109 protein-coding genes, 2 tRNA genes and 1 riboswitch (1 of these 112 running past the window's edge) are annotated in these 114,707 nt (G+C 68.7%); of the genes, 72 read left to right on the top strand and 39 right to left on the bottom strand.

Features of this window, described 5'->3' with window-relative positions; genetic code table 11:
- Window positions 1–2: 2 nt before the first annotated feature.
- Together LX88_RS10830 and LX88_RS10835 are read right to left on the bottom strand one after the other, a co-directional pair.
- Window positions 3–1,094 carry an IS630 family transposase gene (locus LX88_RS10830; protein ID WP_258947671.1) on the bottom strand — a complete coding sequence of 364 codons (1,092 nt, stop codon included), beginning with the start codon at window positions 1,092–1,094 and terminating at the stop codon, window positions 3–5.
- A 267-nt stretch (window positions 1,095–1,361) separates the two neighbouring features.
- Window positions 1,362–2,015 carry an ACT domain-containing protein gene (locus LX88_RS10835; protein WP_170176195.1) on the bottom strand — a complete coding sequence of 218 codons (654 nt, stop codon included), beginning with the start codon at window positions 2,013–2,015 and terminating at the stop codon, window positions 1,362–1,364.
- 230 nt (window positions 2,016–2,245) lie between these two features.
- On the opposite strand from LX88_RS10835, the gene gatC reads away from it, so the two are divergent.
- The 7 genes from gatC (at window position 2,246) to LX88_RS10870 (ending at window position 11,545) form a co-directional block, all read left to right on the top strand.
- Window positions 2,246–2,545, top strand: coding sequence for an Asp-tRNA(Asn)/Glu-tRNA(Gln) amidotransferase subunit GatC (gatC, locus tag LX88_RS10840; RefSeq protein WP_030467875.1), 300 nt, complete (start codon window positions 2,246–2,248; stop codon window positions 2,543–2,545).
- The gene (gene gatA, locus LX88_RS10845) at window positions 2,542–4,026 is read left to right on the top strand and encodes an Asp-tRNA(Asn)/Glu-tRNA(Gln) amidotransferase subunit GatA (protein ID WP_258947672.1); all 1,485 of its coding nucleotides are present in this window, start codon (window positions 2,542–2,544) and stop codon (window positions 4,024–4,026) included. Before gatC ends, gatA begins: the two co-directional genes overlap by 4 nt.
- Window positions 4,023–4,220 (top strand): hypothetical protein, encoded by a 198-nt coding sequence (locus LX88_RS10850; RefSeq protein ID WP_307790108.1) that lies wholly within the window; start codon window positions 4,023–4,025, stop codon window positions 4,218–4,220. Before gatA ends, LX88_RS10850 begins: the two co-directional genes overlap by 4 nt.
- Complete coding sequence (gatB, locus tag LX88_RS10855; RefSeq protein ID WP_258947673.1) at window positions 4,217–5,719, top strand: Asp-tRNA(Asn)/Glu-tRNA(Gln) amidotransferase subunit GatB; 1,503 nt, start codon at window positions 4,217–4,219, stop codon at window positions 5,717–5,719. The genes LX88_RS10850 and gatB overlap by 4 nt, the downstream gene beginning before the upstream one ends.
- A 184-nt stretch (window positions 5,720–5,903) precedes the next feature.
- Window positions 5,904–6,203, top strand: coding sequence for a hypothetical protein (locus LX88_RS10860; RefSeq protein ID WP_258947674.1), 300 nt, complete (start codon window positions 5,904–5,906; stop codon window positions 6,201–6,203).
- 114 nt (window positions 6,204–6,317) lie between these two features.
- The gene (locus tag LX88_RS10865) at window positions 6,318–8,867 is read left to right on the top strand and encodes a CHAT domain-containing protein (RefSeq protein ID WP_258947675.1); all 2,550 of its coding nucleotides are present in this window, start codon (window positions 6,318–6,320) and stop codon (window positions 8,865–8,867) included.
- A gap of 179 nt (window positions 8,868–9,046) precedes the next feature.
- On the top strand, window positions 9,047–11,545 hold the full coding sequence (locus LX88_RS10870) for a M14 family zinc carboxypeptidase (protein WP_258947676.1): 2,499 nt from the start codon (window positions 9,047–9,049) through the stop codon (window positions 11,543–11,545).
- Between the two features lie 81 nt (window positions 11,546–11,626).
- Here LX88_RS10870 and LX88_RS10875 read toward each other — a convergent pair whose 3' ends face one another.
- The 3 genes from LX88_RS10875 to LX88_RS10885 are packed head-to-tail and all read right to left on the bottom strand — an operon-like array spanning window position 11,627 to window position 12,875.
- Window positions 11,627–11,989, bottom strand: a complete 363-nt coding sequence (locus LX88_RS10875) for a VOC family protein (RefSeq protein WP_258947677.1) — start codon at window positions 11,987–11,989, stop codon at window positions 11,627–11,629.
- Complete coding sequence (locus LX88_RS10880; RefSeq protein ID WP_258947678.1) at window positions 11,986–12,354, bottom strand: SgcJ/EcaC family oxidoreductase; 369 nt, start codon at window positions 12,352–12,354, stop codon at window positions 11,986–11,988. Before LX88_RS10880 ends, LX88_RS10875 begins: the two co-directional genes overlap by 4 nt.
- Window positions 12,351–12,875: an MPN domain-containing protein gene (locus LX88_RS10885; RefSeq protein ID WP_258947679.1), complete on the bottom strand. Its 525-nt coding sequence runs from the start codon at window positions 12,873–12,875 to the stop codon at window positions 12,351–12,353. Before LX88_RS10885 ends, LX88_RS10880 begins: the two co-directional genes overlap by 4 nt.
- Before the next feature lie 146 nt (window positions 12,876–13,021).
- On the opposite strand from LX88_RS10885, the gene LX88_RS10890 reads away from it, so the two are divergent.
- The gene (locus tag LX88_RS10890) at window positions 13,022–13,969 is read left to right on the top strand and encodes a LysR family transcriptional regulator (protein ID WP_258947680.1); all 948 of its coding nucleotides are present in this window, start codon (window positions 13,022–13,024) and stop codon (window positions 13,967–13,969) included.
- Window positions 13,970–13,973: 4 nt separating this feature from the next.
- Here LX88_RS10890 and LX88_RS10895 read toward each other — a convergent pair whose 3' ends face one another.
- Both LX88_RS10895 and LX88_RS10900 read right to left on the bottom strand, forming a co-directional pair.
- Window positions 13,974–15,134: a PQQ-dependent sugar dehydrogenase gene (locus tag LX88_RS10895; protein WP_258947681.1), complete on the bottom strand. Its 1,161-nt coding sequence runs from the start codon at window positions 15,132–15,134 to the stop codon at window positions 13,974–13,976.
- Between the two features lie 10 nt (window positions 15,135–15,144).
- Window positions 15,145–16,047: an alpha/beta fold hydrolase gene (locus LX88_RS10900; protein WP_258947682.1), complete on the bottom strand. Its 903-nt coding sequence runs from the start codon at window positions 16,045–16,047 to the stop codon at window positions 15,145–15,147.
- Between LX88_RS10900 and LX88_RS10905 the strand changes: the two genes are divergently transcribed.
- The 3 genes from LX88_RS10905 to LX88_RS10915 all read left to right on the top strand — a co-directional run bounded on the left by LX88_RS10905 (window position 16,046) and on the right by LX88_RS10915 (window position 18,041).
- Window positions 16,046–16,990 carry a 2-hydroxyacid dehydrogenase gene (locus tag LX88_RS10905; protein ID WP_258947683.1) on the top strand — a complete coding sequence of 315 codons (945 nt, stop codon included), beginning with the start codon at window positions 16,046–16,048 and terminating at the stop codon, window positions 16,988–16,990. The genes LX88_RS10900 and LX88_RS10905 overlap by 2 nt on opposite strands.
- 69 nt (window positions 16,991–17,059) lie before the next feature.
- Entirely contained in the window at window positions 17,060–17,788 is a 729-nt protein-coding gene (locus LX88_RS44225) for a DoxX family protein (protein WP_258947684.1), read from the top strand.
- A gap of 10 nt (window positions 17,789–17,798) precedes the next feature.
- Window positions 17,799–18,041, top strand: coding sequence for a hypothetical protein (locus tag LX88_RS10915; protein ID WP_258947685.1), 243 nt, complete (start codon window positions 17,799–17,801; stop codon window positions 18,039–18,041).
- Here LX88_RS10915 and ilvD read toward each other — a convergent pair.
- The 3 genes from ilvD to LX88_RS10930 all read right to left on the bottom strand — a co-directional run bounded on the left by ilvD (window position 18,038) and on the right by LX88_RS10930 (window position 20,816).
- A complete protein-coding gene (gene ilvD / locus LX88_RS10920) occupies window positions 18,038–19,882 on the bottom strand; it encodes a dihydroxy-acid dehydratase (RefSeq protein WP_258947686.1) in 1,845 nt (614 codons plus the stop codon). The genes LX88_RS10915 and ilvD overlap by 4 nt on opposite strands.
- Window positions 19,883–19,959: 77 nt before the next feature.
- Window positions 19,960–20,385: a vitamin K epoxide reductase family protein gene (locus LX88_RS10925; RefSeq protein ID WP_258947687.1), complete on the bottom strand. Its 426-nt coding sequence runs from the start codon at window positions 20,383–20,385 to the stop codon at window positions 19,960–19,962.
- Window positions 20,382–20,816 carry a PH domain-containing protein gene (locus LX88_RS10930; RefSeq protein WP_258947688.1) on the bottom strand — a complete coding sequence of 145 codons (435 nt, stop codon included), beginning with the start codon at window positions 20,814–20,816 and terminating at the stop codon, window positions 20,382–20,384. Before LX88_RS10930 ends, LX88_RS10925 begins: the two co-directional genes overlap by 4 nt.
- A gap of 232 nt (window positions 20,817–21,048) precedes the next feature.
- On the opposite strand from LX88_RS10930, the gene LX88_RS10935 reads away from it, so the two are divergent.
- From LX88_RS10935 to LX88_RS10950, 4 genes are all read left to right on the top strand, one after another.
- Complete coding sequence (locus LX88_RS10935) at window positions 21,049–22,881, top strand: acetolactate synthase large subunit (RefSeq protein WP_258947689.1); 1,833 nt, start codon at window positions 21,049–21,051, stop codon at window positions 22,879–22,881.
- Entirely contained in the window at window positions 22,881–23,387 is a 507-nt protein-coding gene (gene ilvN, locus LX88_RS10940; protein WP_030479767.1) for an acetolactate synthase small subunit, read from the top strand. The genes LX88_RS10935 and ilvN overlap by 1 nt, the downstream gene beginning before the upstream one ends.
- Before the next feature lie 22 nt (window positions 23,388–23,409).
- A complete protein-coding gene (ilvC, locus tag LX88_RS10945) occupies window positions 23,410–24,423 on the top strand; it encodes a ketol-acid reductoisomerase (protein WP_030479766.1) in 1,014 nt (337 codons plus the stop codon).
- Window positions 24,424–24,526: 103 nt separating this feature from the next.
- Entirely contained in the window at window positions 24,527–24,790 is a 264-nt protein-coding gene (locus tag LX88_RS10950; protein WP_090066479.1) for a DUF397 domain-containing protein, read from the top strand.
- 8 nt (window positions 24,791–24,798) lie between these two features.
- Here the strand turns inward: LX88_RS10950 and LX88_RS10955 are convergent, their stop codons facing one another.
- Window positions 24,799–25,407: a DUF2867 domain-containing protein gene (locus LX88_RS10955; protein WP_258947690.1), complete on the bottom strand. Its 609-nt coding sequence runs from the start codon at window positions 25,405–25,407 to the stop codon at window positions 24,799–24,801.
- Window positions 25,404–26,084 carry a molybdopterin-dependent oxidoreductase gene (locus LX88_RS10960; protein WP_258947691.1) on the bottom strand — a complete coding sequence of 227 codons (681 nt, stop codon included), beginning with the start codon at window positions 26,082–26,084 and terminating at the stop codon, window positions 25,404–25,406. The genes LX88_RS10955 and LX88_RS10960 overlap by 4 nt, the downstream gene beginning before the upstream one ends.
- 83 nt (window positions 26,085–26,167) lie before the next feature.
- On the opposite strand from LX88_RS10960, the gene LX88_RS10965 reads away from it, so the two are divergent.
- The 4 genes from LX88_RS10965 to LX88_RS10980 all read left to right on the top strand — a co-directional run bounded on the left by LX88_RS10965 (window position 26,168) and on the right by LX88_RS10980 (window position 33,500).
- The gene (locus LX88_RS10965) at window positions 26,168–26,773 is read left to right on the top strand and encodes a TetR/AcrR family transcriptional regulator (protein WP_258947692.1); all 606 of its coding nucleotides are present in this window, start codon (window positions 26,168–26,170) and stop codon (window positions 26,771–26,773) included.
- A gap of 296 nt (window positions 26,774–27,069) precedes the next feature.
- The gene (serA, locus tag LX88_RS10970) at window positions 27,070–28,665 is read left to right on the top strand and encodes a phosphoglycerate dehydrogenase (RefSeq protein ID WP_307790110.1); all 1,596 of its coding nucleotides are present in this window, start codon (window positions 27,070–27,072) and stop codon (window positions 28,663–28,665) included.
- A 241-nt stretch (window positions 28,666–28,906) separates the two neighbouring features.
- A complete protein-coding gene (locus LX88_RS10975; RefSeq protein ID WP_307790143.1) occupies window positions 28,907–32,179 on the top strand; it encodes a S8 family serine peptidase in 3,273 nt (1,090 codons plus the stop codon).
- Between the two features lie 283 nt (window positions 32,180–32,462).
- Window positions 32,463–33,500 (top strand): 3-isopropylmalate dehydrogenase, encoded by a 1,038-nt coding sequence (locus tag LX88_RS10980; protein ID WP_258947694.1) that lies wholly within the window; start codon window positions 32,463–32,465, stop codon window positions 33,498–33,500.
- 70 nt (window positions 33,501–33,570) lie between these two features.
- On the opposite strand, the gene LX88_RS10985 is transcribed toward LX88_RS10980, so the two are convergent.
- Window positions 33,571–33,990, bottom strand: a complete 420-nt coding sequence (locus LX88_RS10985) for a YciI family protein (protein ID WP_258947695.1) — start codon at window positions 33,988–33,990, stop codon at window positions 33,571–33,573.
- A 94-nt stretch (window positions 33,991–34,084) separates the two neighbouring features.
- Window positions 34,085–34,213, top strand: a riboswitch (cobalamin riboswitch).
- Between the two features lie 34 nt (window positions 34,214–34,247).
- On the opposite strand from LX88_RS10985, the gene LX88_RS10990 reads away from it, so the two are divergent.
- The 6 genes from LX88_RS10990 (at window position 34,248) to LX88_RS11015 (ending at window position 40,339) form a co-directional block, all read left to right on the top strand.
- Entirely contained in the window at window positions 34,248–35,270 is a 1,023-nt protein-coding gene (locus tag LX88_RS10990; RefSeq protein WP_258947696.1) for a FecCD family ABC transporter permease, read from the top strand.
- On the top strand, window positions 35,270–36,010 hold the full coding sequence (locus LX88_RS10995) for an ABC transporter ATP-binding protein (RefSeq protein ID WP_258947697.1): 741 nt from the start codon (window positions 35,270–35,272) through the stop codon (window positions 36,008–36,010). Before LX88_RS10990 ends, LX88_RS10995 begins: the two co-directional genes overlap by 1 nt.
- Entirely contained in the window at window positions 36,007–36,984 is a 978-nt protein-coding gene (locus LX88_RS11000; RefSeq protein ID WP_258947698.1) for an ABC transporter substrate-binding protein, read from the top strand. Before LX88_RS10995 ends, LX88_RS11000 begins: the two co-directional genes overlap by 4 nt.
- A 265-nt stretch (window positions 36,985–37,249) precedes the next feature.
- Window positions 37,250–38,836: a citramalate synthase gene (cimA, locus tag LX88_RS11005; RefSeq protein ID WP_258947699.1), complete on the top strand. Its 1,587-nt coding sequence runs from the start codon at window positions 37,250–37,252 to the stop codon at window positions 38,834–38,836.
- A gap of 17 nt (window positions 38,837–38,853) precedes the next feature.
- Window positions 38,854–39,612, top strand: coding sequence for a fumarylacetoacetate hydrolase family protein (locus tag LX88_RS11010; protein WP_090066473.1), 759 nt, complete (start codon window positions 38,854–38,856; stop codon window positions 39,610–39,612).
- Window positions 39,613–39,679: 67 nt separating this feature from the next.
- Entirely contained in the window at window positions 39,680–40,339 is a 660-nt protein-coding gene (locus tag LX88_RS11015) for a response regulator transcription factor (RefSeq protein ID WP_051770822.1), read from the top strand.
- Here the strand turns inward: LX88_RS11015 and LX88_RS11020 are convergent.
- A complete protein-coding gene (locus LX88_RS11020; protein ID WP_258947700.1) occupies window positions 40,329–41,585 on the bottom strand; it encodes an FAD-dependent oxidoreductase in 1,257 nt (418 codons plus the stop codon). The genes LX88_RS11015 and LX88_RS11020 overlap by 11 nt on opposite strands.
- 378 nt (window positions 41,586–41,963) lie before the next feature.
- Here LX88_RS11020 and LX88_RS11025 point away from each other — a divergent pair, with 378 nt between their 5' ends.
- The 3 genes from LX88_RS11025 (at window position 41,964) to LX88_RS11035 (ending at window position 43,144) form a co-directional block, all read left to right on the top strand.
- A complete protein-coding gene (locus LX88_RS11025; protein ID WP_258947701.1) occupies window positions 41,964–42,701 on the top strand; it encodes an HAD family hydrolase in 738 nt (245 codons plus the stop codon).
- A 150-nt stretch (window positions 42,702–42,851) separates the two neighbouring features.
- A tRNA-Gln gene (locus tag LX88_RS11030) sits at window positions 42,852–42,923 on the top strand.
- A 148-nt stretch (window positions 42,924–43,071) separates the two neighbouring features.
- A tRNA-Glu gene (locus LX88_RS11035) sits at window positions 43,072–43,144 on the top strand.
- Between the two features lie 454 nt (window positions 43,145–43,598).
- On the opposite strand, the gene LX88_RS11040 is transcribed toward LX88_RS11035, so the two are convergent.
- A complete protein-coding gene (locus tag LX88_RS11040) occupies window positions 43,599–44,300 on the bottom strand; it encodes an IclR family transcriptional regulator (RefSeq protein WP_170176156.1) in 702 nt (233 codons plus the stop codon).
- A 73-nt stretch (window positions 44,301–44,373) separates the two neighbouring features.
- On the opposite strand from LX88_RS11040, the gene leuC reads away from it, so the two are divergent.
- The 3 genes from leuC to LX88_RS11055 all read left to right on the top strand — a co-directional run bounded on the left by leuC (window position 44,374) and on the right by LX88_RS11055 (window position 47,247).
- Window positions 44,374–45,780 carry a 3-isopropylmalate dehydratase large subunit gene (gene leuC / locus LX88_RS11045; protein ID WP_258947702.1) on the top strand — a complete coding sequence of 469 codons (1,407 nt, stop codon included), beginning with the start codon at window positions 44,374–44,376 and terminating at the stop codon, window positions 45,778–45,780.
- A gap of 2 nt (window positions 45,781–45,782) precedes the next feature.
- On the top strand, window positions 45,783–46,385 hold the full coding sequence (gene leuD, locus LX88_RS11050) for a 3-isopropylmalate dehydratase small subunit (RefSeq protein WP_030479748.1): 603 nt from the start codon (window positions 45,783–45,785) through the stop codon (window positions 46,383–46,385).
- A 187-nt stretch (window positions 46,386–46,572) separates the two neighbouring features.
- Window positions 46,573–47,247: an HU family DNA-binding protein gene (locus LX88_RS11055; RefSeq protein ID WP_258947703.1), complete on the top strand. Its 675-nt coding sequence runs from the start codon at window positions 46,573–46,575 to the stop codon at window positions 47,245–47,247.
- Window positions 47,248–47,553: 306 nt separating this feature from the next.
- On the opposite strand, the gene LX88_RS11060 is transcribed toward LX88_RS11055, so the two are convergent.
- Both LX88_RS11060 and LX88_RS11065 read right to left on the bottom strand, forming a co-directional pair.
- Window positions 47,554–48,471, bottom strand: a complete 918-nt coding sequence (locus tag LX88_RS11060) for an NUDIX hydrolase (RefSeq protein WP_258948223.1) — start codon at window positions 48,469–48,471, stop codon at window positions 47,554–47,556.
- Window positions 48,471–50,747 (bottom strand): RNA degradosome polyphosphate kinase, encoded by a 2,277-nt coding sequence (locus tag LX88_RS11065; protein ID WP_258947704.1) that lies wholly within the window; start codon window positions 50,745–50,747, stop codon window positions 48,471–48,473. Before LX88_RS11065 ends, LX88_RS11060 begins: the two co-directional genes overlap by 1 nt.
- Window positions 50,748–51,060: 313 nt before the next feature.
- On the opposite strand from LX88_RS11065, the gene LX88_RS11070 reads away from it, so the two are divergent.
- Window positions 51,061–52,596, top strand: coding sequence for an LVIVD repeat-containing protein (locus LX88_RS11070; protein ID WP_258947705.1), 1,536 nt, complete (start codon window positions 51,061–51,063; stop codon window positions 52,594–52,596).
- On the opposite strand, the gene LX88_RS11075 is transcribed toward LX88_RS11070, so the two are convergent.
- The 3 genes from LX88_RS11075 to cofC all read right to left on the bottom strand — a co-directional run bounded on the left by LX88_RS11075 (window position 52,515) and on the right by cofC (window position 55,495).
- Complete coding sequence (locus LX88_RS11075; protein WP_258947706.1) at window positions 52,515–53,684, bottom strand: acyltransferase family protein; 1,170 nt, start codon at window positions 53,682–53,684, stop codon at window positions 52,515–52,517. The two genes, LX88_RS11070 and LX88_RS11075, sit on opposite strands and share 82 nt — an antisense overlap.
- A 159-nt stretch (window positions 53,685–53,843) precedes the next feature.
- Complete coding sequence (locus tag LX88_RS11080; RefSeq protein ID WP_258947707.1) at window positions 53,844–54,818, bottom strand: hypothetical protein; 975 nt, start codon at window positions 54,816–54,818, stop codon at window positions 53,844–53,846.
- A gap of 53 nt (window positions 54,819–54,871) precedes the next feature.
- Window positions 54,872–55,495: a 2-phospho-L-lactate guanylyltransferase gene (cofC, locus tag LX88_RS11085; protein WP_258947708.1), complete on the bottom strand. Its 624-nt coding sequence runs from the start codon at window positions 55,493–55,495 to the stop codon at window positions 54,872–54,874.
- A gap of 71 nt (window positions 55,496–55,566) precedes the next feature.
- On the opposite strand from cofC, the gene LX88_RS11090 reads away from it, so the two are divergent.
- From LX88_RS11090 to LX88_RS11105, 4 genes are all read left to right on the top strand, one after another.
- Window positions 55,567–56,274, top strand: a complete 708-nt coding sequence (locus LX88_RS11090; RefSeq protein ID WP_258947709.1) for a lysophospholipid acyltransferase family protein — start codon at window positions 55,567–55,569, stop codon at window positions 56,272–56,274.
- A 5-nt stretch (window positions 56,275–56,279) separates the two neighbouring features.
- Window positions 56,280–57,290 (top strand): NAD(P)H-dependent glycerol-3-phosphate dehydrogenase, encoded by a 1,011-nt coding sequence (locus LX88_RS11095; RefSeq protein ID WP_258947710.1) that lies wholly within the window; start codon window positions 56,280–56,282, stop codon window positions 57,288–57,290.
- Window positions 57,287–58,354, top strand: a complete 1,068-nt coding sequence (locus LX88_RS11100; protein ID WP_258947711.1) for a cystathionine gamma-lyase — start codon at window positions 57,287–57,289, stop codon at window positions 58,352–58,354. The genes LX88_RS11095 and LX88_RS11100 overlap by 4 nt, the downstream gene beginning before the upstream one ends.
- 119 nt (window positions 58,355–58,473) lie before the next feature.
- Window positions 58,474–58,932, top strand: a complete 459-nt coding sequence (locus tag LX88_RS11105; RefSeq protein WP_258947712.1) for a cysteine dioxygenase — start codon at window positions 58,474–58,476, stop codon at window positions 58,930–58,932.
- Here LX88_RS11105 and LX88_RS11110 read toward each other — a convergent pair.
- Window positions 58,913–59,557: a pyridoxamine 5'-phosphate oxidase family protein gene (locus LX88_RS11110; RefSeq protein ID WP_258947713.1), complete on the bottom strand. Its 645-nt coding sequence runs from the start codon at window positions 59,555–59,557 to the stop codon at window positions 58,913–58,915. The genes LX88_RS11105 and LX88_RS11110 overlap by 20 nt on opposite strands.
- A 67-nt stretch (window positions 59,558–59,624) precedes the next feature.
- Here LX88_RS11110 and pdxR point away from each other — a divergent pair, with 67 nt between their 5' ends.
- Complete coding sequence (pdxR, locus tag LX88_RS11115; RefSeq protein WP_258947714.1) at window positions 59,625–60,995, top strand: MocR-like pyridoxine biosynthesis transcription factor PdxR; 1,371 nt, start codon at window positions 59,625–59,627, stop codon at window positions 60,993–60,995.
- Window positions 60,996–61,259: 264 nt separating this feature from the next.
- A complete protein-coding gene (locus LX88_RS11120) occupies window positions 61,260–62,309 on the top strand; it encodes a D-alanine--D-alanine ligase family protein (protein WP_258947715.1) in 1,050 nt (349 codons plus the stop codon).
- Window positions 62,310–62,467: 158 nt separating this feature from the next.
- Here the strand turns inward: LX88_RS11120 and LX88_RS11125 are convergent, their stop codons facing one another.
- Entirely contained in the window at window positions 62,468–63,034 is a 567-nt protein-coding gene (locus LX88_RS11125) for a DUF3515 domain-containing protein (RefSeq protein ID WP_258947716.1), read from the bottom strand.
- 19 nt (window positions 63,035–63,053) lie between these two features.
- Entirely contained in the window at window positions 63,054–63,287 is a 234-nt protein-coding gene (locus tag LX88_RS11130; protein ID WP_090008449.1) for an Lrp/AsnC ligand binding domain-containing protein, read from the bottom strand.
- 97 nt (window positions 63,288–63,384) lie between these two features.
- On the opposite strand from LX88_RS11130, the gene LX88_RS11135 reads away from it, so the two are divergent.
- The 5 genes from LX88_RS11135 to LX88_RS11155 are packed head-to-tail and all read left to right on the top strand — an operon-like array spanning window position 63,385 to window position 67,290.
- On the top strand, window positions 63,385–64,353 hold the full coding sequence (locus LX88_RS11135) for a thiamine-phosphate kinase (protein ID WP_258947717.1): 969 nt from the start codon (window positions 63,385–63,387) through the stop codon (window positions 64,351–64,353).
- Between the two features lie 11 nt (window positions 64,354–64,364).
- Complete coding sequence (locus tag LX88_RS11140) at window positions 64,365–64,820, top strand: GNAT family N-acetyltransferase (protein WP_258947718.1); 456 nt, start codon at window positions 64,365–64,367, stop codon at window positions 64,818–64,820.
- Window positions 64,821–64,830: 10 nt separating this feature from the next.
- A complete protein-coding gene (locus tag LX88_RS11145) occupies window positions 64,831–65,352 on the top strand; it encodes a gamma carbonic anhydrase family protein (protein WP_189153847.1) in 522 nt (173 codons plus the stop codon).
- 20 nt (window positions 65,353–65,372) lie between these two features.
- Window positions 65,373–66,047: a uracil-DNA glycosylase gene (locus LX88_RS11150; protein ID WP_258947719.1), complete on the top strand. Its 675-nt coding sequence runs from the start codon at window positions 65,373–65,375 to the stop codon at window positions 66,045–66,047.
- A gap of 43 nt (window positions 66,048–66,090) precedes the next feature.
- Window positions 66,091–67,290, top strand: coding sequence for an MFS transporter (locus tag LX88_RS11155; RefSeq protein ID WP_258947720.1), 1,200 nt, complete (start codon window positions 66,091–66,093; stop codon window positions 67,288–67,290).
- A 19-nt stretch (window positions 67,291–67,309) separates the two neighbouring features.
- On the opposite strand, the gene rpmB is transcribed toward LX88_RS11155, so the two are convergent.
- Complete coding sequence (rpmB, locus tag LX88_RS11160; protein WP_258947721.1) at window positions 67,310–67,501, bottom strand: 50S ribosomal protein L28; 192 nt, start codon at window positions 67,499–67,501, stop codon at window positions 67,310–67,312.
- A 148-nt stretch (window positions 67,502–67,649) separates the two neighbouring features.
- On the opposite strand from rpmB, the gene LX88_RS11165 reads away from it, so the two are divergent.
- From LX88_RS11165 to LX88_RS11175, 3 genes are all read left to right on the top strand, one after another.
- Complete coding sequence (locus LX88_RS11165; RefSeq protein WP_258947722.1) at window positions 67,650–69,260, top strand: DAK2 domain-containing protein; 1,611 nt, start codon at window positions 67,650–67,652, stop codon at window positions 69,258–69,260.
- Between the two features lie 14 nt (window positions 69,261–69,274).
- Window positions 69,275–71,431: an ATP-dependent DNA helicase RecG gene (gene recG / locus LX88_RS11170; protein WP_258947723.1), complete on the top strand. Its 2,157-nt coding sequence runs from the start codon at window positions 69,275–69,277 to the stop codon at window positions 71,429–71,431.
- A gap of 344 nt (window positions 71,432–71,775) precedes the next feature.
- The gene (locus LX88_RS11175; protein WP_258947724.1) at window positions 71,776–72,906 is read left to right on the top strand and encodes a hypothetical protein; all 1,131 of its coding nucleotides are present in this window, start codon (window positions 71,776–71,778) and stop codon (window positions 72,904–72,906) included.
- 3 nt (window positions 72,907–72,909) lie between these two features.
- Here the strand turns inward: LX88_RS11175 and LX88_RS11180 are convergent, their stop codons facing one another.
- On the bottom strand, window positions 72,910–74,163 hold the full coding sequence (locus LX88_RS11180) for a hypothetical protein (protein WP_258947725.1): 1,254 nt from the start codon (window positions 74,161–74,163) through the stop codon (window positions 72,910–72,912).
- A 319-nt stretch (window positions 74,164–74,482) separates the two neighbouring features.
- On the opposite strand from LX88_RS11180, the gene LX88_RS11185 reads away from it, so the two are divergent.
- The 4 genes from LX88_RS11185 to coaD all read left to right on the top strand — a co-directional run bounded on the left by LX88_RS11185 (window position 74,483) and on the right by coaD (window position 80,493).
- Window positions 74,483–77,860 (top strand): pyruvate carboxylase, encoded by a 3,378-nt coding sequence (locus tag LX88_RS11185; protein WP_258947726.1) that lies wholly within the window; start codon window positions 74,483–74,485, stop codon window positions 77,858–77,860.
- A gap of 131 nt (window positions 77,861–77,991) precedes the next feature.
- Complete coding sequence (locus tag LX88_RS11190) at window positions 77,992–79,065, top strand: MBL fold metallo-hydrolase (RefSeq protein ID WP_258947727.1); 1,074 nt, start codon at window positions 77,992–77,994, stop codon at window positions 79,063–79,065.
- A gap of 337 nt (window positions 79,066–79,402) precedes the next feature.
- Window positions 79,403–79,957: a 16S rRNA (guanine(966)-N(2))-methyltransferase RsmD gene (gene rsmD / locus LX88_RS11195; protein ID WP_258947728.1), complete on the top strand. Its 555-nt coding sequence runs from the start codon at window positions 79,403–79,405 to the stop codon at window positions 79,955–79,957.
- 53 nt (window positions 79,958–80,010) lie between these two features.
- Window positions 80,011–80,493, top strand: a complete 483-nt coding sequence (coaD, locus tag LX88_RS11200) for a pantetheine-phosphate adenylyltransferase (protein ID WP_090066444.1) — start codon at window positions 80,011–80,013, stop codon at window positions 80,491–80,493.
- On the opposite strand, the gene LX88_RS11205 is transcribed toward coaD, so the two are convergent.
- Complete coding sequence (locus tag LX88_RS11205; RefSeq protein ID WP_308203442.1) at window positions 80,490–80,933, bottom strand: GNAT family N-acetyltransferase; 444 nt, start codon at window positions 80,931–80,933, stop codon at window positions 80,490–80,492. The genes coaD and LX88_RS11205 overlap by 4 nt on opposite strands.
- Window positions 80,934–81,054: 121 nt before the next feature.
- Between LX88_RS11205 and LX88_RS11210 the strand changes: the two genes are divergently transcribed.
- The 6 genes from LX88_RS11210 to mutM all read left to right on the top strand — a co-directional run bounded on the left by LX88_RS11210 (window position 81,055) and on the right by mutM (window position 84,573).
- Window positions 81,055–81,771, top strand: coding sequence for a DivIVA domain-containing protein (locus tag LX88_RS11210; protein ID WP_258947729.1), 717 nt, complete (start codon window positions 81,055–81,057; stop codon window positions 81,769–81,771).
- Between the two features lie 148 nt (window positions 81,772–81,919).
- Complete coding sequence (locus LX88_RS11215) at window positions 81,920–82,501, top strand: YceD family protein (protein WP_258947730.1); 582 nt, start codon at window positions 81,920–81,922, stop codon at window positions 82,499–82,501.
- Between the two features lie 2 nt (window positions 82,502–82,503).
- Complete coding sequence (gene rpmF, locus LX88_RS11220) at window positions 82,504–82,686, top strand: 50S ribosomal protein L32 (RefSeq protein ID WP_258947731.1); 183 nt, start codon at window positions 82,504–82,506, stop codon at window positions 82,684–82,686.
- Window positions 82,687–82,702: 16 nt separating this feature from the next.
- Window positions 82,703–83,506: a ribonuclease III gene (gene rnc / locus LX88_RS11225; protein WP_258948225.1), complete on the top strand. Its 804-nt coding sequence runs from the start codon at window positions 82,703–82,705 to the stop codon at window positions 83,504–83,506.
- Window positions 83,507–83,513: 7 nt separating this feature from the next.
- Window positions 83,514–83,714: a hypothetical protein gene (locus LX88_RS11230; RefSeq protein WP_258947732.1), complete on the top strand. Its 201-nt coding sequence runs from the start codon at window positions 83,514–83,516 to the stop codon at window positions 83,712–83,714.
- A gap of 1 nt (window position 83,715) precedes the next feature.
- Window positions 83,716–84,573: a bifunctional DNA-formamidopyrimidine glycosylase/DNA-(apurinic or apyrimidinic site) lyase gene (gene mutM / locus LX88_RS11235; protein WP_258947733.1), complete on the top strand. Its 858-nt coding sequence runs from the start codon at window positions 83,716–83,718 to the stop codon at window positions 84,571–84,573.
- Here mutM and LX88_RS11240 read toward each other — a convergent pair.
- A complete protein-coding gene (locus tag LX88_RS11240) occupies window positions 84,570–86,468 on the bottom strand; it encodes an AAA family ATPase (protein ID WP_258947734.1) in 1,899 nt (632 codons plus the stop codon). The two genes, mutM and LX88_RS11240, sit on opposite strands and share 4 nt — an antisense overlap.
- Before the next feature lie 184 nt (window positions 86,469–86,652).
- Between LX88_RS11240 and LX88_RS11245 the strand changes: the two genes are divergently transcribed.
- Window positions 86,653–86,979, top strand: a complete 327-nt coding sequence (locus LX88_RS11245) for a PadR family transcriptional regulator (protein ID WP_090066438.1) — start codon at window positions 86,653–86,655, stop codon at window positions 86,977–86,979.
- On the top strand, window positions 86,976–88,079 hold the full coding sequence (locus tag LX88_RS11250; protein WP_258947735.1) for a DUF1700 domain-containing protein: 1,104 nt from the start codon (window positions 86,976–86,978) through the stop codon (window positions 88,077–88,079). The genes LX88_RS11245 and LX88_RS11250 overlap by 4 nt, the downstream gene beginning before the upstream one ends.
- A gap of 34 nt (window positions 88,080–88,113) precedes the next feature.
- Here LX88_RS11250 and LX88_RS11255 read toward each other — a convergent pair whose 3' ends face one another.
- Complete coding sequence (locus LX88_RS11255; RefSeq protein WP_030479707.1) at window positions 88,114–88,554, bottom strand: MarR family winged helix-turn-helix transcriptional regulator; 441 nt, start codon at window positions 88,552–88,554, stop codon at window positions 88,114–88,116.
- Window positions 88,555–88,883: 329 nt separating this feature from the next.
- Between LX88_RS11255 and LX88_RS11260 the strand changes: the two genes are divergently transcribed.
- Together LX88_RS11260 and LX88_RS11265 are read left to right on the top strand one after the other, a co-directional pair.
- Window positions 88,884–91,373, top strand: a complete 2,490-nt coding sequence (locus LX88_RS11260; protein ID WP_258947736.1) for a sensor histidine kinase — start codon at window positions 88,884–88,886, stop codon at window positions 91,371–91,373.
- Window positions 91,370–92,050, top strand: a complete 681-nt coding sequence (locus tag LX88_RS11265; protein WP_258947737.1) for a response regulator — start codon at window positions 91,370–91,372, stop codon at window positions 92,048–92,050. The genes LX88_RS11260 and LX88_RS11265 overlap by 4 nt, the downstream gene beginning before the upstream one ends.
- Before the next feature lie 69 nt (window positions 92,051–92,119).
- On the opposite strand, the gene LX88_RS11270 is transcribed toward LX88_RS11265, so the two are convergent.
- From LX88_RS11270 to LX88_RS11280, 3 genes are all read right to left on the bottom strand, one after another.
- Window positions 92,120–92,614: a hypothetical protein gene (locus tag LX88_RS11270; protein ID WP_258947738.1), complete on the bottom strand. Its 495-nt coding sequence runs from the start codon at window positions 92,612–92,614 to the stop codon at window positions 92,120–92,122.
- A gap of 128 nt (window positions 92,615–92,742) precedes the next feature.
- Window positions 92,743–93,213: a hypothetical protein gene (locus LX88_RS11275; protein ID WP_258947739.1), complete on the bottom strand. Its 471-nt coding sequence runs from the start codon at window positions 93,211–93,213 to the stop codon at window positions 92,743–92,745.
- Between the two features lie 23 nt (window positions 93,214–93,236).
- Window positions 93,237–93,968, bottom strand: a complete 732-nt coding sequence (locus LX88_RS11280) for a CAP domain-containing protein (RefSeq protein ID WP_258947740.1) — start codon at window positions 93,966–93,968, stop codon at window positions 93,237–93,239.
- 81 nt (window positions 93,969–94,049) lie between these two features.
- Between LX88_RS11280 and LX88_RS11285 the strand changes: the two genes are divergently transcribed.
- Genes LX88_RS11285 through smc form a run of 4 tightly spaced genes read left to right on the top strand, consistent with a single transcriptional unit; the run spans window position 94,050 to window position 99,253 of the window.
- Window positions 94,050–94,322 (top strand): acylphosphatase, encoded by a 273-nt coding sequence (locus tag LX88_RS11285; RefSeq protein WP_090066431.1) that lies wholly within the window; start codon window positions 94,050–94,052, stop codon window positions 94,320–94,322.
- A gap of 33 nt (window positions 94,323–94,355) precedes the next feature.
- Window positions 94,356–94,862 carry a sigma-70 family RNA polymerase sigma factor gene (locus tag LX88_RS11290; RefSeq protein ID WP_258947741.1) on the top strand — a complete coding sequence of 169 codons (507 nt, stop codon included), beginning with the start codon at window positions 94,356–94,358 and terminating at the stop codon, window positions 94,860–94,862.
- Entirely contained in the window at window positions 94,859–95,494 is a 636-nt protein-coding gene (locus LX88_RS11295) for an anti-sigma factor family protein (RefSeq protein ID WP_258947742.1), read from the top strand. Before LX88_RS11290 ends, LX88_RS11295 begins: the two co-directional genes overlap by 4 nt.
- A 60-nt stretch (window positions 95,495–95,554) precedes the next feature.
- Window positions 95,555–99,253, top strand: coding sequence for a chromosome segregation protein SMC (gene smc / locus LX88_RS11300; protein ID WP_258947743.1), 3,699 nt, complete (start codon window positions 95,555–95,557; stop codon window positions 99,251–99,253).
- A 280-nt stretch (window positions 99,254–99,533) separates the two neighbouring features.
- Here smc and LX88_RS11305 read toward each other — a convergent pair whose 3' ends face one another.
- The 3 genes from LX88_RS11305 to LX88_RS11315 all read right to left on the bottom strand — a co-directional run bounded on the left by LX88_RS11305 (window position 99,534) and on the right by LX88_RS11315 (window position 101,188).
- Complete coding sequence (locus LX88_RS11305; protein WP_258947744.1) at window positions 99,534–100,247, bottom strand: lysophospholipid acyltransferase family protein; 714 nt, start codon at window positions 100,245–100,247, stop codon at window positions 99,534–99,536.
- 24 nt (window positions 100,248–100,271) lie between these two features.
- Window positions 100,272–100,610: a hypothetical protein gene (locus LX88_RS11310; protein ID WP_030479697.1), complete on the bottom strand. Its 339-nt coding sequence runs from the start codon at window positions 100,608–100,610 to the stop codon at window positions 100,272–100,274.
- A gap of 128 nt (window positions 100,611–100,738) precedes the next feature.
- Window positions 100,739–101,188 (bottom strand): tetratricopeptide repeat protein, encoded by a 450-nt coding sequence (locus tag LX88_RS11315; protein WP_258947745.1) that lies wholly within the window; start codon window positions 101,186–101,188, stop codon window positions 100,739–100,741.
- A 90-nt stretch (window positions 101,189–101,278) separates the two neighbouring features.
- On the opposite strand from LX88_RS11315, the gene LX88_RS11320 reads away from it, so the two are divergent.
- On the top strand, window positions 101,279–102,202 hold the full coding sequence (locus LX88_RS11320) for a GNAT family N-acetyltransferase (protein WP_258947746.1): 924 nt from the start codon (window positions 101,279–101,281) through the stop codon (window positions 102,200–102,202).
- On the opposite strand, the gene LX88_RS11325 is transcribed toward LX88_RS11320, so the two are convergent.
- Together LX88_RS11325 and LX88_RS11330 are read right to left on the bottom strand one after the other, a co-directional pair.
- Window positions 102,152–103,726: a sodium:solute symporter gene (locus LX88_RS11325; RefSeq protein ID WP_258947747.1), complete on the bottom strand. Its 1,575-nt coding sequence runs from the start codon at window positions 103,724–103,726 to the stop codon at window positions 102,152–102,154. The genes LX88_RS11320 and LX88_RS11325 overlap by 51 nt on opposite strands.
- Window positions 103,714–104,844: an anhydro-N-acetylmuramic acid kinase gene (locus LX88_RS11330; RefSeq protein WP_258948226.1), complete on the bottom strand. Its 1,131-nt coding sequence runs from the start codon at window positions 104,842–104,844 to the stop codon at window positions 103,714–103,716. The genes LX88_RS11325 and LX88_RS11330 overlap by 13 nt, the downstream gene beginning before the upstream one ends.
- A 120-nt stretch (window positions 104,845–104,964) precedes the next feature.
- On the opposite strand from LX88_RS11330, the gene ftsY reads away from it, so the two are divergent.
- Window positions 104,965–106,290 (top strand): signal recognition particle-docking protein FtsY, encoded by a 1,326-nt coding sequence (gene ftsY / locus LX88_RS11335; RefSeq protein WP_258947748.1) that lies wholly within the window; start codon window positions 104,965–104,967, stop codon window positions 106,288–106,290.
- 97 nt (window positions 106,291–106,387) lie between these two features.
- On the opposite strand, the gene LX88_RS11340 is transcribed toward ftsY, so the two are convergent.
- The gene (locus tag LX88_RS11340; RefSeq protein ID WP_090066423.1) at window positions 106,388–107,134 is read right to left on the bottom strand and encodes an IclR family transcriptional regulator; all 747 of its coding nucleotides are present in this window, start codon (window positions 107,132–107,134) and stop codon (window positions 106,388–106,390) included.
- Window positions 107,135–107,211: 77 nt separating this feature from the next.
- Between LX88_RS11340 and aceB the strand changes: the two genes are divergently transcribed.
- The 4 genes from aceB to LX88_RS11360 all read left to right on the top strand — a co-directional run bounded on the left by aceB (window position 107,212) and on the right by LX88_RS11360 (window position 111,724).
- Complete coding sequence (gene aceB / locus LX88_RS11345; protein WP_258947749.1) at window positions 107,212–108,696, top strand: malate synthase A; 1,485 nt, start codon at window positions 107,212–107,214, stop codon at window positions 108,694–108,696.
- Window positions 108,696–109,865, top strand: a complete 1,170-nt coding sequence (locus LX88_RS11350) for a DUF6986 family protein (RefSeq protein WP_258947750.1) — start codon at window positions 108,696–108,698, stop codon at window positions 109,863–109,865. Before aceB ends, LX88_RS11350 begins: the two co-directional genes overlap by 1 nt.
- A 75-nt stretch (window positions 109,866–109,940) precedes the next feature.
- Complete coding sequence (locus LX88_RS11355) at window positions 109,941–110,408, top strand: Imm1 family immunity protein (protein WP_258947751.1); 468 nt, start codon at window positions 109,941–109,943, stop codon at window positions 110,406–110,408.
- Between the two features lie 32 nt (window positions 110,409–110,440).
- Entirely contained in the window at window positions 110,441–111,724 is a 1,284-nt protein-coding gene (locus LX88_RS11360; protein ID WP_258947752.1) for an NAD(P)/FAD-dependent oxidoreductase, read from the top strand.
- Here LX88_RS11360 and pucL read toward each other — a convergent pair.
- Window positions 111,651–112,529 (bottom strand): factor-independent urate hydroxylase, encoded by an 879-nt coding sequence (pucL, locus tag LX88_RS11365; protein ID WP_258947753.1) that lies wholly within the window; start codon window positions 112,527–112,529, stop codon window positions 111,651–111,653. The two genes, LX88_RS11360 and pucL, sit on opposite strands and share 74 nt — an antisense overlap.
- 2 nt (window positions 112,530–112,531) lie before the next feature.
- On the bottom strand, window positions 112,532–113,053 hold the full coding sequence (gene uraD / locus LX88_RS11370; protein WP_258947754.1) for a 2-oxo-4-hydroxy-4-carboxy-5-ureidoimidazoline decarboxylase: 522 nt from the start codon (window positions 113,051–113,053) through the stop codon (window positions 112,532–112,534).
- 97 nt (window positions 113,054–113,150) lie between these two features.
- On the opposite strand from uraD, the gene LX88_RS11375 reads away from it, so the two are divergent.
- Window positions 113,151–113,897 (top strand): hydroxypyruvate isomerase family protein, encoded by a 747-nt coding sequence (locus LX88_RS11375; protein WP_258947755.1) that lies wholly within the window; start codon window positions 113,151–113,153, stop codon window positions 113,895–113,897.
- Window positions 113,894–114,707: the 5' portion of an NAD(P)-dependent oxidoreductase gene (locus LX88_RS11380; protein ID WP_258947756.1), read on the top strand. It continues 44 nt past the right edge of the window; the window shows 814 of its 858 coding nt (coding positions 1–814); the start codon lies at window positions 113,894–113,896; the stop codon falls past the right edge of the window. The genes LX88_RS11375 and LX88_RS11380 overlap by 4 nt, the downstream gene beginning before the upstream one ends.

Genomic DNA, 114,707 nt, shown 5'->3' on the forward strand with positions numbered 1-114,707 from the left:
CACTAGTGTCCTGCGCCGGAAATTCGCCTGCAAAAGCGTGCGAGTGACTCGAGGATCTCTTCGGCGGTCTTGGTCCACAGGAACGGCCGTGGGTGGGTGTTCCAGTCCGCGATCCAGGCCCGGACGTCCTTCTCGAGTGCTTGCACGCTTTTGTGGGCGCCGCGTTTGATCTTCTGCTGCGCCAGCAGGCCGAACCAGCGTTCGACCTGGTTGATCCACGAGGATCCGGTCGGGGTGAAGTGCATGTGGAACCGCGGGTGCTTCGCCAGCCAGGCCTTGATCGCCGCGGTCTTGTGGGTGCCGTAGTTGTCACAGACCAGATGCACGTCCAGCTCCGCTGGGACGGTCTTGTCGATCGTGATCAAGAATTTCTTGAACTCGGCGGCGCGGTGCTGGCGGTGCAACTCGCTGATCACCGTGCCGTCCGCGATGTCGAACGCGGCGAACAGGCTGGTGATGCCGTTGCGGACGTAGTCGTGCGTGCGGCGCTCAGGCATACCGGGCATCATCGGCAGCACCGGCTGTGAGCGGTCCAATGCCTGGATCTGAGACTTCTCGTCCACGCACAGCACCACCGCCCGCTCGGGCGGATTGTGATACAGGCCAACCACATCCACGACCTTCTCCACAAACAACGGATCAGTGGAGAGCTTGAACGTCTCCGCACGGTGCGGTTTGAGCCCGAAATCGCGCCAGATCCGGCCGATGGTCGACTTGCTCAACCCGGTGCGCTCCGCCATCGACGTTCGCGACCAGTGCGTGGCGCTACGCGGAGTCTCCTCCAGCGTCGCCACGATCACCTCCTCGATCTGATCGACCGTGATCGACGGCGGCCGGCCCGGCCGCTGCTCGTCGACCAGACCGTCCAGCCGATCGCGCAGAAACCGCCTGCGCCACTTGGTCACCGTCGCCTCGTGCACCCGAAGATCCTCGGCGATCTGCTTGCCCGGCACACCCTCCGCACACGCCAGCACGATCCTGCACCGCTGCGCCAGCACCTGCGACGACTTCGCCCGCCGCGCCCACCGCCGCAGCGTCTCCCGCTCCTGCTCCGTCAACGTCACCTCAGCAGGAGGACGACCAATCCGCGCCATCACCCCACACTAGACTTACCTTGCGGATTTCCGACGCAGGACACTAGTGCCCTACGCCGGAAGTCCGCCGCTGAAGTCCCTGCCGTTTGTGCCGCACGCGGGGCGCTTTCGTGCGCGTGGAGCGCACGAAAGCGCCCCGCGTGCAGTTGATGACGGCGTGGCTGAGGCCCCGCGACGTTGATGAGGGGAGCTTTCCCAAACCTGAGGTTGATGAAAGCTCCCCTCATCAACCTTCATACTTTGATGACGAATTTCCGGCGCAGGACACTAGTCGGGGAGCACCACCGCGACGATGCCGGCGAGGTGCGCGAGCCGCGCCACCTCGGCCGCGCGGAACATCGGGCCACCGGGGCGGCCGACGACGAGCACGCGGTCCGGCTTGCCCAGCGGCGTCGCGGCGAGTTCGGTGCCCAGCTCGCGCCAGGTCTCCGGGACCCACTCCTCCTCGCCGTCGAGCACGGTCGCGCGCTCCAGCGGGAACCACGGCACGTCGCCCATCCGCGTCTCCGGGGCGGCCGACGACGCGGTCAGCCGGGTGATGCCGGGGCCCTTCGGCCCGACGACGATGGCCCAGCCAGCGCGGATGATCTTCGGGACGCCCTCGGTGAAGATCTCGAGGCCCTTCTTGGGCTCCTCGGCGATCTCCTCCACGAGCTCCAGCTCGCGATGGGTGTCCAGGATGCCCGCGTAGGGGCGCACCGCGTCGACCTCGACGCCCTCGATGGACTCCGCGGCGGTGATCAGGGTGTCCGGCAGGCGGCCGGACGGCAGTTCGACCACGAGGTCGTCGATGGCGATGCCGGAACCGCGCTCCACCACGTCGACGCTGAGTATGTCCGCCCCGATCTCGCCCAAAGCCGTTGCGACCGCGCCGAGGGTGCCGGGACGGTCCGGGAGCTGGACCCGGATCAGGAACGACAAGGTGAACGCCTCCATAGCTCGTGCGCGAGACCCCGCGTCTTGCGCCGTTGCCGGTCGGTGATTCTCGCAGACGCATCGTCAACGCATGACCTGCTGTCCGCGTTGCGGAACGGTTAAGTTGACGTGCCGGTCAACCACAGAGGCGGTAACCCGTTCGAAGGCGCGCCTGACCAGCCCATAGACTCACGGGGTTCCCGATTCGTATCCCGACCCTACGGGGGTTGACAGGAGTGCCCAGCATCTCCCGCGACGAGGTCGCGCACCTGGCGAAGCTCGCCAGGCTGGCTGTTACCGAGGACGAGCTCGACTTGTTCGCCGGACAGCTCGACGTGATCCTCCAGTCGGTGGCCTCGGTTGGCGACATCGCCACGGCCGACATCCCGCCGACGTCGCACGCCGTTCCGCTGACCAACGTCTTCCGCGAGGACGTGGTCCGTCCGAGCCTCGGTCAGCAGCAGGCGCTCTCCGGCGCTCCTGAGGCCGAGGACGGCCGGTTCCGCGTGCCCCGCATCCTGGGTGAGGAAGCATGACCAACGACCTGATCCACGCGACCGCGGCGGAACTCGCCGCGAAGATCCACAGCGGCGAGGTCTCCAGCGTCGAGGTCACCCAGGCCCACCTGGACCGCATCGCCGAGACCGACGGGAAGGTCCACGCCTTCCTGCACGTCGACACCGAGGGCGCGCTCGCGCAGGCCCGCAGGGTCGACGAGGCCGTCAAGGCCGGTGAGCAGGTCTCGCCGCTCGCCGGCGTGCCGTTGGCGCTCAAGGACGTCATGACGACCGAGGGCGTGCCGACCACGGTCGGTTCCAAGATCCTCGAAGGCTGGATCCCGCCCTACGACGCCACGGTGACGCGCAAGCTCAAGGAAGCCGGCGTCGTCATCCTCGGCAAGACGAACATGGACGAGTTCGCCATGGGTTCGTCGACCGAGAACTCGGCGTACGGCCCCACGCACAACCCGTGGGACCTCGACCGCATCCCCGGCGGCTCCGGCGGTGGCTCGTCCGCGTCGCTCGCGGCGTTCCAGGCGCCGCTCGCGATCGGTACCGACACGGGTGGCTCGATCCGCCAGCCCGGCGCCGTCACCGGCACCGTCGGCGTGAAGCCCACCTACGGCGGTGTCTCCCGCTACGGCCTCGTCGCGTTCTCCAGCTCTCTGGACCAGGCCGGTCCCTGTGCGCGCACGGTGCTCGACGCCGCGTTGCTGCACGAGGTCATCGCGGGCTACGACCACATGGACTCCACGTCCATCAACGCACCCGTGCCGCCGGTCGTCGCCGCTGCCCGCGAGGGTCTGAGCGGTGACCTGTCCGGCCTGCGCATCGGTGTCGTCACGCAGTTCACCGGTGAGGGCTACCAGCAGGGCGTGCTGCGCAGCTTCGAGGCCGCCGTGTCGCAGCTCAAGGAGCTCGGCGCGGAGATCGCGGACGTGTCGTGCCCGAGCTTCGACTACGCGCTCCCGGCGTACTACCTCATCGCGCCGAGCGAGTGCTCGTCGAACCTCGCCCGGTTCGACGCCATGCGCTACGGCCTGCGCGTCGGCGACGACGGCACGCGCAGCACCGAGGAGGTCATGTCGCTGACCCGCGAGGCCGGCTTCGGCCCGGAGGTCAAGCGCCGCATCATGATCGGCACGTACGCGCTGTCGTCCGGCTACTACGACGCGTACTACGGCTCGGCGCAGAAGGTCCGCACGCTGATCACGCAGGACTTCGCGAAGGCGTTCGAGAACTTCGACGTGCTCATCTCCCCGACCACCCCGACCACGGCGTTCAAGATCGGCGAGCGCGCGGACGACCCGATGGCCATGTACAAGGCCGACCTCTGCACCATCCCCGCGAACCTCGCGGGCACCCCCGCCATGAGCGTCCCGAGCGGTCTGTCCGATGAGGACGGGATGCCGGTCGGCCTGCAGATCATGGCCCCGGCGCTGCAGGACCACCGCATGTACCGGGTGGCCGCCGCCTACGAGGCCGCGCGCGGCGCGTTCGGAGGTCCGTCGCTGTGAACATCAAGAAGGCACGCGGTCTCCTCGGTCTCGCGGGTGCGGTGGCCGGTGCCGCCGGCGCGTTCTCGGGCTTCCGGAACGCGCGGGCCAAGAACGACAAGCTGGCCCTGGCGAACGCGATCGCCAGCATCGCCGTGGCGATCACCGGTGCGGCGCTGGCCGTTCGTGCTCTGCGGAAGGACGACCTGGCATGACCGCTCTGGTTGAGCTGATGGACTACGACGAGGTCATCGAGAAGTACGACCCCGTCCTGGGCCTGGAAGTGCACGTCGAGCTGCACACCAACACGAAGATGTTCTGCGGCTGCGCCAACACGTTCGGCGGCGAGCCGAACACGAACACCTGCCCCACGTGCCTCGGCCTGCCGGGCGCGCTGCCGGTGGTGAACGCCAAGGCGATCGAGTCCGCGATGCGCATCGGCCTCGCGCTGAACTGCGAGATCGCCGAGTGGTGCCGGTTCGCGCGGAAGAACTACTTCTACCCGGACATGCCGAAGAACTTCCAGACGTCGCAGTACGACGAGCCGATCGCGTTCAACGGCTGGCTCGACGTGACGCTGGACGACGGCGAGGTCATCCGGGTCGAGATCGAGCGCGCCCACATGGAGGAGGACACGGGCAAGTCGCTGCACGTCGGCGGCGCGACCGGTCGCATCCACGGCGCCGAGCACTCGCTGCTCGACTACAACCGCGCCGGCGTGCCGCTGATCGAGATCGTCACGAAGATGATCCCGGGCACCAAGGAGCGCGCTCCCGAGGTCGCCCGTGCGTACGTCACGGCGCTGCGGGACCTGCTCAAGGCGCTCGACGTGTCCGACGTCCGCATGGACCAGGGCTCGCTGCGCTGCGACGCGAACGTGTCCCTGTCGCCGAAGACCACCGGCGCCCTGGGCACCCGCACCGAGACCAAGAACGTCAACTCGCTGCGCAGCGTCGAACGCGCCGTCCGCTTCGAGATGACGCGCCAGGCCGCGGTGCTCGAGTCCGGCGGCGAGGTCACTCAGGAGACCCGTCACTTCGACGAGTCCTCGGGCAGCACGTCGCCGGGCCGCAAGAAGGAGACGGCGGAGGACTACCGCTACTTCCCGGAGCCCGACCTGGTCCCGATCGCGCCGTCGCGCGAGTGGGTCGAGGAGCTGCGCCTCACCCTGCCCGAGCTCCCCTGGGAGCGCCGCGCGCGCATCCAGAAGGACTGGAACCTCACCGACGAGGTCCTGCGCGACCTGGTCAACGCCAACGCGCTGGACGTCATCATCGCGACGGTCGAGGCGGGCGCGAAGCCGGACGAGGCCCGCTCCTGGTGGGTGTCGTACCTCGCGCAGCAGGCCAACTCGAAGGGCATCGAGGTCACCGACCTCGCCATCACCCCGACGCAGGTCGCGAAGGTGATCGAGCTGGTGAACGCGGGCACGCTGACGAACAAGCTCGCCCGCGAGGTCGTCAACGGCGTCCTGGAGGGCGAGGGCTCCCCGGAAGACGTCATCGAGAAGCGCGGCCTCAAGGTCGTCTCGGACGACTCGGCGCTCGAGAAGGCCGTCGACGAGGCCCTCGCGGCCCACCCGGACGTCGCCCAGAAGATCCGCGACGGCAAGGTCCAGGCGGCCGGCGCCATCGTCGGCGCGGTCATGAAGGCCACCAAGGGCCAGGCCGACGCCGCGCGCGTGCGCGAGATCGTGCTCGCACGCTGCTCCTAGATACACATTGGCCATAAAAATCACAAAGGGTCACCTGTTCGTGCAGGTGGCCCTTTGTGATCTTAGGCCGTCTGAGTGGCTGTTAGCTAAATGAGACGTATGCGTGTAGCCGTGTGTGTCACTCTCTCGTTGCAACTCATCTGGGGGGATGAGACGTAATAGTCCAAACGAGGGGGGAATCCTCATGACTGTTCAGCGCGAGAACTTCGACGTGGCCGCGACCGAGGTCGTTCAGGAAGCCGAGTCCGTGCTCGAGGGCACGCCGGTCGTCGAGCCGGACCCCATTCCGGCGCCGCCGACCGAGGTGCCGAAGCCGGACAAGAAGGAAGACCCGGAAGTCACGCCGATGTGCTGTGGCGGGGGTCCTGGTCACATGTTCAAGCGTCGCAGTTTGGTCACCGAGGGCGCCGTCGACTCCGGCGGCGACATCGAGCACGACCCGACGTGCGTGAACCACCCGGACAACACCGCCGTGGTTCAGTAACACAGAGTGTCCTGCCCGCCGCCCAGACCAGTGCCTGGTTGGCGGGCAGCGGTGCGTCGACACGTGTGGTGTGATGATCACATGCCCGCTCGTGCCTTGGATAGAGCGCGCGAGTTGTACCTGAGAGGGTGGAACGAGCAGGCGAAGTTCCGCTTCCCGGCCGCCATCAAGCTTCTCAAGCGTGCACTCGCGCACGCCGATCGCTCGGAGCCGACACCGGAACGAACCGAGGTCCGGGTCAGGATCCTCTTCACCCTGGGCTTGTGCGTCGGTGAAACCAGCGGCATGGACGCCGCACGCCAGGTCTTCGACGCGGCGCGCCGTGAGATCACCACCCTGCCCGACCCGAAGCTGCGCGACCAGCTCAACGGCAGCGTGGACAGCAACCAGGGCTTGATGGTCATGCGGATGGGACAGCCGGACCAGGCAATCGAGTGGTTCAGCCGATACATCAACTTCGCCGAGCGTGAGATGGCTGCCGCCCCCGACAGCGTGGATGCGGGGTTCGCGCAACGGTTGATGTCCTCCTTGCTCAACAGGGGTTTCGCGATGGCCGCCGTACGCAAGCGGACACCGGCCGTCGCCGATCTCGAGCGGGTGCTCGCCCTGTCGAGGGAGCACGACCAACCGGAGTGGAAGCCGTTCGCGGCTCATGCCCTCGGCAACGTCCACAAGCAGAGCGGTGAGCTGGCGGAGGCGTTGCGGCGCTACGAAGAGGCGGAGCGGATCTTCCGCGCCGACGACCAGCCCGCTCTCCTGGCACGCCTGCAGTTCGACCAGGCCGAGGCCATGCTCATGATCGGCCTGTCCGACGAGGCCGGTAAGCACCTCGACGAGGCGCTGCCGGTGATGCGCAAGGAGAAGTTCGGCCAGGAGATCGCCGAGGTCGAGATGTTCCGCGCGTCCGCGGCGCTGCTGGACGACCAGCTGGACCTGGCGCGCCGCATGGCGAAGAGGTCCGAACGCAAGCTCATCCGCCGGGGCAGCACGTGGTGGATGATGGCCGGCCTGATCGAACTGTGGGCGCACGGCCGCCACGCGATGCGCACCAAGCGGATCTCGAACGCCTTGGTGCAGAAGGCGTTGGCGCTGTCCGAGGAGCTGGCGGCCAACCACCTCGTGGACGAGTCACGGCTCGCGTTGCTCCTCGCGACCCGGCTGGAGATCCGCCGGGGAAGGCTGGCCGACGCCGAAGAGCTGCTGAAGAGGGTGCCCGGACCCCGCGCGGTCACGCCGCTCGACCACCGCATGCAACGCCGGCTGGTGCTGGCGGAACTCGCGCTGGCCAAGGGAAGCCGGCGCGCCGCGTTGACGCACGCACGGCAGGCCCTCGACGAGCTCGGCCGGGTGCGCGACCAACTCGGGGGCCTCGAACTCGTGTCCGCCACGGCGGTGCACGGCAGGGAGCTGAGCGAGCTCGCGATCAAGCTCGCGCTGGAGGACGCGGACGCGCGCCGGCTCTTCGCCTGGCTGGAACGCACGCGCGCGCAGACCTACCGGTACGAACCGCTGGAGGCGACCGACAACAACGAGGTCGCCGAGCGGATCACCGAGGTGCGCAACCTCAGCTGGGCGATCCTGCGGCACGGCCTGTCCGGCCAGCCGACCGCGGAGCTGCGCGGCAAGCTCGTGAAGGCGCAGCGCGAGGCGAACCGGCTCGGCTGGCACTCGCAGCGGTGGGGCAGGCCCCGGCCCGTCGCCGGCATCGGCGAGGTGGTCGCGGAGCTCGGGCAGCGGGCCATGGTCAGCTACGTCGTGTCCGGCGGTGAGATGGCCGCTGTCGTCGTCGCCGGTGGCCGGGTCAGCCTCGTGCGGCTCGGTGGCGCGGCCGAGGCGCTCGAGAGCGCCCAGAAACTCCACTTCGACCTCAACGCCCTGGCCCCCGACCACCTGCCGCAGCCGCTGGTGCAGGTCATCGGTGCGTCCGCGCACAAGCAGGCCGATCGGCTCGACGCGTTGCTGATCAAGCCGCTCGCGCACCTCATCGGCGGGCGCGAGCTCGTCATGGTGCCGACCGGCGAGCTGTACGCGGTGCCGTGGGGTGTGTTGCCGAGCCTGCACGGACGTCCGGTCGCCACCGCGCCCTCGGCCACGGCCTGGCTCGGTGCGGCGCAGGGCGGCAAGCCGAAGACCGACCGCGTGCTGGTGGTGCAGGGGCCCGGGCTCCTCTTCGGGCACGGCGAAGTGGACAAGCTGGCGACCTACCACGCCAACGCCACGATGCTCTCCGGCGACACCGCCACCGCCGCCGAGGTCATGGCGCACCTCGACGGGGCCGACCTCGTCCACGTCGCCGCCCACGGCGAGCACGAGATCGAGAACGCCCTGTTCTCCCGGCTCGAGCTTTTCGACGGGCCGTTGTTCGCGCACGAGCTGGGCCGGCTGAGGAACCCTCCGGCGCACGTGGTGCTCGCGGCGTGCGAGCTGGCGTTGAACCGCATCAGGCCTGGTGACGAGGCGCTCGGGTTCGCCGGCGCGATGCTGGCCGGAGGCACGCGGACCGTGGTCGCCGCGGCCAGCAAGGTCGGGGACGAGGCCAGTGCCGCGGCGATGGCCGACTACCACCGGGCGCTGGTGGCCGGGGCCGCGCCGGCGGTGGCACTTGCCGAGGCGATGGCGAAGGACCCGTTCCGCCGGCCGTTCCTCTGCCTGGGGTCCGGCTAGGCCGATCGAGTGGTCGTCCGCCGCGTAGTCGCTGGTCAGCGGTGACTTCCACGCTGGCTGCGAACGTGCTTGGTGAACTTCTCTCGTCGTTGTGCCATCTTGGACTGGACCGAGGGGAAGCCAATGGCCCGCCTATCGGCTCTAGTCGATAGGCGGGCCGTTGTGCGAGAAACGACCGCATGCGCAGAACTCTGCTCGCTGTTCTCCTTGCCGCCGCCGCGGTGATAGCGGCACCGGCAACCGGAACGGCGCAACCGACTGCATCCACACCTTCGGTCACGGACCGAGAACCGGGCAACGGGCCTGAGCGCAACGAAGTCGCCACGCTGGACAACGCTTTCCAGGCGCAGTCCGTGCTGGCCCAGGGGGAGAACCAGGCCGACAGGCATCAGGGCTACCCGCGCCGGACGACGCTGCGGACGTACCCGGAGAACACGGCCGACAAGTCCATCAAGCTCGGCCTCGCGCCGTACCACTCGCTGGCGCCCAAGCTGAACGCGTTGCAGCAGAAGAGCAACCGGATCTCCGTCGAGGTCGTCGGCCAGTCGGGGCTCGGCCGCGACCTGTACCTCGTCACGCTGACGGCGCCGGAGAGCGCCACGGAGACCCGGATCCAGGAACGGTTCCGCGCCACCGTCGAGGAAGGCCGCAACGTCCCGGCGGGGCTGTACAAGGCGCCGATCTGGATCAACAACAACATCCACGGCGACGAGTGGGAGGGCACCGACGGCGCGTTGCGCGTCATCGAGCACCTTGCCACCAGCAACGACGCGGACACCAAGAAGTTGTTGCAACGCAGCAGGGTCTACTTCAGCCTCACCTCGAACCCGGACGGCCGCGTCGCCGGAACTCGTGCGAACAGCGCCGGGTTCGACCTCAACCGCGACTTCGTCACGAGCTCCCAGCCCGAGAACCGGGCCATGCAGGACGTGGTGGAGCGCACCCAGCCGTTGATCATGCTGGACGAGCACGGCTACGTGGCGAACACGCTGATCGAGCCGACCACGCCGCCGCACGGCCAGAACTACGACTTCGACCTGTACATCAAGCACGGTTATGCCAACGGTCTGCTGATGGAGAAGGCTGTGCAGGCGCTCGGTCACCCCGAGGCGGCGAAGCCGGAGATCCCGTTCCGCGACTACCCCGTCGGCGAGTGGGACGGCTGGGCGCCGATCTACACCGCCCAGTACGCGATGTACCACGGCGCCGTCTCGTACACGATCGAGATCCCGATGCGCGTCAACCGCGGCGACTACGACGCCCTGCCGGTGGCGGAGCTGCAGCGGCGTTCGAAGATCAACACGGATGTCGTCGAGGCCACCATCAAGACCACGCTCGACTACGTGGACGACAACCGGCGCAGCCTGATCGAGAACCAGACGGAGATGTTCCGCCGCGGCGCCGCCGGTGAGAAGCAGCGGTACATCCCCGACGGTTTCGTGCCCGGCTTCGGGCCGGAGGACCGCTTCAGCACGGAGTTCCCGCGCGCCTACGTGATCACGAACGACCGGTCCGCACCCGCCGCCGCGCGGCTCGTCGACCAGCTCGTCCGGCACGACGTCCGGGTCGAACGCGCGGAGAGGCCGTTCACGCTGGGCGGCAAGCGCTATCCGGCCGGGTCGTACGTCGTGGACATGCACCAGCCCAAGCGCGGCCTCGCGAACGTGATGCTGGAGCAGGGCAGCGACATCTCCGACAAGGCACCGGTCATGTACGACATCTCCGGCTGGAGCCACCGCCTGCTGTGGGGCGCGTCCGTCGAGATCCACCGGAACGGCCAGTTCCGCTTCGACGGCAAGCCCGTCACGGCGGCCGCGCCGACCGGTGCCGTCGATGCCGCGCCAGGGGCCGACCTCGCCCTCACCCTGACCGACCAGAAGGACGTCAGCGCGGTCAACGACCTGCTGTCGCGCGGCCTCGAACTGCGCCGCCAGGACAACGGCACGATCGTCGTCCCGGCACGGGAGAGGGCCGCCGCCCAGGAGGTCGCCGACCGCTACGGCGTGCGCTTCACCACCGCCAAGGCCGGCGGCGAGGCGTTGCAGCGCAAGGTGATCGCGGCCGCCGTCTCCGCCGACGAACTGCAGGTGCTGCGCGAGTCCGGGTTCGACGTCCGCACGATCTCCACGGCGGTGCTGAACGCGGGCTTCGACTGGTCGCGGATCGACGCGCTTTACGTGGGCGCGGGCCTGAACTACACGCAGCTCAACGCCACCGCGAAGGCCGCTCTCGACGCGTTCCTCCAGCGCGGCGGTGTGGTCACGCGCGGGGCGACGGGCAGCAGGTTCAACACCGACGCCAAGCTCCTGCAGGCCACCCCGGTCGCCGGGTGGGAGGACGCCAACGGCGTCGTGAACGTCGTCAACGGCACCGGTCCGGTCGGCGCCGGCGCGTTGCCGCACTCGTTCGTCTACTCGCCGCAGTGGTTCACGAACCTCGGCACGGGCGTGACAGTCGAACAGCGCTACGGCAGCACGGTGATCGCCGCGGGCCACTGGCACGCACGCGACAACGGCACCGGCGGTCAGGACGTGGCAGCGGGTCAGGCGGCGGTCGTGTCCGGTACGGCGGCGAACGGCGCGAAGGTGGTGTTGTTCGGCACCGAGCCGATGTTCCGCAACCACCCGAAGGGCCTGTACGCGCAGGTCGCGCGCGCTCTGTTCTGGAGCGCCGGCTAAGACCAAGAGGGGCGGGGAAGGCCCCGACAGCCTTCCTCGCCCCGCTTGCAATACCCCGCTCAAGGGTTCCCGTTTCCGGATCTACGAAACCCCTGGCGGCAGGAAGCCGTGTGCCGACAGGTCGAACCAGTTGCCCTCGGGGTCGATCGCCCGGTACTCCGCGAACGGCCGGTCGCCACCCCGCAACGCGGGCCTCGGCTCCAGCGTCTCCAGGTACGGCGCGACGTCGTCCACCTGGAACCCGAAGTGGTTGAAGCCGGTCGGCACGTCACCGTCGAGCCGCTGCTGGATCAACGCCAGGTTCAGGTACCCGTCGGTGACGAAGTGGCTGCCGTCGGGATCGGTGTGGAACAACGACATCCCGAACCGCGACGTGTAGAAGCCGGCCATCTTCTCGGCGTCCTGCACGACGAACGCGATGTGCCGCAACCTGGGCCTGCTCATGACTTTCCCTTCGGGATCATGTTGTGGAACGCGGCGATCTCCCACCCGTCCCCGCGCCGCACGACGACGGCCTGCGCGTGGGTGGTGATGCCCGCCGGGGCGATGGACGACGTGACGTGCACGACCGAGATCTCGGAGGTCAGCGGCCTGATCAGACTGATCTCGGCGGTGAGTTCGGTGTCGCGGTACGGCCCCGCGAACAGCTGGGAGTGCCGCGCTGCCACCGCGTGCCGCCCGACCAGCTCCTCACCTCGCACGGTCACGAAGTCGACGTCCTCGGCGAAGACGGAGGCGAACGCGGCGCCGTCCCCGAGGGCCCAGCCCTGCTCCATGCGTTGCCACAGCGCGTAGATCTGTTCGGTCATGAGTGGTTCATCCTCAACGGCAGGCGCAGGCACTCGGCGTCCCATGCGGCAAGCGAGTAGTAGAGGCCGCCATGGCGGCGTTCGAGGTAGCAGACGACGTTCACGGGCCATCCGCTGTTGCGGAACATGTGCTCGTCCATCGGTGTCGGGCTGTCGCTCAACGGCCGGTCGCGCTCGCATTCGGGACCGAGCCGGTGCCAGTCCGGGTGCAGGTGGATCGAGCCCAGGACGTCCAAGCCGCAGGCGTCGGCCTCCCGCGTGATCGTCAGCAGGTCGGCGGGGTCGAGCCACCACGCCCGCACCGGGTTCTCGTACGCCGTGCCGAACCGGGGCACGATCGTCGAGGAGAACTCCTCACGCGCCGAGGGGTCCGTCAGGCGCGCGTTGCGGCCGAACGCCACCTCGGACACCACGGCCTCGGTGCCGGCGGACCAGCCGAGCAGCACCGCGAAACACGGTCTCGGCTCGTCCTCGGTGATGAACGAGTATTCGGCGGACGCGGCCTCCAGAAACGTTCTCACGGCGCGATCCGAAAACAGCACAGCGTCGGTACGCGCCGGGCGCTCGGCCAATTCCATCACGCGACCGAACGTATCGAGACCAGCCTGTCTCATGCGACATCGCTAAGGGTATTGGCCCTATTACATTGAGCGATAACATCGGACTCATGCGTCTGGAAGTGCGGCACCTCGAACTGGTCGTGGCGATCGCCGACTGCGGCAGCCTGCGCAAGGCCGCCGCCCGGCTGCACCTCACCCAGCCCGCGGTGACGACGCAGCTCAAGCGCATCGAGGACCACCTGGGCGGCACGCTTTTCCTGCGTGCGGCCGACGGCGTCAAGCTCACGCCGACCGGCCAGGACTTCGTCCAGGAAGCACGGTCGATGCTCACTCAACTGGTCACGCTGGAACGCGTAACGCGCCGTAACGCGCAATGCCCCAGCGCTCCGACCAGGCTCGCGGGAATCCCCGCTCATCACTTCGGACTACTGGTCGCCGCACTAAAGGACAACGTCACCAGTCGCACCATCAAGGAGACGGGCACGCTCACCGCGTTGCTCGCCACCGGCGAACTCGACATCGCCGTCCTGCGTCGATTTCCCGGCACCCCGCTGACCCTTCCGCCGAACGCAGGACACCGGCTGCTCACCCGCGAACCGCTGTTCGTCGGCGTCCCCGAACACCATGCACGAGCACGACAGCCCGAGATCCCGCTGGAGGCTCTGGCGAACGACAAGTGGGTCATGCCGGAGCCCGACGACAGCGGCATGAACGCCCACTTCGCCCGCGAGTGTGCGGCCAGGGGCTTCGAGCAACGGATCGCGCACTTCAGCAGCGAGGCGCACGTCGCGCTGACGTTGATCAGGGAGTCCGGCGCGGTCTGCCCGCTCTATCCGGTCGGCGGCACTCCGCCCGGCGTCGCGCGCCTGCCGGTCACCGGCAACCCGCTGGTGCGCGAGGTCGTGCTGGCCTGGCGCACGGACGCGCCGGTCGCGGAGGAGGTCGACGACCTGTGCGACCAGGTCGCCTCGGAGTACCTGAAGCTGGTCGGGGAGAGCGAGGTCTACGCGCGGTGGTGGCGCGACGGAGGAGAGCAGTTCGCCCTCGGCTCCTAGAACCTCAGTCCTTCGTGCCGCCGCCGTTGTTCGGGCGCACGATGATGACGACCCGGTCGTCCGACGACACCGGCGTGCCACCGGCCTTGTTGACCGTGCCGACCAGCGACGCCGACTCGTTCAGCATCTCCATCGGCCCGAGCAGGCCGAAGCCGTCCTCCGCCATCGCGATCTCCGGCTTGCCCGTGAAGGCACCGGCGGCGTTCATCGACAACGACTGGTAGCCGGGCGTCTTGGACGTCGCCACGGACAGCTGGTCCGAGTACGACGAGCAGCCCATCACGCCGGGCCGGTCCGGCCACGCCCACGCGACCTCGCCGAGCTTGCCGGGCGCCACGCGGTAGACGACGTCGCCGCTGGCGGCCCAGTCCGTCACCCAGGTCTTCGAGGTGTCCGCCGAGACGCACAGGCCGCCGGGCAGTCGCAGTCCGGAGGAGACGACCGCGCTGCCCGCCGTCGGGTTGCCCTGGGCGGGCTGGCCGGAGCCGTCGATCCGCAGCACCTTGCCGGCCAGGGAGTTCGGGTCGGCGGCCAGCGCGGGGTTCCCGGCGTCACCGGTCGCGACGAGGATCGCGCCCTTGCGGTCGCTCGCCAGCACACCCCGGTTGCCCGACGGGCCCTTCGGGATGCCGGTGAGGATCGGCTTGGGCGAGTCTCCGGGGGCGATGCGCAGCACCCGGTTGTCCGTCGCCGTCGTGACGTAGACGTACGCGAGCTGGTCCTCGGCGAACGTCGCCGACAGCGCCAGGCCGGACAGCCCGCCGTCGGTCGACGCGTCGACCTCCAGCTGGGCGACCACGACCGGGTCGACGTCCTTGGCGACCTTGAGCAGGCGCCCGCCGCGTTCGGTCGCGTACGCCGCGACGCCGCCCTGGGCGTCCGCGCCGATCGGGGCGACGCCCGTGACGGTGTTGAGGCAGGTGGCCACGACGGCCGGGTGGTAGTCCTTGCAGCCCTGCGGCGGCGGCACGCTCTGCGGCGCCGGGTTGCGGCCGGGATCGCCGGGCGTCGGGCGGTACTCGCCCGGCAGCTCCGGCTTCGGGCCCGCCTGCGGGGTCAGCTGTGGTTGCGCGCTCCACTGCGTGGGCGCCGGCTCGTCGGGAAAGCTCGCGCAGCCCCCTGCCAGCAGGCAGACGGCGGTCAGCAACGCTACGGAACGAACCACGGCTCCCAGGTTAGGTGCGGGACCGTGAACCCGAAGTCAACTTCTCGGAAGTGGCGAAGTCGACCGACCGGACGCGGTCGAGCAGCATGTCGAGTTCGGCGCTCACCACCTCCGGCGCCTCCAACGGCAGGTAGTGGCTGCACGGCAGCACCCGCAGCCGCGCCTGGGGCAGCGCGCTGACGGGCCCGGACATGCTCTCCGTCGTCGCCAGCACGTCGTCACGCCCGGCCAGCAGTGTGACCGGGCACACGATCGGGGCGAGGTCCTGGCGCGGCGTCTCGCCCAGCGCGAGCGCCAGCGTGAAGTACCAGCGCCAGTCGTGCTGCAGGAACCGGCTCACCGCCTGCCCGACGGCCGCCGGGTCGCTCGAGGGCTTGATCACGCCGCTGTGCCGCAACAGGAACGTCGTCGCGTCCGTCACCGGGACGCGGTGCAGCACCTTGTCCAGCACCGGACCGGCCTGCTGCAGCAGCCTCGTGCTCGTCAGCCCGACGAACCGGCGCACCGCCTTCGGCACCAGCGGCAGCATGGCGTCGAACGAGTCACCCGGCGCGCCCGCGACGAGCAGCAGGCCCGCCACCCGTTCCGGATGACGCAACGCCAGCTCGGCCGCGACCGTCACGCCCATCGACCAGCCCATGACGACGCACCGCTCGATGCCCGCGTCGTCCAGCACGGCGATGGCGTCCGACACGTGGTCGTCGAGCGAGATGTTGCGCTCGTCGACCGGGCGGTCCGAGCCCATCGTGCCGCGCATGTACCAGCTGAGCAGGCCGCCGCGATCGGTCAGCGACGGCCACGACTCGGGACCCGAACCCACACCGGGGCACAGGAGCACAGGTGTTCCCCCACCTGGCACCTCCCAGGTCCGGATCTTCGTGCCGTCCCAAGCGACGATGTCGTGCTCCCGCATGACGAACATTCTGACGTATTTTGCAGGGGTGACGCTCACCGTGCTCGTGCCAGATGATTTCGGAGTCCAGGCGCTGTCCCAGGTGGACGGTGTCCGGCCGGTTCGTTACGTGCCGGGGGAGCCGCTGCCGTCTGACGCCCAGAACGCCGAGGTGCTGATCCCGCGGTTCCTCGCGGGCACCGACCCGCGCGAGGTGTTCGCGCAGCTGCCGAACCTCGAGCTCGTGCAGTTGCTCAGCGCCGGTGCGGAGAACTTCGTCGGCAAGGTGCCGGACGGCGTGCTGCTCTCCACCTGCCGGGGCGCGCACGGCGGCAGCACCGCGGAGTGGGCCATCGGCGCGTTGATCGCGATCTATCGAGACTTCCTCGTCTTCGAGCGGGCCAGGGCCGAGGGCCGCTGGGACTACCACCTCACGGACACCTTGCAGGACAAGAAGGTCTTGATCGTCGGCGCCGGTGACCTGGGCGAGCAGCTCAAGCGCCGCCTCGAACCGTTCGACGCGACGGCGACCCTGGTCGGCCGCACCGCCCGCGAAGGCGTGCACGGCCAGGACGAGCTGCCGCAGCTGCTCCCGGAGTTCGACGCGGTGGTCGTCTTCACGCCGATGACGGAGGAGACCCACCACCTCGTCGACGCCAAGTTCCTGGCCGCGATGAAGGACAACGCGATCCTGGTCAACGGCGCGCGCGGCCCCGTCGTGGACACGGACGCGTTGCTCGCCGAACTGAGTTCCGGGCGACTGCGCGCGGCCCTCGACGTGACCGATCCCGAACCGCTGCCGGCCGATCATCCACTGTGGACCGCGCCGGGCCTGTTCCTCACCCCGCACGTGGCCGGGTCCTGCACGGGGCACGCACAACGCGCCTACGCGATCGCCGCCGCGGAGATCGCCCGGTTCGCCGCGGGGGAGCAGCCGCGCAACCTCGTGCACGGCGCCTACTAGTCCATCCGGGTGAAACTGGGCTGCCGTTCGGCTCTCGCGCGCCCGCACGTGGCCCCCTAGCGTGCGGGCGTGGCTACTCACGACAAAGGCTCGGCCAGTTCGAGCGCTTTCTCCGACGACTCGTTCTACTCGAGCAGCGGAGGGGGAGTGCACCACTTCGACGACGGCACCACCAGAGCCGGGTCGGACGCCCTGTCGCCGTACGACTCGACCACGAAGTCGTTCGACACGACGGCCTACACGCCGCTGGACACGTCCACTGAGGACTCGCGGGACGCGGACCCGTTCGACGACGACCGCAGGAAGTTCGGCTGGACCGCCGGCCCGGACATCGGCCTGCTCGGGCTGCGCGCGGTGCTCGGCGGCATCTTCGTGCTGCACGGCCTGCAGAAGGTCTTCGGTCTCTTCGGCGGCCCCGGCATCAACGGCTTCGCCCAGTCGCTCGAGAAGATGGGCTACCGCGAGTCGGTCGTCCTCGCCTGGGTCACCGGCATCACCGAACTCGCCGGCGGCGCCCTGCTCGTGCTGGGCCTCTTCACCCCGCTCGCGGCGGCGGGCCTGCTCGCCGTGATGGCCAACGTCATCGCGCTGCAGTACAAGGGCGGCTTCTTCGGCCCCAACGGCGTGGAACTGGAACTGGCGCTCGCCGGCATGGCGTTCGCGGCGCTGTTCGCCGGGCCAGGCCGCGCCGCCCTGGACTACAACCGCAGCTGGTTCCGCCACCCGCTGGCGGCCGGGTTCATCGCGCTGCTGATCGGAGCCGGTGGCGCGGCGGTGACCTACTTCGTCTTCCGGTAAGAATCCCCGCATGCGGAAGAACCTGACGGGAGCGGTGCTCCAGCTCGCCCTGCTGGTGATCGGGATCCCGGTCGTCTACCTGGTGGCGTTCCCGTTCGGGCTCACCGCGAAGTCCCTGCTGCCGCCGCTCGGCCTGCTCGCGGGCCTCGTCGTCGCCGGCGTCATGGTCAAGAAGACGGAGCAGCCCGTCAGCGGACCGCTGACGGGCTGGCTCGTGTTCGGCGCCTGCATGGCGCTCGCACTGGCTCTTTAGAGGTCGGGGTTGCGCACCGCGCCCGTGGACGCGTCCGTCGCCATCCGCGCGTAGGCCCGCAACGCCGCCGTCACCGGGCGAACCCGGTCCACCGGCTGCCACGGCCGTTCCGACGCCTCCATCTTCGCGCGGCGCTCGGCCAGCACGTCGGCGTCGACCATCAGCTCCAGCCGCCGCTCGTGGACGTCGATCAGGATCCGGTCGCCGTTCTCGACCAGGCCGATCGTGCCGCCGCCCGCCGCCTCCGGTGAGATGTGGCCGATCGACAGGCCCGACGAACCGCCGGAGAACCGGCCGTCCGTGATGAGCGCGCACTTCTTGCCGAGCCCGGAACCCTTGAGGAACGCCGTGGGGTGCAGCATCTCCTGCATGCCGGGGCCGCCGGACGGGCCCTCGTAGCGCACGACCAGGACCTCGCCCGCCTGGATCTCCTTGTTCAGGATCGCCGAGACGGCCTGCTCCTGGGACTCGACGACGCGCGCCGGGCCCTCGAAGTGCCACAGCTCCTCGTCGATGCCCGCGGACTTGATGATCGCGCCGCGCTCGGCCAGGTTGCCGCGCAGCACGTTCAGGCCGCCGTCACGGGTGTAGGCGTGCTCGTCGTCGCGGATGCAGCCGCCGGCCGCGTCGGTGTCCAAAGAGGACCAGCGGTTTGACGTCGAGAACGCCTCGGTGGTGCGCACGCCGCCGGGGGCCGCGTGGAACAGCTCGATCGCCTCCGGCGACGGGTTCTCCGCGCGGATGTCCCACTTGCCGAGCCACTCGGCCATCGTCGGCGTGTGCACCGACGTGACGTCGTCGTTCAGCAGGCCGGCGCGGTAGAGCTCGCCCAGCAGAGCGGGGATTCCGCCGGCCCGGTGCACGTCCTCCATGTGGTAGTCGGAGTTCGGCGACACCTTGGACAGGCACGGCACGCGGCGGGACAGGTCGTCGATGTCCTGCAGCGTGAAGTCGATCTCGCCCTCCTGCGCGGCGGCGAGGATGTGCAGCACCGTGTTCGTCGAGCCGCCCATGGCCATGTCGAGCGCCATCGCGTTCTCGAACGCCTTGCGGTTCGCGATCGACCGCGGCAGCGCCGACTCGTCGTCCTCGCCGTACCAGCGCTTGCACAGCTCCACGACGACGCGGCCGGCCTCGGAGAACAGCTCGCGGCGCGCGGCGTGGGTGGCCAGCGTCGAACCGTTGCCCGGCAGCGACAGGCCGAGGGCCTCGGTGAGGCAGTTCATGGAGTTCGCGGTGAACATGCCGGAGCAGGAACCGCACGTCGGGCACGCGGAGCGCTCGACCTCGGAGAGCCCGTCGTCGCTCACGGCGGGGGAGGCCGAGGCGGAGATCGCGGTGATCAGGTCGGTCGGCGCGACGGCGACACCCTCGACGACGACGGCCTTGCCGGCCTCCATCGGGCCGCCGGACACGAACACGACGGGGATGTTGAGCCGCATCGCCGCGTTCAGCATGCCTGGGGTGATCTTGTCGCAGTTCGAGATGCACACGATCGCGTCGGCCTGGTGCGCGTTGACCATGTACTCGACGGAGTCGGCGATGATCTCGCGGCTGGGCAGCGAGTAGAGCATTCCGCTGTGGCCCATGGCGATGCCGTCGTCGACGGCGATGGTGTGGAACTCGCGTGCGACACCGCCCGCCTCGCGCACCGCCTCGGCCACGATGTCCCCGAGATCGCGCAGGTGCACGTGGCCCGGCACGAACTGCGTGTAGGAGTTGGCGATCGCGATGATGGGCTTGCCGAAGTCGCTGTCGGTCATGCCGGTCGCGCGCCAGAGGGCGCGGGCACCCGCTGCGTTGCGGCCGTGAGTGGTGGTGCGAGAGCGGAGCTGAGGCACTGCTCCTCCAGATTCAGTTCAAGAAAGAAGCGCGCGGGACGCGGGGGTGAGGCGTCCACCAGTCTGGGAGCGGTGCCTCAAAGGTTACTTGTGCGCAGACTCGCCGAGACCAGCAGACAGGCCAGTGCGAGCGTGATCACGTGCACGACGGTGCACCACAGGCAGATCTTGCCGATGATCAGCAACTCGGCGGCCACCAGGTAGACGACCATCAGCACGCCGACGCCGACCGCCGCGAGACGCACCCACCTCAGCGCGTCGACCCGCCACGCGAACGGGAGGCAGATCACCGTCAGGAACGCGAAGAAGGCCAGTCCGAGGAACGCGACGGGGATGCCCAGCAACTCCGACTGCTCGCTCGTGGTCACGGTCTCGCAGTCGATGACGGCGTCCGCCGAACACACCAGCGCACTCGCGTCGAAGTGCGTGTACGTCAGGTAAGCCGAGGTCAGCAGGCCTGCGACGGACAGCAGCAGGCTCAGCAGCGGAACTCGTTTGATCACTTATCTGACTCTACGACCTCGTCAGCTGCCGCTTCAGCGGGCTCCTCCGCGACGACTTCTTCCTTGACCGTCGGGTCGGGCACGCGCCCGCCGCTGACCAGCGACAGCGCCGGCAGGTGCATGAACCGCACCGCGGGCAGCGTCACCTCGGTGTCGTCGTCCTTCACGGCCTTGAGCCAGCCCTTCTGGATCAGCCGGATCGACTTCACCTCGGACCACTCGAGCGTCGTCGTGCCGAACGCGCCGCGCGCCACGATCTGCTCCTCGGTGACCGTCGTGCGGTTGCGCAGCACCCAGTAGGCGTAGCCGAGGGGCAGGACGTAGAGCGCTTGCAGCCCCGGAGCGAGCCACGCCACAGGGGTGACGCAGATGGCGATCAAACCCGCTGCGAGCAGGGCCGTTGCCGGGATGCGAAAGACCAGCTTCTTCACCCGGTCGATTGTTCCACGTCCACGATCCGGGAATTCCATCCCGCAGAGTTGACGCACTCTTGCGCGAGGCGATAACGTCCGCTTCATGCAGCGCACGCTCGTTCTCGTACTTCTCAGGCGCGTCGACGCCTGAGCCGAACAGCCTGCGTCGACGCGCGACCCTCGCACGACCCAACTCCGGGTTGTCGAGGGTTTTTTCGTGTCCGGACCCCGATACCCGCGAGGCAAACCAATGACCAGCGCACCATCGCGACAGGCTTCCGAGCCCTCGTCGCCACGTCCAGGTCCGCGGCCCAAACCGGCTCCGCCCACTGGCGCGCCGATTCGAGTGACGGGGGCGCAGTCCCTCGTCCGCTCGCTTGAGGCGGTCGGGTGTGAAGTGGTGTTCGGCATTCCGGGCGGGACGATCCTTCCCGCGTACGACCCGCTGCTGGACTCCACGAAGGTCCGGCACATCCTCGTCCGCCACGAGCAGGGCGCGGGACACGCGGCGACCGGTTACGCGCAGGCCACCGGCAAGGTCGGGGTCTGCATGGCGACCTCGGGTCCGGGTGCGACCAACCTCGTCACCCCGATCGCGGACGCGAACATGGACTCCGTGCCCATCGTCGCGATCACCGGGCAGCAGTCGCGGCCGCTGATCGGCACGGACGCCTTCCAGGAGGCGGACATCTGCGGCATCACGATGCCGATCACCAAGCACAACGTGCTCGTGACCGACCCGGCGGACATCCCGCGGGCGATCGCGGAGGCGTTCCACATCGCGTCGACCGGCCGACCCGGCCCGGTCCTCGTGGACATCCCCAAGGACGTGCTGCAGGAGCAGACCAGCTTCTCGTGGCCGCCCGAGATGCGCCTGCCCGGTTACCGGCCGACGACCCGGCCGCACGGCAAGCAGGTGCGCGAGGCCGCCAAGCTGATCGTGGCCGCGAGCAAGCCCGTCCTGTACGTCGGTGGCGGCGTGATCAAGGCGGACGCGCACGCCGAGCTGCTGCTCCTCGCCGAGGAGAGCGGCATTCCGGTCGTCACGACGCTGATGGCGCGCGGTGCGTTCCCGGACTCGCACGAGCAGCACATGGGCATGCCCGGTATGCATGGCACCGTCGGGGCCGTCGCGGCGATGCAGAAGTCGGACCTGCTGATCGCCCTGGGCGCCCGCTTCGACGACCGCGTCACCGGCCAGCTGAACTCGTTCGCGCCGGACGCGCAGATCATCCACGCGGACATCGACCCGGCCGAGATCTCCAAGAACCGCCGCGCCGACGTGCCGATCGTCGGTGACTGCAAGGAGATCATCACCGAGCTGATCGACGCGCTGCGCACCGAGCGCGAGACGGCGACGAAGGTCGACCTCGCGCCGTGGTGGGCGACGCTGAACTCGATCCGCGAGACGTTCCCGCTGGGCTACGACTGGCCCGAGGACGGCACGCTGTCGCCGCAGTACGCCATCGAACGGATCGGCGTGCTGTCGCCGGCCGACACGATCTACACCGCGGGCGTCGGCCAGCACCAGATGTGGGCCGCGCAGTTCGTCAAGTACGAGCACCCGCGCACGTGGATCAACTCCGGCGGCCTCGGCACGATGGGCTTCGCCGTTCCCGCCGCGATGGGCATCAAGGCCGGTGAGCCCGGCCGCACGGTGTGGGCCATCGACGGCGACGGCTGCTTCCAGATGACCAACCAGGAGCTCGCCACCTGCGCCATCGAGGGCCTGCCGGTGAAGATCGCCGTGATCAACAACGGCAACCTGGGCATGGTCCGCCAGTGGCAGACGCTGTTCTACGGCGAGCGGTACTCCAACACGGATCTGGGGACGCACAAGCACCGCATCCCAGACTTCAAGCTCCTGGCGGAAGCCCTCGGATGTGCGGGCCTGCGCGCCGAGTCGCGCGAGGAGGTGGACGAGGTGATCGGAAAGGCGTTGGAGATCAACGACCGCCCGGTCGTCGTCGACTTCGTCGTCGGCAAGGACGCCCAGGTGTGGCCCATGGTCGCGGCGGGCACCGGCAACTCCGAGATCATGGCCGCCCGCGGCATCCGCCCCCTGTTCGATGAGGACCTGTGATGACCAGGCACACGCTGAGCGTTTTGGTCGAGGACAAGCCCGGTGTGCTCGCGCGCGTCGCCGGCCTGTTCTCCCGCCGCGGCTTCAACATCGAGTCGCTCGCGGTCGGCCGCACCGAGTACCCCGACATCTCGCGCATGACCATCGTGGTGTCGGTCGACGAGCTGCCGCTGGAGCAGGTGACCAAGCAGCTCAACAAGCTCATCAACGTCATCAAGATCGTGGAGCTGGAGCCGAGTGCTTCCGTTCAGCGGCAACTGGTGCTGATCAAGGTCCGCGCGGACGCGACGGTGCGGTCGCAGGTCCTCGAAACCGTCCAGCTCTTCCGCGCGAAGGTCGTCGACGTGTCACCGGAAGCGGTCACGATCGAGGCCACCGGCACGTCTGAAAAACTCGACGCGTTGCTGCGCATGCTGGAGCCCTACGGGCTTCGCGAAATCGTCCAGTCCGGCATGGTCGCCATCGGCCGTGGCGCTCGTTCCATCACCGCCACCGCGGTTCGTTAGAAACCAGACAGAAGGAAATACAGTGAGCGTTGAGATCTTCTACGACGACGATGCCGACCTGAGCATCATCCAGGGCCGCAAGGTGGCCGTGATCGGCTACGGCAGCCAGGGCCACGCCCACGCCCTGTCGCTGCGCGACTCCGGCGTGGAGGTCCGCATCGGCCTGCAGGAGGGCTCCAAGTCCCGCGCCAAGGCGGAAGAAGAGGGCCTCGAGGTCGGCACCCCGGCCGAGGTCTCCGCGTGGGCCGACGTGATCATGATCCTGGCGCCGGACACCGCGCAGCGCCACATCTACGCCGACGAGATCGCCGCGAACCTCAACGAGGGTGACGCGATCTTCTTCGGCCACGGCTTCAACATCCGCTACGGCCTCATCACGGTCCCGTCCGGTGTGGACGTCGCCATGGTCGCGCCGAAGGGCCCCGGCCACCTCGTCCGCCGCCAGTTCGTCGACGGCAAGGGCGTCCCGGCGCTCATCGCGGTCGAGCAGGACGCCTCCGGCAACGCGCAGGCCCTCGCCCTGTCCTACGCGAAGGGTATCGGCGGCACGCGCGCCGGCGTCATCAAGACGACGTTCAAGGAAGAGACCGAGACCGACCTCTTCGGCGAGCAGGCCGTCCTCTGCGGTGGCGCTTCCGCGCTGGTGCAGGCCGGTTTCGAGGTCCTCACCGAGGCGGGCTACGCCCCCGAGGTCGCGTACTTCGAGTGCCTGCACGAGCTCAAGCTGATCGTCGACCTCATGTACGAGGGCGGCATCGCCCGCATGCGCTACTCGATCTCCGACACCGCCGAGTTCGGTGACCTGACCCGCGGCCCGCGCGTCGTCACCGCCTCGGTGAAGGAGGAGATGAAGAAGATCCTGGGCGAGATCCAGGACGGCACCTTCGCGAACGAGTGGGTGGCCGAGGACGACAACGGCCGCGCGAACTACAAGAAGCTCCAGCAGGAGGGTGAGAACCACCCGATCGAGGTCACCGGCAAGAAGCTCCGCGACATGATGTCGTGGGTCGACCGCCCGATCACCGAGACCGCCTGACCTTCCTCACCAGGTCTTTCCCCCAGGGAGGCCCGCGGAGCGCGTGTGACGCCCCGCGGGCCTTTCCGTTTTTCGTTCGCGTCCATCCGCTAGCGTCTTCCGCATGACCGAGAGCGCGCCGATCTACGACGACAAGGCCCACGTGCGCGGCAAGCTGGACCTCCGCAACGCGGAGTGGAAGCGCCCGCCGGAGCCGGAACCGGAAGACGGCCACGTCGAGATCGCCTTCATCGAGCACACCGACGGCGCCACGTACGTCGCCATGCGCAACTCCAAGCAGCTCGAACCCGTCCTGACCTTCACGATGGCCGAGTGGGACGCCTTCGTGCTGGGCGCGAAGGACGGCGAGTTCGACGAACCCTGGTAGGCACGGGTCTATGCGCGCCGGGCCCAGGACCGTTCGACGTACCGCATCAGCGCCGGATAAACGATCGCATGGCGAAACGGCTTGATGAAAGCCATGTACGCCCTGCCGGCGGCACCGCGCGGCTTGACGTAGACGGTCATCTGTCCCTGGTACCGGCCGCCGCCCTGGTCCACCCAGGCCAGGTGCATCACGCCGTACATCGTCCGGTTCGAGATCTCCTCCGCGAACTCGGTCCCGGTGCGGTACAGCGGACGGAACGGCTTGTCCGTGAGGCGGGAATCTGGCGCTGTACCACGGAGTTCCGCCGGTACGCGGACGGACAGCGACGGCTCGCCGGTTCCGGGGACGGGTGGCCAGGCGCCGGCGTCCTCCGCTGAGGCCGAGACGCGCCCGAGTCCGAACAGGCGGCCGAGCAGATCGCGGATTCCCCACAGCACGCGCACCGGCAGCGGCGCCGAACCGGGAAAGTCCATGGCTGCCATGAGGCCGATGACGTCGTCGAAGCCGTCGGGTCCACCGTCGACGGGAAGAGCCCAGACGTCCTCGACCTCGAAGTCGTGGACGACGTCGCTGATGACCCAGCGCTGAGTCTTGAGCACGTCATTGGGAACTCTCATTCGCCTTGCGCTCCTTTCGCGCTGAGGCGGCGGATAGGGCCGATGAGGGCGCGGTAGAACGGCCGGACCAGCCGCCCGGCGATGCGGCCGTGGCGTTCCTCCTGCCAGACGCGCGCCCGCGGATGCCCTTCGAGCAGCCGGTCGAAGATCTTCGTGCCGAGCCGGTGCGCCGGCAGCGCCGAACACACTTCGACGGCGCAAAGGTGCTTGATGCTCATGTAGCCGTACTGCGCCGGGCTGACCAGCCGTATCGGAGCACCGTGGTTGCCGTCGAGAGGGCGCCCGTTCAGCCGTTGAGCCAGCATGACGTCGTCGGCGAGCGCGTCCTGCAACTCGACCACGGAGGCGGCACCGTCCAGGCCCTCGAAGACCAGGTGGGTGACGGTGACCCCTGGCTCCAGCGCGGGTTCGACGAAACGACGGTAGAAGTCGGCGAACCTCACGCCCTCCCAGCGCAGGTCGGTCGCGGTCCAACCGGCCACGCAGTGGAAGTCGGCCAGGACCTCCCGGTGGGGCAGTGCGGACAGTTCCCCCAGCCGCACCTCGACGGGTTCGCGCACCACGCCGCTGATGGCGATCACGGGATCGTCGGGCACCGGCGGTGGCGGCTGCTGCAGGTGTGTCCCGAACCGCGGGAATCCGTCGACTCGGCGTTGTCCTGGCGGAAGTGTCTTCAAGGCTGTTCCCCCCTTGCCGACCGGTGGTCGCTCACCGACCGATAGTCGTTCACCGACTGACGGTCAGTCTTTAAGCTTGGGTGGTGACTGTCAAGCGGCTACGGGAACGGCAGGCGGAGGCCACGCGCGAGCACCTGGTCGCGGTCGCACGGGAGCTGTTCGTCGAGCAGGGCTTCGCGGCGACCGCGATCGACGAGATCGTGCAGCGGGCCGGTCTCGCGAAGGGCGCGCTGTACCACCACTTCAGCAGCAAGGATGTGCTTTTCAAGGCCGTCTACGAGGTCGTGCTGGACGAAACCGCCGAGGCCGTGATGGCGGCGGCGCTGGCGGAGAGTCATCCGTGGGACGCGGTGCGGGCGGGGCTGTCCGCGTTCCTCGACGCCTGCCTGCGGCCGGACTTCCGGCGGATCGTGATCATCGACAGCGTGGCGGTGATGGCCGCGAACTCGTGGGAAGGCGGCCTGGAGGGCGTCGAGCTCCCGATGCTGCGCGTCGTGCTGACCCCTCTGGTGGCCAGCGGTGCCCTGCCGGGTGTCGAGGTCGATCCGTTGGCGCACGTCGCACTGGGTGGTCTTTACGGCTCGGCGCTGTACATCACCCGAGCCGCCGATCCGCAGGCCGCTCGCGCCGAGGCGGAAACGGTGCTCGACGTCGTCCTTCGCGGTGTGCGAGCAGTCGCCAGCGAGTAGTCGAACACCATCCCGGCGCACACCGCCTGCCGTCCCGCAGGGCACCCCCGGCGCAACCCGCGTCCCGCCAGTTCCCACGCAGTGGGCGCCCAACCCTCCGTTCACCCCCACGTCGAGGCCGGATTCGTCCCATACCGCAGGACGCGAACAGTGACCTGAGCCACCCGCTCGAAAGCTTCGCGAGTGCCCCTGTCTATGCTCGTTAACAGTCCGGACACATTGCGGTGCTCCGGTCGGCGCGGGCCAGCCGCCCCCGACCACGCCCGCGCCCCACGATCCGACCCTTCCTGGGAGCGATGTCCGTGAGCAACACGAGCCGACCTGTTGTCCTCATCGCCGAGAAGCTCGCGCCGTCCGTTCTGGACGCTCTCGGTGACGGCGTCGAAGTGCGCCACGTAGACGGCACCGACCGAGAAGCCCTCCTGAGCGCTGTCGCCGACGCGGACGCCCTGCTCGTGCGCTCCGCCACCCAGGTGAACGCCGAGGTCTTCGCGGCCACGCGCAAGCTGAAGGTCGTGGCCCGCGCGGGTGTGGGCCTGGACAACGTCGAGGTGCCGGCCGCCACGCAGAACGGCGTGATGGTCGTCAACGCGCCGACGTCCAACATCGTCAGTGCCGCCGAGCACGCCGTCGCGCTGCTGCTGAGCGTCGCGCGTCAGATCCCGGCCGCGCACGAGACGCTGCAGAACCACGAGTGGAAGCGCTCCAAGTTCAACGGCGTCGAGCTCAACGGCAAGACGGTCGGCGTGGTCGGCCTCGGCAAGATCGGCCAGCTGTTCGCGCAGCGCATCGCCGCGTTCGGTGTCGAGCTCATCGCCTACGACCCGTACGTGTCCGCGGCGCGCGCCGCCCAGCTCGGCATCGAGCTCGTCACCCTCGAAGAGCTGCTCGAGCGTGCCGACGCGATCTCCATCCACCTGCCGAAGACGCCGGAGACCAAGGGTCTCATCGGCGCGGAGCAGCTGGCGAAGGCCAAGCGCGGCGTCATCATCGTCAACGCGGCCCGCGGTGGCCTCATCGACGAGGAGGCCCTCGCCGAGGCCGTCAAGGAAGGCCAGGTCGGCGGCGCCGGCATCGACGTCTTCTCCACCGAGCCCACGACCGAGAGCCCGCTGTTCAACGTCCCGGGCATCGTCGTCACCCCGCACCTCGGCGCGTCCACGGCCGAGGCGCAGGACCGCGCGGGCACCGACGTCGCGAAGAGCACCATCCTCGCGCTCGCCGGCGAGTTCGTGCCGGACGCCGTCAACGTCCAGGGCGGTGCGGTCGGCGAAGAGGTCCGCCCGTACCTGCCGTTGGTGCAGAAGCTCGGCACCGTCCTCAGTGCACTGTCGCCCAAGGCCCCGACCAGCGTCACCGTCGAGGTCCGCGGCGAACTGTCCAATGAGGACGTCGCGATCCTGCCGCTCGCCGCGCTGCGCGGGGTGTTCTCCAAGGTCGTCGAGTCGCAGGTGACGTTCGTGAACGCGCCGAGCCTCGCCGCCGACCTGGGCGTGAGCGTCGAGCTCGTCAAGGAGACCGAGAGCCCGAACCACCGCAGCCTCGTCACGGTGAAGTCCGTGCACGCGGACGGCAGCACCTTCAGCGTCTCCGGCACCGTCAGCGGCATCGCGCAGGTCGAGAAGCTGGTGAACATCAACGGCCGCAACTTCGACCTGAGGGCCGAAGGCACCGTGCTGCTCCTGGAGTACCCGGACCGTCCGGGCGTCATGGGCACGGTCGGCACGCTGCTTGGCGAGGCCGGCGTGAACATCGAGGCCGCGCAGATCAGCCAGACCGGCGACGACGCGGTCATGGTGCTGCGCGTGGACCGCCCGGTCGACACCCAGGTGCTCGACCCGATCGGTGCCGCCGTCGGCGCGCGCACCGTTCGTTCCGTCGACTTCGGATAGTCACGACAAACCGGGAAGGGGACGGCAAAGTCCCCTTCCCGTGTCCATCGTCGTTCACAACGAAGTCGTAACAGGCAACTATCCGTAGACCACATTCATACTTTCGGGGCAGTCGCAGAGACACGATCAGCGATTAGCGTCCCCACGAGGTTGACCCGGTGCCGTAGAGGGCACGGCACTGTTTCTTCGGGTCGAAGGCACACACCTCGGTTGGGGCAATGTAGTGAAGAGACGATCGAGTCTGGTGGTGTTCTCTGCCATCACCAGTTTGCTGATCGCACCCGCCACGGCACAGGCGCAGGGCGAACCGCTCGCGCAGCCGGTGAAGAGTGCGCAAGGGTTGGACGCGAAAGCGTTGCACCTCAAGGTTTCTCCCAGGCTCAACGCCACCGGCGCGGTCACCGCGTTCGTCGCGCTGGACCGCAAGCCGGCCGTCGACGCGTTCGACGAGAAGAAGAGCCAGGGCAAGGAAGTCGCGAAGCAGGCCGCCAAGCAGGCCAAGAGCGACGTGTCCGCCACCGCGGACCAGGTCGTCGGCCAGCTCAAGAGCGCTGACACGCGGACCTTGGAGCTCTACCGCACCTCCAACGGCGTCCCCGGCGTCGTCGTGAAGGCCGACGCGCAGAAGGTCCGCGAACTCGCGCAACGCGCGGACGTCCTCGCGGTCTACCCGGTCGTGCCGAAGAAGCGCCAGAACTCGAACGCCGTCCAGCTCACCAGGACGCTCAACGTCTGGCAGCAGTACGGCAAGCTCGGCGACGACATCCGCGTCGGCATCATCGACACCGGTGTCGACTACACGCACGCGAACTTCGGCGGGCCCGGCACGGTCGAGGCGTTCAAGGCCGTCGACCCGCGCGTGAAGGACCCGAACTTCCCGACCGCGAAGGTCGTCGGCGGTTACGACTTCGTCGGTGAGGACTACGACGGGGAGAGCACCGACCCGGCGATCAACACGCCGAAGCCGGACCCGAACCCCCTCGACTGCAACGGTCACGGCTCGCACGTCGCGGGCACGACGGCCGGCTTCGGCGAGAACGCCGACGGCAGCACGTTCAAGGGTGACTACACCTTGCTCGACGCGGCGAAGCTGAACGACATGAAGATCGGCCCCGGCACCGCGCCGAAGGCCCAGATCTTCGCGCTGAAGGTCTTCGGCTGCGAGGGCTCGACCAACGTCACCTCGCAGGCGCTCGACTGGTCGCTCGACCCCGACGGCGACGGCGACTTCTCCGACCACCTCGACGTGGTCAACCTGTCGCTCGGCTCCGACTACGGCGCCCCGGACGACCCCGACAGCCTCTTCGTGAAGAAGCTGTACAAGGCCGGCGTCATGCCGGTCTTCTCCGCGGGCAACGGCGGCGACCTCTACGACGTCGGCGGTTCTCCGGGCAACACGCCCGAGGCGCTGACCGTCGCCTCCACGCGCGACTCGTATGTGCTGCGCGACGGCGCCGAGGTGAAGGGCCAGGGCCTCAAGCCCGGTCAGTACAGCCAGAACTTCGCCGGCTACCTCGGCTACGACAAGGAACTGCCGGTCGTGAAGCTGACCCAGGCCGGCAACCTCGACGGCTGCCAGCCGATCACGGACGCGGTCGCGGGCAAGTTCGTCTGGCTGGAGTGGGACGACAACGACGCGACGCGCCGCTGCGGTTCCGGTGCCCGTGCCAACAACGTGCAGGCGGCGGGCGGCCTGGGTGTGCTGCTGTCGTCCACTTTGGAGAACTTCGCGGCCGGCATCGCGGGCAACGCGGCCATCCCGATGTTCCAGTTCACCGGCTCGGCCACCAACGCGGTGCGCCCGGCCCTGAACGCGGGCACGCTGGTCGTCCGCCTCGCGGGTGCCCTGCGCACCTCGACGGCGACGTACGACCAGTCCATTTCGGACACCCCGAGCGCGTTCACCAGCCGCGGCACCCGCGGCCAGTCCATCAAGCCGGACGTCGCGGCCCCCGGTGACACGATCTCGTCGGCCGCCGTCGGTTCCGGCGACGACCGCATGGTCATCTCCGGCACGTCGATGGCGTCCCCGCACGTCGCCGGCATCGCCGCCCTGGTCCGCCAGGCGCACCCGGACTGGACGCTCGAGGAGGTCAAGGCCTCGATCATGAACACCGCCGGTGCGGACGTGAAGGAGAACGGCAAGACCTTCGCCCCCAACCGGGTCGGCACCGGCCGCGTGGACGGCAAGTCCGCGATCGACAACCAGGTCCTCGCCTACGTCGAGGATGACAACGGTTACGTCAGCGCGAACTTCGGCGTCGTCGAGGTCGCCAAGGCCGTCTCGAAGTCCAAGACCATCAAGCTCGTCAACAAGTCGACGAAGCCCGTCGAGTACCAGGTCGGCTACACCGCGGCCACGACGATCCCCGGCGTGAGCTACGTGCTCTCGCAGGACAAGGTGAAGCTGAGCCCGCGCGGCGTCGCGAAGGTCAAGGTCACCCTGAAGATCGACGACCCCAAGGCGCTGCGCAAGACGGTCGACTCAACGGTCGAGGCCAACCAGCTCGACACGCCGCGCCAGTTCCTCGCGGACGCCTCCGGCCGCGTGACCTTCACGCCGGTCTCCGGCGCCACGGTGCCGCTGCGCCTGTCGGTCTACTCGGCGCCGAAGCCGGTCGCGGACGTCAAGACCCAGTCCAGCCTCAAGTTCCGCGGCAACGACAAGCAGGCCGTGCTGAACGTGTCCGGCAAGGGCATCGACCAGGGCACCGGCTCGCAGGCCTACCGCTCGCTGATCAGCGTCCTCGAGCTGCAGGCCCAGTCGCCGAAGCTGCGTGACTGCAAGCGCAACGTCACCGAGAACTGCGCGCTCAACGAGACCGCCAAGGGCGGCGACCTCCGCTACGTCGGCGCGGCGTCCACGGCCCCGCTGGCCAAGGCGCAGGGCAAGCCCGAGGAGGCGCTGCTCGCGTTCGGTGTCGCGACCTGGGGCAACTGGTACAACCTGGGCAAGAACACCGTCCCGTTCGTCGACATCGACACCAACGGTGACGGCACGGCGGACTTCGAGGTGTTCGCGACCCGCCTGACCGACACCGACCTGCTGGTCGCGTCCACCGTGGACCTGAAGACGGGCGAGACCGTCGACATCCAGGGCGTGAACGGCCTGTTCGGCGACGTCGACGCGAACGTCCAGGACACCAACGTCGTCGTCCTGCCGGTGCTGCTGAGCGCACTGGGCATCGACGCGTCGAAGGACACGGCCCGCATCTCGTACGTCGTGGGCACCGGCGGCTACTACCCGGCGCCGGGCAACGCGAACAAGCTGATCGACGTGATCGACCGCAACCTGTCCTTCGACCCGCTCAAGCCCGGTCTGTGGGCACAGGGCGGCGGCGACGCGGCGCTCTCGTACCTCGCGAAGCCGGGCACCGCGCTCGTCGTCAACAAGAACGAGGCCTCGCTGAAGGCCGACAAGTCCGACGGCCTGCTGGTGCTCAACCACCACAACGCCAACAGCGACCGCGCGTCGGTCGTCCTGGTGAAGTCGGGCGGACGCGGCGCCTACTAGCCGCTAGATCGGATGTTTCACGGGAGGCCCGGTTCTTCGTTTGGAACCGGGCCTCCCGGCTCGTCACGGCCCGGAACTGCCTGCCGTCACCCCTTGACGCGACCCCGTTCCTGCGGTCGAGTGACACTCGAAAGTTGGATATGGGCCGTGTGGGTGTCCCGCAGTACGGGAGATAACACCCCGATGGGGTGTCCGGCATGCGGCGAGCACCCGCGATGCCGGTAGCCTTTCGCGAAGGAAAGTAGTCCCACCAATTGGGGACTGACACCTGGGAGGTGTGTGGATGCGGCTCGCAGTGATCCCAGGAGACGGGATCGGGCCCGAGGTCATCGCTGAGGCCCTGAAGGTCCTCAACGAGGTCGTTCCGGCGGCCGAGATCACTCGCTACGACCTCGGCGCGGCGCGCTGGCACGCCACGGGAGAGTTGTTGCCCGAGTCGGTGCTGGGGGAGCTTCGCCAGCACGACGCGATCCTGCTCGGCGCGGTCGGCGACCCGTCGGTGCCGAGCGGAATTCTGGAGCGGGGCCTGCTTCTGAGGCTGCGCTTCGAACTCGACCACCACGTGAACCTCCGCCCGGCTCGTCTCTACCCCGGTGTCCGCAGCCCGCTCGCGGACCCGCCGGAGATCGACATGGTGGTGGTGCGCGAGGGCACCGAGGGCCCGTACGCGGGCAACGGCGGCCTGCTCCGCAAGGACACGCCGCACGAGATCGCCACCGAGGTCTCGATCAACACCTCGTTCGGCGTCGAGCGCGTGGTCCGGGACGCCTTCGCGCGTGCGTCGAACCGTCCGCGCCGGCACCTGACCTTGGTGCACAAGACGAACGTCCTCACGCACGCCGGCTCGTTGTGGTCGCGCGTCGTCGAGGAGGTGTCGCTGCAGCACCCGGACGTCACCGTGGCTTACCAGCACGTGGACGCGGCGACCATTCACATGGTCACCGACCCGGCCCGCTACGACGTGATCGTCACCGACAACCTGTTCGGCGACATCCTGACCGACCTCGCCGCCGCCGTCACGGGTGGCATCGGCCTGGCCGCGTCGGGGAACATGGACGCGACTCGTCGCAACCCGTCGATGTTCGAGCCGGTCCACGGTTCGGCACCGGACATCGCGGGCCAGGGCATCGCCGACCCGACGGCCGCCGTGCTGTCGGTCGCGCTGCTGCTCGACCACCTCGGCGAGCGCGAGTCGGCACGCAGGATCGAGGCCTCCGTGGCGTTCGACCTCGCCACGCGTGACCACCAGTCGCCGGGCCAGACCTACGCGATCGGTGACAGGCTCGCGGCTCTCGTGTCGTCGAACGTGCGCACGGGCTGATCACTCTCGCTTGGCCGCACGCGGGGACCTTTCGTACTGCATGTCGGTACGAAAGGTCCCCGCGTGCGTTTCAGAGCTGGCCGTGGGCCTCACGCCACGCGCGCTCCTTCTGGATCCACTCGTTGTCCTGCGGGAACTCGTCGATGGACGGCACCCGGCGGATCTCGGTCTTGAACCCGGGGCCCGTCATCGGCAGGCGCTTGGCCCACTCGACCGCCTCTTCCTTCGAGGAGACGTTGAGCAGGTAGAAGCCGTTGAACAGCTCCTTGGTCTCGCCGTACGGGCCGTCCGTGACGACCGGGGGTTCGGCGGAGTAGTCGACGACGATGCCTTCGGACGCCTCGGAAAGGCCCTCCGCGGCCAGCAGGACACCGGCGCGGATCAGCTCCTCGTTGAACGCGCCGATCGTCTCCAGCATCTTGTCGAAGTCGAGCTCGCCCATGTTCGCGTAGCCCTCGTCGGTGGCGCGCATGATCAACATGTACTTCACGGTGTGTCTCCCTGCTCGGTGTCTTCCTCGCTGACGTCCACAGGTCGAACAGGCGCGGGCTGGATCGACATCACACCCCCAGAATTTCCGAACTTCCTGTTTTCGCAGGTAGGGTCACCTCAGTCGTGCGTGGGGGAAGTCCGGTCGAAGTCCGGCGCTGACCCGCAACGGTAGGCCTCCTCGTGAGGACGAGCCCGAACACCCGCACACGGCCGGCCTGTGTTTCCGATTCCGCCGTGGACTGCGGGAAGGACCAAGTGATCTCCAAGATCGGCGCGCTCGTCGGCGTGCTCGTCGTCAGCATCGTGGCGGGCGTCGCGCTCGGCCCCGTCTCCGTTCCGTTCGGCGTCACCGCCGACCTGCTCTGGGAGGCGTTCACCGGCGGCACGATCCCGGCGGGTCTCGCCGGGCAGTACCACATCGTCTGGGACATCCGCCTTCCCCGCGTCCTGCTGGCCGCCGTCGTGGGCGCGGGCCTGAGCACCGTCGGTGTGGCGATCCAGGCGATGGTCCGCAACGCGCTGGCGGACCCGTACGTGCTCGGCATCTCTTCGGGTGCGAGCGTGGGCGCGACGGCCGTGGCGACGCTCGGGGTGCTCTCCGGTCTCGGCGTCTACGCGCTGTCCGTGGGGGCGTTCCTGACCGGCCTCGGCGCCACCGCACTGGTCTACATCACCGCGCGCACGAGCCGAGGGCTCACACCGTTGCGGCTGGTGCTGACCGGAACCGCGCTGGCGTACGGGTTCTCCGCCGTGGCGATGCTGCTGGTGTTCCAGGCGCCGCGTGGTGAGGCGGCGCGGGCCGCCATGTTCTGGTTGCTCGGCAGCCTCGGCGGCGCGAACTGGCAGTCGCTGCCCGTCGCCGCCGTGATGACCGCGGCGGGCATCGTCTACCTGGCGACCAAGGCGCGGCAGCTCAACGCGATGGCGATGGGCGACGAGACCGCGACCACGCTCGGCGTGGCCGTGAACCGGTTCCGCACGCACCTGTTCATCGTCACCGCGGCCATGACCGGCGTGCTGGTGGCGGTCAGCGGCGCCGTCGGGTTCGTCGGGCTGATGCTGCCGCACCTGACGCGCATGGTCGTGGGCGCCGACCACCGCAAGGTGCTCGCCCTCGCACCGCTGGCCGGGGCCTCGTTCCTGGTGTGGGTCGACGTGGCCGCGCGGATGCTCGCGGCGCCGGAGGAACTGCCGCTCGGCGTCATCACCGCCGCGCTCGGCGTGCCGTGCTTCATCTTCCTGATGCGCCGCAGGTCCTACGTCTTCGGAGGCAGCTGATGCGGGTCGAGCTCACCGGCGTCACCGTCCGGAACATCGTCTCCGACATCACGTTGCACGCCTCGGCCGAGGTCGTCGGCATCGTCGGCCCCAACGGCAGTGGCAAGTCCACGACGTTGCGCTGCGTGTACCGGGCGCTGAAGCCGGACGCGGGCACCGTCGTGCTCGACGGTGAGAACGTCCACAAGCGACACTTCGTTGCCCGCCACCTCGCCGCTCTGACCCAGGAGTCGCAGGTCGAGTTCGACTTCACGGTCGCCGAGGTCGTGGAGATGGGCCGCCTGCCGCACGACCGCGATCCGGTCCGTGACGCGCGGGTGGTGTCCGACGCGCTGGCCACGGTGGACGTGTCGCACCTCGCCTCGCGCAGCTTCCTCAGCCTCTCCGGCGGCGAGCGCCAGCGCGTGCTCATCGCCCGCGCGATCGCCCAGGAACCGCACGTGCTCGTGCTGGACGAGCCGACGAACCACCTCGACATCCGCCACCAGCTGGACGTACTCGGGCTCGCGCGCGGACTGGGCATCACCGTGCTCACCGTCCTGCACGACCTGAACCTCGCCGCGTCCTACTGCGACCGCCTGTACGTCCTGGACGAGGGCCGCGTGGTCGCGTCCGGCACACCGGCCGAAGTCCTGGTCCCCGAGCTGATAGCCAAGGTTTTCCACGTCACCGCGCACGTGGTCGCTCACCCCACAACGGGAGTGCCACAGCTCCTGTTCGACCAGGAGGTCACCCCTTGAGAACCGTTGTCCTAGCCGCTGTGCTGCTGGTTTCCGGCTGCGGCGCCACGGTCGCCCAGGAACCCTCCGCGTCCGACCCGGTGACGATCACGAACTGCGGCCAGCAGGTCACGTTCGACGAGATTCCGTCCAAAGTGGTCACCAACGACACCGGCATCACGGAGTTGATGTTCGCGCTGGGGCTGAAGGACCGGATGGCGGGCTACATCGTCTCCGGCGTGGACACCGTCGACGTGCGCACCTCGCCCTGGAAGGCCGACTTCGAGAGCGTGAAGCACCTGTCCGATCTCGTCTCCAAGGAGGTCGTGCAGGGCGCGAACGCGGACCTGGTCTTCGCCGGCTGGAACTACGGGTTCAGCGAGAGCACCGGCTTCACCCCGGACGCGTTGAAGACCCTGGGGATCGGGACCTACCAGCTGACCGAGGCGTGCCGCAACGGCGTCGGGAAGCAGCGGGGGATCATGCCCGCGCTGGACGCGCTGTACACGGACCTGCGCAACCTCGGGAAGATCTTCCGCGTCGAGGCCAAGGCCGAGGAACTGGTGAGGACCTACCAGGAGCAGATCGCCGACGCCGGCCGCTTGATGGCCGGGAAGCCGCGGCCGAAGGTGTTCCTCTACGACAGCGGGCAGGACCAGCCGTTCACGTCCGGGAAGAACGCGGCGCCGCAGGACATCATCGCCAAGGCCGGCGGGGACAACATCTTCGGGGACCTGAACGACAGCTGGACGACGGTCAACTGGGAGACCGTGGTGCAGCGTGATCCCGAGGTCGTGCTCATCGTGGATTACGCGGACGGGGAGGCGAACACCCCCGAGCAGAAGCAGGCTTTCCTGGAGGGGTTCGCGCCGCTGGCCAACTCGCCTGCCGTGAAGGGGAAGCGGTTCTTCTCGTTGCCTTATGCGGCGTTGGTGGAGTCGCCTCGCAACGCGGCTTCGATCGAGGCGTTCGCGAGGTTCCTGGCTGGGAGCTGACTCGCGGGCCGGGGTGCGAGCGGGCCGTGCAGGTGGTCGGCTCGCGCCCTGTCACAGGCGTGAACCCGTGACCAGATAGTGGGAGATTTCCTCCCGTCGCTTGGTACGCCGCGCTGAGCTGTGGCAGCATCCGGGACATGGTTCAGCACATCGCCATCATTATTGACGAGCGCGTCGGGTAGTTGCCGCCCCTGGCACCCGACGCGCAGACCTCTCGCATCCCGCGGGGGGTCTTTTTGTTTGCCCGGATGAGGAGATGACCCCGATGGCCGGCCCGACCGACGCATTCCACGTCTACGACACGACGTTGCGCGATGGCGCACAACGTGAGGGCATTTCGTACTCCGTCACGGACAAGCTCGCGGTCGCGCGGCTGCTGGACGGGCTCGGCGTCGGGTTCATCGAGGGCGGCTGGCCCGGCGCCATGCCGAAGGACACGGAGTTCTTCGCTCGTGCGGCGGCCGGTGACCTGGAGTTGAAGCACGCCAAGCTGGTCGCGTTCGGGGCGACGCGCAAGGCCGGGGTCAAGGTCGAGGAAGACCCGCAGGTCAAGGCGTTGCTCGACTCGCAGGCGCCGGTGGTGACGCTGGTGGCCAAGTCGGACCTCAGGCACATCGAGCGCGCGCTGCGCACGGACGCCGCGGAGAACCTGAAGATGGTGCGCGACACCGTCCGGTTCTTGAAAGATCACGGAAGGCGCGTCTTCCTCGACGCCGAGCACTTCTTCGACGGGTACGCGTTCTCGCCGGACACGAGCCTGCGCGTGCTCGAGTCCGCTGTGGAGGGTGGCGCGGACGTCGTCGTGCTGTGCGACACGAACGGCGGGCAGTTGCCGCTGGAGCTCGCGGAGACGGTCGCGGAGGTCGTCGCGAAGACCGGTTTCCGAGTAGGAATCCACTGCCAGGACGACACGTCCTGCGCGGTGGCGAACACCCTCGCGGCCGTTCAGGCGGGCGCGACGCACGTTCAGTGCACCGCCAATGGTTATGGCGAGCGAGCAGGCAATGCGGACCTGTTCGCCGTCGTGGGAAACCTCGTGACCAAACTCGGCATGGAGGTGCTCCCGATCGGAGCACTGGCCGAGCTCACCCGTGTCTCCCATGCGTTGGCCGAGATCGCGAACATCGCACCCGACACCCACCAGGCTTATGTCGGGTCGTCAGCATTCGCCCACAAGGCGGGTCTGCACGCGAGCGCGATCAAGGTGGATCCGGAGCTGTACAACCACATCGATCCGGACACCGTCGGCAACGACATGCGGGTGCTGGTCACCGAGATGGCCGGTCGGGCGAGCATCGAACTCAAGGGACGTGAGTTCGGGCTCGACCTGGCCGGCCGGGGGACCGAGGTCGGCAGCGCGTTGAAGCGCGTGAAGGACCTGGAGGCGAAGGGCTGGTCGTTCGAGGCCGCCGACGCGTCGATGGAACTCCTGCTGCGCTCCGAGCTGTCCGAACTGGACACTCCTCCTCCGTTCACGCTGGAGTCCTACCGGGTCGTGCTCGACCACCGGTCGGACGGCGAGATCGTGTCCGAGGCCACGGTCAAGGTGCACGTGGCGGAGGAGCGCGTCATCGCCACCGCCGAGGGCATCGGGCCCGTGCACGCCCTGGACGCGGCGCTGCGCAAGGCGTTGCTGCCGCACCTGTCCTGGTTGGACACCGTGGAGCTGGCCGACTACAAGGTGCGCATCCTCACCGAGCATCCCGGTACGGATGCCGTGACGCGCGTACTGGTGGAGTCGACCGACGGCGAGCGGGAGTGGACGACGGTGGGTGTGCACGGGAACATCGTCGAGGCCTCCTGGCTGGCGTTGTGTGACGCGCTGGTGCACAAGTCCATGAGAAGCGGCTGACCTCGTAAACTGACTGTGTGCGCATCGCCCGAATTGCTCATCCTGCTGGCGTGGCCTTCGTCGCCGTTCAAGGCGACGAGGCCGCGGAAATCGCCGAACACCCCTTCGGCACGCCCACGTTCACCGGCCGGAAGTGGCCGTTGGCGGACGTGAGGCTGCTCGCACCCATCCTGCCCACCAAGATCATTGGTGTGGGCCGGAACTACGCCGACCACGCGAAGGAACTCGGCAACGAGGTGCCCGCGGAGCCGTTGCTGTTCTTCAAGCCCAACACGTCGGTGGTCGGCCCGAACGTCGAGATCAAGCTCCCGGCCGTGTCCGAGCGCGTCGACTTCGAGGGCGAGCTGGCCGTCATCATCGGCCAGCCGTGCCGCGACGTGCCCAAGGCCAAGGCCGCCGGTGTGATCATGGGTTACACGATCGCCAACGACGTCACGGCGCGCGACCTGCAGAAGAAGGACGTGCAGTTCACGCGTGCCAAGGGTTTTGACACGTTCTGCCCGTTGGGTCCGTTCATCGAGACCGACTTCGACCCGTCCGACGTCCGAGTCGTCACCGAAGTTGACGGGGAAGTCAAACAAGACGGCCGTACTTCGTTGATGGTGCACGACATTCCGTCACTCGTGGAGTACGTGTCCGGCATCATGACGCTGCTGCCGGGCGACCTGATCCTGACCGGCACGCCGGCCGGTGTCGGGCCGATGAGGGCCGGACAGACGGTCTCCGTGACTGTGGACGGCCTTGGCACGCTCACCAATCCGGTCGCAAATAGGTAGCCGTACGGAGCAATCCGGCGTCCGGCAGGTTACGCATCCGGGTACCCGCGAGTAACTTCCCGGTGTCATGACGGACCTGGCGTCCACCCGTGTGTTGCTGGTCGACGGATCGCAGCTCATCACCGAAGGGCTGCGGCTCTCACTGCACCGCACGCACTGCTTCCGCGTTGTGGGCATCGCCCACACCGTGGCCGAGGCTGCGCGCAGCCTGCGCGGCACCCTGGTGGACCTGGTCGTCACGGACTTCGACGTGCCGGGCGCCGGACCGCTGCGCACCGTGCGGGACACGGCGCAGTACCGGCCGGGCGCCCGCGTGGTCGTGTTGTCCAATGCGGACAGTCCGAGCTGGGCCCGCGCGGCGCTCGACGCCGGCGCGGTGGCCTACCTGCTGAAGACCTCGCCCGTGGCCGAGCTGTTGCCGCTGATCGCGGCCGCGGTGCGGGGTGCTCCGGCCACGATCGACGCGCGGGTGGGGTCGCTCGTGCGCCTGCCCGCGCGGATGCCGCCTCCCGCGTCGCTCGGCCGGCTGTCGGCGCGGGAGTTCGACGTGCTGGCCGAGATGGCGAAGGGCATGGACAACGCCCGCATCGCCCAGCGGCTCTTCATCAGCAACGACACCGTGAAGACCCACGTGAAGGCGATCCTGCGCAAGCTGGGCGCCCGTGACCGCGCCCACGCCGTGGCGATGGTGCTCGGCGAGAGCTCCGAGGCGTTCGTCACGACCTGACGATGGTCTGCGGGTCCCTCCTGGCGAAATCGGGCGCGTGCTCGGGGCGCGGGCCGATCGCGACCACGTAGGCCGGAACCGCCTGGAGGAACGGCAGCTTCTGCACGATCTTGAGCGGCAACGGCATGCCCGCGCTGGAGACCGTCTCGGTGCTGTTGAGCTTGCGGCCGAGGAACAGCCGGTGGATCACCCGCTGCATGGTCTGGATCACCACGGTCGGGAAGAGCCTGCGCCCGCGCACCTTCGCGAGCGTCGCGTTCGTGACCCGGCCCTCCTTCAACGGCTTGGCGAGCAGGGTCGCCGCCGCCACCGCGTCCTGCACGGCCAGGTTGATGCCGACGCCGCCGACCGGTGACATCGCGTGCGCCGCGTCACCGATGCACAGCAGCCCGTCGACGTGCCACTGGCGCAACCTGTCCAGCTTCACGTCCAGCAGCTTCACCTCGTCGAGGTCGGTGATGTGGCCGACCCGGTCCGCGAGCCACGGGACGAGCGTGACGACGCGTTCGCGGAACTTCTCGATTCCCTGGGCACGCACCGCCTGGTCCGTCCCCTTGCGGATCAGGAAGGCGCACTGGAAGTAGTCGCCGCGTGGAATGAGGACGAGCGCGCTGCCGGCGCTGAACCTGCCGGCGCCGCCCTTGACGGCGTCGCTTTCGTTGCGAGGCAAGCGGAACCACCACACGTCCATCGGCGCGCCGAAGCTGTAGACCGGGAGTTCCACGGCCGCGCGCAGGATCGAGCTCCGCCCGTCGGCCGCGACGACGAGGTCGGCGGCGTACTCGCCCTCGTGCCCGTCGACGCGATCCCGGTACTTCACGCCCGTGACCTTGTTGCCGCTCCTGGTGATCTCGGTGACCTCGGTGTTCATCCGCAGCGTGAACGTCGGCTCGAGCCTGCCCGCGTCCGCCAGCAGGTCCAGGAAGTCCCACTGCGGCACCATCGCGATGCGCTTGTTCGGGCCGGGCAGCCGCGACAGGTCGGCGATCGTGGCCTTGACACCGCCGTCGAGCAGCGCCTCGATCTTGTCGACGTCCTGGTGCGGCACCTGCGCGAACGCCGGACCGAGCCCCAGTTCGTCCAGCAGCGTGAGCGTCGACGCGTGCACCGTGTCGCCGCGGAAGTCGCGCAGGAAGTCACCGTGCTTCTCGAGCACCGTGACCTCGACGCCACCGCGGGCCAGGAGCAGTCCCAGCACCATTCCGGCAGGTCCGCCGCCGACGACGAGACAGGTCGTCCTCTCCATGTCGATCCCCTCTTTTCAACCGGTGTTGAATAAACTCAGCATGCTCGTGATCGCGATGCGCGTCAAGCGGGTACCGAGTGGCGTGGCTCTCGTTCGGGTCCGTCTAATGTGGACGGTCTGGTGGGCCAGGCCTCGAAAAGGTTGCGACAGGTGCGAAATGTCGTTGTGCGAGCTAGAGTGCCGCGCTCGCCGCGCCGTCGCCCGCGCCGGAGATCATCACGCCGCCGAACAACACTCGACCGGCCGATTGCATTCGGCGCTCGGAGGAGTGTCACTGGTTCGTTCGGGGCCTCAAGGTCCGCTTGATCGTGCAAGGACCTAGAGGAATCACCTCGTTAGCCGAATCGGACGAGGGCCCCTCGCACCTAACCTTCCGGAGTGACAACTGCGTCCCCGACTTTCACGCGTAAGAGAACCGGCGAGATCCGCGCTGTGTGCCTGGACGTCGACGACACACTTGTCGACTACAGCGCTTCTTCGCGAGCCGCGTTGGCCTCGATGGTCGGTAACGCCGACGCTTGGTCGTTGTGGCAGAGGATCACCGACGACCACGTCTCCCGCCAGCTCGCCGGCGAGCTCCAGTACGAGCAGATGCGCAACATCCGCACGCAGGCCTTCTTCGCCGCGCTCGGCGAGGAGCTGTCGCTGGAGGAAGCGACCCGCCGCGAACTCGGCCGCCAGGAGGTCCTCTCCGCCGGCTGGTGCCTGTTCCCGGACGCGATCCCGATGCTCGACTGGCTGCGCGCGACAGGCCTCCCGATCGCCGCGATCAGCAACGCGTCGGGTCGCCACCAGCGCGTGAAGATCGCCCAGCTCGGCCTCGCCGAGTACTTCGACGCCGTCCTGATCGCCGGCGAGGTGGGCTGCGCCAAGCCGGACCGCGTGATCTTCCACACCGCGTGCCTGGCCCTGGGCGTCCCGCCCGGCGACACCGTTCACGTGGGAGACCGGCTGCACGCCGACGCCATCGGCGCACGGGACGCCGGAATGCACGGAGTGTGGATCAACCGCATCGGCCCCACCGGCGGCTCACTGCCCGCGGGCCTGTCGTCCATCACGACGCTCGCGGAACTGCCCGAGCTCCTCGTGTGCGAGCTCTCCACCGCCAGCGCCTGAGTTCACCTTCGAGACCGGCCCCCACCTGCGCGGATGCGTTCAGGTGGGGGCCGATTTCACTTCTGCCGGGGGCGTGGTCTAGTATTTCTCTCGGCAGCAACGAGGACCTCGGAACTCCCGCGGGGCAACGAAGTCGATCGTGAAAGCCAATGGGGTATGGTGTAATTGGCAGCACGACTGATTCTGGTTCAGTTAGTCTAGGTTCGAGTCCTGGTACCCCAGCTGCGAAGGAAGAACTACCCTCGGGTACGCTTCCGGAGCTGCTGAAAATGTAAGACCTAAAGCAAGACCCAGCAGTAAAAAGAACTGAATAGCCGGATTTGGACCGGACAGAGTGATCTGATAAGGTTCAACCAGCAAGAAGTTCTAGGGCCCCGTCGTCTAGCGGCCTAGGACGCCGCCCTCTCAAGGCGGTAGCGAGGGTTCGAATCCCTTCGGGGCTACAGAGGTGTCAGAGGCCTGTCTGCGGAGTGCGCAGACAGGCCTCTTTCGTCTGTGTCCTCTGGGGGCCGAGCCCCCAGACCCCCAGCCGGCGGGCTCCGCCCCCGGACCCCCGGCGTGAGTGTGTCCAGTGCCTTGCGGTGTGCGCTTCGCTTCGCTTGCGAATGGGTGCCCCCCTCGCTTCGCATCGGGCGGGCCGGGCGGGTTGGGGCTATTCGGGGTTCCTTTGTTGCGTACCTCACCAATGGGCTTGAGTTCGTAATCTTTGGTTTGTTGTTGCCATTTGGGCTCGTTGCGTGGGTCACGGGCTTCGGTGCGGTTGTGTTGGGCCGTTTGGGCTTGTGTCTGTTGAGATGGGCTTGCGGCGTGTCGTTTGGGGTGGGCGGCGTGTCGTGGGGTGAAGTGCGCACAGGCCGCCCTCCTGGTGGAGGACGGCCTGTGTTGGGCGTTGGTGCTTTAGAGGCGGCTTTGCAGGGCCTCTGCTGCTGCCAGTAGGTCTGCTGCCCAGCGGGCCCCTGGGCGGCGGCCCATGCGGTCGATCGGGCCTGAGACTGAGACTGCTGCCACTACGGCGCCTGCGGAGTCCCTTACCGGGGCTGAGACTGAGGCCACGCCTGGTTCTCGTTCTGCCACGCTTTGGGCCCAGCCTCGGCGGCGGACTTCCAGGAGGGTGCGTTCGCCGTAGACGGCGTCGGCCAGGACCGCGCGTTGGGTGCCTGGGTCCGACCAGGCCGCCAGGACCTTGGCGCCTGAGCCCGCTGTCATCGGGAGCCTCGAGCCGATCGGGACTGTGTCTCGCAGGCCCGAAGGGGGTTCTGCTGACGAGACGCAGACTCGCTGCATGCCGTCGCGGCGGTAGAGCTGCACGCTTTCGCCCGTGATGTCGCGCAGGCGCGGCAGGACGGAGGAGGCGGCGTCCAGCAACGGGTCCGTCGCGCCGCCCGCCAGTTCGGCCAGAGCCGCGCCTGGACGCCAGCGGCCGTCGGAGCCCCGGCGCAGCAACCGGTGCACTTCCAGGCCTACGGCCAGGCGGTGTGCGGTCGCTCGCGGGAGGCCGGTGCGGTTGCACAACTCGGCCAGGCCACAAGGATCTTTTGCTACGGCGTTCAACACGGCCACTGCCTTGTCCAGCACGCCGATCCCGCTATGCTGTCCCACAAGCCGATACTAACTTCCCAGACAGTGAGAAGTCCAGATCTGTCGGCGCGTCCATGATGTGGGAGATGTCGCGATGAGCCGCACGCTCGCGGAGAAGGTGTGGGAGGCACACGTTGTGCGCCACGGAAGTGGCGCGGAGCCGGACCTGCTCTACATCGACCTCCACCTGCTGCACGAAGTCACCAGCCCCCAGGCGTTCGACGGGCTCCGCCTTGCCAACCGCAAGCTGCGCAGGGCCGATCTCACGATCGCCACCGAGGATCACAACGTTCCGACCGTCGACATCGACAAGCCCATCGCGGATCTCGTGTCGCGCACGCAGGTTGAGACGCTTCGGCGCAACTGCGCGGAGTTCGGCGTGCGGCTGCACCCGATGGGGGACTTCGAGCAGGGCATCGTCCACGTGGTCGGCCCGCAGCTCGGCCTCACGCAGCCGGGCATGACGGTGGTGTGCGGCGACAGCCACACGAGCACCCACGGTGCGTTCGGCGCGCTCGCGTTCGGCATCGGCACGTCCGAGGTGGAGCACGTGATGGCGACGCAGACGTTGCCGCTGCGCCCGTTCAAGACGATGGCCATCAACGTCAACGGCGCACTCGGCGAGGGCGTCACGGCGAAGGACATCATCCTCGCCGTCATCGCGAAGATCGGAACCGGTGGCGGGCAGGGCTATGTGCTCGAGTACCGCGGCGACGCCATCGAGGCGCTGTCGATGGAAGCGCGCATGACGGTCTGCAACATGTCGATCGAGGCGGGCGCCCGCGCCGGCATGATCGCACCGGACGACACGACTTTCGACTACATCGAGGGACGTCCGCACGCACCGTCCGGCGCGGACTGGGACGCGGCCGTCGAATACTGGAAGACGCTGCGCACCGACGACGACGCGACTTTCGACGCGGAAGTGCACATCGACGCGACGGAGCTCACCCCGTTCGTCACGTGGGGCACGAACCCCGGCCAGGGCCTGCCCCTGAGCGCGAACATCCCCGACCCCGAGAAGATCGCGGACGAGAACGAGCGCGTGGCCGCCGAGAAGGCGCTGACGTACATGGGCCTCGAGGCCGGCACGCCACTGCGCGACATCCGCGTGGACACGGTGTTCCTCGGCTCCTGCACCAACGGGCGCATCGAGGACCTGCGCGCCGCGGCGGACGTCATCAAGGGGAAGCACGTCGCTTCAGGAGTACGGATGCTGGTCGTCCCCGGTTCGATGCGGGTGCGCAAGCAGGCGGAGGACGAGGGCCTGGACAAGGTGTTCCTCGACGCTGGCGCCGAGTGGCGGCAGGCCGGCTGCTCGATGTGCCTTGGCATGAACCCGGATCAGCTCGCGCCCGGCGAGCGCAGCGCGTCGACCTCGAACCGCAACTTCGAGGGCAGGCAGGGCAAGGGCGGCCGGACGCACCTCGTGTCCCCGCTCGTCGCCGCCGCCACGGCCGTGCGCGGCACCCTGTCGGCCCCCGCAGACCTGGAGAACTGACCATGGATGCCTTCACCACCCACACGGGCGTCGGTGTGCCGCTGCGCAGGTCCAACGTGGACACCGACCAGATCATCCCGGCCGTCTACCTCAAGCGCGTGACCCGCACCGGGTTCGAGGACGGGCTCTTCGCCGCCTGGCGCGGGGACGAGCACTTCATCCTCAACCAGGAGCCCTTCAAGGCGGGCAGCGTCCTCGTTGCGGGCCCTGACTTCGGCACCGGGTCCTCTCGTGAACACGCCGTCTGGGCGTTGATGGACTACGGCTTCCGCGTCGTCGTCTCGTCCCGGTTCGCGGACATCTTCCGGGGCAACTCCGGCAAGCAGGGGCTCGTGGCGGCGCAGTGCAGCCAGTCCGATGTCGAGCTGCTGTGGAAGGTGCTGGAGTCCGAACCCGGCACGCCGGTCACCGTGGACCTCACCGACAAGACCGTTCGCGCCAAGGACTTGGTAGCCCCGTTCGAGATCGACGACTACACCCGCTGGCGCCTTCTCGAGGGCCTCGACGACATCGCTTTGACGTTGCGCCACGAGCCCGAGATCAGCGCATTCGAGGGCAATCGCCAGACTTGGTTGCCCACAACGGATCCGCTTCCGGCGGTCTGAGAGGGGGCCGGATTCTCCCCTTGAGAGGGGCGAATCCGGCGCCTCCTGTCCCTCGAAGGGGCGCAATTAGCCACGCCACAACGAAAAATCTGGCGTGGCGATTGGTATTTCTCGCGTTTTGGGCCTACCGTTGCGTTCTAGTCGGCCCGCTCTCTTAGGGCCGTGAGCGTCCTGGGAGGGACTGACGGTGAATAAGGCCCAGCTCATCGAGGCGCTCGCCGAGCGCCTTGGAGACAAGAAGACCGCCGGTGCTGCTGTTGACGGCCTCGTGGACGTGATCGTCCGCAGCGTCAACAAGGGCGAGAAGGTCAACATCACGGGCTTCGGCGTCTTCGAGAAGCGCGCCCGTGCGGCTCGCACCGCGCGCAACCCGCGCACGGGCGAGACCGTGAAGGTCAAGAAGACCAACGTGCCCGCGTTCCGCCCCGGCTCGACGTTCAAGGACGTCATCAGCGGTGCGAAGAAGCTGCCGAAGGCCGTTGCTGCCAAGGCCGCCGCGAAGCCCGCCGCCGCTGCTGCCGCGAAGCCCGCGGCTACCAAGGCTCCGGCGACCAAGGCCGCGACGACCCGCGCGACGACCACGACGACGCGCACCCGCACGGCCGCGGCCGCCACCAAGGCGCCCGCGACCCGTCGCACCACCACGGCCGCGGCGAAGCCCGCTGCTGCTGCCAAGGCGCCCGCGAAGGCGACCGCCACGAAGGCCGCCGCCACCAAGACGGCCGCTGCCAAGGCTCCGGCCAAGCGCGCCACGGCCGCTGCCAAGCCGGCTGCTGCCAAGACGACCGCCGCTGCCAAGCCCGCCGCGAAGACCGCGGCTGCGAAGCCGGCTGCTCGCAAGACGGCTGCCAAGAAGAAGTGAGACGGGCCTCCTGAGGGAGGCTGCGTCACTTCAGCACTTCAGCAACAACGCGGAAGGCCCCGGCGTGCGCACGCCGGGGCCTTCCGCGTTTGCGGGATTCGCTTGCGTCAGCGCCATACGCAGGCGGGAAAGCGTTATTTCTATTGGGGGTCCAGGCGATCTTTGCCCCCGCACCGGACCCGCGAGTTCGCGTCGGTCGTCCAGTCGCCTCTTCGGGTCAACCGCCGCAGGCGATCGGGCCGAAGCGGCGGCTGGACGACCGACTTCCCGGCGAACTCGCCGCCGTCTGCGGAGCAGCGGCCAAAATCATGGTCGTGCCAGCGCGGAGGGCAGGTAGTGCGCCGACACCAGGGTTGGCCAGCGCGAAGGCGAGTCCGAAGTGGACCAGGTGCCGAACGGCCTGGTGAAGGCCAGCACCCACGTGCTGCCCTTCTTGCAGGGGATCTCCTCGAGCCGCAGCCCGCCCATTTCGGCCAGCGACTGCACGACGGACGGAATCACGCCTCCCTGCGAGGAGAGGACGGCACGGCCCTCCAGAGCGGCGACCTCCAGCAGCCGCACGAGGCCGGCGTCCGGGTCGGGCCAGTAGCCCTCCTCCGACAGGCGCACCTCCTCGGCGATCTCCACGTCCAGGTCCTCGGCCACGCCTCGCACGGTGTCCACGCAACGCACCCTGGGCGCCGTGTGGACGCGCACCGGTGCCCACAGGGGCAACATGGCGCGCAGCGCCGCTGCCTGGCGCCAGCCCGCGTCTGAGAGCGGGCGGAGGTCGTCGTCACCGTTCCACTCCGACCGCTTACCGGCCTTCGCGTGCCGCACCAGCAGAACGACCAGCAGGTCCGCGGGCAGGCGGGCGAACTCGGCCAGCACCTCGCGGTCCGGTTCATAAGTCAGCAGTTCGGACGCCTGGGCGATCGGCAGCCACCGCAGCAGATCGACCTCTTCATTGGGGACGAACGAACCGGAAACGGCCTGAGCGGAGTAGTAGTCGACCGTCTTCGGTACGCCTTTCACCGAATACGACACCTGCCGGAGATGGCGGCCGAGGACACAGGAGAAGCCCGTCTCCTCCTCTATCTCGCGCACCGCGCAGGCCGGAATCGTCTCTCCGTGGTCGAGTTTGCCTTTCGGCAGGGACCAGTCGTCATAACGCTGGCGGTGCACCACCGCGACTTCGACGTCACCGTCGGCATCGCGCCAGAGCACCGCCCCAGCAGCTTTGATCACCCAAGAGCTCCGTGCCTGTGCAGCAGTTCCATCTGGTGGTCCCGCACGGACGAGCCGTCCGAAGGCGAGGCCTCCCATTCTCCGTCAGAGCGCAGGACCCAGCAGCGCGTGTGCGGGTCGAGCGCGGACTCGAACATGTCGCCCAGCTGCTTGGTCAGGCGCGGGTCGGCCACGCGCAGGGCCACCTCGACGCGGCGGTCCAGGTTGCGGTGCATCATGTCCGCGCTGCCGATCCAGTACTCGTCGCAGGCGACGAAGTGGAAGACGCGCGAGTGCTCCAGGAACCGGCCCAGGATCGACCGCACCCGGATGTTCTCCGACAGCCCCTTGACGCCCGGCTTCAGGCCGCAGATGCCGCGCACGACCACGTCGACGGGCACACCCGCCTGAGAAGCCCGGTACAGCGCGTCGATGACCTGCTCGTCCACGAGCGAGTTCACCTTGATGCGCACGCCGGAGGGCTCGCCGGCCTGCGCGCGCTCGATCTCGGAGTTGATCCGGTCGACGATTCCCTTGCGGACGCCGTAGGGCGCGACGAGCAGCGCGCGGTACTCGTCCTGGCGCGCATAGCCGGTCAGCACGTTGAAGAGGTCGGTGAGGTCCGCGCCGATCGTCGGCTCGGCCGTCAGGATGCCCACGTCCTCGTACAACCGCGCGGTCTTCGGGTTGTAGTTGCCGGTGCCGATGTGGCAGTAGCGGCGGATCGTCGAGCCCTCCTGGCGCACCACGAGCGACGTCTTGCAGTGCGTCTTCAGGCCCACCAGGCCGTAGACGACGTGCACGCCCGCCTTCTCCAGCGCCCGCGCCCACTTGATGTTCGCCTGCTCGTCGAAGCGCGCCTTCAGCTCCACCAGCGCCACGACCTGCTTGCCCGCCTCGGCCGCGTCGATCAGCGCGTCCACGATGGGCGAGTCACCGGAGGTGCGGTACAGCGTCTGCTTGATGGCGAGCACGTGCGGGTCGGCCGCGGCCTGCTCGATGAAGCGCTGCACGGACGTGGAGAACGAGTCGTACGGGTGGTGCACGAGCACGTCGCCCTCGCGCAGCGTCGCGAAAACGCTCTTCGGCGTCTCGCGCTCACCGAACGCCGGGTGCGTCGCCGGCACGAACGCAGGGTCCTTCAACGTCTTGCGGTCGATGCCGTAGAGCTGCCACAGGCACGACAGGTCGAGCAGGCCGGGCACGGTCACGACGTCGTGCGGGTCGACCTCCATCTCCCGCAACAACAGTTCGAGCATGTGCTCGGTCATGTCGTCGGCGACCTCCAGGCGCACCGGCGGACCGAACCGGCGCCGTGCGAGCTCGCGTTCCAGCGCCTGCAACAGGTCCTCGTCGCGGTCCTCCTCGACCTCGAGGTCCGCGTTGCGCGTCACCCGGAACGCGTGGCACTCGATGACCTCCATGCCGGCGAACAGCTCGCCCAGGTGCGCGGCGATGAGTTCCTCCAGCGGCAGGAACGTCGCGGAAGTGGAGGACCGGTCCCCTTCCACCCGCACGAGGCGCGGCACGTTGTCCGGCACCTTCACACGGGCGAACCGCTCGCCGCCGCCCTCGGGATCGCGCACGGTCACGGCGAGGTTCAGCGACAGCCCGGAGATGTAGGGGAACGGGTGCGCCGGGTCGACCGCGAGCGGCGTCAGGACCGGGAACACCTGCTCGCTGAAGTAGTTGGAGAGCCTCAGCCGGTCGTAGTCCGTGAGGTCGCCCCACGTCACGATGCTGATCCGGTGCTCTTCCAGGCCCGGCCGGATGTGGTCGAGGAACGTGCGGGCGTGCTGCTCCACGAGTTCCTGGGTGCGCTTGGAGATCGACACGAGCTGCTCTTGCGGCGTGAGCCCGTCCGCGCTGCGCACCGACAGACCGGTCTCCGCGCGCCGCTTCAGGCCCGCGACCCGGACCATGTAGAACTCGTCCAGGTTCGAGGCGAAGATCGCGAGGAACTTCGCGCGCTCCAGCAGCGGCTGCGAGGAGTCCTCGGCCAGTGCGAGCACGCGGGCGTTGAAGTCCAACCAGGACAGTTCACGGTTGAAGTACCGGTCGTCCGGGAGGTCGGTCGGTATCGCGCTGGACGTCACCGCGGGCGGTGCGGAAGGCACGCCGCGCAACGGGGCGGCGGCCGTGGGACCGCGTTCGACCTTCGCCCGGGTCGTCGAAACTCGCCGGGTCGCCGCGCGGGGCTGCTGCTTGCGCGGGGTCGCCGCTTCCGCTTTGGCGCCGCGGCGTCGGGAGGGTGTCGCCTTACCGTCGTTGTCGTCCTTGCTCACGTCACGCATTGTGGCGCACTATCGCCGTGAGCGCCCCTAACCAGGGCATCCGTCTGATGAACTCCTCGTCACAGAACAGGCATGCGAAGAGCGGTAACGACTCCGCCGGGGCTACGTTCGAGGGTCACCCGTTGCCCCGGACGCAGCATCCGCCAGCCACCCGCCGTGACGGCTTCGGCACTCACGTCGACTAGAACGCCGTCATCACGCAGAACGACGGCAGAGCCGTCACTGTTAAAAGTAGACACGGTCGCCTGCACGGACCAGAACCCTAGACGTTCGTCGGTACACGCCTCATTCGGCGCGCTGCCAGGGTCGATCCATGAAGGTTATTGCCACGATCACCGCGGCGACCCTGCTGGCCTTCACCACGGCAGGACTGGCTTCGGCTGCCTCAGCCGAACCCCGGACTCCGCAGGTGGACAAACCACGACTGCAGGCGGCGGCCGAGAACGTCCGCCTGAAAGCCTCACTTCCCGGTACCGAACGGGCCATCTCGATCGCGTTCGCCCAGTACGGCAAGCGCGACGTGGCGTTCGTGAGCATGGAGACCGGGCTCAAGACGTTCGACGTCACCGATCTCGACCAGCCGAAGCTCCTCGACCACCTCACCAAGGAGGAGATGGCGCTGCCGGGCGACGACCCGGCGAAGCGGTTCTGGGAGAACGAGGACATCAACGTCGACCCCAAGCGCAAGCTCGCGTTCCTGGCGCGCGAGGTCAACTCGTTCGGCCGTGCGCTGCCCGGCGACCGCCCGACCGGCAACTACATCGTGTCCGCTGTGGACCCGGCTGACCTCAAGATCCTCAGCTTCCACCGGCAGAACACCGGTCACACCAGCACCTGCATCAACGACTGCTCCTTCCTCTGGACGGCCGGACTGGACAGGTCGGACGCCAAGACCGGGCGGATCTTCGTCACGGACATCCGCGATCCGAAGACCCCGAAGGAACTTCCGGTCTCCGTCGACGTCCGCGGCGAGGCCGGCGAGGGGAAGATCACGCACGACGTGCAGGTCGACGCCCAGGGCATCGCGTGGGTGGCGGGCGACGACGGCACCCGCGGCTACCACACACAGGGCCGGCACCGCGACCCGTTGACCGGCGAGTACCGCGAGGCGAAGGCGTGGGATCCCGTTCCGTACGCGGGCGGTGCCGTGCCGAAGGCGGACATGCCGACCTCGTTCACGCACAACTCGTTCCGCCCGATCGGCCGCACGCTCCTGGACGGCCCGTTGCCCACGCGTGAGAACCCGCCCGGCTCGCTGCTGCTGCACACCGAGGAGGCGTTCGGCTCGCCCACCTGCAAGACCGAGGGCCGGTTCGTCATCTCCTCGCTGCAGGGCACGCACAACGGTGAGGGCTGGGGCGAGACGCCCAAGGAGATGAAGACGGTCGGCATCTGGAGCCCGGACGACCAGGAGGGCACGATCCCCGGCAACGTCACGTGCTCCGCGCACTACTTCGACGTGCAGAAGAGGATCGTGGCCTACTCCTGGTACAACCAGGGCACCCGCTTCCTGGACATCTCCAACCCGGCCAAGCCGATCCAGATCGGGTACTGGCGGCCGGACACCGCGACGTCCTGGGCGCCGTACTGGCACCGCGGCACCGTGTTCGTGGCGGACATCTCGCGCGGCGTCGAGATCCTGCAGCTGGAGAAGGGCGCCTACGAGGCGCAGGCGAGCGGCACTCCCGTGACGCTGACCGCGCACCACGCCAGGGAACTGGCCAGGGAGAGCGACAGGGAACCCGTGCCGCTCGCCCCGAACCCGTTCTACGGCTGGGCCTGCCCGATGGTCGCCAGCCGCGACGACTCGGCCGACTGCGGTGCGGGAGCCTGCGGCGCACCCTGCTGAGCCACGCCGGACCTGACAGCGGCCTTCGCGCGCTGGCGGGTGATCACACGCCGGCCGAGGTTGATCATCGGGATCTCCACGGTCGCGTAGAGGACACTCGCCAGCGCCAGACCCAGTGCCGTGACCACGACGGCCTGCCCGAGACCGGACAAAGCGGGCCAGAAGAACGCGATGATCGTCGCGGCGATCGTCTGCACCAGGTAAAGCGAGTACGAGCGCTCTCCGACGAACTGCATCGGTTTCACGGACAGGAACGTCGTGGCCGGTCCGGGCGCGATCATCGCGGTCAGCAGCACGGCCGTCGCGAGCGCGTACACCGGGATGACCAGCACGTGACCGGGAATCCCGTTGATCCCGTCGAGGAATCCGGCGATCGGCTTCACGCTCAGGTGCACCGCGACGAATCCGATCGCGACGACGACCTGCGCGACGCGGTTGGTCAGCGGGCGCAGCAGGGCGAATCCACGCGGGCTGTGCAGGGCGACCGCGAGCAGCACGCCCGCCAGGATCGAGAAGTAGTGCAACGGCCAGCCGGGGTTGCTGTGCGACGCGGTGAAGTTCACGACCACGAGCGCGAGCAGCATGCCGAGGGCGGCGGCACCGGCGCGGCGGCGCAGCACGACGGTGCCCAGCGCGATCGCCACCAGCGGCCAGACCAGGTAGAACTTCTGCTCGATGCCCAGCGACCAGGACTGCCCGTACGGGCTGGCGTCGGCGAACTCGTTGGTGAACGAGAAGAAGTACGGCAGCGCGGGGCCGATGCCGTTGCTCAGGAACGTGCCCGCCACCGCGGACGCCACGACCGTCACGAGCAGGATCACGAAGTAGACGGGGAGGATCCGGAAACCTCGCCGCAGGTAGAACTCACCGAGCGAGATCCGGCCGGTCCGCTGCTCCTCGCGCAGCATCAGCGTGGTGATCAGGAATCCGCTCAGGACGAAGAACATCTGTACGCCGGCCCAGCCCTGGAGCCGATCCGGTCCGCCGTAGTGGAAGAAGACGACCAGAACCGCGGCGATCGCACGCAGGCCGTCCAGAGCGGGAAAGCGGCGCAACGCCAGGTAGTCGGCGTGCGTCAGTGAACTCATGCAGGAAACACCTCAGGGCAAGCGTCGGGGATGACGACGTCGGGGGATGCGTCGTCGGCACTGGGGGATACGGATGTAAAGGTGCCGGGGTTCCCTGTCGAGTTGCTCAAACCAACATTTTCGTGTTGTTCGTCACGGATTCAACAGGGTGAATCCCGGTCAGCAGCGGGAGAGCGGTGAAAGCTTCTCCAACGGAGCGACGGCCGCGACGCGCCACCCCTGCTGTGTGAGCGCTCCGCCGTGGACCTCCAGCCAGTAGCCGCCTTCGGTGGTGTGCACGGTCGCGCCGCTGCGGATGTCCGTGACGTACGACGACTCCGACTGCCACGACACGAAGTCGCCGCTTACCCGCGGGAACACGATGCCCTCCGTCCTCGGCGCGGACCTGACCCCGGCCAGCTCCCGCGGTTCGGTCCAGCCCTCGCGCCAGCCGATCAGCTCCTCGCCCCGCGTCCACACCACCGTGCGGCCGTCGGACACCACGCTGCCACCGGGTTCGGCGTTCTTCAGCTGCTCGGGCAACGCGCCCTCGGCGCGGAACTTCCCGTCCTGCAGCCAGATGACCGCGTCACCGAGGAAAGCCGGCAGTCTGCCGGGGCCGACGACCCTGTCCTTCTTCCTGGCCAGGTCGTAGAGGTGCACGCCCGCGCTGTCGGACCAGGCGGCTTTGCCGTTGTGCACCACAGCGCCGTTGCCGCCTATGCGCACGGGCGCGCCGTCGTTGCGCGAGTCCCACGCGTAAGTCGTGGTGGTGTGGTTTTCCGGGTGCGGTGTCGTGGAGAACGTCACCCAGCGGCCGTCGAACTCGACGCCGAAGAGCTGCCCGTCGTTCTGCACCGCCATCACCTGCTGGCGCTTGCCGTGGTCGTGCAGCACGAGCTCGGTCGTTCTGTTGCGCGTGGTCTTCACCAGTGTCGTGCCGGCGTCCTCGTTCGCCGCGACGACGATGACCTTCTCGTGCGGGCCCGCCTCCGTCCTGTCGAGGGACAGCAGGTCCTTCCAGCTCTGGGGAAGGTCCACCCGGCAGGTGCTGAGCTTGCTCTCCGCCGTGTAGTCGGACGGCCGGTCGATCGGATAGGCGGCCACACAGCCCGCGAGGGCCGTGACACCCGCCAGCGCGATGAGCGCTCGCATCAGTCTCCCAAATCGTGATCACCCCAGTGACCCGGAAGACGTGTGGCGGGTGTTCAGGTTGTCCAGGCGGGCAAGGCGTTCGCGGTGCGCGTGCCGAGACCCAGCGCGAGCGCGAGCCGCAGGTCTTCTTCCGTGTCCACGTCGCAGCGCAGCGACGGCCACGCCCCGATCAGCGCGACCGCGCCGGAAAGCCGGTGCAGCCCGGCCGACCCGACACCGAACCGCGGGTCGAGCTCACCGCCGGGCGCGGCGAGGAGCAGCGTCGTGCCGGTGCCCTGGCGGTCGGGGACGAACGCGCGGCGGCCGGCCGAGGCTTCGAGCGCGGCCTGCAACTCGTCGGGCCTGAGCGCCGGCAGGTCCGCCTGGAGCGCGCCGATGCGGGACGACCGGAGCGTGCGCGCGCCGTGCTTCAACGCCGCGTTGAGTCCGGGCTCGGTGGGTTCGGGCAGCGACTCGACACCCAGCGCGGCCATTTCCGCAGCGACCGCCGGGTCGGATGTGATGGTGACCACTCGGCGGACTCCGGGGGTGGCCGAGGCCGCGCTCACCGTGTCGAGGGCGAGCGCGAGCGCCAGCGCCGCGTGTGACACCGGATCTCCGCCGGTCGCGCTGGTCAGCCTGGTCTTGGCCCGGTCCAGCGTCTTCACCGGAACCACGAGGTCAACTTCATCCCGCACCTGGCCATAGTCCACGATTCGGCGACTACTGTGCTGTCGGGCGCAGATCTACGCAGGTTAGGAGAGGCCTCGTGGCCAAGAGGGAGAAGGGCGGCTTTTGGGTCGGGGTCGCCGCGGCGATCGTCTACCCGATGTCGTTCGTGCTCGGCAGGCACCGGATGGTGCACGGGGAGCGCATCCCGCGCGAAGGTGCAGCACTGCTCGTCATGAACCACATCTCGCACCTCGACCCGTGCTACGACGCCATGTTCGTGCACAAGAACTACCGGGTGCCGCACTTCCTCGCGAAGCACAGCCTGTGGAACGTGCCGATCATGGGCAGCATCCTGAAGGGCGCGAAGCAGATCCCCGTCTACCGGGGCACCACGGACGCCCAGCAGAGCCTGCGCGAGGCGCACAACGCGCTGGAGACCGGTCAGGTCGTGGTGATCTACCCCGAGGGCACGATCACCAAGGACCCCGGCGGCTGGCCCGCGAACTCGCGCACCGGCGTGGCCCGGCTGGCGCTGCAGCACGACGGCCCGGTCATCCCCGTCGCCCGCTGGGGCACGCTCGACCTCTACAACCACTACCAGAAGAAGTTCCGGCCGCTTCCGCGCAAGACGATCACGCACTTCGTCGGTGAACCGGTCGACCTCTCCGCGTACCGCGGCAAGGAGGAGACGCTCCCGTTGCTGCGCGAGGTCACGGACCTGCTGATGGGCGCGGTCAAGGAGCACCTGGCCGAGGTGCGCCAGGAGCAGGCGCCCGAAGGTTTCTACGGACCCAGGAAGGCCTGAACACCATGGCCATCGAACGTGTTGCGGTGCTCGGCTCCGGTTCGTGGGGCACGGCGTTCGCGAAGGTCATCGCGGACTCCGGTCCCGAGGTCGTGCTGTGGGCGCGGCGTCAGGAGGTCGCCTCCGAGGTCACCGAGACCCGCGTGAACTCCGGCTACCTGCCCGGCATCTCGTTGCCGGCCAACCTCACGGCCACCTCCGACCCGGCGAAGGCGCTGGACGGTGCGGACGCGGTGGTGCTGGCCGTGCCGTCGCAGACGTTGCGGGTGAACCTGTCGGCGTGGAAGGAACTGCTGCCGCCGGACGCGACGCTGGTGTCGCTGTCCAAGGGCGTCGAGCTCGGCACGCTGAAGCGGATGAGCGAGGTGATCCGCGAGGTCGCCGGCGTCGACGAGTCGCAGGTGGCCGTGGTGTCCGGGCCCAACCTGGCCAAGGAGATCGCCGTCGAGCAGCCGACCGCGACCGTCATCGCGTGCACGGACCACGACCGGGCGGTCGACCTGCAGCACGCGTGCTCGAACTCGTACTTCCGCCCGTACACCAACACCGACGTGGTCGGCTGCGAGCTGGGCGGGGCGTGCAAGAACGTCATCGCGCTGGCGTGCGGCATGGCGGCGGGCATGGGCTACGGCGACAACACGATGGCGTCGATCATCACCCGCGGCCTGGCCGAGACGGCACGGCTGGGCGCGGCGCTGGGCGCCGACCCGCTGACGTTCGCGGGCCTCGCCGGACTGGGCGACCTGGTGGCGACGTGCGCGTCGCCGTTGTCGCGCAACCGGTCCTTCGGAGAACGGCTCGGGCGCGGTGACACCCTCGCGCAGGCGCAGGAAGCCGCGCACGGGCAGGTCGCCGAGGGCGTGAAGTCCTGCTCGTCGATCCGCGAGCTCGCCCACGCGAACGGGGTCGACATGCCGATCACCGAAGGCGTCCACCAGGTCTGCCACGACGGGCTGAGCGTGCGTGAGCTCGGTGCCGCGTTGCTGGGCCGCGACAGGAAGCACGAGCGCCAGTGAACCCCGAACTCGGTGACGGCACGCGAGTCGTGCACGTGGTCTCAGGTGAGCCGGGCGAACCGTTCGGCGCGCAGCCGGTGTTCGCGTCGGCGTACCACCTGGGCGGCCAGGACTACTACGGCCGCGCGAGCAACCCGACGTGGCGCGCGCTCGAAACAGCTCTGGGGTCGCTCGAAGGTGGCGAGTGCGTCGTCTTCCCGTCCGGGATGGCGGCGATCTCGACGTTGCTGCGGACGGTTCTGTCGACGGGCGACACCCTGGTCGTCCCGTCGGACGGCTACTTCCTGACCAGGAAGTTCGTGTCCGAAATGGACGTGAACGTGGTCGAGGTGCCGACAGCCGGGCCGTACCCGTCGTTCGAGGGCGTGCGGCTGGTGTTGCTGGAGACGCCGTCGAACCCCGGTCTGGACGTCTGCGACATCGCGGCGCTGGCGGACCAGGCGCACGCCGCCGGCGCGTTGCTGGCCGTGGACAACACGACCGCTACGCCGCTCGGGCAGCGGCCGCTGGAACTGGGCGCGGACGTCGTGGTCGCCTCGGACACCAAGGCGGTCGCCGGGCACAGCGATGTCCTCTTCGGACATGTCACGCTGGCGGACGCCGAGCTGGCGGCCCGGATCCGCGACGCGCGGACGTTGAACGGCGCGATCCCCGGGCCGTTCGAGACCTGGCTCGCGTTGCGCGGCCTCGGAACCCTGGACCTGCGGCTCGCGCGGCAGGCGGAGAACGCGGCGGCGATCCACGCGTTGCTGAAGGGCCGCGTGGCGAACCTGCGGTGGCCGGGAGCGTCGGACGACCCCGCGTTCCTCGTGGCGGCGCAGCAGATGCGGCGCTTCAACGGCGTGCTGACGTTCGAGCTCGAGTCGGCCGAGGCGGTGAACCGGTTCCTGGAGCGCTCGGAGCTGGTGTCGGCGGCGACGTCGTTCGGCGGCCTGCACTCGACGGCCGACAGGCGTGCGCAGTTCGGTGACCCGGTGCCGGAAGGCCTGGTGCGCTTCTCGGCCGGCTGTGAGGACACTCGCGACCTAGTCGCGGACGTGTCCCAGGCTTTGGGACTGGATTGACGGAGGGTCCCGGTTCCGGGACCCTCTGCTCCATGTCCTTCAACGCATGTTGCTGTTGTACCTGGCGATAGTCCCGCGTCCTCTTTTCGCGCATTCGCCTGGTAAGGACCCTTTCTCCGATGTTCGCCGTTCCTGAGAACAGCGTCGTGCTGTCTGAGAACTCCGCTCTGTTGCACCCCGTCCGGGTGGCTCTGTCGTGGTCTGCCGACCGCGACCGCTGGAAGCACCTGCTCCGGTACGACCCGGAGGAGCGCTTCTCGGCGTTGGTCGACAAGACCGACGACCAGGAGATCTGGCTGATGAGCTGGCTCCCCGGACAGACCGCGTCACTGCACGACCACGACCACACTTCTGGTGCGTTCACCGTCGTCAGCGGCATGTTGACCGAGGTCGTGACCACGAAGATCCAGGTCGTGCACTCGCTTCACACCGGTCAGTCGCGCGTGTGGGGGCCCGGTTACGTGCACCAGGTGCGCAACGACGGTGTGGATCCGGCCGTGTCGATCCACGTCTACCGCCACGGCACACGCGCGATGACCTCGTACCGCTACGACCCGCTCAACGGCCCCGTTCGCTGACATGCGGCGGGATGGCCTTGTCCGTCTCGTGCGGCACGGGCGCTCCCCACGTCGTGATGAGCGGCATGTGCCCGGCCCACACGAGGTTCGCTTCGAGGTCCGACGGCTCCTCGCCCGGCCCGCCCTCGCGCACCTTGACGCTCGCCTCGGTCAGGTCGATCTCCAGCGCGGCCGTCTGCGCGAGCTCCTTCTTGGACGGTTCGCGCGCGTAGTCCCAGCTGCCCGGCGTGACGTGCTCGACGATCGTGCGCAGGGCGTGTGCGGTGTCCTCGGCGATCTTCGCGGTGCCGTGGACGATCGCGGACCGGTAGTTCATCGAGTGGTGGAACACCGACCGCGAGTAGACGACTCCGTCGACGAGCGTGACGGAGACGCAAACCTGCTTGCCCTCCAGCATGCTCCTGATGGACCGTGAGCCCGTCGAGCCGTGCAGGAAGATGCGGTTGCCGTCCCGTCCGTACGCGGTGGGGATGAGGAACGGCGCCCCGTCGACCTCCACGGCGAGGTGGCACACGAGGCCCGCGTCGAGGATGTCGTAGAGCACCTGACGGTCTTCGACGGCTCGGTTCTTGCCGCGGACGACGGTGCTGCGCGGGGTGGGGGAGAGCTGCACGTCAGTGGTCATGTTTCCACTGTGCTGCCGGAAGTGGCATTATTGAAGCGCCATTTTCCGTCGATTTGAGAAGGCCACTTTGGCTGAGACCGCGCTTCCCGTGGCACTGGACCGCGAGTCCGCTGAACCACTCGCCGTCCAACTGGCCGACGCATTGCGTTCCGCCGCGTCGGAGGGCCGTCTGCGCGCGGGCGACCGGTTGCCGTCCACGCGCGCGTTGGCCGACTCGCTCGGAGTGTCCCGCACGGTCACCGCCGCCGCCTACGAACAGCTGCACGCGGAGGGCTGGATCGCCGGCCGGCACGGCTCCGGCACCTACGTCACCACGACGCCGCCCGGCCCGCTGCGCAAACGTTCGCGCAAGCCGGTCGCGCCCGTCATCACCGACTTCGTGGACCTCGGTACCGGCGCACCCTGGGCCGGCGGCCTCGACCGGGCGGCCTGGCGCCGCGCCTGGCGTGCTGCGGCGGACGCGCCCCCGCTGTCCCGTCCCGAACGCGCGGGCCTGCCCGAATACCGCGAGGCCATCGCCGAACACCTGCTGCGCCACCGCGGCCTGGCCGTCAACGCCGACCCCGTGCTCGCGACCGGCGGCACCACCGCCGTGCTCACCGAGATCGCCGTCGCGGTGCTGAAGCGAGGCGACGCCGTGGCCGTCGAGGAACCCGGCTACCAACGGGCGGTGGGCGTCTTCCGAGCCAACGGCCTGAAGGTCGTCCAGGCCGCCGTAGACGCCGAGGGCCTGCTCCCGGACGCGGTGCCGGCGGGCGTGAAGGCCGTCTACTGCTCGCCCGCCCACCAGTACCCGCTGGGCGGCCGCATGTCGGCGGCACGGAGGGTCGCGCTGGTGGAACGGGCGAGGCGCGACGGCTGGCTGGTCATCGAGGACGACTACGACGGCGAACTCAGGTACGACGTGGCGCCGCTGCCGTCACTGGCCGCACTGGCCCCCGACGTCGTCGTCCACCTCGGCACCACGAGCAAGATCCTCACCCCGACCCTGGGCGCGGGCTGGATGGTCGCCCCCGAACACATCGCCACGACCGTCCTCGAACACCGCGACCTGACCGGCACCAGCCCGGCCGCAGCGGGCCAGCGAGTCGTCGTCGAGCTGGCACGGATGGGCGACCTCGGCAGGCACCTGCGCAAACTCCGGCGAGAGCTGTCCGAACGGCGCGCACTCATCATCGACACGTTCGCCGACGCCGGCATCGAGGTCCTCGGCGACGACGCGGGCGCGCACGTCGTGGTGCTGCTGCCCAGCGCCGAGCAGGAACGCTCGTTGATGAGGCAGGCGCTCGAGCGCGGGCTGCGGGTGGACGGGCTGGCCCGGCACTACGTGAACCGGCCCAAGCTGCAGGGGCTCGTCATCGGGTACAGCGCCTGCTCGCGGGAGCAGCTGGTGAACGCTCTGCCGGTGCTGACGGAGTTGCTCAGAGGGAGCGGCTGACAGCGTGAGCGGGCCGATCGCCGGCAACGCGTTCACGCCACCGACCAGGTCTAGAAGTCCGGCCGCGCCTTCCACGACGACTCGACGATCCACTTCCGGCTCGGCGGCGGTTCGCTCTGGCGACCCCGGATGGGCCGCGATCCGCACGTCCGCGTAGGCGCGGAGTCCGGCGTCGTCGTCCAGGTCGAGCGCTTGGATCTCCAGCACGCGGCCGAGGCCAACTGGCGGGTAGGCACAATCGCCCAAACGGGTAGGGTCGCCCGCATGACGCAGCGCAAGACAAGGGTGGCCGTGGTCTTCGGTGGCCGCAGCTCCGAGCACGAGGTCTCCTGCCAGTCCGCCAAGAGCGTCCTGCCGCACCTGGACGCGGACCGGTTCGAGGTGGTGCCGATCGGCATCACACCGCAGGGGCAGTGGGCACTCGGCACGGACCCGAGCGCGCTGGAGCCGGGCGCCGGCAACCTCCCGACGCTGCGCAACCAGACCGTCGTCGCGATCGAGCCCGGTCACGCGCTGAAGGACGTCGACGTCGTCTTCCCGTTGCTGCACGGCGCGTGGGGTGAGGACGGCACGATCCAGGGCCTGCTCGAACTCGGTGGCCTTCCCTACGTGGGGCCCGGTGTGTTCGCGAGCGCCGCCGTCATGGACAAGGTCTTCGCCAAGAAGATCCTGCAGGCCGAGGGCATCAACGTCGGCAAGTTCGTCGCCCTCGACCGCGCCGCCACGACGCTGACGCTGGACGAGCGCGAGCACCTCGGCCTGCCGGTGTTCGTGAAGCCGTCGCGCGCGGGGTCGTCGGTCGGCATCTCCAAGGTGAGCGACTGGGCCGACCTGGACGCCGCGATCTTCGAGGCGCGGCAGCACGACCCCAAGGTCATCATCGAGGCCGCCGTGGTGAACCCCCGCGAGATCGAGCTCGCGGTGCTGGAGTTCCCGGACGGCCGCGTCGAGGCCTCGCTGCCCGCCGAGCTGCGCCCGGTCGGTGACGGCGCCGACTGGTACGACTTCGAGGCCAAGTACGTCAACGACTCCTACGAGGCCGACATCCCGGCGAAGCTCGACGACGACGTCACCGCGCAGCTGCGCGAGCTGGCCGTCACCGCGTTCAAGGCGCTCGACTGCCAGGGTCTGTCCAGGGTGGACTTCTTCCTCACCGAGCAGAACGAGCTGATCGTCAACGAGCTCAACACCATGCCCGGCTTCACGCCGATCTCCATGTACCCCAAGGCGTGGGACGCGACGGGCATCGACTTCACGACGCTGCTGACCACGCTGATCGAGACGGCGATCGCACGCGGTTCAGGCCTCCGTTAGGCAGGCACGGTGACCGCCGACCTTCACCGCGTCTTTCACCACTCAGCAGGACGCCTCGCGGCACCGGCCCCGCGCCCCCATATGCCCGATATGAGGACGCGGGGCCGGCACCACGATGCGCCCGTCGGAGCGGCGAAAGACGGGGCGAATGCCGACGGTCACCGCGCCTCGGTCTTGACCGGCTGCTTCGGCAGGAGGTCGCGCACGGTGGTGGAGATGTCCTGCAACGGTCCGGTGCCCGCGTCGGCGGGCACCGTCAGTGCCACGTACACGCCGCGGTCCACGATCACCCAGGTGGAGCTGTCCGAGCCGGGCAGCTCGAGCCACTGCACGTCGGAGATCACCCGCAGCTGCGAGGTCGCGGACAGTTCGGCCGGCCTCGGCAGGCCGCAGCGCAGGACCACCGGATCGTGTTTGGCGTCACCCCACGCCACCGTGGCGGGGGGAGCGGGCGTGGCGATCTCCCGGCGGGACAGCATGTCCTTCCCGGACGGCAGGCCCACCGGCAGCTTCTCGACCAGGGAAGCGCATTCCGGACTGCCGGCCGACGGAGCGTCGATCGAGACCAGCGCGAGCGGACCCGTGCGACCGGGTACGTCCTCCGACTGGTTTCCCGTGCCCAGCACTAGACCGAGCCCGGCGACACCGATGGCGAGCAGCACAGCGAGCCCGACCGCCGCGAGCAGCGGCCGGGACAGCGCCGACGTGGATTCCTGCTGAGTCACCCGGTTATGACAACACGGGCTAGAGATGCACCACCGGGCAGGTCAGGGTCCGGGTGATGCCTTCGACGTTCTGGATGCGCGCGACCACGAGCTGGCCGAGCTGGTCGACGGTCTCCGCTTCGGCGCGCACGATGACGTCGTAAGGACCGGTGACGTCTTCTGCGGTGGCTACCCCGGTGATCCCGGAGATCTCGGAGGCGACTGCGGCGGCCTTGCCGACCTCGGTCTGGATGAGGATGTATGCATGCACCACGGCGTGCCCCTTCGTCGCGACAGGTTGGGTCGAGGTAGGAACGTGTCACGCAACGTACCCCAGTTGGGGTTCCGAATGCTCAGATTGGGAGGCAACTTTGCGTCCGGAGCCGCCGCGCGACGCGGAGACGGTCGCCGATGTGGGTGAGTTCAACCTCATCCACAGGGTGACGACCGGTCGGGCGCAGCCGGAGACGACCATCCTCGGTCCGGGTGACGACGCGGCCGTGGTCGCCGTCCCGGACGGACGGGTCGTGGCCTCGATGGACCTGCTCGTCGAGGGTGTCCACTTCAGACTCGACTGGTCCAGTCCCGAGCAGGTGGGCCGAAAAGCGGCCGCGGTGAACCTCGCCGACGTCGTCGCGATGGGAGCGTTGCCGTCCGCGCTGCTCGTCGGTTTCGCCTGCCCCGCGAACACCCCCGCAGCGGTCGTCGAGGGGATCATGGCGGGGCTGTGGGACGAGGCGGCGAAGGCCGGTGCGGGCATCGTCGGAGGCGACATGGTCAGCTCCGCCACACTCGTGATCTCGATCACCGCCATGGGCGACATGAACGGGCTCGAGCCGATCACGAGGTCCGGCGCACTCGTCGGGGACGTCGTGGCGGTCACCGGAAGGCTCGGCTGGGCCGCCGCGGGACTCGCCGTGCTCGGGCGCGGATTCCGTTCCCCGGTCGGCATCGTGAACGCCCAGCGCACCCCGGAGCCGCCGTACGAGGAGGGACCCAGGGCCGCCGAGGCCGGTGCCACGTCGATGATCGACGTCTCGGACGGACTGCTGCAGGACCTGAGCCACATCGCGGACGCGTCCGGCGTCGCGATCGACATCCGCACCGAACTGCTGCCGTTGCACCCGCGCCTGCTCGACGTCGCCTCGGCGCTCGGCGGGGACGCGCGGCACTGGGCGCTGACCGGAGGCGAGGACCACGCCCTCGCCGCGACGTTCCCCGGCCCCAAGGCGGTTCCGCCGAACTGGACGACCATCGGCACGGTCCGCGCGGGCGCAGGTGTCACGGTCGACGGCAGGAACTACGAAAAACCTCCTGGCTGGGAGCACTGGCGGGCGTAGAATTCACTCCTGTGGAACTATTCACGCGCGCGTATGACCATCCGGACTCGGTCAAGCTGATCGCCGACCTCCAGCAGGTCTTCGTCGAACGCTACGGCGACGAGGACGTCACGCCGGTCGATCCGGCGCAGTTCGCCGCGCCCCTGGGCTACTTCGTGGTCGGCTACCTCGACGGCGTGCCCGTCTCGTGCGGTGGCTGGCGGGTGCACCAGGAGCTCGACGGCGCGGCCGAGATCAAGCGCATGTACGTCGCCGACGAGCTGCGTGGCCGCGGCCTCTCCCGGCTGGTCCTGACGAACCTGGAGGACACCGCGAGGGCCGCGGGACATCGGCGGATGGTGCTGGAGACCGGTGTGCGCCAGCCGGAGGCGATCGGCCTGTACCTCGCCACCGGCTACGAGCGGATCGACAACTTCGGCGTGTACCGGGACCACCCGGAGAGCCGCTGCTACGGGAAGTCGTTGTAGGTTCGGGCGCATGGCCATCTATGCGCTGGGGGACTACACGCCGCAGATCCACCCGGAGGCGTACGTGCACCCGGACGCGACGGTGATCGGCGACGTCCGCATCGGCGCGTTCTCGTCGGTCTGGCCGCAGGCCGTGCTGCGCGGCGACTACGGGCGCATCGTCGTGGACGAGCGCACGTCGATCCAGGACGGCACGGTCATCCACTGCACCGAGGTCCACCCGGTGCACATCGGATCGTCGTGCGTCATCGGCCACAACGTGCACATCGAGGGCGCGACCGTCGCCGACGACTGCCTGATCGCCTCGGGTTCGGTGGTGCTCAACGGTTCCATCGTGGAGAAGGGCGCGATCGTCGGCGCCGGCGCTGTGGTCTCGTTCGACGGCCACGTCCGCGAACGCACGATGGTGCTGGGGGTTCCCGCCCGCGAACGCGCCGGACACGTTGTGCCGGAACAGGCCTGGGCGTTCATCGTCGAGAAGTACGTGCAGAACATCGCTTTGTACCGGGAGAAGCTCCGTCGGCTCGATTGAGTGAGATAGGGTTCACAGCCGTGGCTCGTCCCCTCAACGAAGTTGTCGAAGCCGGTTGGGCTGAAGCTCTCGCCCCCGTTGCTGACCAGATCGCCGCCATGGGTGAGTTCCTGCGCGAGGAGGTCGCCGCCGGTCGCACCTACCTACCGGCGGGCGAGAACGTGCTGCGTGCTTTCCAGCAGCCGTTCCACCAGGTGAAGGTGCTGATCGTCGGTCAGGACCCGTACCCGACGCCCGGCCACGCGGTCGGCCTGTCGTTCTCCGTGGCCCCCGACGTGCGGCCCATTCCCAAGTCGCTCATCAACATCTACAAGGAGTACGCCGAGGACCTGGGGCACCCGATCCCGTCCAACGGCGACCTGACGCCGTGGTCCGAGCGCGGTGTCCTGCTGCTCAACAGGGCGCTGACCGTGCAGCCCGGCAAGGCGAACTCCCACCAGGGCAAGGGCTGGGAGAAGGTGACGGAGCAGGCGATCAAGGCGCTCGCCGCTCGTGACGCACCCCTGGTCTCCATCCTGTGGGGCCGCAACGCACGGAACCTGCGCCCGTTGTTGGAGCCGTTGCCCGCCATCGAGTCCGCGCACCCGTCGCCGCTTTCCGCGCACGCCGGGTTCTTCGGCTCGAAGCCTTTCAGCCGTGCCAACGAACTGCTCGAGAAGCAGGGCGCCGAGCCGATCGACTGGAAGCTCCCGTAATTGGTTCTTCCCCGCACGTCCCGCGGCACTAGCGTCGCGGGACATGCGGGGGAATCGAGATCTGAAAATCCTGGCTGCCGGCTCGGCCGTGTCCGAGTTCGGCAGCTCCCTGTCGGTTCTCGTCCTGCTGTTCTGGTCGACGCCCATCAGTCCGTTGCTGGTGGCCGCGATCCTGGTCGCCGAGCTGCTGCCCTTCGTGCTCGGCGCACCGATCGCCGGAATGCTGGTCGACAAGCTGCCGAACCGCAGGCTGCTGATCACCGCTCTGCTCGTGCAGGGTGTGGCGATCGCGGCCATCGCGCCCGTCATGAGCCAGCCCCTGCTCGTCATCGCACTCGTGTTGCTCTCCGGGTGCGGTCGTGCGGTGACGGTGCCCGCGACCTCTGCCCTGGTGCCCCACATCGCCGGCGAGGAAGAAGCGACGCGCGGGTACGCGTGGGTCGGCACCGCTCGTAGCCTCGGCAGTCTCGCCGGCGTGACCCTCGGTGCGTTGCTCGCCGGGTTCTTCGGGCATCCCGTCGCGTTGCTCGTCGACGGCGCCACGTTCCTCGTTTACGCCGTGTTGCTGGCGTTCGTGCGTGCGGAACGCAGGCCTTCCGGCGAGCACGCGGCGCGTCCCAGCGCGTTGGCGGGCATTCGGCACGTACGGCGTGATCCGGTGCTGTTCGCCGCGATCATCGGCCTGGCGTTCTTCGTCGGCGCGGTCGTGGTGATCAACGTCGCCGACCCCGCGTTCGTGCGGTACGTGCTGCACGGCGACGAGTTCATGCTGGGCGCGATGCAGGCGTGCTGGATGGTCGGCATCCTCTTCGGGAACCGGCTGGCCGCGCGGTTGAGGAGCGTTTCGCAGGTGGCTCAGGCCCTTGCGATCTCCGGCATCACCACCGGGATCGCCGTGCTGATCCCGGCGACGTTCCCGGTCGTCGTGGCGGCGGGCATCGGCTGGCTGATCGGTGGTGTGTCCAACGGCGTCGACAACGTGTGCATGAACGCCATCGTGCGAATGCGCACTCCTGAGGAGATGCGCGGGCGGGCCTTCGCCGCGGTCGGGTCGATGGTGACCGGCGCGAACCTGCTCGGGACTGCTGCCGCGGGCGGGTTGCTGCTGGTGATGGGGCCTCGGGCGGTGTTCGCGCTCGGTGGCACCGGGGCGTTGCTCAGCGGCGTCGCCTGCCTGGTGTTCGTGCGTCGTGCCCTGAAACGCGAAGAGAGCCCGGCCGTGGCCGGGCTCTCTTCGAACTGAAAACGATCTGTGGCGGTGATCAGCCGCGCACGACCTTGCCGGCCTTCAGGCAAGACGTGCACACGTTGATCCGCTGGCGCTGCGAGGCCGAGACCTTAGCGCGCACAGACTGGATGTTCGGGTTCCAGCGGCGGTTCGTCTTCCGCTGGGAGTGCGAAACCGAATGGCCGAAGCCCGGGCCCTTCGCACAGACGTCGCACACGGCAGCCACGTCAGCCACTCCTTCAGGTTCCTCAAGCGGTAAGTCTCGCGTCCCGGTGGGCGCGCAAGCGTGCACAAGCCTCATCCGGGCACGGCAACCCAATCAGGGTAGCCGGTGGCCTCACCCGCGACCAAACCGGGTGGATACTCTCGCCGCCATGCAGGTCATGGATGCGGTCGCGGTGCGCAGATGGGCAGACGCCTGCGTGCGGTCGTTGGACGCCAATCGGGAGTCGATCGACCAGATCAACGTCTTCCCCGTCCCGGATGGTGACACGGGCACGAACCTGCTGCACACGATGCAGTCGGCGCTCGACGCGCTGCTGCGCTCACCCATGTCGACCGTGGGGGACGCGTTGTCGGCGCTCGCCCGCGGCGCGCTGGCCGGGGCTCGCGGGAACTCCGGCGTGATCCTGTCCCAGGTGCTCAGGGGGCTGGCGGAGACCGTGCAGGAGGTGTCGCTGGTCACCGGCACCGCGCTGCGCAACGGACTGCACCGGGCCGACGAGCTGGCCACCGCCGCCGTGTCCAAGCCGGTCGCGGGCACCGTTCTGTCGGTGCTGCACGCGGCGTCCGAGGCCGCTCGTGACTGCGAGTCGGACGAACTGGACGACGTGGTGATGGCGGCGTCGCGCGCGGGTGCCGTCGCACTGGCCGACACGCCCCGCCAGCTCGCCGTGCTGGCCAAGGCGGGAGTGGTCGACGCCGGCGGGCGAGGGCTCGTTGTGTTGTTGGACACACTGGCTGCGGTGATCACCGGCCAAACCGTGGAAACGCCGATGGACGCGCCCTTGCTGCCGCGCACACCGGAGTCGCTGACGACCGAGCGCGAGAGCGGGTCGCCGGAGTTCGAGTACGAGGTCATGTACCTGCTCGACGGCACCTCGGAGGAGTCGGTCGCCGAGCTGCGCGCCACGTTGAACGGCCTGGGCGACTGCGTGTCGGTGGTGGGCGACGGCGTCTCGCTGTGGACCGTGCACGTGCACTGCAACGACATCGGAGCCGCCGTCGAGGCGGGTGTGCGCGCGGGGCGTCCGCACCGCATCACCGTGGCGCGGTTCGCTGATCAGATCGCCGCGCAGGCTTCACGGTTCGTGCGTGACCGGGCCATCGTGGTGGTGGTGAGTGGTGCCGTGGACCTGTTCCGGGCGGAGGGTGCCACGGTGTTCGACCTGGCTTCTTCTTCCGCGACGCCCACGGACCTGTTGTCGGCCATCGTGTCGACGCGCGCGCGTCACGTCGCGGTGCTGCCGGGCGATCCGGACCTCCGCGAGGCCTTGGACGAGGCCGTGGCGTACGCACAGGCCGCGGGGCAGGACGTAGTGGTGGTGCCGACGTTCTCGCCCGTGCAGGCTCTCGCGGCGTTGGCGGTGCACGACTCTTCTCGACGCGCTGGTGATGACGTTGTCGCCATGGCCGAGGCCGCCGCCGCCACGCGTCGCGGCGAACTCGCGATCGCCGCCGACGAGGCCCTGACGTGGGTGGGCCGCTGCCAGCCGGGCGACCTGCTGGGCATGCTCGACGGCGAGGTCGTGCTGATCGAACCGGGACCGGCGACACCGGAGTCGTTGATGGACCTGTCCTGCCGGCTGGTCGACCGCATGCTGGCGGGCGGCGGCGAGCTGGTGACCGTGATCCTGGGCGCGGACGTCCCGGAAGGCCTGGCCGGCGTGCTGGAGGACCACGTGCGGGTCACCCATCCGGAGGTCGAGGTGACCGCGTATCCGGGTGGACAGCCGGACGCGGTGATTTTTGTCGGTGTCGAGTAGTTCAATAGGGCGCGATGATCTCCTTCGACGACAAGCTGCAGCCGTTGCTCGGCAAGAAGTCCGCCGACGCACTGGAGACCGGCCTCGGCCTCACGACGGTCGGCGACCTGCTGCGCCACTACCCGCGCCGCTACGACGAGCGCGGGAAGCTGACCGACATCAGGTCGCTGGAAATCGACGAGCACGTCACGGTGCAGGCCGAGGTCCGCAAGTGCCAGAAGCGCCAGATGAAGGCGCGCCGCGGCCAGATGACGGAGGCCGTGATCACCGACGGCACCTCCGAGCTGCACCTGGTGTTCTTCGGCAAGCCGGCGTTCGTCGCCGAGCAGGAGCTCCTGCCGGGCACGCGCGCGTTGTTCGCCGGCAAGGTGGGCCGCTACCGGCAGAACCTGCAGCTGGTGCACCCGGCGTTCGAGGTCCTCACCGCGGAGCAGGACGGGTCGTCGTTCCTACAGGCGTTCCTGCCCGTCTACCCGGCGTCGCAGCACATCAACACGTGGAACATCGCGAACTGCGTGAAGCAGCTCCTGGAGATCTGGGACGGCGTGCCGGAGGACCCGCTGCCCGCCGACTTCCGCGAGGAGCAGGGCCTGATCGGCCTGGAGGACGCGCTGCGGGCGATCCACCGGCCGGAGAGCTGGGCGCAGATCTCCGTGGCGCAGCTGCGGTTGAAGTGGGACGAGGCGCTGGCCGTGCAGCTCGCTCTCGCCCAGCGCCGCAAGGCTTCCACGGCCCGTCCGGCGCCTGCCTGTGCGCGCCGGTCCGGCGGCATCCTCGACGCGTTCGACGCGCGGCTGCCGTTCACGCTGACGGCGGGCCAGGTGGAGGTGGGCGAGCAGGTCTCGTCCGACCTCGAGTCCACCGTGCCGATGAACCGGTTGTTGCAGGGGGAGGTCGGTTCGGGCAAGACGATGGTCGCGTTGCGGGCGATGCTCCAGGCCGTCGACGCGGGCCGTCAGTCCGCGATGCTCGCCCCCACGGAAGTCCTTGCGGCACAACACGCCCGCTCGTTGACCGAGATGCTCGGCGACCTGGCCCAGGCGGGCCAGCTGGGCGGCGCGGAGGACGCGACGCGCGTGACGCTGCTGACGGGGTCGATGAACACGGCCCAGCGCCGCCAGGCGTTGCTCGACATCGTGACCGGCGAGGCGGGCATCGTCGTCGGCACGCACGCGATCATCCAGGAGAAGGTGGAGTTCCACTCCCTGGGCCTCGTCGTGGTCGACGAGCAACACCGCTTCGGCGTCGAGCAACGAGCCGCCCTCTCGGCGCGCGGCGAACGCGAGAACCCGCACGTGCTGGTCATGACCGCGACGCCGATCCCGCGCACGGTGGCCATGACGGTCTACGGCGACCTGGAGGTCTCGGCCCTGCGCGAGCTGCCGGGAGGCCGCTCACCGATCAAGACCTCGGTGGTGCCCGTGCGCGAGAAGCCCACCTGGCTCGACCGCGCCTTCGCCCGAGTGCGCGAGGAGGTGGCGAAGGGTCACCAGGCGTACTTCGTCTGCCCGCGCATCGGCGACGAGGAACCGGCGAAGTCCGACGACGAGGACAAGCGCCCGGCCCTGTCCGTGATCGACGTGGCGACCATGCTCGCGGCGGGCCCGTTGCGCGGCCTCCGGATCGAGATCCTGCACGGCCGCATGCCCCCCGACGAGAAGGACGCGGTGATGCGCGCCTTCTCGGCCAACGAGGTCCACGTCCTCGTGGCCACCACCGTCATCGAGGTGGGCGTCAACGTCCCGAACGCCACGGTCATGGCCATCATGGACGCGGACCGCTTCGGCGTCTCGCAGCTCCACCAGCTCCGCGGCCGGGTGGGCCGGGGCAGCGCGCCGGGCCTCTGCCTGCTGGTCACCGAGATGCCGGAGATGACCGCGACGATGGAACGCCTCCGCGCCGTCGAGTCCACCCTGGACGGCTTCGAACTGGCCCAGCTCGACCTCGAACTGCGCCGCGAGGGCGACATCCTGGGCGCGGCCCAGTCGGGCCGCCGCTCGGGCCTGAAGATGTTGTCCCTGCTCCGCGACGAGGACATCATCGCGGACGCCCGCACGGCCGCCCAGCAGGTCGTGGACGCGGACCCGGACCTGGAGCAGCACCCCGGCCTCGCGGGGATGGTGGCGACGTTGCTGACGGAGGAGCGCGCCGAGTACTTGGAGAAGACCTAGCCGGGGTCCGCGCGGTGCGCTTCGTCCCGTGAGCGGGCGGGGTGGGCCGCGCGGCTGCACGGACGAGAGGTGCGTGGGGTGGCCTGGCAGGCGCGGCCGGTCGGTGGCGCCTGGCCGTTGCTTGCTGAGCTGCGATGTTGCTGGCTGACGGTCCGCCCACCAAGGCGCGCCGCCTGCCTGCCGTCAGCCCGCCTGCCCGTCAGCCGCTCGCTCACCAGCGCGCCCACCCGCTCTGCCCCGTCAGCCGCCTGACCACACCCATCGCCATCCCGCCACCCACGTCACCCGAACGTGTGCGCGCGCCAGCCCCGTATCCACCCAAACGTCTCGGTACGTTCCCACCCGTGCGTCGCATGCTCATCACCGCGCTGGCCGCCACCCTCGCCGTCCTCACCAGTCCCAGCCCGGTCCTCGCCGCCCCGGTCCTGCTCACCGGCGCGGAGTCCCGCTACCCGCACGCCATCCGGCTGGAGCACGGGACGTACCGAGGGTCGATCCTCGTTGCGCTGCACGGCTCTCACGTCGTGAACGTCATGCGTGCCTCCAAAACCGGCAAGAAGTTCCGGCAGGTCGGCGACTTCACCGACGAGGTGAGCGCCCACGCGTCGTGCTGCGGTCATCTCTACGAGCTGCCGCGTCAGGTCGGCGACATGCCTGCCGGGACTGTGCTGTGGGCGGGGTCGGTGGGGCTGCGGCACGAAGGGGTGAAGGCGCGGATCTGGCGCAGCACCGACGCCGGTGAGACCTGGCAGCACCTGTCCGAGTGCGCGCGGGCGATGCCCGGCGGCGGGCTCTGGGAGCCGGACCTGTCCGTTGACGCTCGGGGACGGCTGAACTGCTACTTCGCTGACGAGACCCACGAGCACCACAGCCGGTACATCGGGCGGTCGGTGTCGGCGGACGGCGTGCTCTGGTCGGGCAAGGAGAAGGTCGTCGCCGTGTCGGACGGCCGGCTTCGGCCGGGGATGCCGCAGGTCAAGCAGCTGCCGACCGGCGATTTCTACATGATGTACGAGATCTGCTCGCAGCCGGACCAGTACTTCTGCGAGGCGTACCACCGGAGCTCACGCGACGGGATCAACTGGGGTGACCCGGCGTGGCGGGGCACGAGGCCGACGACGAAGGACGGCAAGTACTTCACGCACACGCCGTCGATCGCCCTCGCGCCCAACGGCACGCCATGGGGCCGTGTGATCCTCATGGGACAGATGTTGATGTCCGCCGACGGCAGGGTCGACGCCGGCAACGGCAGGACGATCTTCGTGTCCGAGAACGGTGGCAGGGACGGCTGGTACGAGGCTCCCGCGCCCGTTCCCGTCGCCGGTGCGCGGGACGACAAGTGCGCGAACTACCACCCCAGCGGGGTCGCGTCGCTCGACGGAGACGAGCTCATCGGGTTCGCGAGCGACCTCGCGGCGAACGGCGGCTGCCACACGAGCTGGGCCACGAGCAGCCTGCCGCCGTTCCCCGGGTAGAACTCAGTCCTTCTGCCGAGGCTTCGGCAGCTGCTCGGTCTTCTGCTCACCGGAAGGCGCGGCGGGCGCGGCGGGCGCGGCGGGTTCGTCGTCGCCGTTCCCGTCCTCCAGCGGCTTGAGCACCGACATCGCCGCCTCCACCGCTGCCTGCGCGGCGTGGAACTGCGTCGCGAGGTTGTCGTGCGCCGAACGCAGCGACGACTCCTTCTCAGCTGCGGCGGCCGCGCGCTGGTCCGCCTCGGCGACGGCCTTGGCCCTCTTCTCCTCGGCTTCGCGCACCAGCGCCGCCGTCCGGGTCTCGGCGTCGCGGACGAGCGTGACGGCCTTCTCGCTGGCCTCGCGCACGGTGGTCTCGGCCTTGTCCTCGGACTCGCGCAGGGTCGTAGCCGCCTTCTCCTCCGCGGCACTGACCAGGGCGACGGCCTTCGCGGACGCCTCGGTGGTGGTCTGCTCGGCGCGAGCGATCGTTTCGGCCTCGAGGTCGGAGAGGACCTTCGCGGCCTCCTCCTGCCTCGCCTGGAGTTCGCTGTCGAGCTTCTGCAGCGCCGCGGTCCGCTTGGCCTCGGCGTCGGCGGTGATCCGCTCGGCCTCGGCCCGCGCGTCCGCCATCACCTTCTGGTGCTCGGCGGTCAGCGTCGCCTTGAGGCCGTCGTACTCCTTGTCCAGCTCGTCGTGGTACGCCTTGTACTTGGCGTCCAGTTCGACGCGGTGGGCGTCCAGGTCGGCCGACTTCTTCTCGAACTCGGCGGCGAGGTGCTCACCGTTCGCGCGCACCTCGGCGACCAGCGCCTCGTGCTCGGCGGCGAGCTTCGCCTGCAACGACGCGTGCTCCGCCTCCAGCTCCGACCTGCGACCGGCGGTCTGCTGGTCGAGCTCGGCGTGGCGCTGCTGGTAGTTCATCTCGAGCTGCTTGCGGCGCGCCTCGGTCTCGGCGAGCAGGCGCTGGTGGGCCTCGCGCTGGCCGGCCGCCCACTTCTCGGCCTCACCCCGCGTCGCGGCGGCCTTGTCGAGGGCGTCCTTGCGGATGTCCGCGATCTCTTCCTCGGCGAGGCTCATCATCACCCGGACACGCTCGGTGACGTTCGACGCGCTGACGGGAGCGTTGGCGAGGTTCTGGAGCTGGATCTTGGTCTTGTCGAGGTCCGCGCGCATCGAGTTCAGGAGCTTGGTGAGCTCTCCCACCTGCGCCGCGGCCGCGTCACGGGAGCGGTTCGAGTTCTTGAGGTCGAACTCCAAGCGGGTGACCCGTTCGTTCACCTGTCGCTGGTTGTAACCACGAAGGACAACGTCGAAATGCGGTGTGCGGGCAGTAGGCTGCCCGGCTCCATCAGCCCCGGCCATATGGCTCACCCTACCGAGATAGTCGCGAAGATCGTCACTCGATCTGGTTAAACCCACTACCGGCCGCAGTCTGACCGGGTGGTGGGTATCCACTTTGCTCTCACCACGCGAGAATCCGTGTGAACAAGACCGATCAGGATGACACCCATCACGTGGGACGGTCCTCCCAACAGGCAAGAGTCGCACGGTAACGTGCCACGACTGATGACTGCCGAGTAACACCGGGAGGGCACGGATGTTCCGCAAGGTTCTTGTCGCCAACCGCGGCGAGATCGCGATTCGCGCGTTCCGCGCCGCCTACGAACTAGGCGCGGGAACGGTCGCCGTCTTCCCCCACGAGGACCGCAACTCGTTGCACCGCCTGAAGGCGGACGAGTCCTACGAGATCGGCGAGCCCGGACATCCCGTCCGCGCCTACCTCTCCGTCGAGGAGATCATCAAGGCGGCCCGCAAGGCCGGCGCCGACGCGATCTACCCCGGTTACGGCTTCCTGTCCGAGAACCCCGAACTGGCCATGGCGTGCCGTGAGGCAGGTCTCACCTTCGTCGGCCCGGTCGCCGAGGTGCTGGAGCTGACGGGCAACAAGGCGCGCGCCATCGCCGCCGCCCGCGAGGCCGGGCTGCCGGTGCTGGAGTCGAGCCCGCCGTCCTCCGACATCGACGAGCTGCTCGAAGCGTCGAAGACCATGCGCTTCCCGGTGTTCGTGAAGGCCGTCGCCGGTGGTGGTGGCCGCGGCATGCGCAAGGTCGACGAACCCGGTGCGCTGCGCGAGTCCCTCGAAGCGGCGTCACGCGAGGCGGAGTCGGCGTTCGGGGACCCGACCGTGTTCCTCGAGCAGGCCGTGGTCGAACCGCGCCACATCGAGGTGCAGATCCTCGCCGACGGCCAGGGCAACGTGATCCACCTCTTCGAGCGCGACTGCTCCGTGCAGCGGCGCCACCAGAAGGTCATCGAGATCGCGCCCGCGCCGAACCTGGCGCCCGAGCTGCGCGACCGCATCTGCGCCGACGCGGTGAAGTTCGCGCGGCACATCGGCTACCGCAACGCCGGCACCGTGGAGTTCCTGCTCGACCCGCAGGGCCACTACGTCTTCATCGAGATGAACCCGCGCATCCAGGTCGAGCACACGGTCACGGAAGAGGTGACCGACGTCGACCTGGTGCAGTCGCAGATGCGCATCGCGTCCGGCGAGACGCTGGAGGACCTGGGCCTGTCCCAGGAGACCGTCCAGCTGCGCGGCGCGGCTCTGCAGTGCCGGATCACCACGGAAGACCCCGCCAACGGGTTCCGCCCGGACACCGGCACGATCAGCGCCTACCGCTCGCCCGGTGGTTCCGGCATCCGCCTCGACGGCGGCACGGCGGGCGCCGGCATGGCCATCAGCCCGCACTTCGACTCGATGCTCGTGAAGCTCACGTGCCGCGGCCGCACCTTCGAGCTCGCCGTCGCCCGTGCGCGCCGCGCGATCGCGGAGTTCCGCATCCGCGGTGTCTCCACGAACATCCCGTTCCTGCAGGCGGTCCTGGACGACCCGGACTTCTACGAGGGCCGCGTCACCACGTCGTTCATCGAGAAGCGCCCGCACCTGCTGACGGCGCGCCACTCGGCCGACCGCGGCACGCGCCTGCTGACCTACCTCGCTGACGTCACGGTCAACCACCCGAACGGCACCCGCCCGACCGCGGTCGACCCGCGCGAGAAGCTGCCGGTCATCGACCTCAACGCGGAACCGCTCGCCGGGTCCAAGCAGAAGCTGGTCGAGCTCGGTCCCGAGGGCTTCGCGCGGTGGATGCGGGAGAGCAAGGCCGTCGGTGTCACGGACACGACGTTCCGCGACGCCCACCAGTCGCTGCTCGCGACCCGGGTGCGCACCAAGGACCTGCTCGCCGTCGCGCCGCACGTCGCGCGCATGACGCCGCAGCTGCTGTCCCTGGAGTGCTGGGGCGGCGCGACGTACGACGTGGCGCTGCGGTTCCTCGCGGAGGACCCGTGGGAGCGCCTCGCCGCGCTGCGCGAGGCCGTGCCGAACATCAACCTGCAGATGCTGCTGCGCGGCCGCAACACGGTCGGCTACACGCCGTACCCGGAGGCGGTCACCAAGGCGTTCGTGCAGGAGGCGACGAACACCGGCATCGACATCTTCCGGATCTTCGACGCGCTGAACGACGTCGAGCAGATGCGCCCGGCGATCGAGGCCGTGCGCGAGACCGGGACGGCGGTCGCCGAGGTCGCTCTGTGCTACACGAGCGACCTGTCCAACCCGGACGAGCGTCTGTACACACTGGACTACTACCTGAAGCTGGCGGAGCAGATCGTCGGCGCCGGCGCGCACGTGCTGTGCGTCAAGGACATGGCCGGCCTGCTGCGGGCTCCGGCCGCGTCGCGCCTGATCACCGCGCTGCGCAAGGAGTTCGACCTCCCGGTCCACCTCCACACGCACGACACGGCGGGTGGCCAGCTGGCGACGTACCTCGCGGCGATCCAGGCGGGCGTGGACGCGATCGACGGCGCGACCGCGTCGATGGCGGGCACGACGTCGCAGCCGCCGCTGTCGTCGATCGTGGCGCTGACCGACCACACCGAGCGCTCCACCGGCCTCGACCTGCAGAACGTCTGCGACCTGGAGCCGTACTGGGAGTCGGTGCGCAAGATCTACGCGCCGTTCGAGTCCGGCATCCCCGGTCCGACCGGCCGCGTCTACCACCACGAGATCCCCGGTGGTCAGCTCTCGAACCTGCGCACCCAGGCCGTCGCGCTCGGCCTCGGTGAGAAGTTCGAGGAGATCGAGTCGATGTACGCGGCCGCCGACCGCATGCTCGGCCACCTCGTGAAGGTGACGCCGTCGTCCAAGGTCGTCGGCGACCTCGCGCTGCACCTCGTGGGCGCGGGTGTCTCGCCGAAGGACTTCGAGGCGGATCCCGGCAAGTTCGACATCCCGGCGTCGGTGATCGGCTTCCTGCACGGCGAACTGGGCGACCCGCCCGGTGGCTGGCCGGAGCCGTTCCGCAGCAAGGCGCTGGCGGGCCGTCCCGCGCCGAAGCCGGTCGAGGAGCTCTCCGCCGAGGACGAGGCGGGTCTCGTCGACGACCGCCGGGCGACCTTGAACAGGCTGCTGTTCCCCGGGCCCACCAAGGAGTTCCGCACGCACCGCGACGCCTACGGCGACACGTCGGTGTTGCGTTCCAAGGACTTCTTCTACGGCCTGCGTCCGGGCGAGGAGTACTCCGTCGACCTGGAGCCGGGCGTGCGGCTGCTGATCGGCCTGGAGGCGATCTCCGAGGCCGACGCGCGAGGCATCCGCACGGTCATGGCGACCCTGAACGGCCAGATGCGCCCGATCCAGGTCCGCGACCGTTCGGTGGCCGCCGACATCCCGGCCGCCGAGAAGGCCGACCGCACGAACCAGAACCACGTGGCGGCCCCGTTCGCCGGCGTGGTGACGGCGGTGGTGGCCGAGGGCGACCAGGTCGACGCCGGTCAGACCGTCGCGACGATCGAGGCCATGAAGATGGAGGCCGCGATCACCGCACCGAAGGCCGGTGTCGTCGGGCGCCTGGCGCTGCGCGGCGCCCAGCAGGTCGAAGGCGGCGACCTGCTGATCGTCCTGGAGTAAGTCGTCAGTCCCGAAGGGCCCGGTCTCGTCTCGTCTCGAGGCCGGGCCCTTCGTGGTGCGAGGAGTGCGGAACTCCACGACGATTCCCTGCGTTGCACCGGTCACGGGGACAGGGAAGAGGGATTCGCATCATGAAGAAGGCGTTGGCCGGCCTGCTCGGCCTGGCAGGGGTGGCGTGGGCGCTGAAGGACGTGCCGAAGCAGCTGGGCGGCAAGCCCGACCCGGTCCGGATGGCGCGCTCACCGCGCTACCGCGACGGGAAGTTCCACAACGACAAGGAAGTCCGCACGGTCCCTGACCGCGACTCCTTCTCCATCCGCGACTTCGTCTTCGGCAGCGAGGACCGCAAGCCGTCCGTCCCGGTCCCGCTCGTGGGACCCGCCGCGCCGGTGTCCGAGGGCCTGCACATCACCTGGTACGGCCACGCCTCCGCGTTGATCGAGATCGACGGCGCCGCGGTGCTCATCGATCCTGTGTGGAGCGACCGGGTCTCGCCTTCCGTGCACGTCGGCCCCAAGCGGCTGCACCCGGTTCCGCACCAGTTGTCGGATTTGCCCGCTATCAGCGCCGTGGTGATCTCGCACGACCACTACGACCACCTCGACATGCAGACCGTGCAGGCGTTGACGTCGGGCACGTCGGCTGTGTTCGTGGTGCCGTTGGGGCTCGGTGCGCACCTGGCTCGGTGGGACGTGCCCGCTGCTCGGATCGTCGAGCTGGACTGGGACGAGTCCCACTCCGTCGACGGGTTCACCCTCACCTGCACCGCAGCACAGCACTTCTCCGGGCGTTCGGTGCAGCGCAACGTCACTTTGTGGGCGTCCTGGGTGATCAAGCGCGGGTCCCGGTCGGTGTTCTACAGCGGGGACACCGGGTACTTCGAGGGGTACAAGGCGATCGGAGCGGCGCACGGCCCGTTCGACGCGGTGTTGATGCAGGTCGGCGCGTACGACGATGCCTGGCCGGACATCCACATGACGCCCGAGGACGGCGTCCAGGCGTTCGACGACGTCGGCGGCGGGCTGTTGATCCCGGTGCACTGGGCGACGTTCAACCTCGGGTTCCACCCGTGGGGCGAGCCGATCGACCGCATCTGGCGGGAGGCCAAGGCGCGCGGGGCGAAGTTGGCCGTGCCTCGGCCGGGGGAGCGGGTCGATGTGGACAAGCCGGGCGAGGTCGACGGGTGGTGGCAGGCGCTCGCCTGAGGCGTCTGTTGGGGGAGCGCGAGTTCTCGATCTTGGGTAGGCAGAGGCCCCGCCCACCACGGGGGACTAACCACCACTCAAGGAGCGTCGCCCAACCTATCGGCGCCGCAGCTAAATTGAGGTTCTGCTGCCGTGGCGGTCAGACCCCCGTGGAGGGCGGGGCGTGCGGGCGGGGCGTGCGTGCACGCCGAACCCGAGACGGTCAGACGTCACGACGGCCTGCGCCGCGCACGATGGGCACGCCACGAGGACCGGGGTGGCGGCCAGGTCGCAGAGGCAGGCGCCCGAGTCGCGGTGGCGGGTCATGCGCACAGGACACACCTGGGACGATGGCCGGGTGACACGAATCGTTGCCGGGACCGCGGGAGGCCGCAGGCTCAAGGTTCCGCCCCAGGGCACGCGGCCCACGTCCGACCGGGTGCGGGAGGCGTTGTTCAGCTCACTCGAGGCGTTGGTCGACCTCGACGGCGTGCGGGTGCTCGACCTGTACGCCGGGTCGGGGGCGCTGGGGCTGGAGGCGTTGAGCCGGGGCGCTGAGCACGCGACGTTCGTCGAGTCGGACAAGCGGGCCGCCGACGTGCTCAAGGGCAACGCCAAGGAGCTCGGGTTCGCGAACACGACCATCGTCAACCGCACGGCTGAGGCCTATGTCTCGGCTGAGGGGGAGAAGTTCGACGTCGTGTTCGCCGATCCGCCCTATGCCGTGGGTGACGACGAGCTCGCCAAGGTGCTCCGGGGGATCGCGCCGAGGCTCACCGCGGACGCCATCTTGATCGTGGAACGTGCTTCGCGAAGTGTCGAACCAGCGTGGCCTGAAGAGGTGGAATCCTTGCGTGCCAAGCGTTACGGGGACACGGCTGTGTACTGGGCCCAGGTGCGTGCTGATGGGTGACGAGAACCACGGACACGCCTGGAGGCGTCCGATCGGGTGCTAACGTCCGGCTCATGACGCGTGCCGTGTACCCCGGCTCCTACGACCCGGTAACCAACGGTCACCTGGACATCATCGGGAGAGCCGCACACCTCTTCGAAGAGGTTGTCGTCGCTGTGCTCATCAACAAGAACAAGCGCACCTTGTTCGACGTCGAGGAGCGGCAGGAGATGCTGCGCGAGGTCACGTCGCAGTGGGACAACGTGCGCGTGGACTCCTGGCACGGCCTATTGGTCGACTACTGCCGCGAGAACAACATCAAGGCCATCGTGAAGGGCCTGCGCGCGGTCAGCGACTACGACTACGAGCTGCAGATGGCGCAGATGAACCACCAGCTCACCGGCGTCGACACGCTGTTCATGCAGGCCAGCCCGCAGTACTCCTACCTGGCGTCCTCGCTGGTCAAGGAGGTCGCGACGTACGGTGGCGACGTCTCGACGCTGCTGCCGGCGTCCATCGAGCAGCGGCTGCAGCAGCGCCTCGCCGAGACGCGCTAGTCCAGGGCGAGCTTCATCCCCACGTGCGACGCGGTGAACCCGAGCCGCTCGTAGAACCGGTGCGCGTCCACGCGTGACGCGTCCGTCGTCAGCTGCACCATGCCGCAACCGCGTGCGCGCGCCTCGTCGATCGCCCACCTGATCAGATGCTCGCCGAGGCCGTTGCCGCGCTGGTCGGAACGGACCCGCACGGCCTCCACGGTCGCGCGGGTCATGCCCAGGCGGGACAGGCCGGATGTGAACGTCAACTGCAGCGTGCCCACGACCTCGTCGCCGTCGACCGCCACGGCCAGGTGCTGGTGCGGGTCGGCGTCGATCACCTCGAACGCCTTCAGGTAGGCCGGATCGCCCGGCTTCTCCCGCTGCGCGCCGAGCGGGTCGTCGGCCAGCATCGCCACGATCGGGTGGACATCGGCGGCCGTCGCCCGCCTGATTGTGATCTTCACGTTTCTCCCCGGCTGGATGTGGGCAAATCCTGACACGCCCTGCCGATCTCCCTCTCCCGAAGAGATCGGCAGGGCACACTTGTGGGTGGGAGTCACAGGGGTTAGGGAGTGAGACGTGTACCGGGTGTTCGAGGCACTCGACGAGCTCGTCACGATCGTCGAGGAAGCGCGCGGAGTTCCGATGACCTCGGGTTGCGTCGTGCCGCGCGGCGATGTGCTCGAACTGCTCGACGACGTGCGCGACGCGATCCCCGCGGAGCTCGACGACGCGCAGGACGTGCTGGACCACCGTGACGAGGTCGTCGGCAAGGCCAAGCACGAGGCCGAGTCCGGCGTGTCGAAGGCACGCGCCGACGCGGACCGCATGCTCGCCGAGGCGCAGGCCGAGGCCGAGGCGATGCTGTCCGACGCGCGCGCCCGTGCCGAGCGGATGATCGCCGAGGCGGAGGACCAGGCCGAACGGACCGTGGCCGCCGGCCGCCAGGAGTACGACGACCTGGTGGGTCGTTCGCACGCCGAGGCCGAGCGCATGATCCAGGCGGGCCGCGCCAACTACGAGCGCGCCACCGAGGACGGCCGCGCCGAGCAGGCCAGGCTCGTCAACGAGCAGGAGGTCGTCCGCACGGCGCACGCCGAGGCGGCACGCCTGCTCGACGCCGCCCAGAACGAGTCCATCCGGCTGCGGTCGGAGTGCGACGCGTACGTGGACAGCAAGCTCGCGGACTTCGAGGACCTCCTCGCACACACGCTCAGGTCGGTCGGCAAGGGCCGTTCGCACCTGCGCGGACCGGCCGTCGCGGGTGCCGCGGCGCCGTTCGACTACGGTTCCTGACGAACCAGCCCGGTCCCGGGTCGACTGAACGTGTGATTCGCGCTACGTCGGACAGGTGCGATCACCTGCCGATTTCACGCGCGGGGGCGTCGTCCCGTACCCTGGACCGGCTGGACGTGGTAGGTCCCCGTCAGCAAAACCCGAAATCATGACACAGCATCGTCACGCGTCCACGCGTCCCACAGCATCCAGTCCCTGGGTCATCGACACCAGGGACATCGGCCGTCGCGCCGGGTTGAGCCGACCCTTCACGAGGTCGGTCCCCGGCGAAGGTGTGGGGCTGCTCGGGGTGATCGCAGTGCCCGAGGGCGGGGAAGTTGAGCTGGACCTCCTGATCGAATCGGTCGTGGAGGGTCTGCTCGTGTCGGGGACAGCGTTCGCCAAGGTCGAGGGTGAGTGCTCGAGGTGTCTCGAGCCGCTCACCGATGAGGTTGAAGTCCAGGTCACGGAGCTCTACGCGTGGCCGGACAGCACCACGGACGAGACCACTGATGAATTCGAGGTCAGCCGGATCGTCGACGATCTGATCGACCTCGAGCCTGTGGTGCGGGACGCCATCGTTCTCGCGCTGCCGCAGGCACCGCTCTGCGAGCCGGACTGCAAGGGGCTTTGCTCCGAGTGTGGTGGCAGGTGGGCGGAGCTCGGGCCCGACCACGGGCATGAGACGATTGACCCTCGTTGGGCCGCGCTGCAAGAGCGGTTCGACGATGACAACTCGGAGGAGAAGTAGTCGTGGCCGTCCCGAAGCGGAAAATGTCGCGTTCGAACACCCGTGCGCGCCGTTCCCAGTGGAAGACGTCTGCCGTGCACCTGGTGGCGTGCTCCAACAAGGCTTGCCGCCAGCCGAAGCCGCAGCACATCGCCTGCCCGGCCTGTGGTCAGTACGCTGGCCGCCAGGTCGCTCAGCCGGCCTGATCTCCTCGGCGACGTAGTGGGGGGAAAGCCGCCGCGCGCACCGCAAGCGGACCGCGCGGACCTGCTCGAAGCGCTCGGCGTCCACCTGGACGCCGAGCTGCTCGTGCTGTCGCTCACCCACCGGTCTTACGCGTACGAGAACGGCGGCTTGCCGCCGAACGAGCGTCTCGAGTTCTTGGGAGACGCGGTGTTGGGGCTGGTCGTCACCGACCACCTCTACCGCACCCATCCCGACCTTCCCGAAGGTCAGCTCGCGAAGCTCCGTGCCAGCGTGGTCAACATGCACGCACTGGCCGGCGTGGCGCGCAACCTGAGTGACGGCGGGCTCGGTGCACACCTGTTGCTCGGTCGTGGCGAAGAGCTGACCGGTGGCAGGGACAAGGCAAGCATTCTCGCTGACGGCCTCGAGGCCGTCATCGGTGCGGTGTACCTGCAGTTCGGTATCGAAACCGCACGAACGTTCGTTCACCGGCTGTTCGATCCGCTCTTGGCCAAAGCTCCGCTTTTGGGTGCTGGACTGGACTGGAAGACAAGCCTGCAGGAGCTCACCGCTCAAGCCAGCCTCGGCGTCCCGGAGTACCGCGTGGACGACCAGGGGCCGGACCACCGCAAGGAGTTCACCGCAACGGTGCTCGTCGGTGGCCAGCCTTACGGCAAGGGTGATGGGCGCACCAAGAAGGAAGCCGAGCAGAAAGCCGCCGAAGCGGCTTATCATGTTCTGTCGGAACGGGCCAAGGCCGAGCAGGAGTCGGTCAGGGCCAAGAACGGACAGAATGGCGCCTCGGTGACGCCAGGGATCTCCCCAACCGAGGAAGACTGAGACCGCAATGTATGCGACCAGGAACCGCACGAACCGCCGCACCCGCACCGCTCGCGGGCCGGTGAACACCTCCCGCAGTGGAGGAATCCAGGGCCTTGTGCTGGTCAGGGACACGAGCCGCGCGGGGGTGTGGGTGCTCAAGCCCACCAAGCCGCAGGCCGCCGTGATCGACGCGCAGCCCTTCGACGAGGGCAAGTCCGAAGCCTGACGTGCCCGAACTCCCAGAGGTCGAGGTAGTACGCCTCGGCCTTGAAGCCCACGTCGCCGGCCGGGTCATCTCCTCGGTAGAGGTGTTGCACCCACGCGCAATCCGCCGGCACGACATGGGTTCCTTGGACTTCTGCGCGCGCCTGGCAGGCCAGCCAATAGCCGCTGCCAGGCGCCGCGGCAAGTACCTCTGGGTCGAACTGGCTGACAAGGCCGCCATGCTCGCGCACCTGGGCATGAGCGGCCAAATGCTCGTCCAGCCCTCGTCGGCCCCCGACGAGAAGCATCTGCGCGCCCGCTTCCGGTTCTCCGACGGCGGACCAGAACTCCGTTTCGTCGACCAACGCACCTTCGGCGGCCTGGCGCTGGCCGAACTGGTCGAGGTCGACGGCACCCTGGTGCCCGACTCGGTCGCGCACATCGCCCGCGACCCCATGGACCCTTTGTTCTCCCGTGATGCTGCCGTGCGCGCGTTGCGCCTGCGTCACACCGAGATCAAACGTGCCCTGCTCGACCAGACCCTCGTGTCCGGCATCGGCAACATCTACGCCGACGAGGCCCTGTGGCGCGCGAAGCTGCACGGCACCCGCATGACGGACAAGCTCACGAAACCCAAGGCCGCCGAGCTGCTCGACCACGCCACCGACGTGATGCGTGAGGCGCTCGGCCAGGGCGGGACGTCGTTCGACGCCTTGTACGTCAACATCAACGGGCAGTCCGGGTACTTCGACCGGTCACTCAACGCGTACGGCCAGGAGAACCGGCCGTGCAAGCGGTGCGGTGCCGCGATCGTGCGGGAGCCGTTCATGAACCGCTCCTCGTACTCGTGCCCGCGGTGCCAGCCCCGTCCTCGCTTCTAGAGCTTGAGCACGTTCGTCAGCTTGGCGTGCAGCTCCTTGAGGTAGGCGGCACCTTCTGGCTCCAGCTCGACCTGGTCGGGATCGTTGACCAGTCGGCTCGCGATGATCGTCTTGCCGGCCTTGATCTTCCGCGCTCTGCACCAGGTGTCGACGGACTTGCTCCGGGTGGTGCCGTCTGGCAGGTCGGCCGCAGTCAGCCGATCCTTCTGGCCGCACTCTTCCAGGTAACCGTTGACCGCTTGCAGGTACGAGTCGACCGTCAGCAGGTCTTCGATGGCCTTGTTCGCGGGCAGCGACAGCACGTGGTCAGCGGGCATGCCGGCATCGATGAGCTGCTTCTTCTTGGTGTCGCCGCCGCTGTCGCCGTCGAGCAGGTACACGGTTCGGTCGGCTGAGTCGAACAGCTCGAAGCTGTCCGCGCGGAGGTTCGAGAGACCTGGTGCGACTCGGTAGAACAGATCGGTCTCCTGCGTCGCCTTCCGGATGAGCGTGGGGAGCAGGAGCATCTCGCTCGGGCCTTCGGTGAGCACGGCGCGGCTGAAGCGGGAGTAGGCGGTGCGGCTGGCGCCGGCCATGACGTGCAGCTCGCGAAAGCCCGCCTTGCTGCTGCTCCAGAAGTTGCTCCGGAGTTCGCTGGTGTGTCGCGAGGTGGGAACCACGAACCGCAGACCGGTGCCGATGTCGGGTGGCAGGCAGTCGAGGGAGTGGGTCGTGTAGAGCACCTGCTGCGCAACCTCCTGTCGCTGAAGGATCTCCATCAGGTCCGCTTGGGCGTTGAGGTGCAGCTTGCTCTCGGCTTCGTCGATCAACAGGACAGGCCGTGAGGGACTGGGCCGGTCGTGGAGGAAAGCCATCATCGCGATGAAAGCGCGGAGACCCTCGCTGCGTTCGTCCAGCGATGTCGTGACGCCGTCTTCGCCCAGTTCGTGGACCAGTAGCTGAACCACGGAGCCCTGCACCGTCACCTCGACGGTCAGCTCGGTCTCCCGCCACAGCGGTCGCAACAACGTTCGCAAGCGACTGTTGATCTTGCGAAGGGCGGTGTACAGCAACGTGAGGTTGCCGCCGGCGATGAGTTCGCGGAGTTCCTGAGCTGACGTTCCTCCCAGGCGAAGCAGGTTCTGCAGAGCCGCCGGCTGTGTCAGATCGTCGGATGCCAGGTCGTAGGTGGTGGGCAGGACGCGATCTGCCTGGCTGAACAGCAGGAAGTCGGGGCAACGCTCGAGCAGCGCCCCGTCGACCGCCCGCTCAGGTCCGTGATCGACCATCAACCGGAGAGCCTCGCGCAGACTGGCCAAATCAGTTTCGAACGCCTTCTTCGAGACACCCCTGATGGCAGCAGGCATGGCGTCGATCGCGGCGATGACATCAGTGGCCGCTTGCCGATGCTTGTCGCCCCAAGCACGGTTCAACCCTTGCCTTATCGAAGCTAGTGCGTCAGGGAGGTTTTGGTTGAAACCGTCGTCGGGCAGGCGTCCGGTCACCAGATGTTGCTGCATGTCAGCAAGCGCATCTACAACGTGTTCCTGGAACCAGGCGACGGTGCGGCCGTGTCCCTTGGCTTCAAGCCGAACTCGCCCATCAACCCAGCGGCACACCGCGAACGACTGGAGCGCACCGATGTAGCAGCGTGCCAGCGACGCGCGGTCGTCGTCGGATGTCTGGAACGTCGCCTTGACCGGCGCGTCTTCCCAAATGTCGGATTCCCGGGTCCGATCCCCGAGGCTGAGCGGCTCGGACTGGACGTTCCTGCTCATCAGCCAGGCGAGGCCTTCGAGGACCGTGGTTTTGCCTGACTCGTTCGGTCCGAGGAAGGCGATGAGTTTCCCGTCCACGTTGCACGACGTGTCCGCGAGTCGCTTGTAGCCCTTGAACTCCACCTCCGTCAGTCGCACCCGCAGAGTTCTAGCACAGCTGTTCGGCCGCGAATGACCGATTAGGACCCCCGCGATAGACAGTACTGCGCACTGCGTAGTACTGTCCACGGCGCAACAGTGACACTCCCCAAAGCGGAGTTCGTTTGGTGATCAAAATGGGCTTCGCCGATTTCGACCACCAAGCCGAGGGTCGGAGGGGGCCATGGACACCAGTCAACTGCTCAAAGGGGTGCTGGACCTGGCCGTCCTTGCGGTTCTGCGCAAGGACGACGGGTACGGGTACGACGTGGTGCGCAGACTGCGTGCCGGGGGATTGGACGAAGTGGGCGACGCGTCGGTGTACGGGACGCTGCGGCGGCTCTACAACGCGGGGATGCTGACCTCGTACGTGGTGCCCAGTGAAGAGGGGCCGCACCGCAAGTACTACAGCATCAACGAGACCGGGCGGGCGCGCCTGGCTGAGTCGAGGGAGACGTGGAGGTCGTTCGCCAGCACGCTGGACGGCCTGCTCGAGGAGGTCGCAGCATGAACACGCAAGCGCTCGGTGTCGAGTACTACCTGACCGGGATGCGTGCCGCCCTCGACGACCTGCCGCCCAACGAGGTCGCCGAGATCATGGAGGACGTCGAGGCGCACATCGCCGAACTGTCGTCCGAGCTCGGTGAGAACGAGAGCCTGGAGCAGCGGCTCGGGCCGCCCGAGCAGTACGCGCAGGAGCTCCGGCAGGCCGCCGGGTACCCGCCGCGGACCGAGCGGTTGCCGGTCACGACCAAGAAGCAGCTGCTGACCCGGCCACGGGCCGCGGTCTGGGGGTTGGTGGGAGCCACCGGCGTCACGTTGCTCGCGGGGGCGGCGGCGTTGCGGGAGCCAGGAATCCTGCTCCTGCCCGCGGTGATCCTCGTGCTGAGCCTGGCGCTCGTGAACGACCGGGGGCCCGCGCAGCAGGAGATCATGAACCTGCCGGAGACGATCAGGCTCAAGAAGTGGCTGACGCCGGAACCGGGGACGCCGGCCGAGCGGGCGATCACCTATCTCAGGTCGTTGCAGCCCGCCTGGTGGCTGGTGCGGGCGGGGTTGCTCGGTCTTGGTGCCGTGCTGCTCGCCGGTCGCGACATCCTCGGGTTCCTCGCGATCGCCGCCGTCGCCGTGGTGTCGGTGTTCGCCGGGCCGCGCGCCAAGGTCGACCGGCGCTGGCTGTGGTTCAGCCTGCCCGCCTCGGCGCTGGCGGTGGGTCTGTTGTTCCAGGTGATCGACGTGACGGCTGGGCAGCTCGGGTACAACCCGTCGCGCTCTTCGTACTCGGGGCCCGTCGCGGAGACGTACGAGAACATCTACGTGTACGACGAGAACGGCAAGCTGCTCTCGAACGTGACGCTGTACGACCAGGACGGTCAGCCGATCAACGCGCGGCAGGGCTACACCAGCTGCTACGACTCCGACAACGGTCCTGAGCCTGTCATTCCCGCTAACCGCTATCCGCGGCCGAAGGTCGCCTACCAAAACGGTCGCTGTTACACAGTGGAACCGACCGTGACCGCTCCGTCAGCAACGTCGAGTGCGGAACCGCCGAGTTCCGCGAGCGCGACTCCGAGCTCGGTGCCACCTACTTCTGTGTCACCCAGCAAGTAATCGTAGGAGCGGGACCCGTCGGGGGGTCCCGCTCCTACTTGTTCTGCTGTGGGTCGGCCAGGTGACGCAAAATCGGCATGGCCGAGCGCAGGTGTTCTCTGTCTTCTGGCGAAAGTTCGGACATTCTTTCACTCAATAGTTCGGCTTCGCCGTGAGCGAGCGACAGGATCGTCTCGCGGCCGACTTCGGTGAGCACGACTATCGTCGCTCTGCCGTCGGCGGCGTCGGGCTCTCTTCGGACGAGGCCAGTGGACTCCAAGCTGGTCACGACGGTTGTAGCGGTCGGCTGAGAACACAGCGCGCGCACGGCGATCTCGCCGATCCGCATCGGGCCGTGGGCGCTCAGTTCTGACAGCACCAATAACTGGGTGGGTTGCAAACGACGGGCCGGTGCGGCCTGTCGAAGACTTCGCACCAGCCGGTGCACGGCCACCACGAGTTGAAGTGCCTCGTGGTTGGTGACGGTGGTGGGCATCGTTTCTCCGCGCGCATGTGATTGTCCGAATTCGGACACGAACCATGGCACTTTCCCTCATTCACGCTCCGCGCGCTATCCGCCAACTGCCGATAACCCATTCGGCCGTTGTGGTGACGCGAGGTGTCACGGCGCGCGTCCGACACACTTAAATGTGCTGGTAAACGGCGTAAAAAGCGCAGTGAAGCTCACTCGAACGGGCGCCGGGCTGAAGCATGATTCAGCGAGACAGATCTGCGGTCAGAACTGTGGGAAGGCGCACTCGTGTAGCCGTGTGGCGCAGCGCGTACCCCCGAACGGCCCACCTCCGTCCAGGGCAGACTGGTCCGGTGAGTCCGAAAACCAGACGTGGCGAGCTCCGCATCCACCTCGGCGCCGCTCCCGGTGTCGGCAAGACGTTCGCCATGCTCGGGGAGGCGCACCGCCGGCGGGAACGCGGCACGGACGTGGTCGTCGGATTCGTCGAGACCCACGGCCGTGCGAAGACCGCTGACCTGGCAGAACGCCTGGAAATCGTCGCGCGCAGGCGTTCCGCCCATCGCGGCGTCGAGCTCACCGAGATGGACGTCGACGCCGTGCTCGCCCGTGCGCCGCAGGTCGCCGTCGTCGACGAACTGGCGCACACGAACGCACCGGGATCCCGTAATGCCAAACGGTGGCAGGACGTCGAGGAACTCCTCGAAGCCGGGATTGATGTGCTGTCCACGGTCAACATTCAGCACCTGGAATCTCTGAACGACGTCGTGCACCGCATAACGGGCGTACCGCAGAAGGAAACGGTGCCGGACGAGGTCGTGCGCAAAGCGAACCAGATCCAGCTCGTCGACCTCACACCGGAAGCTCTGCGCCGCAGGCTCGCGCACGGCGACGTCTACGCGGCGAACAAGATCGACGCCGCGCTCGGCAACTACTTCCGCGTCGGAAACCTCACCGCGTTGCGCGAACTCGCGTTGCTCTGGGTCGCCGATCAGGTCGACGTCGCGTTGCTGCGCTACCGGACCGAACAGCAGATCACCGACACGTGGGAGACGCGCGAACGTGTCGTCGTCGCCATCACCGGTGGCGCGGAAAGCGAGACGCTCATCCGTCGCGCGCGTCGCATCGCCACGCGCGCGGGTGGCGACCTTCTCGTCGTGCACGTGCTGCGCGGCGACGGCCTCGCAGGCGCTGACCCGCACTCACTGCAGAAGTACCGCAAGCTCACCGAGGACGTCGGTGCCACGTTCCACACCGTGGTCGGAGATGACGTGCCGACGGCGTTGCTGGAGTTCTCACGCGGCGTCAACGCCACACAGCTCGTGGTCGGCACCTCACGCCGTTCGCGGTTCGCGCGCGTGTTCTCGGCGGGTATCGGCTCCACGGTCGTGCAGGAGTCCGGTGCGATCGACGTCCACATGGTCACGCATCCGGCGACGGCCAGCGGCTGGCGCGCCCGGTTCGCCGGCAGCCCGTTGAGGCCGAGCCGGCTCGCGTGGGGCTGGGTCCTCGCGGTGGCCGGTCCCGCGCTGGTCACGGCGGCCGGGGCGTCGTTGCGCGGCGGTCTGAACTTCTCCACGAACGTCATCGGCTACCTGCTGGTCACGCTGGTCGTGGCGATCGTCGGCGGACTCGGCCCCGCGATCGCCGCCGCGCTGATCAACGCGTTGCTGCTGAACTTCTTCTTCACCGAGCCCTTTTACACGTTCACCATCGACGCGCAGCAGAACGTGCTCACCTTCTTCGCGATGATCATCGTGGGCGTCTCCACGGCGTTGGTGGTGGACCACGCCGCGCGCCGTGCGACCCAGGCGGCGCGCGCTCGCACCGAGGCCACGCTCCTCGCGTCGTACGCGCGCACCGTGCTGACGAACCCGCAGCCACTCGCACGGCTGTTGGAGAAGGTGAAGGAAAACTTCGGTCTCACGTCCGTCGCGCTGTTGGAACGTGTCGACGGCTCGTGGGAGCGCGTCGCGTGCGTTGGTATCGGCCCGTGCGACGAGCCCGACGACGCGGACGTCGACATCGCCGTGACCCCGGACGTGCACCTCGCGCTGCGCGGCCGTTCGCTGCCCGCGTCAGACCGCCGGGTCCTCGAAGCGGCCGCGGGCCAGGCGTTGCTCGCGCTGAGGCAGCAGCGGATGGCCGAGCAGACCCTCGACGCCCAACGCCAGGCTTCTCGCACCGAACTACGCACCGCACTCCTGAGTGCTGTCGGCCACGACCTCCGCACGCCGCTGACCTCGATCAAGGCGTCCGTCGGCTCGTTGCGCGACCCGGAGCTGACGCTGTCGGACGCCGACACCGCCGAGCTGCTGGAGGCGGTCGAGGAGTCGGCGGACCGCCTGACCGGCCTCGTCGACAACCTGCTCGACTCCTCGCGCCTTGCCACCGGCGCCGTGGAGCCGCAGTTCCGCGCCGTCGGCTACTACGAGGCCGTCGCACGAGCACTGGCCGGCCAGGCCGGCGACGTCGAGGTCGACGTCCCGGAGTCGCTGCCACTCGTGCGCGCCGACGTGGGCCTGCTCGAGCGGGTGATCGCGAACGTCGTCGGCAACGCCGTGCGTTACGCCGGTGCCGTGGCGTTGCGCGCCTCGGCTCACGGCTCGGAGGTGGAGCTGCGCGTCGTCGACCACGGCCGCGGCCTGCCCAGCGGCACCGCCGGCCAGGTCTTCGCCCCGTTCCAGCGCCTCGGCGACCGCACGCCGGGTGGCGTTGGTCTCGGTCTGAGCGTGGCGAAGGGCTTCACCGAGGCCATGGGAGGCACGATCACCATGGAGGACACACCCGGTGGCGGCCTCACCGTGGTGATCTCACTCCCCGCCGAGGAGAGGGTCGCGTGACGAAAGTACTGGTGGTCGACGACGAGCCGCAGATCGTGCGCGCCCTGCGGATCAACCTCTCGGCCAGGGGCTACGAGGTCCTCACCGCCTCCGACGGCGCCACGGCACTCCGGCTGGCGGCGGACGGCAAACCGGACGTGGTGGTCCTGGACCTAGGACTGCCCGACATGGACGGCACCGACGTCATCGCAGGCCTGCGCGGCTGGACCACCCTGCCGATCATCGTCCTGTCCGCCCGCACCGACTCGGCCGACAAGGTCGACGCCTTGGACGCCGGCGCCGACGACTACGTGACGAAACCGTTCGGCATGGACGAACTCCTAGCCCGGCTGCGCGCTGCCGTCCGCCGTTCGGCCACGACCGGCCCCGAGGACGAACCGATCGTGCAGACCGCCTCGTTCACCGTCGACCTGGCGGCGAAGCGCGTGCTCAAGAACGGTGCTGAGGTGCACCTCACGCCCACCGAGTGGGGACTGCTGGAAGTGCTGGCGCGCAACGCGGGCAAGCTCGTCGCGCAGAAACAGCTGCTGCGGGACGTGTGGGGGCCCGCGTACGAGAAGGAGACGCATTACCTGCGGGTGTACCTGGCGCAGTTGCGGCGCAAGCTGGAGCCGGAGCCCGCCCGGCCGCGGCACCTGCTGACCGAGCCGGGCATGGGCTACCGGTTCGAGCTGTGACGGGACCCGCGCTGTGGTCCGGATGACCTGACCGCGCTGCTGATCTTGCGTCCGCAGAACCGTGCCGGACTACGGCTGCGGGTCCGGCGTGCCGGTGCTCGACGACGGGGACGACGGCGGCGCGGTGGGCGACTCCGAAGAAGAAGGAGTCGACGTGGGCGGCTCCGTCTCCGAAGGCGGCGTGCTCTGCGTCTCGGTCTGCGTCGGCTGGGCCGGGGTGGTGGTCAGCTGTGGCTGGTCGGGCGTGCCCGGCTTCGGCTGGTCCTGCGGGCGGGCGGCCTGCTTGCGGTCCGGTGCGGACGCCGGCTTCGGTGCGCCGGAGGACACGGTGACCACGACGGTGCTGGTGCTGCCGTCCGGTGCGACGCTGGTGATGGTCTGCACGACGTCGGCCGACGTGCGTTCCGGGACCGCCTCGCGGCCGGATGCGGCCAGCATGGAGGCCACGGTGGCGAACAGCGTCGCCACGACCACGCCGCCCGCAGCCAGCATGACTGCCGTGCCCACGCGCTTCTTCGGCTGGGCGGGCTCGGTCGGTGACTGCGGATGATCTTCCTCGAACACCACTCGCTCCTCGGGGGAAACCCGGTCGGATGGACTTGTGTTCGAGTTATCGGCGGAAACGCACCAAAGCCTCAGCGGAGCCACACCTTCGTGTAGCTCTGCGTTACAAGGCGGTGACTGGCGTAACCCTAAGGGGTCGTCGTCGTTGTGACCGGGTCCGTCGTCGTCGTGGTGACGACGGCCGTCGTGGTCGTGGTCGTCGCCTTGGTGGTGGTCGTGGTGTTCGACGTGATCACCGGCGGCGGGTCGTCGGTCGTGACCGTCGTCGTGGTGCCGTCCGGCCGCGTGATGGTCGTCACGCGCGTCTGCTTCTTCGTCGTCGTGGTGGTCGCCGAAGTGGCCGTGGTCTCGGCTGTCGTCGTCGTCTGCTCCGCGGTCGAGGACGGTGCGGACGTCGGCACGATGCTCAGGGCGTCGCGCACGGCCTCCTTGCGCGGCGGCTGGGTCGCCGGGGACTCGTTCGCGGTGTTCGAGCCCGCGGCGAGGGAGGCGACGGCGGCGAAGACGGTCGCCAGCACGACGCCTGAGGCGGCTAGGACGATTTGCGGTGCACCTCGGAAGAAGCGCGAGCGCGAGTCCGGTTCCGGGCTCTCGTACACGAAGTTTCCCCTGCTCGAAACGGTCAGCGGCCGAAGTTCTGGGTCCAGTAGTTGCCGCGGGTGTCCAGGCCCACGCCCATCGTGGTGAAGCTGCAGTTCTCGATGTTCTCGCGGTGGCCGGTGGACTTCATCCAGCCGTCGACGACGGCGGCGGCGTTGGGGTAGCCCATCGCGATGTTCTCGCCGCCCGGCTTCGGGTAACCGGCCTCGCGCATGCGGACGTCGAACGTCCTGCCGTCCTGCGAGGTGTGCGAGAAGTACTTCTTGGTCGCCATGTCCGTGCTGTGGGCCTGCGCGGCGGTCGTGATGCGGTCGTCGATCACGAGGGCCTTACACCCTGCCGCGGAGCGGGCGTCGTTCACGAGCGCGAGCACGGCCTGCTCCGGCGTCTGACCGGTGGGCGGCTGCGTCTGGGCGGGCGGCTTCGGCGCCTCGGGGGGTGGCGTCGTGGTGGACGGGGCCGCCGGCGTCGAAGGCGCGGAAGAAGGCGTCTCGGTCGTCGTCGAGGTGGCGGGCACCGAGGAGGACGTCTGAGGTGCGGACGTGCCGGCATCGGTGTCGCCGCCGTCGGACGGCTGTCTGCCGCCGTTCGGTGCGGCGGCGTTGCCCGTTCCGAACTGGTTCGCCGGGTCGGTGCTCTCCTGCTGCGCGGCATTGGTGAAACCGATGCCGAGAGGGGAGGTACCGGAGAGGGCGAGGCCGCCGATCCCGGTTGCACCGATCAGCAGGCCGAGTAAGAGGCTGCGGGCACTCACGGGTCGGGACCGTACCACTAATGGGTGACAACCCCAGAGTGCGTCTTCAGTCACCTGGCGTGACTACGCAACCATTCGGAGGTGGACGTGCGACTGAACGCGTGGGTGCGTGGCCGGGTTCAGGGCGTTGGTTTTCGCTGGTGGACGCGTGCCAGGGCGCTAGAACTAGGCCTGGTCGGGAGTGCTTCGAACAGGCCGGACGGCCGGGTCGAGGTCGTTGCCGAGGGATCGCGGGAGAAGTGTGAACAACTGCTGAAAGCTCTCCGTTCGGGTGAAACTCCCGGACACGTCGAATCTGTCGGTGAGCAGTGGTCTGATGCCAGGGGCGACCTGACCGGGTTCGTCGAGCGCTGAACCGTTCTCCGAGAGCCGGCGTAGTAGGGAATCGTGGACTCCTCAGAAGACGTCCTCATCCAGCTGTACGACCGCTGGGGGGGCCCGCTGCTGCACTACGTGCTGCGGCTGGTCGACGGCGACTACCAGCAGGCAGAGGACGTCGTGCAGGAGACGCTGCTCCGCGCGTGGCGCAACCACGAGGACCTGAAACCGGACGACGCGGCACCGTGGCTCTACACGGTCGCCAAGAACCTGGTGATCTCCGGTTACCGCCGCCGCAACGCACGCGCGACCGAGGTGCCGCTCGAACCGGTGGACCTCCCGCCGGTCAGCGACCAGGTCGAACACGTGCTGCAGACGTGGCAGATCGCGTCGGCGCTGAGAGCGCTCACGCCTGAGCACCGGACGGTCGTCATCGAGTTGTACTACCGCCGCCGCACCGTCGCGGAGGCCGCCAAGACGCTCGGCATCCCGCCGGGCACGGTCAAGTCGCGCTGTTTCTACGCACTGCGGGCGCTGCGCGACGCACTGGAGGAAAGAGGGGTGACCGAGGCGTGAGCTGCCAGCACACCGTCGACGTCGGCGCCTACCTCTTCGGCTCGCTCGACCTCTCCGAACGTGCCGCGTTCGAACGCCACCTCGGCGACTGCGACTGCTGTCAGGCCGAGATGCTGCGGCTGGCCCCGCTGCCGGGGCTGCTCGGCCGCCTGACCCTGGAGGACGTCGAGAACCTCGACGAGATCCCCGCCTGTCCGCCCGAGCCGAAGCACGACCAGCGCCGCGTGCTGATCGTCTGCGCGGCCGTGCTGGTCCTGCTCGCACTGGCCGGGGGCAGTTTCTTCCTGTGGCAGACGCCGTCGCGGCCCACCGCGGCTCCGCCCACTTCGAGCCAGCCGCCCACGCCGACCTGGGCCGCCAGGGACGCGGCCAGCGGGGTGAACGGCGAGGTCTCGATGGTCTCGAAGACCTGGGGCACCGAGATGTGGTTCAAGCTCGGCGCGGTCAAGCCGGGTGGGCGGTGCAAGGTCATCGTGTTCGACCGCAAGGGGCAGCGCGAGGTCGGCGGCTGGTGGGGTTCCGATCACGCGCCTGACGAGCGGATTCCCGGTTCCACGTCGTTCCGCGTCGACCAGATCGAACGCATGGAGGTGTCCGACGAGAGCGGGCTGCTGGTCACTCTCCGTCCATAGACGCGCAGGTCAACCCACGCCTCCCGCAGCACGCGCAAGCGCTTGGGTAGTCTGCCCCGCGTGCATCTCAAGAGCCTGACGCTGAAGGGCTTCAAGTCCTTCGCCTCGGCTACCACGCTGCGCTTCGAGCCAGGCATCACCTGTGTGGTCGGCCCCAACGGGTCCGGCAAGTCCAACGTGCTCGACGCGCTGCGCTGGGTGATGGGCACGCAGGGCGCCAAGGACCTGCGCGGCGGCAAGATGGAGGACGTCATCTTCGCCGGCACGTCCGGCCGCGCGCCGCTGGGCCGCGCCGAGGTGACGCTGACGATCGACAACGCCGACGGCATGCTGCCGATCGAGTACACCGAGGTGTCGATCACCCGCCGCATGTTCCGCGAGGGCGCCACCGAGTACGAGATCAACGGCAACTCGTGCCGCCTGATGGACATCCAGGAGTTGCTTTCGGACTCCGGCATCGGCCGCGAGATGCACGTGATCGTCGGTCAGGGCCAGCTCGCCGCGATCCTCGAGTCCAAACCGGAGGAACGGCGCGCGTTCATCGAAGAGGCCGCCGGCGTCCTGAAGCACCGCAAGCGCAAGGAAAAGGCGCTGCGCAAGCTGGAGGCGATGCAGGCGAACCTGACGCGCCTCACCGACCTCACCGCCGAACTGCGCCGCCAGCTCAAGCCGCTGGGCAAGCAGGCCGAGATCGCCCGCCGCGCGCAGGTCGTCCAGTCCGAGCTGCGGGACAGCAAGCTCCGCCTGCTCGCCGACGACCTGGTGACGCAGCGCGAGACCATCGCGCAGGAGGAGCACGACGAGGCGAAGGCCCGCGTGCGCCGCGCCGAGGTCGAGAAGTCGTTGCAGGCCGCGCAGTACCAGCAGAACGAGCTGGAGGAGCGGGTCGCTGCCGACTCGCCGAAGCTGCAGGCCGCACAGGACACCTGGTACCGGTTGTCCGCTTTGGAGGAACGCCTCCGCGGCACGGTCAGGCTCGCCGCCGAACGCGCCCGCCACCTGTCCGCCGACGTGGACGCGCCGTCGCGCGGACGTGACCCGGACGACCTCGACCGCGAGGCCGAGGAGACCGCCGAGATGGAGCTGGAGCTCCAGGAAGGCGTGACCGAGGCCCGCATCGCGCTGGCCGAGGCCGTGGAGACGCGCGCTGAACTGGAACGCATGGTCTCGCAGGCGGAGAAGGCGCACATCGCCGCCGTCCGCGCGATCGCCGACCGCCGGGAGGGCCTCGCCCGCCTGTCCGGTCAGGTGGAAGCGTTGCGCAGCAAGACGAACGCGACCGCGGAGGAGATCGAACGTCTCTCCGTCACGCTGTCCGAGGCGTCCGAACGTGCCGAGTACGCGTCGATGGAGCTGGCCGAGGCCCGCGAGATCACCGGCACCGAGGACGAGGACGACCACGGCCTCGACGAACGCCACCACCAGGCCGTGCAGTCCCACGACGCGGCACGGCAGCGCGTCGAGGAACTGGTCAAGGCCGAACGCACCGCGGAACGCGACATCGCGTCGTGGCGCGCTCGTGTCGACGCTCTCTCGCTCGGCCTGACGCGCAAGGACGGCGCCGGCGCGCTGCTCGCGTCGGACGTGCCGGGCCTGCTGGGTTCCGTCGCCGCGTTGCTGACCGTCGAACCCGGCTACGAGGTCGCGCTGGCCGCCGCGCTCGGCCCGATCGCCGACGCCGTCGCGGTGTCGTCCGGTGACGGCGCGCTCGCGGCCCTGAAGCTGTTGAAGGAGAAGGACGGCGGCCGCGCGGGCGTGCTGATCGGCTCCCACGGGTCCGCGGCGGACACCTCGCAGTGGGGCTACCTGCCACACGGTGCGCGGTGGGCCATCGACGTCGTGCACGCGCCGGAGGCGTTGCGCCCGGCGCTGGCCCGCGCGCTCGACCGCCTTGCCGTGGTGGGAGATCTGGACACCGCGGCCGGGTTCAACGGCCGCGCGGTCACCCGTGAGGGCGACCTCTTCGGCACGGACTGGGCGGTCGGCGGCTCGGGTGCCCAGGGCCAGAGCGTCATCGAGGTGCAGGCCGCCGTCGACGAGGCGCAGGAGCAGCTCGCGACCGCGGAACGGGCGCTGGAGCACGCTTCGGCCGCGCTGGAAGGCGCTCGTGCCGAGCAGCAGGCCCGCCGCAAGGTGCTCGACGCGGTCAAGGAGGCCATGCAGGAGGCCAAGGTCCGGCAGGCCCGCTCCGGCGAGCGGCTGAACCGGATGGCCACGGCCGTGCGGTCCGCGGAGGCCGAGGTCAACCGCATCTCCGAGGCGCGCGCCAAGGTCGAGCGGTCGCGCGAGGAAGCCCTGATGAAGCTGGGCGAGCTCGAAGAGCGGCTGCTGATGGCCGAGGAGGAGCAGACCCTCGACGACGAGCCGGACACCGACCAGCGCGACGCGCTGGCCGCTGAGCTGGCTCAGGCGCGTCAGAGCGAGATGGACGCACGTCTGGTGCAGCGCACCGCGGAAGAGCGCGCACGTGCGCTGCAGGGCAAGGCAGAGGGCCTGCGTCGTGCCGCACGCGCTGAGCGCGAGGCCCGCGAACGCCACGCCCGCGCCACCCAGCACCGCGCCCGTGGTGCCGTTGTCGCGAAGGCCGTCGTCCGCGGTGGCGAGCAGGCGCTGGAACGCATCGAGGTCTCGCTGTCCCGTGCCGCCCGCGAGCGCGACCAGGCCCAGGAACGCCGTGCGCAGCACGAACTCCTGCTGACGCAGGTGCGCGGCCTGGTGCGGGAGATGTCCGGTGAGCTGGAAAAGCTCGTTGACGCCGTGCACCGCGACGAGGTCATGCGTGCCGAGCAGCGCATGCGCATCGAGCAGCTGGAAACCAAGATCGCCGAGGACTTCGGCATCGGCCTGGAAGACCTGACCAACGAGTACGGCCCCGACGTCATGGTGCCCGCCTCGGCCGCCGAGATGGCGGAGTACCAGGCCGCCAAGGAACGCGGCGAGCAGGTCTCCGAGCCGCAGCCGATGCCGTACGACCGCGACACCCAGATGCGCCGCGCCAAGCGTGCCGAGCGCGACATGTCGTTGCTGGGCAAGGTGAACCCGCTCGCGCTGGAGGAGTTCGCCGCGCTGGAGGAGCGCTACAAGTTCCTCTCCACGCAGCTCGAGGACATCAAGGACACCCGCCGCGACCTGCTCACGGTCGTGAAGGAGGTCGACGACAAGATCCTCGAGGTCTTCACGCTGGCCTACGAGGACGTGGCGCGCGAGTTCGAGATCGTCTTCAAGGTCCTGTTCCCCGGCGGCGAGGGCCGCCTGGTGCTGACCGAGCCCGGCGACATGCTGACGACCGGCATCGAGCTGGAGGCCCGCCCGCCCGGCAAGAAGGTCAAGCGCCTGTCGCTGCTCTCCGGTGGCGAGAAGTCGCTGGCAGCGGTCGCGATGCTGGTCGCGATCTTCCGCGCCCGCCCCTCACCGTTCTACGTGATGGACGAGGTCGAGGCCGCGCTGGACGACACGAACCTGCACCGGCTGATCAGCCTGTTCGAGCAGCTGCGGGAGAAGTCGCAGCTGCTGATCATCACCCACCAGAAGCCGACCATGGAGATCGCGGACGCCCTGTACGGCGTCTCGATGCGCGGTGACGGCATCTCACAGGTGATCTCGCAGCGGCTGCGCACGACCGGCGACGAGCCCGCGCGTGCGGCGGCGCCGGCGAAGGCCGTGGTGTCAGCTGAGCCTGTGAAGGCCGCTGAGCCGGTGGAGTCCGCTGAGGCCGCGGAACCCCCGCCCGAACCGGCGGAGGCGCAGGCAGAGGCCTGAGAGGGCGGCCGGAGCGGTGCCTGGGGGGCTTGAACCAGCCCCGGCCGCGGCCTCTGCGCGGGCTGCGCCAGCGCGGTGACCTTCCTCTGGGGTCAGAGGCAGGTCCCCCGTCGACACCGTGCGGACGCAGCCCGGCGCCTGAAGGGGTGAGATCCCCCGGTTCCACCTCACCACTCCAGGTGCGCACCGCGACTCTGCCCGACGAACCTTGTGGAAACCTTGTATCGCCAGGTCAGGCACTCATCGCGGCAGTGTTCGCCCGAGTCCTCGCAGCAGGTGTTCAGGCGCCGCGGGAGTCCAGCCTGGCGGCCTGTTCCGGAGTGGGCGCGGTGCCGCCGAGGTGCGCCGGCGTCCACCAGGTGCCGGGCTCGTTCGGGTAGGAGGCCTGCGCGGTGTCCAGCAGGTCCTGCATCCGCTTGCGCAGCACGTCGTCACCGGAGTCGCCGGGGGAGGGCTCGAACGGCTCGCCGATGAGGATGGTGACCGGCACGTGCCGCTGGGTCAGGTCCTTGGGGCGGCCCTTGGTCCACAGGCGCTGGGTGCCCCACAACGCCATGGGGATGATCGGAACGCCGGCTTCGTGAGCCAGGCGGTTCGCGCCGGACTTGATGTCCTTGACCGTGAATGAACGGCTGATCGTGGCCTCGGGGAAGATCCCGACGACCTCGCCGGTGCGGAGCGCGGACAGGGCCTGCTGGTAGGAGGCCTGGCCCGCGCTCCGGTCGACGGGGATGTGGTGCATGCCGCGCATGAGCGGGCCTGCGATCTTGTTGGCGAAGATCTCGTGCTTCGCCATGAACCGCGTGAGGCGCCCCGAGGGATGCGCGCCATAGCCCGCGAAGATGAAGTCGAGGTAGCTGACGTGGTTCGACGCCAGCACCGCCCCACCCGTGCGAGGAACGTGGTGCGCCCCCTCCACGGTGAGCCGCAGGTCGAGCACCTTGAACATGAGCTTCGCTGCGGCGATCACCGGGGGATATACGCGATCCGACATACTTCCGAACGGTAGCCGTAAGGACTACTGACCGGTAGCGGCCCCTTCGTGTTCTCGCATGATCTTTGGCACGCCCGCCAGATCCTCGTCGTTGCACAGCAGCTTGAGGTCGTAGTACGGGTTGCCGTGGGTGTCGTCGTAGTCGAGATGGACTGCGATCACGTCCACGGGCTCGCCCAGCCAGTCCTGGGTCTGCCGCAACCAGGCGGCAGCGCGTTCCAGAGCTGACGGAAGATCATCGTCTCGGAATTCGACCGGCCGATACGGAACACCCTGGACACCGTCCCGGTTGTTCGGCGGCAAGGGCAGGTCGACGGCCACCCCGGATTCGTTGAGATCGAGTTGGATCGTTTCCTCACTCACTGTAGAAGAGTCCCCCACCCTCACCTGCCCTGCAAGCCCGAATCTGGGTGTTGCGGCTGTGACGTGGGTGTTCGTAACACGGCATACCAGCGCCGCGGTGCCCGCCGGTGTGAGTGATGTCTCGTGCTTCATGTGGCGCGCCTCAAGAACGCGATGTCGCGCTTGACCTTCGTGATCCGGTCGTGCGTAGGCATGAGCACCCGCGACAGTGCCGTCAGCAGCTGCTCCAGGTCCTCGGCCGCTCCGGCGGCGTCACCGGCCGAATAGCGCAGGCTGGCGAGCAGCCGCCTGGTCTCCAGGACGTCGTCGTGCTCGGGACCCAGCACCCGGACCTGGTCTCGCAGCAGCGGCTCGCAGACCTCGACGGCCTTGCCGAACTGCTTCGACGTGCCCAGGACCCGTGCCAGGTTCATCCGGACGGCGAGGGTCCGGGGGTCGTCCGCACCCGCCGTGCGCGTGTAGTCCCGCGCGAGCGCCCTGAACTCGGCGGCCGCGCCCCTGAAGTCACCCGCGTGGGCTCTGGCCTGCGCCTGAGCACCTCTGGCGGTCAGCTCTTCGAGTTCTCCGACGGACGACATCCGCGCCATTTTACAGAGCAACGCGTTCGTGACCTGGGACCGCCGAAAACTCCCTCGCTTCGAACGGCCGTGCGAGTGACCATTCCTCCTATGTACGACATCCGTTTCGCCGAACCTGGCGACCTCGGCGCCACGATGGCGCTGCTCGTCCGGCTCCAGGCCGACAAGGCGCACCACATCGGGTACCTCGGTGAGACAGTCGAAGAGCTCCGCGCGGAGCTCGGCGAGTTCGAGCCCTCCTGGGCGGACTGCACGGTGGTGGCCGTCGACGCCGACGACAACATCACCGGCATGCTCAGCGTGGAGATCGATGCCGAGCTCGGCCGTGCGTGGCTGCACGGACCGTTCGTCGACGTACCGGTCAACCACCCCGCGGGCAGCCGCATCTGGGACCAGACCGCCGACGCGATGTTCCGCCGCGCCACCGAGCTCCTCACCGGCATCACCGACCTCGAGCTTTACGGGCACACGGCCCACCGGCGGCTGGCGGCGTTCGCCGAACGGCACGCCTTCAGCGCCGGCAAGGCGAGCGCCATCCACGTCCTCGACAACGGGGACCTGCGCACGTTGCTGCTCAGGGACGCCAAGTGTCCCAGCGACCGTGAGATGCGCGTCCTCCCGACGGACAAGTTCGTGCACGAGGCCGTCGCGGTCCTGCACGAGCGATGTTTCCCGCACACGTACCTGTCCGGCCAGCAACTCGTCGAGTCCGATCCGGCGAAACGCACTGTCGTCGTCGCCATGGACGGCCAGCGCGTGCTCGGCTACGCCGCCGGCAAAGCCCAGCCCGAGGAGTACTACGTCGACTTCGTGGCCGTCGAGCCCGGGGTCCGCGGGCAGGGCGTCGGCGCCGCCCTCGTCACCGAACTGCTCTGGAAGCTCGCGGCGGACCACGGTGCCCGGCCGCAGGCCGCCGCGTCGATCTACGCGGGCAACGAGTCGTCGCAGAACATGTTCGCCCGCCTAGGATTCCGCCTTCACATCGAGCTCGTCTCGTACCGGCACACCGCGTGAGTGGCTGCCCAAATGATGACGCAATGACAGCAACCCACCCACGAGCAGGGTGACCGCCACCCCCAGGGGCGTGTTCCACCAGCCGGTCAGGGACTTCAGGTCGGCCGTCGCCTTCCCGAAGTAGATCGTCGGCGTGCTGCCGGCGAACTTGACGCCGAGGATCACGAAACCGACGACCAGCACCGTCGACACGAACGCGATGATCGCGTCCGCCTGCGTGACGCGCTTGAAGACGAGGCCGAGGAGGAAGGCCCCGAGCAGCGCGCCGTAGGTGTAGCCGGCGATGCCGAGCGCCTGCACCACGATCGGATCCGCCGTGGTCTTGTTCGAGGAGGCGAACAGGCCCGCGCAGACGATCAGCAGACCCGCCCACGCGAGGGTCCAGAGCCGTCCGTGGCGCAGGCGTTCGTCGTCGGTCATCGGGGTCTTGCGGATGCGTTCGTAGACGTCGGTGACCGTGCTGGAGGCCAGGGCGCCCAGCGACGACGACAGCGCGGCGGCGAGGATGCCGGCGATCACGAAGCCGGACAGGCCCGACGGCAGCGAGTTGACGATGAAGTACCCGAAGAGCTCGTCCTTGTTGCCGAGCTTCAGGTCCTTCACCGGGTCGACGCCGTTGTAGAACGCCCACAGCATCACGCCGATGAACAAGAAGAACGCGAACTGCAGGAACACCACGAAACCGGAGGCGATCAGCGCCTTCTGCGCGGACTTCACGTCCTTCGTGGACATGAGCCGCTGCACGATCAGCTGGTCCGCGCCGTGCGAGGCCATCGACAGCAGCGCACCGCCGAAGAACGCGGCGATGAACGGGTACGCGCCCGTCAGTGGTGACGAGGTGAAGTCGAAGATCTGGAACTTGTTGACGTCGACGGCCTTGGAGAACCAGCCGTCCTGCAGCTGACCCGACAGCCACCAGATCACCACGGCGCCACCGAGCACGTACCAGAGCATCTGGATGGCGTCGACCCACACGACCGCGCGCACGCCGCCGAAGAAGCTGTAGAACACCATCGCGATGCCGAGCGCCAGGATGATCGTCCAGTAGTTCGCGTCGATGCCGTACTGGGCGAGCACGAGCTTGATCGGGATGGCCGTCGCGAAGAGCCGGATGCCGTCCGCGAGCAGGCGGGTGAAGAGGAACGTCACGGACGCCGTGGCGCGCATGCCGTTGCCGTAGCGCTTGCCCAGGAACGCGTACGCCGTCACGAGGTCACCGGCGATGTAGCGCGGCAGCAGCACGAAGCTGACGATGATGCGGCCGACGATGTAGCCGAGCGCGAGCGTCAGGTACGTCATGCCGCCCTGCGCGGGCGTCGCCATGTACGCGATCACCGGCACGCTCAGCACCGTGAGCGTCGACGTCTCCGCGGACACTACCGAGAGGCAGACGACCCACCACGAGATGCGTTTCTCGCTGACGAAGTAGTCGGTGGACGACTTCTGCCTGCCGCCGATCCACATGCCGATCAACGGCATGCCGACGAGGAACAGGACGATGATCGCGAGGTCTAGTCCGCGCACTTCGGGTTCCCCACATTCAGCTTGGTCACTGGACCGGTGACGGGTTCTGGCAGTCGCAGCGGCCCGTCGCCGGGCGTGATGCTGCCGAGCAGCCGCGGCCCGGACGCGCCGGTCGCGGACGGCGTGTTGCCCGCGACCCCGTGCCACGTCAGGAATCCGAGCAGCGCGGCGAGGTAGGCCTCCTTGCCGTCGCGCGGCAGGCCCAGCGAGTCGCTGATCTTCAACGGGATGGGGTCGAGCGCCTTCGTCAGTGCTTCGACGAGCACCGGGTTGCGCATCCCGCCGCCGGACGCGACGACGGTGCTCGCGTCGTGCGCGCGGCAGGCGTCGGCGATGGTGCGGGCGGTGAGTTCGGCGAGCGTGCGGAGCATGTCCTCGGCCTGGACCGTGGGGAAGCCCTGGAGGTACTCGGCGTTGAAGTGCTCCTTGCCGGTCGACTTCGGCCACGGCTTGGCGTAGTACGGGTCGGCGAGGAGCTTCTTGAGGACGTCCTCGCGGACGTTGCCCCTCCTCGCGAACTCGCCGTTGGTGTCCTGGCGCCGTTCGCCGTGGGAGAGCACCTCCATGACGGCGTCCATCAGCGCGTTGCCGGGCCCTGTGTCGTACGCGATGGGCTGGCTTCCGGGTCTCACGACGGTGATGTTCGCGATGCCGCCGATGTTCAGCGCGATCGCGGGCCCGTCCTCGACCATGCCGGCGAGCCACAGCGCGTCGAGCGTGGACGCCAGGGGTGCGCCCTGGCCTCCCGCGGCGACGTCGCGGACCCTGAGGTCGGCGACGACGGGGACGCCGGTGCGTTCGGCGATCCAGGCGGGCTGGCCGAGCTGCAGGGTGCCGAGGCAGTCGCCGTCCTGCACCTCGTGGTGCACGGTCTGCCCGAGCGACGAGATCAGGTCCGCCGGCAGGTAGCCGGCGGCGACTTCGCCGAAAGCCTGTCCGAGCGAAGTGTCGAAGGCGCACACTTCAGCGAGGTCCCGTGGTTTCTCCAGGAGGTCCTTCGGGAACGGGTGCTCGGCGCACTGCACCGGCACGAGCTCGACGACGTCGCCGTGGATCGACAGGTCGGCGACGGCGACGTCGATACCGTCCATCGACGTGCCGGAAATCAGTCCGATCACCCTCACGACGTGTGGTCTATTCCACAGCGTGGCGGGACGCAAGGGCCTTGGTGAAATCTTCGCCTAAATGAGCAATACATGGTTGACAGGTCACATGAGGGTCTGTGAAACCATGAGCTCGTGTCGACGTCCTCCCTTGTCCTGATCCTCGTCGTCGTAGCGGTCGTACTGATCGCCGCGCTGGTGACCGGTGTGGTGCTGACGCGTCGCCGTCGCATCAGCCTGACCCAGAAGGAGGAGACGCCGAGGCCTGGCGGATACCAGGCGTCGTCCGGGATCTCGCTGACCCCGGCGGCCCCCGAAGCCACCACCGCCGAAGCGGTGGCAGTGCCCCAGGTCCCGGTGCCCGTAGAGCGCCCAGCGCCCGTCGAGCGCCCAGCGCCCGTGGAGCACCCGGTGGCCGAGCGGACCGAGGTCGACGGCCAGCCGGGAGTCGGCGACGACGCCTCCGTGCCGCGCGACTCGGAGAAGCGCGGCTTCGTCGAGGTCGACCTGCCGGAAGAGGCGTCCGAGGTCGAGGAGATCGAGCCGACGTCCGGCCGCCTGGAACGCCTGCGCGGCAAGCTCTCGAAGTCGCGCAACGCCTTCGGCACCTCGCTGCTGGGGCTTCTGGGTGCTGGGGACCTGGACGAGGACTCGTGGCAGGACGTCGAGGACACGCTGCTGATCGCCGACCTCGGGGCGGCGCTGACGACCGAGATCGTCGAGACGTTGCGCTCGAAGATCGTCGGGACCGGGGTGCGGACCGAGGCTGAGGCGCAGGCCTTGCTGCGCGGCGTCTTGGTTGACGCTCTTGGGCCCAAGATGGACCGTTCGTTGAAGGCGCTGCCGCACGCCGGCAAGCCTGCTGTGCTGCTTGTTGTCGGCGTCAACGGTGTTGGCAAGACCACCACCACCGGCAAGCTGGCGCGCGTTCTCGTGGCTGACGGCCGCACTGTGCTGCTGGGGGCTGCGGACACGTTCCGTGCGGCTGCGGCTGACCAGTTGGAGACCTGGGGCAAGCGGGTCGGCGCTGAGACCGTGCGTGGGCCCGAGGGTGGGGACCCTGCCTCCGTGGCGTTCGAGTCCGTGAAGCGGGGGATGGACACCGGGGTCGACACGGTGCTGATCGACACCGCTGGGCGGTTGCACACCAAGAAGGGGCTGATGGACGAGCTTGGCAAGGTCAAGCGCGTCGTCGAGAAGCAGGCCGTGGTCGATGAGGTTCTGCTGGTTCTTGACGCCACCACCGGGCAGAACGGGTTGACCCAGGCTCGGGTTTTCGCTGAGCAGGTGGACATCACCGGGATTGTGCTCACCAAGCTGGACGGTACGGCCAAGGGTGGCATCGTGTTTCAGGTCCAGCGCGAGCTCGGGGTGCCGGTGAAGCTCGTGGGCCTCGGCGAGGGTGCCGACCACCTGGCGCCGTTCGAGCCGGGCGCCTTCGTGGACGCCCTGCTCGGCTAGCCCAAGCCCACACTCACGCCTGCTTCTTTCCGCACGCGGGGACCTTTCGTACGCATAGAACGCACGAAAGGTCCCCGCGTGCGGAAAGAAGCAGGCGTCAAGCTGTTGCGGCTTGGTCTGCCAGTCGCTTCGCGACTGCCAGCACCTCCGGCAGGATCCTTGCGACGGCTTCCTTCGTCAGCCTGCCCTCCGGGCCTGAGACTGACACTGCGGCCAGGGTCGGGCCGCCGATCACCGGGACTGCGATGCACCGCACGCCCAGTTCCTGTTCGGACTCGTCCAGTGCGAACCCGCGTGTCGCGATCTCGTCCAGCGAGTCGAGCAGTTCGCCCGCGTCTGTGATCGTGTTCGACGTGTAGGCGGGTAGGCCCGTGCGGTCCAGAAGTGCGCGGACGTCTGCTCTGGGGAGTTGCGAGAGCATCGCCTTGCCCACGCCTGTGCCGTGTGGCAGTAGGCGTCGGCCCACCTCGGTGAACATGCGCATCGAGTGCTTTGACGGCACCTGCGCCACGTAGACGACCTCGTCGCCGTCCAGGACGGCCAGATTTGCCGTTTCCTCTACTGAGTCGACCAGTTGCGAGAGCAGTGGTCTTGCCCAGGTGCCGTATTGGCGGGAGGCGGTCTCGCCGAGGCGGATCAGGCGGGAGCCGAGGGTGTAGCGGCGGTTGCTGTTCTGGCGTACATAGCCCAGCGTGACGAGGGTGCGGATCAGGCGGTGGATCGTGGGGAGGGGTAGGCCTGACGTTGCCGCCAGCTCTGAGAGTGAGGCTTCGCCGCCTGCGTCTGCCAGCCGTTCTAGCAGGTCGAAGGCTCTTTGCAGGGACTGCACGCCACCTGTGGACACGGTGCGGCTCCTCTCGTTGCAGTTCCGCAATGCAAAAACTATAGTCCACACAGCAAAACCGAGAGAGGTGGATCCAGGTGCAGGTCCTGACCGAAGAGGCTCTTGAGTTCGTCGCGAAGCTGCATGAGGCGCACGGCGCCCGCAGGGACGAGTTGCTCGCCCTTCGCAAGGAGCGCCGGCCCCTCGGGTTCCTCCCCGAGACGCAGGACGTGCGTGACGGGGAGTGGACGGTGGCTGAGGCGCCGGAGGCGTTGCGGGATCGGCGCGTCGAGATCACCGGGCCCACCGAGCGCAAGATGACGATCAACGCGCTGAACTCCGGTGCCAAGGTGTGGCTCGCGGACCTGGAGGACGCGAACACGCCGCATTGGGACAACGTCGTGCAGGGGCAGGTGAACCTGTACGAGGCGGCGCGGGAGACGATCGAGTTCACCTCGCCCGAGGGCAAGGAGTACAAGCTCAAGGGTGGGCCGTACCCGACCATCGTCGTGCGGCCGCGCGGGTGGCACCTCGACGAGCGGAACCTGCAGTTCGGTGGGAAGAACGCTGTTGGTGCGCTCGTGGACTTCGGGCTGCACTTCTTCCACAACGCCGAGCTCGGCAAGCCGTACTACTACCTGCCGAAGATGGAGTCGCACCTCGAAGCGCGGCTGTGGAACGACGTCTTCACGACGGCGCAGCAGCTCAAGGGCGTGCCGCACGGCACCATCAGGGCGACTGTGCTCATCGAGACGATTCCCGCCGCGTTCCAGATGGAGGAGATCCTCTACGAACTGCGGGACCACGCGTCGGGCCTCAACGCCGGTCGGTGGGACTACCTTTTCAGCGTCATCAAGTACTTCCGCGACGCGGGTGCGCACTACGTGCTGCCGGACCGCAACAGCGTCACGATGACGGCGCCGTTCATGCGCGCGTACACCGAGCTCCTGGTGAAGACGTGCCACAAGCGCGGGGCGTTCGCCATGGGTGGCATGGCCGCGTTCATCCCGAACCGGCGTGATCCCGAGGTCACCGAGAACGCGCTGCGCAAGGTTCGCGAGGACAAGACGCGCGAGGCGAACGATGGTTTCGACGGGTCGTGGGTGGCGCACCCTGACCTCGTGCCGATTTGCCGCGAGATCTTCGACGGGGTGCTGGGTGACCGGCCGAACCAGATCGACAAGCAGCGTCCGGAGGTCAGCGTCACGGCGGAGCAGCTGCTCGACTTCAAGTCGGCGGGTGGTGCGGCCACGCGTGCGGGGCTCGAGGCCGCCGTCGACGTCGGCGTGCGGTACATCGCGTCCTGGCTGGGCGGCAACGGCGCTGCGGCGATCCACAACCTGATGGAGGACGCGGCCACCGCGGAGATCAGCAGGTCGCAGATCTGGCAGTGGATCAACAACAAGGTCGTGCTCGACGACGGCACGGAGGTCACCGCCGACGCCGTCCGGGAAGTGCTGGCGCGGGTCGGGAACGAGCTCGAAGGGCCGCACGTCGCGTCGGCGGTCGAGCTGTTCGAGCAGGTCGCGCTGTCCGAGGACTTCGTGGACTTCCTGACACTGCCGGCGTACGAGCGCATCTGATGTACGAGACATCGCTGTCACCCGACGACGTCGCGCGGGTGACCGCCCGGCTGTCCACTGTGGAACGCAGCTGGCCGGTGGGGCGGCAGCCCGTGCACACGTGTTACGTGCCCGCCGGCCGCATCATCGGCACCACGATCGCCGACTGGGGCCGTGAGGCGCTGGAGTCGATCGAACCGGAACTGCTCCCGGAACTGCCCGAGGGCGTGCTGGAACGAGTCGAGGCCAAGCTCCGCCGGGAACCGATCGAGGACCTGCGGATCGACTTCGAGGACGGCTACGGCGCGCCCGAGGACGACGTCGAGGACATGGACGCCGAGAGCACGGCGAACCTGTTGTCTCGCTGGGTCGCCGAGGGCACCGCGCCGCCGTCGTTCGGGCTGCGCATCAAGTCTTTCGACACGGCCGAACTGCGTGAGCGCGGCCTGCGCACCCTGGACATCTTCCTGACGGCACTGGAAGAAGTGCCGCCGGGGTTCGTGATCACCTTTCCGAAGGTGACGTCGGCCGACCAGGTCGAGGTCTTCGGCGAGGTGCTCGACCTCTTCGGCGGGGACCTGAAGTTCGAGATCCAGGTGGAGACCACCCAGTCCATCGTGGACGGTGAGGGACGGCTCGCGATCCCGCGGTTCATCGCGGCGGGGCGCGGCCGCGTGACGGGCTTGCACTTCGGCACCTACGACTACACGGCGGGCTGCGGGTTGTCCGCGGCGCAGCAACATCTGGCGCACGGCGCGTGCGACTTCGCCCGGCACGTGATGCAGGTGTCCGCCGCCGGCACGGGTGTCCGGCTCTCGGACGGCTCGACCAACGTGCTTCCCGTCGGTGATCAGAAGAAACACGGCTGGGACACGCACTACCGGCTGACGCGCCGGTCGCTGGAGCACGGTTTCTACCAGGGCTGGGACCTGCACCCGGCACAACTGGTGACACGATATGCGGCTGTTTACGGTTTCTACCGCGAAGGTCTGGAAGCGGACGCCGCGCGCTTGAAGGCGTACGTGGAGAATGTCTCCGGAGGCGTTCTGGACGAGCCGGCGACTGCGCAAGCGCTGTCGTCGTTCTTCCTCCGTGCGGTGGACTGCGGTGCGCTCGATCCGGCGGAGGTGCAGGTCGCGACGGGGCTGGACGAGTCAGCACTGCGGGGGCTCGCCACCCGTTCGAGCTGATCGGGTCATCATCCGTTCGTGTGGTTCTGTCAATGGCTGTCGAATAGTGCGGGTAATGGGTGCAGGGTGGCTCGCATGAGCATGCGTGCGGGCCTCTGGACCGGCCTCCCCGACCTCGACATGGCCGAGCACAAGTACCAGGTCGTCGCGTGCGAAGCGGACGTGGACACGCTCATCCGGCTGCTCGACAGGCCCGAGTGCAACGACGGGTCGCTCGACCACTTCGGTCGCGAGCTCACCGCCGACGGCGACCCGGACCACAACGTGGTGCTCGCCGTGCGCGGTGGGTGGGGCTACATGTACTACGTCGACAACACCTTCATGGGCTGGCCGAAGGGGTCCCCGGAAGCGCCGTACGTCAACGAGAAGTACACGGACTTCCCGCCCGGCGTGGGCGTTCCGCTCGACCTGTTCCGGCAGCTGCTGATCGAGTTCATGGTCTCCGGCGAACGGCCGGCCGGCGTCGACTGGTACTGCGAGGCCGACCTGTTCCACTCGTGGCGCGACCAGCAGATGTCGTTGCGCACGAGCGAGAACCGCTGACTCTCTCAGCTGGTCGCTGGTTGAATGGCCGCATGAAGGCCGTGGTGATGGGTGGGGGAATCGCCGGCTTGCTCGCTGCTCGGGTGCTGACCGAGACGTGCGACGAGGTGGTGGTCCTGGAGCGGGACGAGCTGTCGGAGGAGCCCGAGTACCGGGCCGGGGTGCCGCAGGGCAGGCACACGCACGGACTGCTGGTGCGGGGCGGCGAACTCCTGGAGGAGCTGTTCCCCGGACTGCGCGGCGAACTCGTGGCGGAGGGGGCGGTGCTCGCCGACGCGGGGGACATGCGCATCCTCAACCCGCTCGGCTGGCTCGCCAAGACGCCCCTGGGCCTGCCGCTGCTGTCGTTGAGCCGCCCGTTGCTGGAGACCTGCATCCGGCGGCGGGTCACTGCCGAGATCGTGGACGGCGTGCACGTCACCGGTCTGTCGTTCCGCGACGGCGTTGTCGACGGCGTGCTCACCCGCGATGGCAGGGTCAACGCCGATCTGGTCGTGGACGCGACCGGCAGGGCGTCGAAGCTGCCGGTCTGGCTCGCGACCGCGGGGATCACCACGCCGGAACCCGAGGTGGTCGACTCCGGCACGGGGTACGCGACCCGGATCTACGCCGCGCCGGAGGACTTCCCGGTGGTGTACGCGGAAAGCCTGTCCGCGCCGGACCTCCCGCGGGGCGTCGCGGCGATGCGCGTCGAGGGCGACCGGCTCATGGTCACCGCGCAGGGAGCCGTCGGTGACCACCCGCCGCGCGACCTCGACGGCTACCAGGAGTTCCTGGACTCGTTGCGGGTACCGATCTCGGAAATGCTCGCCGACGCCGAACCCCTGACGCCGGTCTACCTGTTCGCCCGCACGGCCAGTCGCCGCAACGCTTTCGAGGACGTGGCGAACTGGCCGGGCGGACTGGTGGCGGTGGGAGACGCGGTGTGCGCGTTCAACCCCGTGTACGGGCAGGGCATCACCGTGGCGGCGATGGAGGCGCTGTTGTTCCGGCACCACGGGGACTTCAGCGCCAAGGGGTGCCGGGCGTTCCAGCGGAAGATCGCGAAGACCTCGAAGGGGTCGTGGGCGATGTCCAGCAACGCCGACCGCAGCTGGGTGGGCCCCAGGCGCGGCGGCCTGCTCGGCTGGTACCTCAAGAAGTGGCAGGCCGGGATCGTGCACGACCCCGACCTGTTCGGCCGCTTCGTCCGGGTCGTGCACATGGTCGCCTCACCGGCGAGCCTGCTCAACCCGGTGGTGTTCAGAAGGCTGGCAAAGTACTCCAGGCAAGACCAGCCTCGGGGGCGTCGTCCCGCAGGATCGAGCCCTCGATGAGCCCGTACGGGCGGTCCGCGGCGTAGAAGACCTCGTTGTCGTTCTCCAGGCCGAACGCGCTCAGGTCCACCAGGAAGTGGTGCTTGTTCGGCATGGAGAGCCGTACCTCGGCGACCTCGGAACGGGCGTTCAGCACGGCCTCGCCCATCGCGTACAGCGTCTGCTGCAACGACAGGGAGTGCTTGTCCGCGAACGTCTTCAGCATGATCGACCGGATCTCGGCGAACGACTTCGCCCAGTCGGCGTCGGTGCCGATGTAGCGCCAGCGGGCCGTCACCGACGTCGCCAGGATGCGGTCGTTCGTCTCCTTCAACGTCGTGTACGGGTCCTTCGGATAGCCGTGGAACTCCGACCCCGTCGACTTCAGCACCACCATGTCGCGCACGCCCGACACGACCCACGCCTGCGAGCCTTCGATCGTCACGGCGGTGGTGCGCTTCTCGTTCGAGCCCTGAACGAACGAGTGGTCGTGGCCGTCGATGCGGTCCCACGAGTGCTCGTCGATCAGGACGCGGGCACCCGTGATCGGTTCCTGCGAGCCGACGAAGTGCCGGCCCAGGCGCAGTGCGAAGTCCTCGATCTCACCGACCGGGGCCTGCTTCGCGAAGGCGTAGACGGTGTTCTTCTGCGTGTCGGTCGCGAGCACCTTGGCGTTGTCGCCGGTGAGGTGCGTGTCCGCGAGGTCTCCGCGCAGCGAGGTGCTGACGGTCAGGTCTTTGACGGTGTGCACGGAACCGTTGCGCGACACCGTGACGAGGCGGTTCTCCGCCTTCCCGTACTGGTTGGGGCCCAGGACGATGGCCATGTTCAGCTCCCGATCAGCTTCTGCAGCCGCAAGGCGGCGATCTTCGCGAGTTCGTCGTTGACGACGCGGAGCTCGACGTCCGGCGGGTTGTCCATCCGCGAGGACAGGTCGGCGAGCATCTCCGCACCGCTGAGGCCGGTCGCGCACACCAGGTAGATGTGCCCGAACCGATCCTCGTACGCGGCGTTGGCGGCCGCCAGGCGATCAGCCTGGGAGGCGTCCACACCGGACTGTTCGGACCGCGACCACCTCGCCGACACCCCGCCTGTCTTCTGCCGTTCGCCGATGCGCGGGTGCCCGGCGATGGCGCCGAGCACCTCCTCGTCGGAAAGTCCTTGTGCGGCAACCGAAGAAGCCGCGAGGAGTGCATCCACCGACGCGTAGGGCCTGCCCGCCACCACCGCGTCGATCCAGCGGGGTACCGCGAGGCACTCGGTGAGCAGAGGTCGTAGTTCGGCCTCCGGGGCGCTGTTGAAGCTGTCCACGGCTCTCCAAGTTTCTGTATCGCGGAATCTAACTTCCACATTCTTGACCCGAGCCGAGCGAGATGTCTAGTGTCTCCATAGAGCGAAATCCAACTTCCGCATTGTGGAATTCCCTCGCTGGAAGGAACAGCCCAAGATGTTCGACGCAAACCTGTCCATGCTCTTCACCGAGCTGCCGTTGCTGGAGCGTCCGGCCGCGGCACGCGCCGCCGGGTTCGACGCGGTCGAGATCTGGTGGCCGTTCGCGGACGCCGTACCCGAGACGCGGGAGATCGAGGCGTTCGAAGGCGCCATCATCGATGCGCAGGTGCGCCTCGTGGGCCTCAACTTCTACGCGGGCGACATGCCGGCGGGGGACCGCGGCCTCACGAGCTGGCCCGGCCGCGAGACGGAGTTCCGGACGAACGTCGAGATCACCGCGGCCATCGCGGCCCGCCTCGGCTGCCGCACGCTCAACGCGCTGCACGGAAACTTCGAGACCACCGCGCAGACCGTCTCCAACTACCGCTTCGCCGCCGACGTCGCGGCGCAGGCAGGCGCCCAGCTCGTGATCGAACCGCTGAGCGGCGCGCCGAAGTACCCGATCAAGACCGCCCACCAGGCGTTCGAGCTCATCGACGAGATCGACCGCGGCAACGTGAAGCTGCTCGCGGACCTCTACCACCTCGCCACGAACGGCGACGACCTCGACCTCCTCGCCGACCACGTCGACCGCATCGGTCACGTGCAGATCGCCGACGCTCCCGGACGCGGCGAGCCCGGCACCGGCGAGCTCGACCTCTTCGGACACCTGCAGAAACTCCGCGCCAACGGCTACACGGGCTTCGTCGGCGCCGAGTACAAGCCCGTCACCCACTCCTTCGCATGGAGGGATCAAGCATGACCCGCATCGGTTTCATCGGACTCGGCATCATGGGCTCGCCGATGGCGGCCCACCTCGTAGCCGCCGGGCACGACGTGACGGGCTTCGACCTCAGCCCGGCCTCGCTCGACAAGCTCGTCGCCGACGGCGGCAAGGCGGCCGCATCCGCGCAGGAAGCGGTGAGCGGCGCCGAGGTCGTCATCACGATGCTGCCGAACCACCCGCAGGTCGAGGCGGTGATCGAGGAGGTCGCGTTCGACGACGGCACGCTGCTGATCGACATGAGCACGATCCGCCCGTCCACGTCGATCGAGATCGCCCGCAGGCTCTCGAACGTCCGGGTGCTCGACGCGCCGGTCAGCGGCGGCCAGACCGGTGCCGTGCAGGCGTCGCTGAGCATCATGGTGGGCGGGGAGGAACAGGACTTCGCCGCGGCCAGGCCGTTCCTGGAGGTCGTCGGCAAGACGATCGTCCACGTCGGACCGCATGGCGCCGGCCAGGTCGTGAAGGCCGCGAACCAGCTGATGGTCGGCGGCATCTACGCCCTCGTGGCGGAGTCGATCGTGCTGCTGGAAGCGTCCGGCGTCGACCCGAAGGCGGGCCTGGACGTGCTCGCGGGTGGTCTCGCCGCGAACCGGATCCTCGACCTCAAGCGCGAGTCCATGATCGCGCGCGAGTTCCAGCCGGGCTTCCGGATCGACCTGCACCACAAGGACATGGGCATCGCACTGGACGCGGCACGCGCCGCCGACGTCGCGCTGCCGGTCACCAACCAGATCGCCGCACTGGTCGCGGCGGCACGCGCGCAGGGGTACGGGTCGCTCGACCACT

The organism is Lentzea californiensis, assembly GCF_024648825.1.
Classification (GTDB): Bacteria; Actinomycetota; Actinomycetes; order Mycobacteriales; family Pseudonocardiaceae; genus Lentzea; species Lentzea californiensis.

Excerpts from the sequence above, each read along its gene's own strand:
- LX88_RS10980 (WP_258947694.1), top strand. The coding sequence starts at position 32,463 with ATGCGGCTCGCAGTGATCCCAGGAGACGGGATCGGGCCCGAGGTCATC.
- LX88_RS11255 (WP_030479707.1), bottom strand. The coding sequence starts at position 88,554 with ATGCCCACCACCGTCACCAACCACGAGGCACTTCAACTCGTGGTGGCC.
- leuC (WP_258947702.1), top strand. The coding sequence starts at position 44,374 with ATGAGCCGCACGCTCGCGGAGAAGGTGTGGGAGGCACACGTTGTGCGC.
- coaD (WP_090066444.1), top strand. The coding sequence starts at position 80,011 with ATGACGCGTGCCGTGTACCCCGGCTCCTACGACCCGGTAACCAACGGT.
- gatB (WP_258947673.1), top strand. The coding sequence starts at position 4,217 with ATGACCGCTCTGGTTGAGCTGATGGACTACGACGAGGTCATCGAGAAG.
- LX88_RS10860 (WP_258947674.1), top strand. The coding sequence starts at position 5,904 with ATGACTGTTCAGCGCGAGAACTTCGACGTGGCCGCGACCGAGGTCGTT.
- LX88_RS11305 (WP_258947744.1), bottom strand. The coding sequence starts at position 100,247 with ATGTCGGATCGCGTATATCCCCCGGTGATCGCCGCAGCGAAGCTCATG.
- LX88_RS11375 (WP_258947755.1), top strand. The coding sequence starts at position 113,151 with ATGTTCGACGCAAACCTGTCCATGCTCTTCACCGAGCTGCCGTTGCTG.
- LX88_RS10880 (WP_258947678.1), bottom strand. The coding sequence starts at position 12,354 with ATGACCGAACAGATCTACGCGCTGTGGCAACGCATGGAGCAGGGCTGG.
- LX88_RS11360 (WP_258947752.1), top strand. The coding sequence starts at position 110,441 with ATGAAGGCCGTGGTGATGGGTGGGGGAATCGCCGGCTTGCTCGCTGCT.
- serA (WP_307790110.1), top strand. The coding sequence starts at position 27,070 with ATGTCCGTGAGCAACACGAGCCGACCTGTTGTCCTCATCGCCGAGAAG.
- LX88_RS11065 (WP_258947704.1), bottom strand. The coding sequence starts at position 50,747 with ATGCGTGACGTGAGCAAGGACGACAACGACGGTAAGGCGACACCCTCC.
- LX88_RS11120 (WP_258947715.1), top strand. The coding sequence starts at position 61,260 with ATGACGCAGCGCAAGACAAGGGTGGCCGTGGTCTTCGGTGGCCGCAGC.
- LX88_RS10915 (WP_258947685.1), top strand. The coding sequence starts at position 17,799 with ATGCGGAAGAACCTGACGGGAGCGGTGCTCCAGCTCGCCCTGCTGGTG.
- ilvN (WP_030479767.1), top strand. The coding sequence starts at position 22,881 with ATGACCAGGCACACGCTGAGCGTTTTGGTCGAGGACAAGCCCGGTGTG.
- pucL (WP_258947753.1), bottom strand. The coding sequence starts at position 112,529 with ATGGCCATCGTCCTGGGCCCCAACCAGTACGGGAAGGCGGAGAACCGC.
- cimA (WP_258947699.1), top strand. The coding sequence starts at position 37,250 with ATGGCCGGCCCGACCGACGCATTCCACGTCTACGACACGACGTTGCGC.
- LX88_RS10830 (WP_258947671.1), bottom strand. The coding sequence starts at position 1,094 with ATGGCGCGGATTGGTCGTCCTCCTGCTGAGGTGACGTTGACGGAGCAG.
- LX88_RS11070 (WP_258947705.1), top strand. The coding sequence starts at position 51,061 with ATGAAGGTTATTGCCACGATCACCGCGGCGACCCTGCTGGCCTTCACC.
- LX88_RS11350 (WP_258947750.1), top strand. The coding sequence starts at position 108,696 with ATGTACGAGACATCGCTGTCACCCGACGACGTCGCGCGGGTGACCGCC.
- LX88_RS11250 (WP_258947735.1), top strand. The coding sequence starts at position 86,976 with ATGAACACGCAAGCGCTCGGTGTCGAGTACTACCTGACCGGGATGCGT.
- LX88_RS11165 (WP_258947722.1), top strand. The coding sequence starts at position 67,650 with ATGCAGGTCATGGATGCGGTCGCGGTGCGCAGATGGGCAGACGCCTGC.
- LX88_RS10890 (WP_258947680.1), top strand. The coding sequence starts at position 13,022 with ATGCGTCTGGAAGTGCGGCACCTCGAACTGGTCGTGGCGATCGCCGAC.
- LX88_RS11155 (WP_258947720.1), top strand. The coding sequence starts at position 66,091 with ATGCGGGGGAATCGAGATCTGAAAATCCTGGCTGCCGGCTCGGCCGTG.
- LX88_RS11095 (WP_258947710.1), top strand. The coding sequence starts at position 56,280 with ATGGCCATCGAACGTGTTGCGGTGCTCGGCTCCGGTTCGTGGGGCACG.
- LX88_RS11230 (WP_258947732.1), top strand. The coding sequence starts at position 83,514 with ATGTATGCGACCAGGAACCGCACGAACCGCCGCACCCGCACCGCTCGC.
- LX88_RS11190 (WP_258947727.1), top strand. The coding sequence starts at position 77,992 with ATGAAGAAGGCGTTGGCCGGCCTGCTCGGCCTGGCAGGGGTGGCGTGG.
- LX88_RS11355 (WP_258947751.1), top strand. The coding sequence starts at position 109,941 with ATGAGCATGCGTGCGGGCCTCTGGACCGGCCTCCCCGACCTCGACATG.
- leuD (WP_030479748.1), top strand. The coding sequence starts at position 45,783 with ATGGATGCCTTCACCACCCACACGGGCGTCGGTGTGCCGCTGCGCAGG.
- LX88_RS10950 (WP_090066479.1), top strand. The coding sequence starts at position 24,527 with ATGACCGAGAGCGCGCCGATCTACGACGACAAGGCCCACGTGCGCGGC.
- LX88_RS10955 (WP_258947690.1), bottom strand. The coding sequence starts at position 25,407 with ATGAGAGTTCCCAATGACGTGCTCAAGACTCAGCGCTGGGTCATCAGC.
- LX88_RS10995 (WP_258947697.1), top strand. The coding sequence starts at position 35,270 with ATGCGGGTCGAGCTCACCGGCGTCACCGTCCGGAACATCGTCTCCGAC.
- LX88_RS11145 (WP_189153847.1), top strand. The coding sequence starts at position 64,831 with ATGGCCATCTATGCGCTGGGGGACTACACGCCGCAGATCCACCCGGAG.
- LX88_RS11215 (WP_258947730.1), top strand. The coding sequence starts at position 81,920 with ATGACACAGCATCGTCACGCGTCCACGCGTCCCACAGCATCCAGTCCC.
- LX88_RS10905 (WP_258947683.1), top strand. The coding sequence starts at position 16,046 with ATGACGAACATTCTGACGTATTTTGCAGGGGTGACGCTCACCGTGCTC.
- LX88_RS10900 (WP_258947682.1), bottom strand. The coding sequence starts at position 16,047 with ATGCGGGAGCACGACATCGTCGCTTGGGACGGCACGAAGATCCGGACC.
- LX88_RS11015 (WP_051770822.1), top strand. The coding sequence starts at position 39,680 with ATGACGGACCTGGCGTCCACCCGTGTGTTGCTGGTCGACGGATCGCAG.
- LX88_RS11245 (WP_090066438.1), top strand. The coding sequence starts at position 86,653 with ATGGACACCAGTCAACTGCTCAAAGGGGTGCTGGACCTGGCCGTCCTT.
- LX88_RS10935 (WP_258947689.1), top strand. The coding sequence starts at position 21,049 with ATGACCAGCGCACCATCGCGACAGGCTTCCGAGCCCTCGTCGCCACGT.
- recG (WP_258947723.1), top strand. The coding sequence starts at position 69,275 with ATGATCTCCTTCGACGACAAGCTGCAGCCGTTGCTCGGCAAGAAGTCC.
- LX88_RS11315 (WP_258947745.1), bottom strand. The coding sequence starts at position 101,188 with ATGTCGTCCGTCGGAGAACTCGAAGAGCTGACCGCCAGAGGTGCTCAG.
- LX88_RS10870 (WP_258947676.1), top strand. The coding sequence starts at position 9,047 with ATGCGCAGAACTCTGCTCGCTGTTCTCCTTGCCGCCGCCGCGGTGATA.
- LX88_RS10875 (WP_258947677.1), bottom strand. The coding sequence starts at position 11,989 with ATGAGCAGGCCCAGGTTGCGGCACATCGCGTTCGTCGTGCAGGACGCC.
- LX88_RS11110 (WP_258947713.1), bottom strand. The coding sequence starts at position 59,557 with ATGACCACTGACGTGCAGCTCTCCCCCACCCCGCGCAGCACCGTCGTC.
- LX88_RS11020 (WP_258947700.1), bottom strand. The coding sequence starts at position 41,585 with ATGGAGAGGACGACCTGTCTCGTCGTCGGCGGCGGACCTGCCGGAATG.
- LX88_RS11075 (WP_258947706.1), bottom strand. The coding sequence starts at position 53,684 with ATGAGTTCACTGACGCACGCCGACTACCTGGCGTTGCGCCGCTTTCCC.
- gatA (WP_258947672.1), top strand. The coding sequence starts at position 2,542 with ATGACCAACGACCTGATCCACGCGACCGCGGCGGAACTCGCCGCGAAG.
- LX88_RS11080 (WP_258947707.1), bottom strand. The coding sequence starts at position 54,818 with ATGCGAGCGCTCATCGCGCTGGCGGGTGTCACGGCCCTCGCGGGCTGT.
- LX88_RS11185 (WP_258947726.1), top strand. The coding sequence starts at position 74,483 with ATGTTCCGCAAGGTTCTTGTCGCCAACCGCGGCGAGATCGCGATTCGC.
- LX88_RS11320 (WP_258947746.1), top strand. The coding sequence starts at position 101,279 with ATGTACGACATCCGTTTCGCCGAACCTGGCGACCTCGGCGCCACGATG.
- LX88_RS11105 (WP_258947712.1), top strand. The coding sequence starts at position 58,474 with ATGTTCGCCGTTCCTGAGAACAGCGTCGTGCTGTCTGAGAACTCCGCT.